Source organism: Lentzea sp. NPDC055074, assembly GCF_053608005.1.
Genome location: NZ_JBSGUQ010000021.1, coordinates 55,968 through 165,455 on the forward strand (window position 1 = coordinate 55,968; position 109,488 = coordinate 165,455).

The following is a 109,488-nucleotide window of genomic DNA, read 5'->3' on the forward strand; positions in this document are numbered from 1 at the left end:
AACGCGGTGACGTCGCGCGGGCGCGGCCAGTCACCAGCGACGGTCAAGCGGTTCAGGCCCGCGCTCACGCGCAGGTCGTAGACGTTGCCGCCGCTGGGACTGCCCGGATCCCCGACGTCAGCCGGAAGGACGAAGTGCACGTTCGTAGCCGGCCCACGCCACATGCGACTCGTGGAGTGTGACGGCGATCGCATCGATGCCGTGAGCGCCCTCACCCAGAGCACCCTCGGAGATCTTGTCCGCGAGCTGGTCCGCGATGTGCTTCGCGAGCCACTCCGTGGACGTGTTGATGCCCGCGAACTGCGGTTCTTCGTCCAGGTTGCGATAGTTGAAGGCGGCCAGGACCTTGTTCAGCTCCTGGGTCGCGAGTCCGATGTCGACGACGATGTTGTCCGAATCGAGTTCAGTGCGTTTGAACGTTGCGTCCACCAGGAACGTTGCTCCATGCAGACGTTGCGCTGGACCGAAGACCTCGCCGCGGAAACTGTGGGCGATCATCACGTGATCGCGGACGGTGATGCTGAACAGGATGACCTCCGCTGTGCGGTCGGGTTACGGTGCGACCTCCATCCGAGCGTAGCTGCACGTTCGGAAGGCGCCTGGCGACAAGGGGACCGGAGATGTTCGAACAGGCCTTCAACGAGGAAGACGTTGCAGAGTCAGACCTGGTGACACGCCGTGGCACCTTCCGCGCTGTCGCGTTCCGCGCGGACGGTCACGAGCACATGGCCCTCGTCTACGGGAAGACGAAGCTGCGCGAGAACGTTCTGGTGCGCATCCACTCCGAGTGCATGACCGGCGACATCTTCGCGGCCATGCGCTGCGAGTGCGGCGAACAGCTCGACGCCGCGTTGAACACCATCGTGCGTGAAGGCAGCGGCATCCTCGTGTACCTGCGGGGACACGAAGGCCGCGGAATCGGTCTGGTGTCGAAGATCCGCACGCACGTGCTGCAGGACGAGGGACTGGACACGTTGGACTCGGCCACGTCGCTCGGCCTGCCCGTCGACGTGCGCGACTACACCCCCGCGGCCCGCGTGCTCAAGCACCTGCGCGTGCAGTCGGTGCGGCTGATGTCCAACAACCCGGACAAGATCGCGGCGCTGGAGTCCAACGGGATCTCGGTGACGGCGCGCGTGCCGTCGCTGATGACCCCCAACGCGCACAACATCGCGTACCTGACGGCGAAGCGCGACCGGCTCGGTCACGACCTGCCCCAGGTGGAGGAGTTCACCACCCTTCCGCACGCACGCTGACCATTGCTTTCCCAGTATGTGGGGCTCACACTGTCTCGATGCTGGCGCTGCGGGCAGGGCGTGCGTTCGACGGTGAGAGGTCCATCGCGGGCCCCGTCACGGTGCTCGTCGAGCACGGGAAGATCAAGGCCGTCGAGCAGGGCAGTCCCGACGTCGCCGGTGCCGAGGTCCTCGACCTCGGCACCGCCACCGTCCTACCCGGACTGATCGACACCCACGTCCACCTGTGCGCGGACGGCGGCCCGAACGCGCTCGACCGAGTGCCGTCGTTCACCCCCGAACACCTCGACTCGGTGATCGAGGACAGCCTCGGCCTGCACCTCAGGGCAGGCGTCACCACCGTGCGCGACCTCGGTGACCACTCGTGGGCCGTGACGGACCAGCGCGACCGGCACCGGCAGCGCGTCCTCGCCTCCGGGCCGCCGATCACGAGCCCGCGCGGCCACTGCTGGTCGATGGGCGGTGAGGCGGCGGGCGACGAGGACCTGCGCCGGGCCGTGCGCGACCGGGCGGAGCGCGGCGTCGACATCGTCAAGATCATGGCCAGCGGCGGGTTCGCCACCCCCGGCACGATCGTCGACGACTGCCAGTTCACCGAGCACGAGCTGCGCGTGGTGGTCGAGGAGGCCCACTCGGCCGGCCTCCCGGTGACCGCCCACGCCCACAGCCTCAAGGCCGTCCAGCACGCGGTGGCCGCCGGTGTCGACGGCATCGAGCACTGCACGTGCCTGTCCGGCGGGTCCATGGTGCTCCCCGCCGACCTGATGGACGCCCTGGCGGAGGCCGACATCGCCGTCTGCCACACCCTCGGGTCCACGGCCGACCCGCCTCCGCACATCCAGGAGGCGTTCGACCGCATGGGGATGAGCCTCGCCGCGAAGATCAACGCGGTCGGCCGCATGTACGACCACGGCGTACGCGCCGTCTCCGGCACCGATGGCGGCATCGCCCCGGGCAAGGGGCACGGGATCACCGCCCACGCCCTCGGCGACATGGTCGAGGCCGGCCTGCCGAACGCCGTGGTGCTCGCGAGCGTCACCAGTCAGGCGGCGCGGGCGTGCGGCGTGAGCAAGGGCGTGCTGAAGCCCGGCTGGGATGCGGACATCATCGCCGTGCAAGGAGATCCCATGCGGGACATCACGGCGTTGCACCACGTGACCACGGTGGTGATCGCGGGTCAGACGGCGATGACCGTCTTGCCGACGGACCGCCGCGTGTAGACGTGGTCCACCGCGGCGAGCGCCTCCGAGAGCGGGAAGACCTCGTCCACCGGGGCCTTCACCGATCCCGACTCGACCAGCACGCGCAGCTCGTCGAAGACGTCTGCGCGTTCCGAGGACATCAGGGGAACGAACTTCTTGGAGGAGAACGGGTTCAGCAGGAACGAGCCCATCGACTTGTGGAACCCGCCCGTGATCGATCCCCCGGTCTCCGCGCCGACCAGCACGATCCTGCCGCGCTCGTTGGTCCCCCTGCGCAGCGTGGAGAACGGCCGGGCGCCACCGCAGTCCAGGATCAGGTCGTAGGTGCCGGTGAAGTCCGCGACCGTGTAGTCGAAGACCTCGTCCGCGCCCAGCGACCGCACCAGGTCGACCTTGCGGGTGCTGCACACCCCGGTCACGTACGCGCCAAGGGCTTTCGCGATCTGCACCCCGTACGAACCGACGCCACCGCCGGCCCCGAGCACGAGAACCCGTTGCCCTGGCTGGACTCCGCGCAGTCCCTGCAGCGCCGTGCCACCGGAGATCGGCACCGCGGCCGCCTCGGTGAACGACGTGTTCCCCGGCTTGCGCGCCAGCCGTGACACCGGGGCCACCGCGTACTCGGCGAACGACCCCTCGCACGTGCCGAACACCTCGTCGCCGACCGCGAACCCGGTCGCGCCGGGCCCGATCTCCCTCACCACACCGGCTACATCCCGTCCCGGCACGACCGACTTCGGTGCGCGGAACCCGAAACCGAGGACCCGCAACAGGTAGGGCTTACCGGTGAGCATGTGCCAGACGCCCATGTCGACGCCCGCCGCCCGCACCTCCAGCAGAACCTCGCCCTCCCCAGGCACAGGCACATCGAGGTCACCGAGCACCGCCGATCCGTATCTTCGTTGTACGACAGCCTTCACAGCTCTTCCTCCTCCGGGTACTGGAACACCTCTTCGAGCGACACCCCGAACGCTCGCGCGATCTTGAAGGCCACCTCCAGCGAGGGCGAGTACTTGCCCTGCTCGATGGCGATCAGGGTCTGCCGCGTCACGCCGATGGCCGTGGCGAGGTCGGCCTGCTTCATCTCGCCGTGCGCGAACCGAAGCGCACGGATGGAGTTCGTGACTTTCGTGGGCTTCACAGCATTCCTCGCCGGTAGAGCGCGATCTTCGCCAACGACCCGAGCACCGCGGACAGCACGAAGCACAGGTAGAGCACGTTGGCGATCCAGAAGTAGGGCGCCTCGAGCATCGCGAGTCCCATCGCGGAGACACCGCCGATGACGACGAACGACTGCCCGACGTGGTCACCGAGCCGGCCGATCTCGCGGTCCCGCTCGTCGGCCTGCAGCCCGTCGTTGCGCGACTGGATGCCGAACCAGATGCCGGACACGATGCCCGCGACGATCCCGAACAGGATCGTCCACAGCAACGCGCCGACATAGGGAGTCTCGACCAGCGGTCTGCCGTCCATCCCAGTCAGGACAAGCACGACATACACGGCATAGCCAGTCACGGCGATGACCGCCAACGCCCACGCCTGCTTCTCCTCGAACGCCATGGTCCCGCTCCTGATGTCAAAGAAACCTGACATCACCAAGGTAAAGCGAACCGGACACCGTGTCAAACATCTTTGACTTAACCTTTTCGTGATCAACGCGTCCGTATGGCGGTCGACTACCTCCGATCGGAGCCATTAGCGTGCGGCGCATGCTCCGTCCGATCCTTGTTGCGTGCGCGCTCGCCCTCACGGCGTGCGGCCACGCGGTGACGGCGGAACCTCCCGCCGCCGCGCACACGCAAGCCCCGTCCCACACCCCCGCGGCGGCACCTCTCGTCGCGACGCCCGAGGTCTGCCCGCTGCCCGACAGCGGGTTCGAGTGCGACTTCCAGAAGCGGATCAAGGCCGCTCAGGACTACGCCGAGACCAGGCCCGGGACCACGGGCTTCGTGCTGCGGGACCGCAAGTCCGGGGCGATCTGGCGCAACGACCACTCGGGCGACATGACGTGGACCGCGTCGACGATCAAGCTCGCGATGGTCGTGAACCTCCTCGAACGCCACCGCGCGGGCAAGATCAAGCTGAGCGCCGACGACCGCAGCCTCATGAACGCGATGCTGCACACGTCCGACGACGACGCGGCGGACTCGCTGTGGAAGAAGTACGGCGGCACGACGTTCAACGCGGCGTTCGGCAAGTACGGAATGACCGATTTGGTGCCACAAAAGGGATATACGTCGGCGTTCCCCTACTGGGGCTTCGAGAAGTGCACCGCGAACGACCTCGACCGCCTGATGAACTACGTCCTCGACTCCGTGCCCGCGGACGACCGCCAGTACATCCTCGGTCAGATGCGCCAGGTCGGGCCCGTGCAGCAGTGGGGCGTGTGGGGTCCCGACTCCGGCGCGAAGAACGGCTGGTCGGAGGAGGACGGCGGCTGGGTGATGAACTCGGTCGGGTTCGTCGGCCAGGACGAGCGGTACACGCTCGCGATCATGAACAACCTCAAGGGCGAGGGCGCGTACGACGAGGGCCGCGCCACCGACACGGAGATCACGCGCCTGCTGTTCCGCTAGCCCTGGCCGGCACGGGTTCGAAGTGGAACGAGCGGATGAAGCAGTCACGCGGCTGGTTCACGGCGAACAGCACGCAGTCGGCCACCGACTGAGCGGTGAGCATCCCGTCACGCGGCGCGTCGTCGTCGTTGTCGAAGTCCGGCGGGTACAACGAGATCATGCGGATGCCCTCGGGCCGCAGCCGTTGCGACATGATCTCCGTGTAGCGCCCCTGGCCCGCCTTGGCCGCGTGGAACGCCGCGTGCGCGATGTGCGCGGGATCGCTGCGCGACTCGGCTTCCAGCGACACGAGCGTAACGACATCCGGGCGTCCGGACCGCCGCAGCAACGGCAGGAAGCTCTCCGTCGCCAGCACCGTCCCGGCCGTGCCGGACAGGATCGTGCGCACGATCGCGGCATCGTCCACCTGGGACTCCGCGAGGAACGCCGCGCCGTTGTTGACCAGCACGTCGACGTGACCGAGCAGGGCGCCGACCTCCTCGGCACACCGCCGGACCGACGCCGGGTCCGTGAGGTCGCACCGGAACGCGTGCGCGTCGGGCAGCAGGTCGCGAGTGCGTTGGGCGGCAGCAAGATCGCGGGCGGTCACGACGACCGTCGCGCCCTGCGCGGCGAACCGCCGCGCGATCGTGCGCCCGAAGCCCCTGCCGCCACCGGTGATCACCACGTTCATGAGCGCGATGCTGCACCCTCGATCGCGGTGGAGGTCAAGCCGTCGGGATCGACTCCCACAGGCACAGCACGGTGCCCTCGCTGTCCTTGACGTACTGCGAGTACCCGAAGTCGCCCACGCGTTCCTTGGCGTTGAGCAGCACGCCCCCGGCCTCCACGACCTTGCCTGCCACGGCGTCGATCGCCGGCACCTCGATGATCAGCACGGGCCCCTGCACGAACTCGGTCCTGGGCGAGATCCCGCCGTCCGAGTCCGCGACGTCGACCGGCTCCCCGTCCGTGTCGACCAGCACGTAGTCGAACGGCAGCCGCTGCGCCGACCACCCGAAGACGTCGCGGTAGAACGCCGTCGCGCGGACGAGGTCGTCCGCCGGCAGCTCGAACTTGACCCTGGTCATCGCGCGAGGTCCGGGGCCTGGGCGACGAGCTCCTCGGGCGCCGACAACCGCCAGGCCTCGAACACGAGCTCCTTCATCTCGTCCGCCTCGACGCCCTCGAGGTACACCACGACCCAGCCGAAGCCCCCGGCCGTGAACTGCACCTCGAACACGTCTGGGCGTTCGGCCACCAGCGCCAGCTGCTCGGACAGCGTCTGCTTCAGCCCGACCGTCTGCGTGCGCGGCCAGTAGTAGCCGAACACCTTGCCGCGCACGCGGAGCGTGTCGTACTGCTGACCGGAGGACCGCTGCGCCTCGGCCAGCCCGTCCACGATCTCGAAGAGCTGCTTGTTCGTCGTCGCCACTGCCGACCCCCAAAGCCGAAGAGCGGAAAGTATAAATCCGGCTTTCAGGACGCGGGCGCGGTGAGCCTCCTCAGGTGATCGACGATGAGCGCGGCGTGGGACAGCGGCGTGCTCAGGTCCTCCACGTCACCGTTCGTCGTGTAGTCGAGCAGCACGACGTCGGCGGACTCGGCCAGCTCGTGCAGCAGTGTGACCTCGGGCCGCAGCCGGTGTTCGAGAACCCAGCGGTACGCCGGTAAGTAGATCTCCTGCCTGGCCGTGCGGTAGTCGAGCAGGTGCTCTCCGGCCAGCCCCGCGCGGTGGCCGCGCACCGGCCCGTGACGGCGGACCGTGCGCTTCAGGCCCTTCATCGACGTGACCGCGAGCTTCGACGGGTCGACGTCGGCGCTCTCGAAGACTTTGAGGGCCTGCCACAGGCCCTCGACGGACTCGCTCGTGACGCCCGGCGACAGCGGCACGGGGATCTGGCCGTGCGGGAAGAACGGGCTGAAGCGCACCCACGGGTCGGGGCCGCGGGAGGTCACGTCGATGACCACCGCGTCCGGGCGCTTCACCTTGCGACGCTTGCTCGCGACTTCGATCGGCATGGCCGGAGCATGTCAGGAGGGTCTGACAATTTTCGGCGCTCAGCGCACCGGTTGGGCCGTCGCGGTTGCCGTTGACGCGACACGGCTTCGTTGGGTCAGCACGACGCACACGAGCACGACGGCCGCGGTGGCGAGAGCCGGCCAGCCGACCGGTTCGCTCAGCACGAGCGCCGACCACATCAGCGTCAGGACCGGCTGGGCAAGCTGGATCTGGCCGATCTTGGCCACCCCGCCCGCGGCGAGGCCCGCGTACCAGGCGAAGAAGCCCAGGAACATCGAGATCAGTGCCACGTAGGCGAAACTGAGCCACACGACGCCGTCGGCGCGCGAGAAGTCGGCTGTGTACAAGGAAACCGGGATGGTCACCGGCAGCGAGACGACCAGCGCCCAGCAGACCGTCCTGGCTCCGCCCAGCTCACGGGAGAGCGCGCCACCCTCGGCGTAGCCCAGGCCGCACAGCACGACGGCGACCAGCAGGTAGCCGTCGGCCAGGCTCAGCGAGCCGGAGAAGCCTCCACCGGTCGCCACGAACGCCAGCACCGCGAGCAGGCCGGCGCCGCTGGCGAGCCAGAACTTCAGGGGCGGGCGTTCGGACGCGCGCACGACCGCCCAGATCGCCGTGGACATGGGCAGCACGGCGATCACGACGGCGCCGTGGGCCGAGGTCTGGGTCGTGAGCGCGAGCGAGGTGAAGAGCGGGAAGCCGATCACGATGCCGAGAGCGACGACGAGCAGGCGGCGGATCTGCGTTACCGTCGGGCGAGGCGCACGCGATAACGCGAGGTAGCCGATCGCCAGAGCGCCGGCGACGGCCGCGCGTCCGAACGCGACGAACCACGCGTCGAGTCCGGCCACTGCAAGCCGGGTCGCGGGCAGGGAGAAGCTGAAACCCAGCACACCGAGCGCGCCGAGTGTTACCCCCGCTGGCACGATAACGTTACTCTTGGCTCTCATGAATGAGGATAACGCAGCCGCCCGCGTTGTCGAGCACCTGAGATCGGCGGCACGGTCCGGCCGGGCCGGCGACCGCATGCCCTCGGTGCGCGACCTCATGGCGCGGCACCGGGCCTCCCCCGCGACGGTCCAGCAGGCGATCCAGCGCGTGGCCGCCGAGGGGCTCGTCGAGGTGCGGCCCGGTCGCGGCAGCTTCGTCGCCCCGCGCACGGCCGCGGCGAGCCACGACCTGTCGTGGCAGGCCGTCGCGCTCGGCGAGGGCAGGCCCGGCGAGGACCTGGTGGCGAACCTCGTCGCGGTGCCCAAACCCGAGGCGATCCCGCTGACCAGCGGGTACCTCGACCCCGAACTGCAGCCGACCGACGCGCTCGGTGCCGCGCTCAGCCGTGCCGCACGCAGGCCCTCCTCGTGGGGACGCGTCCCGGTCGAGGGCAGGGAGGAGCTCCGCGCGTGGTTCGCGAAGGAGGCCGGCGGCGAGCTCAGGGCAGGCGACATCACGGTGTGCGCGGGCGCCCAGGAAGCGCTCGCGACGGTGTTCCGCGGGCTCGGTGAGCGCGGTGACGCCGTACTGGTCGAGTCACCCACCTATCTCGGCGCGATCGCGGCGGCGCGCGACGCCGGGCTCAAGGTCGTGCCGGTGCCGGCGGACCAGGACGGCGTGCGCCCGGACCTGCTCCAGGCCGCCTTCGAACGCACCGGCGCGAAGGTCTTCTACTGCCAGCCGCTGCACGCGAACCCGCACGGCGCCGTGCTGTCCGACGAGCGGCGTACCGAGGTCATGCGGATCGTCCGGAGCGTGGGCGCGTTCCTGGTCGAGGACGACTGGGCGCGCGGCTTCACCATCGACGGCACCGCACCTCCGACACTGGTCTCGCAGGACACCGACGGCCACGTCGTCTACGTCCGCTCGCTCACCAAGGTCGCCGCCCCCGGCCTGCGCGTCGCCGCGATCGGAGCCCGCGGACCGGCGGGCACCCGGCTCAAGAACACCCGCTCCCGGCAGGACCTCTACGTCGCGGGGCCGTTGCAGGAGGCGGCGATCGACTTCGTGACGTCCCCGGTCTGGCGCCGGCACCTGCGCACCCTCCAGCAGTCCTTGAGGTCCAGGCGTGACGCTCTGACGCGCGCGCTCGGCGAGCACCTGCCCGAGTTCGAGATCGCGAGGTCGTCGGGCGGCCTGCACCTGTGGGTGACGTTGCCCGAGGGCGTGGACGACCTGGAGCTGACGACGGCCGCGGCGGCGCGTGACGTCGTGGTGTTCCCCGGCAGGCCGTGGTTCGCCGCTGAACCGCCGGGCAGTTTTCTTCGTTTGACCTACGGCGGAGCACCCGAGCACGTGCTCGCCGAGGGCGTGCGGCGACTGGCCGGCGCCGTGTTCGCCGTCCGGCGGTGACCGCTTCGGGTGAATTGCATGGTTCGTTAACTTGACTCACTCCAGAAAAGACGGCAGGGTGGCCCTCGTGCCCACGGCTTCCGACTTCGAGCGCCTGCTGCGTGGAGCGTCGCTTCGGGTGACGGCCCCGCGGATAGCAGTGCTGTCCGCAGTGCACGCCCACCCGCACGCCGACACGGACTCGATCATCGGTGTCGTGCGTCAGAACCTCGGCGCGGTCTCCCACCAGGCCGTGTACGACGTGCTCCGTGCACTGACCGGAGCCGGCCTGCTGAGGCGGATCGAGCCCCAGGGCTCGGTCGCCCGGTACGAGGCCCGCGTCGGGGACAACCACCACCACGTCGTGTGCAGGTCCTGCGGCGCCATCGCCGACGTCGACTGCGCAGTCGGCCACGCGCCATGCCTGGACGCATCCGACGACCACGGGTTCGTCATCGACGAGGCCGAGGTCATCTACTGGGGCTCCTGCCCCGAGTGCACGACCGCCGCGAAAAGTTCCTGAACACCCGGAAGGATTCCCGTGTCCGACAGCACTGACGCCAAGCTGGCCGACCTGAACGAGGAGGAGGCCGGCGGCTGCCCGGTCGCGCACGGCCGCATCAGCCACCCCAGCGAGGGCGGCAGCAACCGTGACTGGTGGCCCAACCAGCTCAACCTCCGGATCCTCCGCAAGCACCCCGTCCAGGCGGACCCGTTCGGTGGTGAGTTCGACTACGGCCAGGCGTTCCTCACCGTCGACCTCGACGAGCTGGCGCGCGACGTCGACGCCGTGCTGACCGAGTCGAAGGACTGGTGGCCGGCGGACTTCGGGCACTACGGCCCGTTCATGATCCGCATGGCGTGGCACAGCGCGGGCACCTACCGCACCCACGACGGCCGCGGTGGCGCCGGCGCGGGCATGCAGCGCTTCGCCCCGCTCAACAGCTGGCCGGACAACGGCAACCTGGACAAGGCCCGCCGTCTGCTGTGGCCGGTCAAGAAGAAGTGGGGCCGCAGGATCTCCTGGGCCGACCTCATGATCTTCACGGGCAACCGCGCGCTGGAGACCATGGGCTTCGAGACCTTCGGCTTCGCCGGTGGCCGCGCGGATGTGTGGGAGCCGGACGAGGACGTCTACTGGGGCCCGGAGACCACGTGGCTCGGCGGCGACGCCCGCTACAGCGGTGAGCGCGACCTGGAGTCGCCGCTCGCGGCCGTCCAGATGGGCCTGATCTACGTCAACCCCGAGGGCCCGAACGGCACCCCGGACCCGCTGGCCGCCGCCCGTGACATCCGCGAGACGTTCGGCCGCATGGGCATGAACGACGAGGAGACCGTCGCGCTCATCGCCGGTGGCCACACCTTCGGCAAGGCGCACGGCGCGGGTGACCCGGAGCTGGTCGGCGCGGAGCCCGAGGGCGCCAAGATCGACGCGCAGGGCTTCGGCTGGATCAGCACGCACGGCACCGGCAAGGGCCGTGACGCCATCACCTCCGGCCTGGAGGTGACCTGGACGCAGCAGCCCACCAAGTGGACGAACCTGTTCTTCAAGAACCTGTTCGAGTTCGAGTGGGAGCTCACCAAGTCCCCCGCCGGCGCGCACCAGTGGAAGCCGAAGGACGGCGCGGGCGCCAACACCGTGCCCGACCCCGAGGACGGCACGCTCAACCGCACGCCGCAGATGCTGACGACCGACCTGGCGCTGCGCATCGACCCGATCTACGAGCCCATCTCGCGCCGCTTCGCCGAGAGCCACGAGGCGTTCGCGGACGCGTTCGCCCGCGCGTGGTTCAAGCTGACCCACCGCGACATGGGCCCGATCCAGCGCTACCTCGGCCCGCAGGTGCCGCAGGAGGAGCTGATCTGGCAGGACCGCCTGCCGGCCGTCGACCACGAGGTCATCTCCGCCGACGACGCCAAGGCGCTGAAGGCGAAGATCCTCGAGACCGGTCTCTCGATCTCGCAGCTGGTCAAGACCGCGTGGGCCTCGGCCTCGTCGTTCCGCCAGAGCGACAAGCGCGGTGGCGCCAACGGTGCCCGCATCCGCCTCGAGCCGCAGCGCGGCTGGCAGGTCAACGAGCCCGACCAGCTCGCCCAGGTCCTGCGCACGCTGGAAGGCGTGCAGGAGGCGTTCAACAGCGCGGCGACCGGTGGCAAGAAGGTCTCGCTGGCCGACGTGATCGTCCTCGGCGGTGCCGCGGCGATCGAGCAGGCCGCCAAGGCCGCGGGCCACGACGTCGAGGTGCCGTTCCTCGCCGGCCGCGTGGACGCGACCCAGGAGCAGACCGACGCCGAGTCGTTCGCCGTCCTGGAGCCCACCGTCGACGGTTTCCGCAACTACACCGGCAAGGCCACCCCGCTGCCGTCGGAGTACCTCCTCGTCGACAGGGCCAACCTGCTCGGCGTCTCGGCGCCGGAGCTGACCGTGCTGGTCGGCGGCCTGCGCGTGCTGGGCGCCAACCACAACGGCTCGACGGCGGGCGTGCTCACGGCCAAGCCGGAGACGCTGACCAACGACTTCTTCGTCAACCTGCTCGACATGGAGACGGAGTGGAAGTCGGTCACCGAGGACGAGGAGAACTTCGAGGGCCGCGACCGCGCCACCGGCGCCGTCCGCTGGACCGCCACCCGCAACGACCTGGTGTTCGGCTCGAACTCCGAGCTGCGCGCCATCGCCGAGGTCTACGCGAGTGACGACGCGGCCGAGAAGTTCGTCCAGGACTTCGTCGTGGCGTGGAACAAGGTCATGAACGCGGACCGCTACGACGTCTGATCCAGCCCCACCCCGGTACCCCAGGCCACTCCCCCGGCCTGGGGTACCGGCGTTTGCGGGGACCTGCATGTGCACGCTGCGGTTTCGTTGGCCGGCAATGGCTGCGCGCTCCTTCATCGTCCACTCCGGACTCGTTGCACCTGGTACGGCAGGGGTTCTTCGAAGGCCGGACTGTCGGTGCCGGCGGATTTCAGGGACGGACCGCGTGGGGAGGTGACGGCCGAAATCTCGTCGCTGGTCGAGCCCGGAACGCCTCGAGCCGCCGCTGGAAGCCGGTTCGTGGACCGCACCGAGGCTGCCGGACTGCGGGTTCGCCGATGTCGTAGCCTGCACCGTGGGCACGTCGCGGATCTGTCGGTGGTGGTGCGATCCAGTCGGATCATGTTGCGCTGCAGGGCAATCGCCTGGGAACCGTAGCCCTCCTGTCCCGAACTGGAGCCGCGAGGACCGTCGAGGGCGGACGTGGGGCAGCACCGCCACGCCGGGCACGCCGGGCACGTCCGGCACGCCGGGCACGTCCGGCACGCCGAGCACGCCGAGCACGCCGAGCACGCCGAGCACGCCGAGCACGGATCATGTTGCGCTGCAGGGCAATCGCCTGAGAAACGTAGCCCTCCTGTCCCGAACTGGAGCCGCGAAGACCATCGAGAGCGGACGTGGGGCAGCACCGCCACGCCGGGCACGCCGGGCACGCCGGGGCGGATCGTGTTGCGCCGCAGCGTCAGCGCTTGATGCGCGGTAACACCGCCGTCGCCTCCGGGTCCCCCTTCGACCGCTGCCGCAGGCGCGTCACCACGAACAGCACCACCGCCGCGGCGACGGCGACCAGCACCAGCTTCTGGAAGACGCCCGCGTAGGACTCCACCCGGTGCCAGTTCTCGCCCAGCAGGTATCCGGCGCTCACGAACACCGTGTTCCAGACAAGGCTGCCCAAGGTGGTGAGCACGAGGAATTTCGGGAAGTTCATGCGTTCCACGCCCGCCGGCAATGAGATGAAGCTGCGGAACAACGGCACCATTCGCCCGAAGAACACCGCTTTGGTGCCGTGGCGGGTGAACCAGGCCTCGGTTTTGTCGAAGTCCGTCACGCGGACCAGCGGGATGCGGGCCACGAGGGCCCGGGTCCTTTCCCTGCCCAGCAGCATGCCCGCGAGGTAGACGACGACGGCTCCCGCCACCGAGCCCAGCGTGGTCCAGAACAGGGCCGCGGGCAGGCTGAACACGCCCTTGCTCGCGGAGAAGCCGGCCAGGGGCAGCACCAGTTCGCTCGGGATGGGCGGGAACAGGTTGTCGAGGCCCACGACCACGGCCGCGCCCACGCCTCCCAGTGACTCCATCAGCGACACGGCCCATTCAGCCAGCATTGGATTTCCCCTCGGGTGAAACGTGTGGAATCGGTCGGGGTCCACGTTAGGAATGGGGAAACGGCGGGACCATGAGGTTGTCCGTCGGGAATCGTGGGGGAAACCGCAGGGCGATACTGTGGTAAACCGCAATGCCCTGGACGAGGTGGGTCAGTACGGTGGCGAACGTGCATCAGGTGGAGCGGCTCGGCGCGGGTTCGCTGGTGCTCGGCTGGTTCCGGATGCTCGTGGGTCTCACGCTCGGGTCGGTGACGGGGCTGGCCGGGCTCGTCGCCTCGGCGGCCGACGTGTTCGTGATCGAGCTGACCGAGTACGAGCTGGGCAGGATCGAGCGGTTCGATCAGGCCGTGCACACGAACCCGCTGACGCGCAAGGGATGTCGGCGCTACCTCGCGGTGCGGTGGCTGGTCGGCGCGCTCGGCGCCGGAGTGATCTGGATGCTGGCGTTCTGGTACGTCGTCGCGCTGTCGATGGTGACGGCGTGGCTGTTCGACGGCGAGTGGGGGTTCATCGAGGAGGAAGGCGTCGTCACCCTCGGGCTGATCGGGATCGTGGCGATTCCGGGGCTGCTGGTCATCTTCGTGACGACGGCCGGTGTCGTGGGCGTGACGGTGCTCGACCGGTGGCTCGCCACCGCGATGCTCGGCACGAGCCAGCAGGCGTTGCTGCGCGAGCGGGTCGCGGAACTGACCAGCACGCGGGCCGAGGTGATCGAGGCGATCGACGACGAACGGCGGCGCATCGAGCGCGACCTGCACGACGGCGTCCAGCAACGGCTCGTGGCGCTCGGCATGTTGATCGGGCGCGCCAAGCGGGCCAGGGGCGAGGAGCAGTTGCAGGAGTTGTTGCAGCAGGCGCAGGCCACCGCGGGTGAGGCCATCGACGAGCTGCGGGAGGTCGCTACGCGCGTCTACCCGGCCGTGCTGGACGACTCGGGGCTGGACACGGCGCTCGAGGTGCTGGCGGAACGGGCGAGCGTGCGCGTCGCCATCAGCAACGGGTTGACGGAGTCGCCGGGCACCGCACTGGAGACGGTCATCTACTTCGTGACGTCCGAGGCGGTCACCAACGCCGCCAAGCACGCGGACCCGTCGATGGTCGAGATCCGCGTGGGGCCCGACGACGAGGGCGGCATCACGGTCGTGGTGCGCGACGACGGCGTCGGCGGCGCGGACCCCACCGGCACCGGCCTGTCCGGGCTGGCGAGGCGGGTCAAGGCGGTGGACGGCGAGTTCGCCGTCACCAGTCCGCCCGGCGGCCCCACGACGGTCTACGCGAGGGTGCCGTGCGCGTGATCCTCGCCGAGGACTCGACGCTGCTGCGCGAGGGCCTCATCCGGTTGCTCGCCGAGGAGGGTCACGACGTCGTGGCCGCCGTCGGCACCGCACCGGAGCTGCTGAAAGTCACCGAAGAACATCTGCCGGACATCGTGGTCACCGACGTCCGGATGCCGCCCGACCACAAGGACGACGGCATGCGCGCCGCGCTCGAGATCCGCGAGCGGTGGCCGGAGGTCGCCGTGCTCGTGCTCTCGCAGTACATCGAGAACCGCTACGCCACCGAGCTCATCACGAGCACCGGCGGCAAGGTCGGCTACCTGCTCAAGGACCGGGTGGCGCAGGTCGACGAGTTCCTGGAGGCGCTCGACAGGGTCGCGGCGGGCGGCGCGGCGTTCGACCCCGAGGTCGTGCGCAGGCTGCTGACCAGGACGACCCACGTGAACCCGATCGAGACGCTGACCGCGAGGGAGAAGGAGGTCCTCGAACTGATGGCCCAAGGCCTCACCAACGCCCGCATCTCCGCGCAGCTGCACATCTCGCAGAGCGCCGCGGAGAAGCACATCAACGCGATCTTCGACAAGCTCGGCCTCTCCGGCTCGTCCGGCCTGAGCCGCCGCGTGATGGCCGTCGTCCGCTACCTGGGCAGCTGATGGCCGTCGAGGAGCTGGCCAGGACGCCGGGCGCGAGGCTGGAGCACGGCACGTTCAACGACGCCGTCGTGCTGCCGGACCAGTGGGTGGCGCGGTTTCCCCGCCGTGACCTGGCCGAGGCCAGGCGCCGCACGAACGCGCTGAGGCTCATCTCGCGGCTGGGCCTGCCGTTCGCCGTGCCGGAGGTCCTCGAAGACCGGCTGGACCTCCCGCTCGGCCAGGCCCACGTCGTCCTCTCGTACGTACCGGGAGAGCAGGCCGACACGGCGACGGACGAGGCGGTCCGCGAGGTGCTCGACGCCCTCGCCGCGGTCGAGCCGAGCGCCGAACTCGTTGCGCTGCTGGACGAACCGCTGCACCACGCGGGCGGCAGGCACACGGTGGAGGCCATCACCGAGCTGGTGTTCCCGCTGCTCGACGCCGACGAACGCGGGCAGGCCGAGGAGGTCCTGCGCAGGTTCGCCGACCTGCCGAGCGTGACGGGCTTCGTGCACGGCGACCTGGCTCCGGTGAACCTGCGCTGGCTCAACGGGAAAGTCACCGGGATCATCGACTGGGACTTCGCCTGCGCGGGCGACCCGGCCCTCGACGCGGCCGCGTTCGCGAACTACGGCTGGCCCCTGGTCAAGCGGGTCAGGCCGCACCTCTACGACCGGGCACGCGCGCACGCCGCGATGTTCCCGCTGACCGGCGCGGTGTCCGCGATCCGCGGCCGGAGCGACCCGGCGAGGTTCCTCGCCTGGTTCCGCCGCCGCTGCGCGGTCCGCGAACACCCACCGGCCAGCTGACGGCACCCAGCCACGAAGCTGGCCGGCGTCGGGCTGGGCCTCACCGCGGCGAAGACCACCCGGGCCACCGGTGTGCTCACCGTCACAGGCATCAAGGCCACGCTCACGAACTCGGAGGCGTTCGCCGGGTCCTACGGGGCCGGGGGACGAGTTCGGCGGCCCCACGCTGACACTGATTCGCCCTGCTCAGCGCTGCCTCCTCAACCTGGTCCGGCCGGTCGTGCAGGCCCCGCAGGACCTGGTGCCGCCCCTCGCGTTCCGCCCCGGCGACCGGCCGGCACGGGTGCGTCCCCGTTGATGACTTCGACGGCGGGTTTCGTGCTCCTGGTCAGCGGTTTCGCACTGCTGCGGGCAACCAGGCTCCGGACTTCACCCGGTCGGAGGAGTTGATCACTATGATGGGTGAGTGCCCCTGAGGAGTCGACGTCTCGCGTTACTCGCTGCGCTCGCGCTGCTCAGTGCGGTCACTGCGTGCACCAACGCGGCGGTCGGCGACCCGGTCGGAGCAGAGCTCGAGCTGCAGGACCCCTCGTCGACGAAGAAGCCAGCGCAGGCGGCACCGCCCAGGAACAAGATCAGGCTCACGCTCGAGAACGGCCGCCAAAGCGGTGGCACGGTCATCGCGGGCGCCGCGGACGCGCCGTACAACTACGCGCCTGCCGTGATGCTCGACAAGGGCCGTGTGCGCGCGTGGTGGTGCAGCCAGCTCAGCGCCGCGCCGCCCGGCGGGGACGACGTCCTCTACAGCGACGGCCCGACCGTCGGCGGACCGTTCTCGACGGCGGTCCCGGTGTTCTCCGGCAGCGGCGGCAGCTTCGACGCGATGCACACGTGCGACCCGTCGCTGATCAAGATCGGCGACACCTATTACATGTATTACACGGGCGCGTCGCGGGACGACCACGCGAACGGCAGCTCGGTCGGCGTCGCGTCCAGCAAGGACGGCATCACGTGGACGCGGGAGGCCGGCGGTCAGTCGATCGTCGGCCCGGCCGGGGACAACATCCGCGAGAACATCTACGGCGCGGGCCAGCAGTCGGCGATCTACCTCGACGGCTGGGTGTACCTGATGTTCACGGACACCACCGGCCTCGCCTCGCACCAGAACGGCGCGGGCCAGTACGTGCTCCGCGCGAAGGACCCGACGTTCTCCAGGGGTGTCGAGTCGCTCGGCCCGCAGGGCTTCAAGCCGGCGACGTCGAACAACCAGCCGCGCACCCGCTCGGTCGTCGAGGCGTTCAGCGCGGACTGGATGTGGATCGAGGCGGTGTCCTCGTTCGCCATCGCCCACGAGACCGACGACGGCACCACCATCACGTTCTGGAACAAGGACTTCACCCGCCACCCGTTCGAGCCCCTGGTTATCCCCGGTCCCTGGAAGGAAGGCCCCGGCCTGCTGCGCACGCCGGAGGGCCACGCGCCGATCGACGCCAAGGACCCGTGCGGACGGGTGGCGCTCGACGTGCTGCGCGGCACCGTCGAGGGCCCGTTCGGTCCGACGAACATCTCCCACTTCGGCCTCGACGCGGTCGGCCTCAAGGGCTGCACCACCGCGAACGAGGCCAAGGCGCTCAACGGCTTCGCGGTGCCCTCCCCGGAACGCACGCTCGACGTCGTCCTGGGCGGCAACGTGATGCGCTTCGAACGCCGCTCGGTGGCGGAGCAGTTCGCCAAGGGCGTGCTCGGTGCCCGGCCGCAGGGCGTCGACGCGCTGAAGGTCGCGTTCAACGTCCCGGCCGGCGCGCCCGCCGTGGCCACCCCGTCGGGCCAGGTGGGGCTGCTGCTCGAAGGCAAGCTGTGGGTGGTCGGGTCCCCCGAGATCGCCACGCTGAACTCGTCCACCATCACCCAGGTCACCGAAGCGCAGTGGGCCAAGTACGAGCGTCTGCCGGACCTCGCCCGGCGCTGACCGGAAACGTTCTCCCCGTGGGGCCGGTCCGTCGAAACCGGTGTCCCGTTCGACGTGAGGGCATGACGAACACGACGATCGAGACCCGCGACCTCGCGGAGAACCCGGCCTGCACGGTGTCGGTGCGGCCGACCGGGATGGACCTCGTGCTGGAGGGCGACGCGCACCGGGTCACTGAAGAGTCCACTTTGGACCGGTTGGCCGCGCGGTACCGGCAGTCGGGCCGGCCCGCCGAACGCGAGGGCGCGGCGTTCACCGCGCCCTGCACCGCGCCGAGTGGAGGTCCGGCACCCTGGAACGTCTACCGGATCTCGTTGCACGCGGCCCACGCCGTGGCGATGGCGGGACCGGGCGGGGCTACGCGCTGGACGTTCGCCTGACGAAGTCCCGGAACGATCCCGCGGGCCTGCCCGTCACGTCCTGAACGGTCGTGGTGACCCGATCCTCCGCGCCACCGCGGATGTCCTCGTCGAGCCCGGCCAGGAGAGCGGCGAACTCACGGGGCATCGTGGCGGCGAAGCGTTCGGTCATCTCGGCGGTGCCGACCGAACGGTGCCGCACGGGCTTTCCGGTGACCTCGGTGATGATCGCGGCGGCATCGGCGTAGCTCAACGCCTCCGGGCCCGTGATCAGGTGATCGGTGTTGTGCGGCACCGGGTCCGTCAGGGCGCGTGCGGCCACCGCGGCGATGTCGGCGGCGTCGACGAACCCGACCCGGCCGGCGCCGGTGGCCGTCACGATCTCACCCGCGCGCACACCGGCCGCGAGCTGGTGCTCACCGGTGAAGTTCTGCATGAACCACGACGGCCGCAGCACCGCCCACTCCGGCAACGCGCGCACGAGTGCGGGGAGAGCGCCCATCCCCGTGGCGCTCTCCGGCACCGCGGACGAGCTCAGCAGTACCACTCGCCGCACGAGCCGCGCTCGAGCGAGCAGCGACTCGACCACCGGAACGGGGTCGACGACCCCGATCGGGGGGATCAGGTAGACGTTTCTTATCCCGTCCAGCGCGGTCTCAAACGTCGCGGGTACGTCCCAGTCGAACCGGACGTGGTTGTCCCGCAGAGGTTTCCTGGTGCCGACGCGGGCGTCGGGCAGCAGCGAGGCGAGGCGGCTGCCGGTCGTGCCGGTGCCGCCGATGATCAACGTGGTCACGCGATCTCCTGTGCCAGCAGCGGGTTCCAGTAGTCGCGGTAGTGCACGATCTCGCCGTCGCGGGTCGTGATCACCGCGATGTACGAGGCCCGGTACGGCTTGCCGGTCGCGACGACCACACCCTCGGCGTCGAACTCGGCGATCAGCACGTCCGGGTCTGCCGTCCGGTGCACGACCTGCTTCGGGAAGCCCTGGATGTCGAGCATCTCCGGGTAGCCGCGCAGGTAGTCCTCGATGGCGGCCCGGCCTTCCACCCTGGCGGGCCAGCCGGGAGGTGCGAACGGGAACTCCATCACGCCGTCCTCGGCCCACAGGCCCGCGAAACCGATCATGTCCTTGTCGAGCAGCAGCCGCAGCGCCTTCGGGATGAGATCCACGGAAAGCCTTCCGAAAGAAATGGACGAGACGGTCCCGTCCCGTCCACAACGTTAGGCGGGACGGGACCGTCTCGTCCAGTCCTATGATGTGCGCCATGACCAAGCGCACCCCGACCGGCGCCGCCGTCCTGCAGCCCCAGGTGACGCAGGCGATCACCGACGCCGTGTTCGACGAGCTCGCCCTGCACGGCTACGGCCGGCTGTCGATGGAGGCGGTGGCCAAGCGCGCGGAGGTCGGCAAGAGCGCCCTGTACCGGCGGTGGCCGTCCAAGCAGGACATGGTGGTCGCGGCGCTGTCGGAGTTCTCCGTGCCGCTGGCCGAGGTGCCGGACACCGGGTCGTTGCGCGGCGACCTGCTGGCCACGGTCACGGCCGTGCACGACTGGCTGACGCACCCCCGGTTCGCGACGATCCTGCCCGACCTCACCGCCGAGGCCGTGCGCAACCCGGCGCTGTCCGACGCGATCGCGGCGACGATCGGCGAACCCCGGCGCGCACTGGGCGCGGTGACGTTGCGGCGGGCCGTCGACCGGGGCGAGCTACCCGCGGACCTCGACTTCGAGATCGCGCTGGACCTGGTGGCGGCCCCGGTCTACTGGCGGTTGTCGGTGCGCCGCGCCGAGATCGGTCCCGGCTACCTCGAACGGCTCGTCGAGCACCTGCTGCGCGCGCTTCAGTGCTGATAGCTGGGGTAGTCGACGTACCCGTTCGGCGTCTGGAAGTAGGTCGCCTGGTCGGCGCTCGCGAGCGGCAGCCCGAGCCGGAAGCGTTCGACGAGGTCGGGGTTGCCGAGGTAGGCGCGGCCGTAGCTGATCAGGTCGGCGCCGTTCGCGAGCCAGCGCTCCCCCTGTTCGCGGTTGCCCTCGACCGGGCCGATCTGGCCGCCGGGGTTGAGGACGAACGCGGTCGGCCACGCCTTGCGCAGCCCCATCAGCACCTCGTCCTCCACAGTGGCCAGCACGTGGACGTAAGCGATGTCCGGCAACGCTTTGAGCAGTTCGCCGTAGAGCGCGGGCACGTTCTCCTCGACGATGCCCTGGATCTCGCCGCCGGGTGAGAGCCGGATGCCGACGCGGTCCGCGCCGATGGCGTCCGCCGCGGCCTCGACCGCCTCGACGGCGAACCGGATGCGGCCCGTGATCGAGCCGCCGTAGCCGTCGGTGCGCTCGTTCGCGCTGGACGACAGGAACTGCTGGATCAGGTACCCGTTCGCGCCGTGCAGCTCCACGCCGTCGAACCCGGCGTCGACGGCCCGTCGTGCCGCGTCGGCGAACGCCTGGACCTGCTCGGCCACCTCCGCGGTCTCCAGGGCACGCGGGACGGGGGCGGGCGCCATGCCGGACGGCGTGAAGACGTCGGTGCCGGCCGCGATCGCCGACGGACCGACGGGGTGGTGCCCCGCGACCTCGGCGTGCCCGATCCGGCCGCCGTGCATGAGCTGGGCGAAGATGCGGCCGCCGTTGGCGTGCACGGCGTCGGTGACCACGCGCCAGGCCGCGACCTGGTCGTCGGTGTGGACACCGGGCATGAACGGACCGGCCTGGCCGACAGCGTTCGGGTGCACGCCTTCGGTGACGATGAGCCCGGCGGTGGCGCGTTGGGCGTAGTAGGTGGCCGTGGCCTCGGTCGGTTTGCCGTCGACGGCCCGTGCGCGGGTCATCGGCGCCATCACGAGGCGGTTCGGCAGGGTCAGGTTTCCGAGTCGGTAGCTGCTGAGAAGCATGAGAGCTACGCTAAGAACCTGACGTTGACGTCAGAGGTAGCTTTTGTGGCGGAGGTCTCATGCGCATCGGTGAGCTGGCGGAACGCACGGGCGTGAGCGTGCGCGCGTTGCGCTACTACGAGGAGCAGCGCCTTCTCACCTCGGAACGCAGCGCGAGCGGGCAGCGGCAGTACGGCGAGAACGCCGTCGCCAGGGTGCGGCTCATTCAGCAGCTCTACGGCGCCGGGATCTCCAGCGCGTCGATTCTGGAGATGCTGCCGTGCGTCGTGACGGGTGTGGCGGCGCCGGAGGTGATGACCAAGCTGCTCGGCCACCGCTCGTCGGTGGTGAAGCAGATCGAAGAGCTGCAGGAGACGCTCCTGCAGCTCGACGAGGTGATCGCGGGTGCCACGGAGGCCTACGCGACCGGGAAACCGTGCCCGCCCCAGTGAGCGGGCACGGCGCGGCACTCAGATCGTGGCGGTGTCGATCACGAACCGGTACCGCACGTCGCTCGACTTCACGCGCTCGTACGCGGTGTTGATCTGGTCGGCGGTGATGAGCTCGATCTCCGAGCCCAGGCCGTGCTCGGCGCAGAAGTCCAGCATCTCCTGGGTCTCGGCGATGCCGCCGATCATCGAACCGGCGAGCGTCTTGCGTCCGCCGAGCAGCCCGAACAGGTTGATCGAGACCGGCTCCTCCGGCGCGCCGACGTTCACCAGGGCGCCGTCGGTCTTGAGCAGACCGAGGTAGGCGGTGAAGTCGAGCGGCGCCGACACCGTGGAGACGATGACGTCGAACTTGCCCGCCAGCTCGGTGAAGGTGGCTGGGTCGCTGGTGGCGCGGTAGTCCTGGGCGCCGAGCTTGAGCCCGTCGTCCTTCTTGCGCAGCGACTGCGACAGCACGGTGACCTCGGCGCCGAGCGCGGCCGCGATCTTGACGCCCATGTGGCCCAGGCCGCCCAGGCCGACGACGGCGACCTTCTTGCCCGGCGCGACGCCCCAGTGCTTGAGCGGCGAGTAGAGCGTGATGCCGGCGCACAGCAGCGGCGCGGCCACGTCGAGCGGCAGCGCGTCCGGGATGCGCACGACGTAGTTCTCGTCGACCACGATCTGCTGCGAGTAGCCGCCGTACGTGACATCACCGCGGCGGTCGACGCCGTTGTAGGTCATGGTGTTGCCGTTGGCGCAGTACTGCTCCAGCCCGCGCAGGCAGAACTCGCACTCGCGGCACGAGTCGACCATGCAGCCGACGCCGACGCGGTCACCAACGGCGTGGCGGGTGACCTCGGAGCCGACCTCGACGACCACACCGGCGATCTCGTGGCCGGGCACCATCGGGAAGATCCCCCGGCCCCAGCCCTCGTCGACCTGGTGGATGTCGGAGTGGCAGATGCCCGCGAACTTGATGTCGATCAGGACGTCGTGCGCGCCGACCGCGCGACGCTCGATGGTGGTGCGCTCCAGCGGTGCCTTGGGTGCGGGAGCGGCGTAGGCAGCGACGGTGCTCATCAGGGTCTCTCCTCGGTTCGTCGTGTCGATGTCGACAGTGCTCCGGTCCGCAGGGGTTACCCAGACACCTGGTTTTCGTACGCCTGCCGTGCCTACCACCAGCAGTAGCAGGCACGACGTGGACGGCGCGGGGATACTCGGGGCATGACCGTCGATCCGCGAACCGAGCTGAGCGACTTCCTGCGCAGCCGCCGCGCACGGCTGTCCCCCGACGACGTGGGTCTGCCCCAGTACGGCCGCACCCGTCGCGTCCCCGGCCTGCGCCGCGAGGAACTGGCCCAGCTCGCAGGCGTCTCCGTGGCGTACTACACGCGCCTGGAGCAGGGCAACGGCCGCAACGTCTCGACGGAGGTCCTGGACGCGATCGCCCGCGCGTTGAGGCTGACCGACGCCGAACGCGACTACCTCGGCAACCTGACCCGCAGCAAGCCGCCGAAGAAGAAGGCCGACCCGCGCGCGATGGTCCGCCCGGCGCTGCGGCACCTGCTCGAGGGCATCGCCGTGCCCGCGTACATCGGCGGCCGGCGCACCGACATCCTCGCGTGGAACCCGATGGCCGCGGCCCTGTTCGGCGACTGGAGCCAGCTGGCGCCGCGCGACCGCAACTGGGCGCGCCTCATCTTCCTGCGGCCCGAGTACCAGGGCCTGTTCGTGAACTGGCAGAACAAGGCCGCCGACATCGTCGCGTTCCTGCGCTCCGACGCCGCCTGCTGCTCGAACGACCCCGAACTGGCCGCGCTGATCGGCGAGCTCTCGCTGAAGAGCGAGCTGTTCCGGCAGCTCTGGGCCGCGCACGAGGTCAAGGAGAAGAGCTTCGGCACGAAGGTGCTCAGGCACCCGCTCGTGGGCGAGCTGACACTCTCGTACGAGACGCTGCGCATGCCGAACGAGCCGGGCATGTTCCTCAGCACCTACCACGCCGAACCGGGCACGCCGTCCGCCGAGGGCCTGCAGCTGCTGGCCAACTGGGGTGCGGACGCGACGCCGTCGGTAACTTCCCAGGCATGACAACACCGCGTCTGGAGATCGAGTACTGCACGCAGTGCCGCTGGCTGCTGCGCGCGAGCTGGACCGCGCAGGAGATGCTGACGACGTTCACCGCCGAACTGGGCGAGGTCGCGCTGATCCCCGGCACCGGAGGCGTGTTCGACGTGCGGCTCGACGGCGAGACCCTGTGGTCGCGGAAGGTTCAGGATGGCTTCCCGGACCTCGCCGTGCTCAAGCAGCTCGTGCGCGACCGGGTGGCACCGGAGCGTTCCCTGGGCCACACCGATCGCAAGAACTCAGATTCCTGACGACAACCGGGCGTTCTCGACGGCCTGCGTGACGGTGCCGCCGACACCGCTGAAGAACACGGTCGGCTTGCTGCAGCTCGCCTTCACCTCATAGCCGCCGGAGATCGCGCGCACGCGGTCGTGCGTGCAGTGCCGGTCCGGCGCCCTCTCCTCGAGCAGCCGGGCCTCGCGCGCCGCGTCCGTCAGCGTGGTGCCGTAGTCGTCGATGAACGCGTCCGGGCTGGAGCGATCTGGCCGCCCACCGTGGCGCGCGTGGTGGTGACAGAGCACGGGCCTGCGGTGCTCGCTGGTCCCACCGCGATCACCCGACACCATTGTGGACAGTGGGGAACCATTCGCCATCGAACCATCGTCTCGAACGGTGGAGTTCCGTTGGTGTTCAAGGCGGTTCTGGTAGACCTCTGCGGCTGTCCACCAGGCGCACCACTCCAGTGGGTTTCGAGCCGTCACTCATACGTTCTTCAACTAACCAAGAACGCGCTCGCACGCACTCATGCCCGCTGACCGCTTGGGGGATTTCTGAGATGTCGCACGAAGCTGAAGTGGACGGCGGCTGCCTTCCCGACCTGCTGCGCAAGCAGGTCGAGGAACACCCCGATCGCACGGCCGTCGTCTTCGGTGAAGAGAGCATCACCTACGGCGAGCTCTTCGAGCAGAGCTCCGCGCTGGCCACGCACCTGAGACGACTCGGCATCAGCGAGGACGACTGCGTCGGCATGTTCGTGGAACCGTCGCTCGACCTCGTGGTCGGGGCGTGGGGGATCCTGTGCGCCGGCGGTGCCTACCTGCCGCTGAGCCCGGAGTACCCGGAGGAGCGCCTCCGCTACATGATCGAGGACTCGCGCACGAAGGTCGTCGTGACGCAGCCCGCCCTCAAGCAGCGCCTGGCCGAGCTCGCGCCCAGCACGACGCGAATCGTCACCCTCGACGACTGCGACGAGGCGTTCGACGACGGCTTCTCCCCCTCGCACACCAGTCTCGCCTACATCATCTACACCTCGGGCAGCACCGGCCGGCCCAAGGGCGTGATGATCGAGCACCGCAGCATCGTCAACCAGATGCTGTGGCTGCACGACGCGCACGCCATCGACGGCACGAAGCGCGTGGTGCAGAAGACTCCGATGAGCTTCGACGCCGCGCAGTGGGAGATCCTCGCCCCCGCCGTCGGCAGCACCGTGGTGATGGGCCGTCCCGGCATCTACCGCGACCCGGAGATGCTGATCGAGACCATGCGCGAGCAGGGCGTCACGACGTTGCAGTGCGTGCCGACGCTGCTGCAGGCGCTGATCGACACCGAGGAGTTCCACACCGTCACGTCGCTGAAGCAGGTCTTCAGCGGTGGCGAGGCGTTGTCCCGCACGCTCGCCCAGGCGTTCGTCGCGGACATGCCGAACGTCCGGCTCATCAACCTCTACGGCCCCACCGAGACGACGATCAACTCGTCGTCGCACGTGGTCGACCCCGCGGAGCTCGCCGAGGCACCGAAGTCCATCTCGATCGGCCTGCCCGTCGCGCAGACCACGTACCTGGTGCTCGACCAGAACCGCGACATGGTCACGCCCGGCGAGATCGGCGAGCTCTACATCGGCGGCATCCAGGTCGCCCGCGGCTACCTGCACCAGCCGGAGCTGACCGCGGAACGGTTCGTGGACGGCATGTTCCGCACCGGCGACCTCGTGACGCAGAACCTCGACGGCACGGTGCAGTTCGCCGGACGCGCCGACAGCCAGGTCAAGCTGCGCGGCTACCGCGTCGAGCTGGACGAGATCCGGCTCGCGATCGAGACGCACGACTGGGTGCGCAACGCGGCCGTGATCGTCAAGGAGGACGAGCGCACCGGGTTCCAGAACCTGATCGCGTGCGTCGAGCTGAACCCCAAGGAAGCCGCCCTGATGGACCAGGGCAACTCCGGCTCGCACCACCAGTCGAAGTCGAGCCGCCTGCAGGTCCGCGCGCAGCTGTCGAACCCCGGCGTGCGCGACGACCTCGGCGGCAGGCAGAGCTTCGAGCTGCCCGGCGAGGAGGCGAGCTGCCTGCAGCGCAAGGTCGTCTTCAGCCGCAAGTCCTACCGCTTCTACGAGGGCGGCCAGGTCACCGACGCGGACCTCCGGCGGTTGCTGGAGCGCAAGCCGATCGGGGCCGGCTCCAAGGACCCGAAGACCATCCACGTCTCCGAGCTGGGCGAGATCCTGCGCTACTTCGGCGCGCACTTCAGCGACCAGCGGCTGCTGCCGAAGTACGGCTACGCGTCACCGGGTTCGCTCTACGCGACCCAGCTCCACCTGGAGCTGCACCACATCGCGGGCCTGCCGGCCGGGCTGTACTACTACCACCCGCTGCGCCACCAGCTCGTGCTGATCTCGGCGCTGCCGGAGAGCTTCGAGGCCAAGGCGAAGCTGCACTTCATCGGACGCAAGGCCGCGATCGAGTCGGTGTACCTCAACAACATCCAGGAGGTCCTGGAGATCGAGACCGGCCACATGGTCGGGCTCTTCGAGGAGGTCCTGCCGGGCTACGGCCTCGACATCACGGCCGCCGAGCACACGCCGGAGACCAAGGAGCAGCTCGACGTCGCCGACGAGGACTACTACCTCGGCACGTTCGAACTGTGCGCCTACACCGGGATCCGCGAGGACGACGTCGACGTCTACGTCCAGACGCACCCCGGCCGCGTCGCGAACCTGCCCGGCGGCCAGTACCGGTACGCGGACGGCGAGTTCGAGCGCGTGTCCGACGAACTGGTGCTGCGCAAGCACGTCATCGCCATCAACCAGGCGGTCTACGAGCGGGCGAGCTTCGGCGTCACCGCCGTCAGCCGGTCCACCGAGGACTGGCGGCGCTACGTCGACCTCGGCCGGACCATGCACCGGTTGTCCGCCAACGACGTCGACCTCGGCTTCATGTCGTCGGGCTACAGCTCGAAGTCGGACAACGACCTGCCGTCGGCCAAGCGCATCAACGGCATCCTGAACGACATCGGCGAGGACAGCGGCCCGTCGTACTTCTTCCTGGGCGGCAAGGTCTCCTACGAGCAGCGCCGCAGCCCCGGCATGAAGGAGGACGTCGTCCACATGAAGGGCCCGGCCGAGCTCATCCGGGACGACCTGGTGAACTTCCTGCCGGACTACATGATCCCCAACAAGGTCGTGGTCCTCGACAGGCTGCCGCTCTCCGCGAACGGCAAGATCGACGTCAAGGCCCTGGAGGCGTCGGACAAGACCAACGTCGACGACCAGGACCGCCCGTTCGTCGCGCCGCGCACCCTCACCGAGCGCCGCATCAGCGAGATGTGGAAGAAGCTGATGAAGCGCGAGACCGTCTCGACGCACGACGACTTCTTCGAGACCGGCGGCAACTCGCTGATCGCGGTCGGCCTGGTCAACCGGATCAACAAGGACTTCGGCACCAGCCTGCCGTTGCAGGTCCTCTTCGAGTCGCCGACCATCGAACAGCTCTCGCGGCGGGTCGACGGCCTGCACGAGGGACCGATCTCCCGGCTGGTCCCGTTGCAGCCGGGCGGGGACGCGGTGCCGGTGTTCTGCTGGCCCGGTCTCGGCGGCTACCCGATGAACCTGCGCACGCTCGCAAGCCGTTCGGAGCGCCCGTTCTACGGCGTGCAGGCGCACGGCATCAACGAGGGCGAGACGCCGTACGGCACGATCCGCGAGATGGCCGCCGCCGACATCAAGGCGATCAAGGAGGTCCAGCCGGAGGGCCCGTACACGTTGTGGGGCTACTCCTTCGGCGCGCGGGTCGCGTTCGAGACGGCCTATCAGCTGGAGCAGGCGGGCGAACAGGTCGCGAACCTCTACCTGATCGCGCCGGGATCACCGAAGGTGCGGTCGGAACGGGACAGCGACGAGGCCTCCTACTCCAACAGCGCGTTCGTCACGATCCTCTTCTCCGTGTTCGCGGGCAGCATCACCGACGCGCGGCTCGCGAAGTGCCTGGAGGTCGCGAAGGACGAGGACAGCTTCGCGGCGTTCGTCAGCGCCGAGTTCCGCGACCTCGACAGCGAGCTCGTGCGGCGGATCATCAAGATCGTCACCGAGACGTTCTCCTTCAAGTACACCTTCAGCGAACTGGCCGAGCGCACCATCACCGCGCCGCTCACGATCTTCAAGGCGCAGGGCGACGACTACTCGTTCATCGAGGGCAGCGAGGGCTTCTCGGTCACCGACCCGACCGTCATCGAGCTGCGGGCCGACCACTACAGCCTGCTGCGCGAGCCCGACATCGACGAGCTGCTGGCGTCGATGGAGCAGACCGCGGCCGTGCAGCAGGAGATCGCCCAGGTGCCGGTGCTGCTGTCCGACGCGCAGATGGCCGAGCTCATCGCGGCCGTCACCAAGGCCGTCACCCTCGCCATCGCGGGAGACCGGTCATGAGGAGGACGCGATGCCGCACGTGAACATCAAGCACTTCCCCGCACCGCTCAACGACGAGCAGACGTCCGAGCTGGTCTCGGCCATCACCGAGGCGGTGACCAAGGCGTTCGGCTGCGACGAGGGCGTCGTGTCCATCGCCCTGGAACCGGTCGGGCCGCAGGCGTGGCAGGACCAGGTCTACGCGCCGGAGATCGTGGGACGCAAGGAACTCCTGCGCAAGACCCCGAGCTACTGAGGTGCCGATGAACATTCCCCTTGTCTACAGCGAGGAAGTGGCCGAGGCGATCACGGCGGGGCAACCCGTCGTGGCGCTGGAGTCCAACGTGATCACGCACGGCCTCGACTACCCGGACAACGCCGAGACCGCCCGCCGGGTCGAGGACGCGGTCCGGGCGAGCGGCTCGGTGCCGGCCACGATCGGCATCGACAACGGCCGCATCCTCATCGGCCTCACCGAGAACGACATCGAGCGGTTCGCGTGCACCACGGGGATCCCGAAGGTCAGCAGCCGCGACCTGCCGATCGTGCTGGCCCGCGGCGGGATGGGCGCGACCACCGTCGCGTCGTCGGTGATCGCGGCGGAGCTGGCAGGGCTGAAGTTCTTCTCCTCGGCCGGGATCGGCGGTGTGCACCGGGGCGCCGAACGGACGATGGACGTCTCATCGGACCTGGTGCAGTTCACCCGCTCCAAGGTCGCGGTGGTGTGCGCGGGCGCCAAGAACATCCTCGACCTCGGGCTCACGATGGAGTTCCTGGAGACGCACTGCGTCCCTGTGGTGGCCTACCGCTCGGACGACTTCCCCGCGTTCTACTGCGTGTCCAGCGGTCTGCGCGCCCCGCACCGCGTCGACGACCCGGCGCTGCTGGCGAAGGCGATCGAGAACCACTGGGCGCTCGGCAACCCCGGCTCGTTCCTCGTCACCACACCGACGAAGCACGCGGACGCGATCGACGGCGCCGAGGTGGAAGCGGTGATCGACGAGGCCGTCGCCCGCGCCGAACGCGAGGGCGTGTCGGGGCAGGCGATCACGAAGTACCTGATGCGCGCGGTCGACCGGGCGACGGAGGGCCGTTCCGCGAAGGCCAACATGGCGGTGCTGATCAGCACCGCCGAGGTCGCCGGTGAGCTCGCCGCCGCCCACGCGAAGGAGTTCTCGTCATGAGTCGTTGCGCGATCTTCGACCTCGACGGCACGCTGGTCGACACCCCGCGCGGAATCGTCACGACGTTCGCGGCGGTGTTCACGCAGCTCGAACTGCCCACAGTGGACTCCGCGACGATCCGCGGCACGATCGGGCTGCCGCTGCCGGCCGCGTTCGCGAAGGTGCTCGGGCTCTCCGAGGACGAGCCGGTCATCGCGTCCTGCGTCGAGCTGTACCAGTCGACGTTCCGCAAGATCGTGCTGCCGATGGCGACGCAGCTGGTGTTCCCCGGCGTGTACGACGGGCTGCGGTCGTTGCGGGAGGACGGTTTCCTGCTCGCCGTCGCGACGAGCAAGTTCATCGTGAACGCCGAGGCGCTGCTCACCGCGGCGGGTCTGCGCGAGGAGTTCTCCGTCGTCGTCGGCGCGGACCAGGTCTCGAAACCCAAGCCCGATCCCGAATCCGGTTTCCTGGTGCTGCGCAGGCTCGGCGTGGCACCGGAGAACGCCGTCATGGTCGGCGACACCACGCACGACGTCCTGATGGCGCACGGCGCCGGCATGGCGTCCATCGGCGTCTCCTACGGCGTGCACAGCGTCGACCAGCTGCTCAGCGCCAACCCCACCTGGCTCGTCGACTCGTTCGCCGGCGTCGTGGCCGCCATCAAGGAGTGCTCGTGATCTCCATCGAGGCCTACCTCGAGAAGAACGTGCATCTGTTGCCTCAGACCGACCAGCTGCGCGCGTTGCACACGATCGTCCGCGACCGGGACGTGTCCCGCGAGGACTTCGTCTTCTACACCGAGCGGATCAACCGGCTGCTGATCGAGGCAGGGCTCGGCCTGCTGCCGTTCACCCCGCGCGACGTCACCACCCCGGTCGGCGCGACCTACCACGGGCTGCGGTTCGCGGAGGAGCTCGTCGGCGTCCCGATCATCCGCGCGGGCGAGAGCATGGAGGCCGGGCTGCGCGCGGTCGTCCGGGGAGCGCGGATCGGCAAGATCCTGATCCAGCGCGACAAGGAGACCAAGCTCCCGAAGCTCTACTACTCGAACCTGCCGGACGACATCGCGTCGCGGCACGTGCTGCTGCTCGACCCGATGCTCGCCACCGGCGGCACCGCCAACGCGGCGATTCAAGTGCTGCTCGACCGCGGAGTGCTAGAAGAGAACATCGTCTTCGTCACCTTCATCACGGTGCCCGAGGGCATCGAGGCGGTGTGCTCGCGGTTCCCGCGGGTGCAGATCGTGACGTCGTCGATCGAGGAACGGCTCAACGAGAACGCCTACATGTTGCCCGGCATCGGTGACTTCGGCGACCGGTTCTTCGGCACCGACAAGTGACGGGGGCGCGACCATGAAGGGCAACCGGCTGCTGGCCGACTCGGCGATCACGGCGCTGGCGCCGATGATCTGGGGCAGCACGTACATCGTCACCACCCAACTCCTGCCACCCGACCGGCCGTTGCTGGCTTCGGTGGTCCGAGCGCTGCCGGCGGGGCTGATCCTGCTGCTGATCGGCCGGGTCCTGCCGAAGGGCCTCTGGTGGTGGCGCGCGCTGGTCCTCGGCACGCTCAACATCGGCGCGTTCTTCTTCCTGCTGTTCCTCGCGGCCTACAAGCTGCCCGGCGGGGTCGCGGCGCTGGTGGGCTCGGTCCAGCCGGTGATCATGCTGGGACTGGCGGCGCTGGTGCTCGGGGACAAGATCCGGATACCGCACGTGCTGGCGTGCTTCGCCGCCACGACCGGTGTCGCGTTGCTGGTCCTGAAAGCCACGGCGGCGCTGGACGTCGTCGGCGTGGTCGCCGCGATCGGTGGCGCGGTCAGCATGGCGTCCGGTGTCGTGCTCACGAAGCGGTGGCAACGCCCGGCCGGGGTGAACGTGCTGATGTTCACCGGCTGGCAGCTCACCGCGGGCGGGCTCGTGCTGCTGCCCGCGTTGTTCCTGCTGGAAGGCCTGCCGAGCGCGATCACCGGCACCAACGCGCTGGGCTTCGGCTACCTGATCGTGTTCGGTTCGCTCGTCGGTTACTCGGTCTGGTTCCGCGGCACCGACCGCGTGCCCGCGATCGGGTTGTCGTTCCTCGGGTTCTGCAGCCCGATCATCGCCACGGTCCTCGGGTTCGTGTTCCTCGGCGAGACGCTGTCGTTCCTGCAGCTCGTGGGCGCGGCCATCCTCATCGGCGCGATCCTGCTGGTGCAGCTCACGCCGACGAGGAAGCCGGTGCTCGACGAACCGGTGCGCGAGCTTCAGCGCACGACGTCGTAGACGAGCTTCTGGATGCCGTTGCCGTAGGACTCGCTCTCCACGACCTTCAGCATCTGCTTGTCCTTGTCGGTCTCGCTGAACAGCTTCTTGCCCGCGCCGAGCAGCACCGGGAACACCAGCAGGTGGTAGCGGTCGATCAGGCCCGCGTCGGAGAGGTTCCGGTTGAGCGTCGCGCTGCCGTGCAGGGAGATCGGGCCACCCTCGGTCTCCTTCAGCGCGGCCACGTCGTCGAGGGAGCGCAGGATCGTGATGTCGCCCCAGTTGTCGACCAGCTGGTCCTCCTTCAGGGTGCTGGAGACGACGTACTTCGGCATCGCGTTGTACTGCGGGAAGTAGTCGAGCGTCGGCCACACCGGGGCGAACGCCTCGTAGCTGACCCGGCCCATCATCATCGCCGTGGCCTCTTCCTGCTCGCGGCCCTTGATCTCGTAGGCGGCCTCGTCGAACTCGATGTCCTTGAAGGTCCAGCCGGAGCTGCGGTGGCCGGGCTCGCCACCGGGCGCCTCGACGACGCCGTCGAGGGAGACGAAAGCGGTGGCGATCAGGGTGCGCATCTGGTTCTCCTCGGTGTTCGCGCTTGCTGTCATCAGTGCGTCGAACGGGAGATGGCGGCAATCGACATCTCGCGCGAAGAGATTTTCCGACACGCGTGACGGCGGCGCTGAACACCCCTCCGAGTCCAGCGCCGCCGGTCTGCTCGGTGAGTCTTCCCGCTGGTCGGGCCCCTCACATGGGGGCAGAGCCCCCAATTAGCGGACGGGCGTGGGTGATGAGGTCGGCCCGGCTCTGGCAGCCGGTGCGGGCCTTGAGGCTCCCGACGTGGCGTTCGACCGTCCGCGGGGACAGGAACAGGCGTTCGGCGATCTCGGCGTTGCCGAACCGCTCCACGACCAGCCGCAGCACCTCGAACTCGCGGACCGTGACACCGGCTTTGCGCAGCTCGGCGGGCACGGTGTCGTGGTCGCGGCGGCGGCGCTGGCGGGGTGCGCCCGCCTCGCGCAGCACGGCCCGGCAGGCGGCGGCGACAGCGGGCACACCGGTCTGGTGGAAGTGCTCCTCGGCCTCGTGCAGCCACGGCACCGGCTCACCCCAGCCGTCCGCCAGCGCTCGCGGCCCGGCGAGCCGCAGGCCGAGGTACCGGGGCAGGCCGAGACCGGTGCTCAGTTCCCACGCCTCGGCCGCCGCCGCGTCGGCCTGTTCGGTGCGGCCCTCGCGGCCCAGCAGGATCGCGTGGCTCCACGCGAAGTACGTGCGGTGCAGCCGGACCTGCGAGAGGTGCGACTCGGCGAGGCGTTCGTACTCCGGCCTGCCCGCGAGGCCGTGCGCGACCCGCACCAGCAGCCGCGGGCCCTGGTAGAAGGTGCCGCGGAGGATGCGCGGCTCCGTGACGGCCTTCTCCACCTCGTCGAACTCGGCCAGCGCCCGGTCGTACCGCTCCTCCATCAGCGCGCAGACCGCGGAGCTGTAGGACCAGATCTCCTCCGACCCGCCGTGGTCGCGCAGCCGCGCCAGCGCCCGGTCGGTCGCCTTGCGGTCGCCGTGCATGGACGCGATGCCGGCCTCGATCGCGACGGCGAGCGCTTCGAGCGCGTGCAGGCCCAGCTTCCGCGCGGCCTCCCCGGCGCTCGCCCCGTACCGCGCGGCCTCCTCGTACTCGCCGCGCACGAGGTAGGTGCCGCCCAGGTGCAGGTCGGCGGCGACGAGGATGACGATCGCACCGGTGTCGAGCGCGGCCTGGCGGGCGGCCAGCAGGGTGTCGACGCCGATCGTCAGGTACTTGTCGGTGATCCCCAGCTCCAGCAACGCCCGCAGCCGCCACGCCGCGAGGCCGTGCTGCTCGGCCGTGTGCAGCCAGCGCTGGATGTGCTGCCGCGCCTCGGCCAGGTCCTGCCCCCTCGTGCACCGGGTGAGCACCTCCAGGGCCTCGCAGACGACCTCCGGCGTGCCCGTGGCAGCGGCGCGTTCGGCCAGCGCGCGGGCCTTGGGCAGGAGGTCGAGCTGGTTGAGGCCGAGCAGGAGCGTCGCCTTGACGACGTCGACGGACGGGCAGGTCTCCTTCGTCGCCGCGAGCAGGTCGAGGCCGCGTTCCCACTGACCGGCGACGGCGGCGACCCTGGCCTGCGCGAGCCGGACGGCCTCCCGGCGTCCGGGCCGGGCGTGCGTCTCGGTCAGGGCCTGCTGCAGCCGTTCCCCGAGCGCGAAGGCCCGTGCGCCGTTGTCCGCCGGGACGACGACCGCGGCCAGCGGCAGGACGACGGCGAGCGCGTCGAGCAGGTCCGCCGTGAGATCGGGGTCGCCGGTCAGCGCCTGGCCGCGTTCGAGCAGCTCCACGGCGGTGCCGAAGCGGCCGAGCGCGGCGGCGCGACGTCCCGCCCTCGCGAGGCACCCCACGGCCTTCGCGGTCTCACCACCCGCCTCCCACAGCTCCGCGACGAGCTCCAGCTCGCCCGGCCGCAACGTCTCCGCGGCCCTCGCCGCCCGGCGGGCCAGCGCCGCCCGTGCGGCCGGCGTCATCCGGCCCGTGATCGCCTCGGCGGTGAGCGCGTGCCGGAACTGGTGACCCTCGACCAGCTGCGCGCGTTCGGCGTCCTGCCACAGCTCTTCCGTGCTGTTCGTGACGGCCGTGACGACGTCGAGGGGGAACGTCCGCCCGAAGATCGCGGCGGCTTCGAGCAACGCGACGCCGTCCGGCCCGAGCGCGTCGACCCGCTGCAGGGTGGCGGCGGCGACCGTGGGAGGAACGGCCCGCAGGTCGCCGTTGATCAGCTCCTCCACGACGAACGGCACTCCGTCGGAGACCTCGACGAGTTGGGCGAGCACGTCGTCCGGCGCGGGTTCGCCGAGGCAGTGGCGCGCCAGCTCGGCCACCTCGTCACCGGTCAGCCCGGCGAGCCGCAGCGTCCCGGCCACCCGGCGGGCGGTGGCCTCGTCCGCGAGTCGTTGCGCCCCAGCGGGATGCGGCCGCAGCGTCGCCACCATCAGCACGGGCTCGTCCGCGAGGTTGTCGAGCAGGTAGTCCACGACGGCCAGCGTCTCGCCGTCCGCCTCGTGCAGGTCCTCGAGCACCAGCAGGGTCTTCTCGGCCGTGACCAGGCGCAGGACCGCCTCGGCCCGGACCACGGCCGGGTCCGGCACACCGGCGGGCGCGTCCGGGGTCATCCGCAGCAGCACGGGCAGGTACGCGCCGAGCTGCTCCTCGTCCGGAGCCACCCCGCGGAAGGCCGACAACACGGCTTCGCACAGCGCCCGCAACGGCACCGCGCGGCTCGCTCGACCTCTGAGCACGCGGAACCCGCGTCGCGAGGCGTGCCCGGCGGTCTCGGAGGCGAGCCGCGACTTGCCGATGCCCGGCTCCCCCGCCAGGAACATCGCGCCGCCGCGACCGTGCTCGGCCCGTGTGAGGGCGGCCCGCAGTGCCGAGGTCTCCTCGCCACGACCGACCAGCACCGGGGACTGGAACCGCATGGCGCCCGAGGGTACTGGTTCCCCAGGCGGTCAGGAATCGAGAAGCGCCGCCGGGCCCGCGCTCCTACCGTTGTCGTCACCAGCAACCGGGAGGACGACGAAAATGGCCAGCAGCAAGGGAATCCGCCAATTCCACCGCGTGGTGAGCATGGTCTTCATGGCCACGGTCGTGTTCACGGCCGTGGCGCTCACCGTGAACGCCGAGGCGATCTGGGTGTCGTACGTGCCGCTGCTGCCGCTGTTCGTCCTGATGGGAACGGGCGTCTACATGTGGTTCCTGCCGCAGCTCGCCCGGCGCCGGGCGAGCAGGGCGGCCTAGCCCTGCAGGACAGGGCCTAACCCTCGAGCCGGTTCTCCAGGTGCGTGAGGGTGGCCTCCAGCGCCACCCCGTACACCGCGATCCGGCAGGCCAGCCGCCACAGCGTCGCGTCCGACGGCGCCACGGCCAGGCCGATCACCAGCTCCCGCACGAGCCGCCGGGTCTGCGCGACCAGCACGCCGACGCTCTCGGTGATCTCCCCGAACGCCGCCGACACCGAGCTCAGCCCGCGGATCGCCTCGATGTTGTGCCCCATCAGCCGCAGGTGCTCCTCGGCACCGGTCCACTCCGGGGCGTCGAGCTCCAGGAGGTCCTCGAGCTCGTCGGCCATGTCAGCCTGCTCGCCCGCGATGTTGTACCAGGTCATCGCATGCGCGGCGATGACGTCCGGCAGCCCCGTGAGGTCGTCGAGGACGTCCCGCAGCGGCCCGATCTGCTCCATCGCCGCCCGTGCCGTGTCCTCGACCGGCTCGACCAGCGACGGCACGGCGGCCTCGCGCACGAGGTCCGGCGCGGGCGCCCGCACGCCGTAGAGGTCGTACAGCCCGGCCACGATCAGGCGCAGGTTCTCCTCGACGTAGGCGACCAGCTCGTCCTGCCGCGCGTGCTTCTCCAGCACGGGGTGGATCACCCACCGGCACAGCCGCCCGTACACGGTCTCGTCGCCGACGACGACCGCGCTGGCCTTGTGCACGGCCGCGAACCGCACGCGCACGGCCTCGATCCGGCCTGCGTGGCGGACGATCTGGCCGGTCACCTGTCTCCCTCGGCTCGACGAACCCCTCGCCTGGCAACGTTAGTGGGCGCGAGCGGACTTGACTCTGCACCACGGTGCAGAGTCCATCGTGACCGGCATGACCAGAGATCACGTCGCCCGCTGGGGCAAAGCCGGTGCGCTGTACGACTTCGTGGCGAGCGTCGCGTTCGTGACGCCGTGGACCGGCGCGTTCGCGATGGACCTGCTCGGCACGCCCCACACCACGCCGACGCGGATGTTCGCCACGCTGTTCGGCACGGTCGTGGTGATGTGGTCGATCGTGCGGTGGCTCCGTCCCGAACGGTTGCTGATCACCGCGGACACCATCGGCCGCGGGCTGTTCTGCTTCTGGTTCGCGTGGGCGTTGTGGCAAGGCGAGACGCCAGCGCTGGCGGTGTTCCTGGCGCTGGAGCTGTTCTGGGGCGCGGCGCAGCTGCGCGCGCTGCTGCGGAGGTAGTTTCCGGTGGTGCGCATATCCGAACTGGCCCGCGCCGCCGGGGTGGGCATCAGCACCGTGCGGTTCTACGAGCGCCGGGGGCTGGTGGTGCCGACCGCCCGGTCCCACGGCGGCTACCGCCACTACGACCAGGAAGCGTTGAAGCGGTTGAGGTTCATCCGCCGCGCGGCCCGGCTCGGCTTCACGCTCACCGAGGTCGAGCAGCTCCTGTCCGCCTCGACGACGCCCGACATCGGGGACGTGGTCACCGGCAAGGTCGCGGAGATCGAGCAGCGGATGCACGATCTGGACCGGGTGCGGCTCGCGTTGCTGGACGTCGCCGAGAACGGCGTGCGCGACCAGTGCCCTGTGGTCGCGGCGTTGAGCGACTGAGCTCGGCGGCGTAGGCGCGCAGCAGGCCGTGCAGGAAGTAGCGCCCGGGACGCCGTTCGGCGAGCAGGTTCGCGCGGGTCAGCTCCGCGAGCAACGGCCGGACGAGCGGCGTCCCGGACAGCGCGGCGGCGTTCTCCACGGAGATGTCCGCGCCGGAGTGCAGGCCCAGCAGCCGGAACAGCCGCGCGGCACCCGGCCCCAGGGCGTCGTAGGACCAGGAGAACACCCGGCGCAGGTCTGTCGCCGGGTCACCGCCGTCGAACGGGTCGAGCCCGCCTCTCAGTTCGGTGGCGATGTCCCGCAACGGGAACCCCGTGCAGGCGGCGCGCGCGGCCACGACGGTCAGCGCCAGCGGCAGACCGGCGCAGCGCGTGACGATCTCGGCCGCCGACTCGTCGAGCACGCCGAGCCTCGCGGCGAGCAGCGCCCGCGAGTCCTCGGTGGACAGCAGGTCCACGGTGACGGGGTGCGCGCCGTCCACGGCGACCAGGCCGGTCAGCTGGTCGCGGCTGGTCACCAGCACGAGACAGCCGGGGAACCGGGCCAGCAGCGGCCGGACCTGGTCGGCGTCCCGGGCGTTGTCCAGCACGACCAGGCGCCGGCCCGGCGCGACCTCGGGCAGCGCCACCTCCCCGCCCGGCCCGAACCCGTGCAGGTTCACGTGCGACTGCCCGGCCGGGAACCGCTCGGCGACCCGATGAGCCCAGTGCAGCACCAGCGCGGTCTTCCCCACTCCGGCCGTGCCCGTCACCGTCACGAGTTGCTTGTCCGCCAACGCGTCCAGGGCGGCGAGCTCGCGCTCCCTGCCCACGAACGACCGCGGCGGCGCGGGCATCCGCCGGGGCAGCGCCAGGTCCGCCGTGAGGATCCGGCGGTGCAGCGCCCGCAGCTCCGGCCCGGGATCGGCACCGAGCTCGTCGGCCAGCCGCAGCCGGATCCGTTCATAGCGCAGCAGAGCGTCGGCCTGACGCCCGCAGCGGTACAGCGCCAGCATCACCTGCCCTGCCAGCCGTTCGTCGAGCGGGAACGCCGCCGCCGTCGTTTCGAGGCCTGGTAACAGTGCCGCGTGCCCTCCCTGGCGCAGCAGAAGATCGTTGCGATCGAGCAACGCCGCGAACCGCCGTGCCTCCAGCGCCGTCCGCACGCCTGCCAGCCACTGCGTGTCCACAGTGGAGAACGGTTCACCGCGCCACAGGCCGAGTGCTTCGTCCAGCAGCGCAACGGCATCGGGTTCCACTCGCGCACGGCGCACGAGCGACTCGAACCGGTGCAGGTCGACGGACATCGGGTCGACGGTCAGCACGTACCCGCCCTGACGGCCCACGATCCGCACGTCCGGCAACACCTGCCGCAGCCGTGACACGTACCCCGCCACGGCGTTGCGCGCCCGGTGCGGCACGTGCTCACCCCACACCCGGTCCACGAGCACGTCGACGGGTACCAGCCGGTTCGCCTCCACCAGCAGCACCGCCAGAACACATCTCTGCCGGGCGTGACCGATGTCCACGACCCGGTCCCCCACGCGGACCTCGACATCGCCGAGCAGTCCGAACTCCACTGAGCACACTCCCCCTGAGCAGCCGATCACACAGTTTCCGAATCCCTGCCGAACACCGGATGGGCAAGGTCGTCCACGACAGATCAGCCAGACCTTCGGAGGGCCACAATGTCCAGGACGCTTCTTCGCCGTACCAGTGCCGCGATCGCGCTGACGGCCGCCGCGGTGGCGTTCGCCGGCGCGAGCACCTCGTCCGCGGCCGTGAGCTACGACCTGATCCGCAACTCCAACTCCGCCAAGTGCCTCGACGTGGCCGACGGCAGCCGGTCCGACAAGGCCGCGATCCTGCAGTACACCTGCAACGCCTCGAAGTCGCACCAGCAGTGGGCGCTCGAGGAGGTCGGCGACGGCAGCGGTGCCGTGCGGATCAAGGTCGCGCACAGCGGCAAGTGCGTCGACATCTGGGACTCGAGCCAGGACCGGACCGCCGACGCCGTCCAGTACACCTGCAGCGCCACCAAGTGGAACCAGCAGTTCCTCGTCGAGACCACCGACTCCGGCGCGAAGAAGTTCCGGGCGCGTCACAGCGGCCTGTGCCTGGACATCGAGGGCCGCGACTTCGACAACAAGTCGATCCTGCACCAGGACACCTGCGTCACCCACCGCGCGCAGCTCTTCACCATCGGCTGATCGCCCCCTCACGTGGGTTGTGCCTCTTGTCTGGAGGCACGACCCGCCTTCCGGTGTTCCGGCTCGTAGGCTGTCGGGCGTCGGTGGTGAGCGGGAGGTCAATCGGTGGCAAACGACACGGTGGCGGAGCTGCGGGCCGAACTGGCCGCGCTCGAGGACCCGAAAGTCCGCGCTGTCAACGAGAAGCACGGCGACGACCACGGCGTGAACCTCGGCAAGCTCCGCGCCGTCGCGAAACGCCTGAAGACCCAGCAGGACCTGGCCGTGCAGCTGTGGGCGACGGGGGACACGGCCGCCCGGTTGCTGGCGCTGCTGATCTGCCGCCCCAAGGCGTTCGGGCGCGACGAGCTCGACGTCATGCTGCGCGAGGCCGAACGCCCCAAGGTGCACGACTGGCTCGTGAACTACGTGGTGAAGAAGAACCCGCACGCCGAGGAGCTGCGCGTGCTGTGGTTCGCCGACCCGGACCCGGCGGTCGCGAGCGCGGGCTGGGCACTCACGATCGACCGCGTCGCGAAGAAGCCCGAGGGCCTCGACCTCGACGGCCTGCTCGACCTCGTCGAGAAGGACATGAAGGACGCCCCGGAACGTCTGCAGTGGGCGATGAACCACTGCCTGGCGCAGATCGGGATCGAACACCCGTCGCTGCGGGCGCGGGCGCTCGAGATCGGCGAACGCCTGGAGGTCCTCAAGGACTACCCGACGCCGCCGAACTGCACGTCGCCGTTCGCACCGATCTGGATCACCGAGATGGTGAAGCGGAAGGGTTAGAGCCAGCCTCGTTCGCGAGCGGTGCTGGCCGCCTCGGAACGGTTGCGGGCGCCCAGTTTCGCCATCGCGGTCGACAGGTAGTTGCGGACCGTCCCCTCGGCGAGGTTGAGCCGGGCCGCGATGTCGGCGTTGCTCGCGCCCGTCGTGACCTCCTGCAGCAGCTCGCGTTCGCGCGGTGTCAGGGGGTCCGCGCTGTCCCACGCGGCCATCGCGAGCTCGGGCGCGACGACGCGTTCGCCGGCGTGGACGCGGCGCAACGCCGAGACCAGGTCCGCGATCGGCGCGTCCTTCAGCACGTACCCCGCGACCCCGGCGTCCATCGCGCGCCGCAGGTACCCGCTGCGGGCGAACGTCGTGAAGATCAGGACTCGGGTCGTGTCGCCGCGCTCGTTCAGCGCCAGGGCGACGTCCAGTCCGGTCCGTCCCGGCATCTCGATGTCGGTCAGCAGCACGTCGGGCCGGTGCTCGGCCACGGCCGCGAGGGCCTCGTCGCCGTCCCCCGCCGTCGCGACGACCGTGACGTCGGGCTGCAGGTCGAGCAGCTGGGCGAACGCGCCGCGCACCATAGCCTGGTCCTCGGCCAGCACGACCCTGATCACGTCGCCACCTTCAGCGGGACGGCGATCGTGACGGTGGTGCCCGCCGAGACCGTCCGCGCGACCAGGCCGCCCAGCGCGGCGATCCGTTCCCTCATGCCCGTCAACCCGTTGCCCTCCACCGCATGCCCACCCACGCCGTCATCGGCGATCACCAGCCGCAGCTCGCCGTCGCGCGCCTCGATGCCGATGTGGCACGTCTTCGCGCGTGCGTGCCGTGCCACGTTGGTCACGGCCTCCCGCAGCGCCAGCGCCAGTTCGTGCTCGGTCGAGCCGACGATCACCAGCTCCGGGTCGCGGCGCACGGTCACCTCGACGCCCAGGCTCGACAACGCGGCACGCGCCGCCTCCAGTTCGGTCTCGAGCGACGCGCTGCGCCACCCGGTGACGGCGTCGCGGACCTCCCCCAGCGCCGCGCGGGCCGTCCGTTCGATCTCCGCCGCCTCGTCCTGCGCCCGCGAGGGGTCCGCGCTGACCAGCTGGGCGCGCAGGATGATCGCGGTCAGCGTGTGGCCGAGCAGGTCGTGCAGGTCGCGGGCGATGCGCTCGCGTTCGGCGAGGGTGGCGAGGTGCTCGACCCGCGCGGTGCGGATGCGCAGCTCGGCCCTCTCGCGCTCCCGTTCGGCCCACTCGACCTGCACGAGACCGACGACCCACAGGAAGACCAGCGACGGCAGCAACGCCCACACGCGGTACGGCATCTCGACCACCGACACCACGCCGAACACGCAGATCAGCGCGGACAGGCCGACGAACCACCGCATCGCCACCCGCCGCGACTCCGACAGGCCCGCGAACACCGCCGCGTAGACGAAGAGCACGGCGGCACCGGCGTTGAACGGCGTCGCCAGCGCCCCGAGCACGACCGTCGGCACGAGGCACCAGTGGCGGACCAGCTCAGGCCGGCGCCACGACAGCACGTACATCGGGACGAAGGCCACGACCACGGCGGCGACGAGCGCCCAGTCCAACCAGTCCGCAGCCGGGTCGAACACCGGCGCCCACAGCAGGTTCCCCAGGTAGATCAGGTGGAACCAGCGCGAGATGCCCACTTCTCTTCTCATGACCGGGCATGACGATACGACACGGCCGCGAGCACCGCGGCCACGATCGCGAACCCCAGCAGCACGAGCACATGCGTGAGCACGGGACCGCCGGTGAGCTGCGCGCGAGCCAGCTGGGACAGGTGGTAGTTCGGCAGGAACCTCGCCACGTCGCGGAAGAACGCGGGCATGATCTCCAGCGGCATCCACAGTCCGGAGACGACGGACGTCGGGATGAGCAGCGCGTTGAGCAACGCGGCGCCCGCACCCGCACCGACCTGGAACCCGACCGCGAGGCTCAGCAACGCGAACGGCAACGCGCCGATCACCAGCACGACGAGCAGCCGCAGCAACGCAGGCAGGGGCGCGCCCAAGGAACCGGTGAGCGCCGCCGTCACCGTCATCGCGACCAGCACGCCGGCCGCGTAGGGCAGCGCTGCCACCACCTTCGCCGCGAGCGTCACGCCGATCGGCACCGCGGACACCTGTTTGGACTTGAGCCAGCCGCGTTCCCGGTCGGCCGCGACGCCGAGGCCGGGGTTCATCAGCACCACGGAGATGACGCCGAACGTGCCGAACGTGGCGAGCATCGTGGTGCCGGCGGACACCCCGCCGCTGCTGAACTTCCCGAACAGCGACACGAAGAGCGCGAAGAACGCGACCGGCATGATGATCGAGAAGAACAGCGCGGCCGGTTCGCGGACGATACCCCTCAGCTCGTCCGTGAGCTCCACGCCGAAGATCCGCCCGGAAACGTTCGTGGTCATGCCGCACCCCTCTCGATCAGACCGGCCACTGCCTCTTCCAGCCCGGCGCCCTCGACCCGCAGGTCGGTCAGGCCGGGGTCCTCCACGAGCAGCACCCGCAGCAACGCCTCGGGCGAGCGGGTACCGAGGTGGACGTGCTCGCCGTCGTCGCGCAGCGACACGACCCCCGGCAACGCTTGGAGGCGCTCCAAGCCGAGACCCGTCCGGGCGATCACCGTGCGGTCGGGCAGCTTCGCGACCAGTGCGTCCGGCGTGCCCTCGGCGAGCACCCGGCCGTGGGCGAGCACGACGACGCGGTCGGCGACGGCCGACGACTCCTCGATGATGTGCGTCGTGAGCAGCACGCCCGTCCCGCGCTCGCGTCGTTCGGCGAGGATCTGCCAGAACCGCTTGCGGGCGGGCACGTCGAGGCCCGCGGTCGGTTCGTCGAGCACCAGCAGCGCCGGGTCGCCGACCAGGGCCATCGCGAGCTGCAGCCGTTGCTTCTGACCGCCTGAAAGCTTCGACGCGCGCCGCCCGGCCAGGTCGGTCAGGTCGAGCTCCGCCATCACCGGCCCGGCCGCCGCACGAGGCTTCCCCGCACGTACTGCGGCCCCCGTGACCAGCTCGGACACCTTCAGCGTGTTCGGGAACCCGAGTGACTGCTGCACCACGCCGAGCTGCCGCCGGGTCGACGCGACACGCGGATCACCGCCGCACACGCGCACCGAGCCGGCCTTGGCGGGCAGCAGCCCGATCACCTGGTTCACGAGCGTCGTCTTGCCCGCGCCGTTGGGCCCGAGCAGGGCCACGCACTCCCCCGCGCCGACGTCGAGATCAACGCCGTCCAGCGCCTGCGTGGCACCGTAGCTGTGCCGCGCTCCCCGTACTCCGAGCACCGTTTCCATGCCGTTGAGCCTGGTCGGTGCGGCCTTCGGTCAGTAGTGAAGCGGCGTCACCACATCCGGATGACAAAAGTCATTCCGGCCGGACGGCCTGCGCCCTCGGGTACTTGCGGCCGGGCATCGGCGCGGGCGACCCGGTGAACGACACGGGCGTGCCCGCGAGCAGCAGCGTGAGCCCGGCCGGCAGCTCGTCGCGCGAGACGAACCACGACCCGCCGCGGGTGTCCGTGATGAAGCCGTGGGCCTGCCCGGACTTCCACGTCGCCACGGTGCCCCTGCGACGTCCGCGCGGCGCCCCGACCGGGGACGCCACCGCCTGCGACGACCGCACGAACGCGCGCCGCAGCGGGTAGTCGGCCTGGTCACCGGGGGCGAACAGCTCGTCGAAACCGGGGGTGAACGGTGTCGCGGCCCGCAGCGGGGCGGCCGTGCGCGGGGTCCAGGCAGGAGGAGCCTGCACCGTCTTGATGTCGACCACCGGCACGATCACGTGCACGCCCCGTGCCGTCAGCCTGGACGCCAGCGGAGCGAAGTCCGAGTCGCCGGTCAGCAGGACGACCCAGTCGAGCGGCACCGTCATCGCCCGGTCCCACGCCTCCAGCGCGAGCAGGACGTCGACGCCCTTCTCCTTGCCGTTGTGCAGCGGCAGGTCGTGCCGCGTGATGCCGGCGGCGGCCAGCGCGCGGTCGAAGGACTCAGCCGGGGTCTCGATGCGACCACGCACGTAATGCGCCTCGGCGACCACGCACTCGTCCAGCGGACGACCCGTCTCCGTGTGGACGTACCAGCGCACCGCGTCGTGCAGGCCGTCGAGAGAGACGCGCGCTCCTCTGGGGTGCGCTGTCGCGTAGAAATCGCTCAGGTAGGCGAACCACGTGCCGTCGTAGAACACTCCGATCCGGACGGTCTCACCCACCAGCCGAGATTACTACTTCCCCTCGAACGTGGAGTGACCCGGCGCCGCCGGTAACTCCAGAAGCTGCCCCGCGACGTCCAGGAACTCGCCCCCGCACTGCCACATCGTCAGGTCGGGGTCCACGACGAACGGGTCCGTGGGGTCCGCGTCGCCCTCGGCCACGCGATAGGCCAGGGCCTCCGACTCCGAGTACGCGAGCACCGTCTCGTTGGTACCTCGCCACACCCGTCTGAACATCACAGCGTTGACGCACGTGAAGCGATCACGCACCACGGATCGGCGGAACCCGCTACGCAGCAACAACTTCATGCATTCCTCGACGCTGCTCACAACGCCCGATTGTGGCTGGACGCAGAGGCCGCGCTCACCCGTCGTCACTCGATAGGGTCAAAACTTTCGGGCACGTGCACAACCCGAGCGTCCCTCTTTCGTGCACCCGTCCAGCCGAGAAGGACCGGATCGGGCTATCGCCTGCGGCCGGTGGATGCGCAAGCCTCTGGCGGTGGTCGACATCCCCGCCCCGAACCCCGCCGCACCGCTCTACGACCGTGCCGCGACGCAGATCCCGCGCATCGCCGAGAAGGTGCTGGAGGCGTTCTTCGCCAGATCCGCGACGTACCGGCAGCTGCCGCACCAGCTCGTCGACCGCGAGATCACCGAGGCGGTGACCCGTCACCTGCAGGTCTTCCTGCGCGCGCTGAGGGAACAGCGGCCGCCCGCGCCCGAGGAGATGGACATGCAGATCGCCACGGCGGTGCGGCGCGCCCAGCAGGGCGTTCCGCTCGACATCGTGCTCAGCACCTACCACGTCGCCGCGACCGTGGGCTGGGAGGCGATGGCCGCCGTCGCCGAGCCCGACGAGATCCCCGACCTGCTCGCCACGGTGCCGGCGCTGCTGCGGTACCTCAGCGTCGCGGTGCCGGCGGTGGCCGGGTCGTACCTCGCCGAGCAGCAGGCCCTGCACGCCGAACGCCGTGAAGCCGGCCGTGCGCTGGTCGCGGCCCTGCTGACGGGCAGGGAGGCCGAGCCGCTCGCCGAACGGATCGGCCTGGAGCTGTCCAACCAGCACATCGTCGTCGCCGTGCGCGTCGAGGCACCGTCGGTGGCCGACGGAGGCGACGCACGCCTAGCCGTTCATGGGCTCGTGCGCCGGCTACGGGCAGAACTGCCGAAGCACGCCCTCTCCGCGTTGGACCACGACGGCGGCACGGTGCTCCTACCGACGTCAGCGGACGAGATCGACAACGACGTGGAGGTGGCCGCGGACCTGGTCCGCACCCTCCTCACCGCCGCCGGCACGGGCCTGACCGGCGGAATCGCGGCGGCGGAGAGCCGGGAGGACATCCCCGCGGCGGCCCGGCAGGCCGCGGACATCGCCGAGCTCGCCCAGCGCCTCGGCCGCCCGCCCGGCGCGTACGTCCTCGACGACGTGCTGCTCGAGTACCAGCTCTGCCGCCCCGGCCCGGGCCGCAAGCGCTTGGCACGTGTGATGGACCGCCTGAGCGAGCACCCCGACCTGCTGCACACGCTGCGGACGTTCATCAACAGCGACCACAACCGCCACCGCACGGCCGACGAGCTGCACCTGCACCGCAACACGCTCAACTACCGGCTGCGCCGCGTCTCCGAGCTCACCGGCTACAACCCGGCCGACCCGACCGACATCCGGCTGCTCTCGGCGTCGTTGATCGTCCACGACCTGAGGTCCTGAAACGCCGAAAGGCGAGCGCACCGGGTGCGCTCGCCTTCTCCATCAGCTCGGATCAGTCGCCGTACGGGTTCTGGATCGAGACGTGGACGTGGTCGTAGTGACCACCGGTCACACCGCTGCCGGCGGTGTAGTTGCGCCAGCCCTCGGACGCACGGGCGACGCTCCAGATCTTGCCCTGCCAGATCACGTAGCGGACGTCGAGCTTCACGGCGTGCTTCTGCAGCCAGTAGGCCAGCTTCCAGCCCTGGGCCTTCTGCGCGGCGCTCGGGTACTGGCCGATCGCGTTCGAGATGGTGCAGTCGAGCGCGTTGCCGGTGTTGTGGTTGCTCGTCGAGGACTCACCCGAGCGGTAGTCGCCCACGTAGCACTGCTTCTCCCCGGTCAGCGTGGAGATCTGCGTGCGCACGAACGCGGTCCGCTTGCTGGCCTGCGGCGCGCGGACGGCCTGGGAGGGCTCGTTGTTGGTGGCCGGGGCCGGGTAGGTGCCCGGAGCCGGGTCCGGGTCGCCACCGGCGTCACCGATGCGGTGCGAGGCGTTCTCGTTCTTCAGCTCGGCCTTGAGGTTGCCCTTGGCGCCGGCCGCGAACGTCTGCTTCGCGCCACCGTAGTTGCTGTTGTAGAAGACCGTGACGGCCTTGCTTGTCTTGTTCCAAACCGAGGCGGCGTTGTTCTTGACGCACACGCCCTGCCCGTTGCCCGCGCTCTTGAAGTCGTAGCAGCTCGGCGGCGAGTCGCCGTAGTCGGCGATGGAGCCCGCGAAGTCGGACACCGACCCGGCGTTGTCGCTGTTGTAGTAGAGGCAGAACTCGCCGGTCTCGCAGGAGCCGTTGCGGTCGGTCGCCGCGTTGGCGACACCGGCGCCGAAGGACGCGCTGACAAGCGCTCCCATCAGTGCCGCAAAGGTGAACTTCTTCAGCACGATCAACTCTCCTCGCTCCACAGGCTCCCCGGCCTGGTCGGGGGAGCTTCGCCGAGCCAGAGAGTTCCGAGCCGCGCTGACATCCCACTGACACCGGCAGCCACCGATCTGTCAGGGCACACTGGAGTCATGAGCGACAGGTGGAAAGCGCTGCCCGACCGCCCGAAGCCCGAGGAGTGGGTGGCCGAGAAGGACACCAACCCGCTGCCCGGAGCCATCGAGGAGGCCGAGGCCGACCGCGAGCTCCGGGAAGCGCGTCAGGTGCTGGAACGAGGTTTCTGACTACTCGCAGGCCACGCCGTCGTTGTCGCGGTCGAGGGCCGAGCGGTAGCCGGGCTGGCCGCGGTAGAGCGGTGCCGCGCCCGCGGCCTTCGCGGCGGCGCAGTTCGCGAAGTACGCGGGCGCCGGAGCAGGGGGTGCGGGCGCCGGTTCCGGTTGCGGCACAACGGGTTGCGGCACGACAGGCTGGGGTGCCACCGGTGCGGGCGCGGGCTTCACGTCGAGCCCGCCGCACGACGGTCCCCAGAACCCCAGCGAGGCCTGCTTGGCGGCGGTCTCCGCGACCTGGATCGCCGACTCCGCCCCGGCGACCGCGCGGGCGGCCCCCTGGCTGACCGCGAGCACCGCGTAGTCCTTGCCGTCAGCCAGTTTCAGGCTCGACGCCGCGACCTGGACAGGCTTGCCCACCAGGGTCTTCGTCGCGAACTCCACAGCGGACGTGGCCCAGCACTCGCCGGGCTGCGCCAATGCGGACAGCACCACCTTGGCGCCGTTGGACAACACCACCGTGCGTCCGTCCACAACGGACTGCACTGTCACCGGCGGTGGCGTGGTCGTCGTCGTGGCACTGGTGGTCGTGGTCGTGGTCGTCGTGGAGACGTCGGCAGCGAGCTTCGTGGGCGCCTGCGTGCCACAGGCGGACACCGCCACCAGGAAACCGGCCACGATCGCGGCTTCCTTGGCCAGCTTCGGGAAAACGGTCATGGCCGCCACATCGCGACCTCCGCCGCACCTCGTTACACAAGTCCATTCGACTGCGCATAAAGCGCGGCCTGCGTGCGGTCGCGCAACCCGAGCCGGCCGAGGATGCGCGAGATGTGGTTCTTCACCGTGCCCTCGGACAGGTAGAGGCGCTCGGCGATCTCCTTGTTCGTGGCCCCGCCCGCCACCAGCCGCAGCACCTCGACCTCGCGCACGGTCAGCGGTTCACGGCGGCTGTCCGACCGGTCGAGCACCGCCGCCAGCCGGGCCGCCGCGGCCGGGTCGAACTGGGCGACGCCCGCCGCGGCGAGCCTGACCGCGGCTGCGAGATCCTGGGACGGCAGGTCCTTGAGCAGGTACCCGGTCGCGCCCGCCCGCAGCGAGCGCACCACGTAGTCCTCGTCGTCGAACGTCGTCAGCATGACGACCTTGCAGGCGGGCGCGCGTCTGCGCAGCACCGCCACCGCCTCCACGCCGTCGAGTCCCGGCATCCGCACGTCCATCAGCACCACGTCCGGCGCGAGCGTCACCGCCTGCTCCACGGCCTCGTGCCCGTCCGCGGCCGTGCCGACGACCTCGATGCCGGGTTGCAGCCCGAGCAACGACGCGATGCCCTCCCGGATCAGCCGCTGGTCGTCGACGACCAGCACGCGCGTCACTCGGCCCTCGCCACGGGGATCGTGACGGTCAGCCGCGTACCGGCCGTCGTGCTGGTGAGGTCGACCCGTCCGCCGGCCAGCGCGACCCGTTCCCTCATCCCGAGCAACCCGAACCCCTCCGCCGCCGCACCCATGCCCCGTCCATCATCGGCCACGGTCAGCCGTGCCCGCTCGGCGTCGAGTTCGACCGCGACGTCGATGCGCGTGGCGGCGGCGTGACGGCGCGAGTTCGTGATGCCCTCCTGCGCCGCCCGGTACAACGCGTGCAGCGCGCCGGTGTCGTGCGACTCGGGCGAACCGCTCACCGTCAACGTCACGTCCCCTTGTCCCGCAACGAGTTCGTCCAGTGCGGCCGGCAGCTGGAACGACCGCAGCGACCGGACCGACTCGCGCACCTCGCCCAACGCCCGCCGCGCCGACCGTTCCGCGTCCAGCACGGCGGCCTTCGCCGTGCCCGGCTCGCGCTCGTGGAACGCGGAGGCCTTCTCCAGCAACACCACGATCGCCGTCAGGTGGTGCCCGAGGTCGTCGTGCAGGTCCCTGGCGACCCGCGCCCGTTCCGCCGCCGCCGACAGCTCCGCGACCGTCCGATGCGACTCCTGCAACCGAATCCGCCCGTCACGCTCCCGCACCGCCACTGCGGCCATCGTGAGCGTGAGCACCAGTCCCACGACGAACATCACCAGGTCCGACACCTGCTCGACGTGCGCGTACCAGCCCGGCGTGCTCACCACGGCCGTTGCGAGACAGGCCGCCGCCAGCCCGATCGCCACACCCCGTCCGAACGCGAAGTAGGCCGTGAACGGCACCAGCAGCAACAACAGCCGGGCCAGCCCGGATCCGTCCACAAAGGCCAGTCCAACGTACAACGCGGCCCGCAGCACCAACAACCCGGCGGCCACACGCCGAGGCGTCCGCACCGGATACCGCCGGAACTCGGCGAGATCCAGCACCACCAGCACCGCCAGCCCGCCGACCAGCAACGGCACGGTGGTGTCGCCGAGCCCGGCCAGCGCGGCGTACGCCCCCGCGACCAGCACGGCGGCGCACATCACCGGCGAGACCCAGAACGCCGGCCGCGAGGTGTACATGCCGCTCAGGCTAGTGCCGGACGCGCCGACCACACGGTCTTGGACAACCACACCAGCACCGCGGCGCACACGACGTGGACCACCGCGGACACCGGCGTGTCCGGCAGCACCGCGAACACGGCCAGCAGCACGAAGCTGATCCCGTACCCCCAGGCCGGCACCGCAGGGAACACCCCGGCCCGCACCATCGACACCCCGAACAACACGGTGCCGGCCACGAACACGAGCGACCCGGCCTTCAGCACCACCTGCGTCAGCGGCGCGGGCGCACCGGGTTCCAGGAAGAAGATCACCAGGTTCAACGCGAACGCCACCCCGGTGAACACCCCCAGCCCCAGCAGGTTCGCACCGAACGCGAACGCCCCGAACCGTCCGGACGCGTGCGCCTGATGCCCGTGCAACGCCAGCACCGCGGGAGCCCCGAACGCCGTCCCCAGCCCGATCACCGCACTGGTGAACGCCGTCTCCCCGGTGAAGGCCTCCACGGCCCCAGGCACCCCGATCGACAACGCGAGCACGACCCCGCACGCAGCACCGAACCTCGGCAAGAAGATCTTGTTGTCCGTCACGCCACCGACGCTAGGGACGCCACACCCGTGCCCCGAAGTCCCGACCGGCCACTCCGGACGCCGAAGGTCATGCCGCACGGGGTGCCCATCGGCACGTGCCGTTCGGCGGTGGGCACCGTCGAAGGTAGCGACTGCAGCAGTTGACATTGCAGCGACTGCAAGGTCGAGGATGCAGGCATGGACGAACCGCTCACCATCGGCCGGCTGGCACGCCGCACGGGCATCTCCGCCCGCACGCTGCGCTTCTGGTCGAACGAGGGGGTCATCACCCCGACAGCCCGCTCCGCGGGCGGCTACCGCCTCTACGACGCCGCCTGCGTGGCCCGCGTAGAGCTCATCCGCACCCTGCGCGAACTGGGCCTGGGGCTGGACGACGTGCGCCGGGTGCTCGAGCGCGGCGCCTCGGTGGCCGAGATCGCGGACGCCCACGTGACCGCGATCGACGCGCAGATCCGTGCCCTGAAGGTGAGCCGGGCCGTCCTGTCCACGGTGTCGAAACGCCGTTCCACCCTCGAGGAGACAGCACTGATGAACCGCCTGGCAAGGCTCTCCGCAGCCGAACGAGCCCAGATCATCGACGACTTCAAAGCAGGCGTCTTCGACCGCCTGAACATCGACCCGGCACTACGCGAACGAGTACGAGAACTCCGCATCGACCTGCCCGACGACCCCACCCCGGACCAGGTGGACGCCTGGATCGAACTGGCGGAACTGGTGCAGGACCAGGACTTCCGCACCCGCCTCGGCACCTTCCTGGAGCTCAACACCCCGGTCCCGGGCCAGAAGGCACCACCAGGCGCGACCATCTGGTGGGCCCGCCAGGTGGTGAACACCGTCACCCAGGCCAGGGAGAAGGGCATCACCCCCGACGACCCCGCCGCGTCCGAGCTGATCGCCACCGCCTTCGGCGACACCGACCTGAGCGCCGTGCTGGCTTCGCTGGAGGCCGGAATCGACGCGAGCGCGGAACGGTATCGCCGCCTGGTCGGCCGCGTGCGGGGACAGCGCAGCGCGCCGGACGCGACCGAAGAACTGCACTGGCTGGCGACAGCGCTGCGGAATGTCACCGAAGGAGAAGCCGCACGGCATTGAGTTCTACAACGCGTCTTCAGAAAGAATGCTGCTCATTGCGGCCAGAACAGCAAGAAACCCGCCTGACCAGCGAATTCGCCAGATCAGACGGGTTCTTCTCCAAGTGGAGCTGAGGGGACTCGAACCCCTGACCCTCACACTGCCAGTGTGATGCGCTACCAGCTGCGCCACAGCCCCTTGAAGGTCCACGTTCCCGCCGGGTTTCCCCGTCGTTCTCGTGTGGCTATACCGTACAACACCCCTGCCACAAGATAAAAATCGGGCCCCCCAGAACCACATCGGCCCTGGTTAAACCGGGTTCCGGCCACACCCCGCGATCACAAATCGCCAGCTGGGACATCACCGTCCGCAAAGACGTGACGCGCGGCACACACGACCCGAAGGGCCGCGCACACCGCGCGTCGAAGTCCATTGAGGACACCGGCCTACTTGGTCAGGTCGGACAGCCAGTTCTTGTTGTCCAGGTCGACGAGCTTGCCGCCGGCGGCCACGCTCGGCGTCCCCCGGAAGCGGCCCGACTCGGGGTCGCGCAGCGCCGGGTCGTTGCTGGTCTTGGACATCAGCTCACCGAGCTGCGACTTGTAGGTCTGGTTCTGCACGCACGACTCGAAGGTCGCGGAGGTGACGCCGACCTCCTTGCCCAGCTTGATGAGCTGGTCCTTGGTGTAGCCGGCGTCGCCTTCCTCGGGCTGCTTGTTGAACAGCGCCGCGTGGAACGCGTTGAACTTGCCGTCGTCGGCCACGCACAGGGCGGCGTTGGCGGACTCGGTCGAGTAGCCCTCCGGCGAGGAGAGGCGGTCGAGCATCGGCAGGATGTTGTAGCGGATCTTGACCTTGCCGTCCTCGACGGCCTTCTTGATGTCGGTGCCGTAGGTCTTCTCGAACGTGCCGCAGATCGGGCACAGGAAGTCCTCGTACACGTCGACCGTCACGGTGGCCGTGTCCTTGCCGACCAGGACGGTGTTGCCCTCGCGGACGGCCGGCGCGGAGATCGTGTGATCGGCCGGGGCCAGCGGGATCGCGTCGGTGGCCGACGTGGAGGGCTTCATCTGCTGGAAGATCACGTAACCGATGACGGCGACGGCCAGCACCGCCACCACGGCGATGCCCGCGATCACCTTGGTGCGGTCGGAACCGCTCGACGAACGAGCCTGGACCACCGCACGCGCGGCCTGCTTCTTCTTCCGCGCACTGCGCTCTGCTCCACCCACGGCGACGAGCGTAGCGACACAAACTAAAAGAAAGCTGAGCGCGCAATCACGCTTCCGGGTGACGAGGCTTGCCACCGACGCGTTCGCCGGTCGGGACCTCGGCGCTCTCGTCGAGGGCGCCGCATTCGGGAGCGACGGCGGCGGCCGTGTGGTCGTCCTCATGTGTGGGCAGGGTCTCGGGGGCGACGAGCCAGAAACCCACCGCGAGCAGCAGCGAGGCGCCGGTGATGGCGAACGACGCGCCGAAGCCGAACGAGTCGGCCAGCACGCCCGCGGTCATCGGGCCGATGATCGCGCCCAGGTCCGACACCATCTGGAAGCCCGCGAGCACGGGTCCGCCCTTGCCGCGCGCGCCGATGACGTCGGCCACCACGGCGTTCTGCGGCGGGTTCAGGAGCCCGGCGCCCGCGCCCGCGATCAGCGAGGCCGCCATGAACGTCCACAGGTCGCCGGTGAAGCCCATCCACACCGTCGCGAGGCCGCTGACGACCAGGCCGACGATGGCGACGGGTTTGCGGCCGCGGGTGTCGGCGATCCGGCCGGACAGGAACAGCATCGCGGCGTTGCCGGCCGCGAACACCGACATCGAGATGCCCGCCACGGCCGCGCTGTGCTCCAGCGCCTCGATGACGAACACCGGCACCAGCGAGATCCGCACGCCGAACACGGCCCAGCCGTTCGCGAACCCGGACGCCAGCGCCGCCCGGTACGCGGGGTGCCGTGCGGCTTCACGCACCGTCATGGGCACTTCGGTGTTGGTCTTGTCGAGCGCCGTCAGCGTCGACCGCCTGAGGAAGAACCAGACCACGAACGCCGCGAGGCACAGCAACAGGCCGTACGACACGAACGGCACCCACAGCCCGAACGGCACGAGCCCCGCACCGATGATCGGTCCGGCGATGTTGCCGATGAGGAAGCCCGCCGCCCACATGCCCGACGCCCGCCCGCGCAACGCGGCCGGCGTGATCCGGATCAGCAGCCCGAGCGCGGCGACGGTGAACATCGTCGACCCGACACCGGCCAGCGCCCGCCACAACAGCATCTCGGTGTAGCTGGTCGAGAACCCGCACATCGCGGTGCCGACCGCCACGATCAAGATGCCCACGATGTACACGCGTGGCTCGCCGAACCGGTTGACCAGCTTGCCGCTGACCGGCGCGAACGCCAGTCGAACGAACGCGAAAGCGCTGATCAGAGCCGCGACGGCGGTGTGACCGACGCCGAACGAGGACGCGTACACCGGCAGAACGGGTGCCACGATCCCGAAACCCACGGCGATGATGAAGCTCGCCGCGACCAGAACCCACACCTCGACCGGCAACCGCTCGCGCACAAAGCCTCCCTTAGCCCTGCTAAGGATATGTCACGCGGCAACTAAGTAATTCAGTCGAGCAGCTCATCCACCCTGCGTACATAAGCAGTCACGGGATACGCCGCAACGAACCCGCACGCCTCGGCGAAACGCTCCCCCGGACCCTCGTCCACCTGCGACGCGACCAGCATCGCGCCCGAAGTGCGCAAAGCGGACACCGCTGACACCACCAGCGACCGCCCCACGCCCCGCCGACGCCGCGCCGGCCGCACCACGCACTGCTCGACCAGGCCCACACCGCGTTCGGCGAACCCCGACACGAACCCGCCGATCCGGTCGCCGTCGTCCGCCACCAGCACCAGGCACCGCGGGTCGTCCAGCCGGTGCCCGAGCCACCGGCCGAGCCGCTCCCGGTTCCCGACCAGCTCGTCCGACAGCAGCTCGACGATCCCCGGCAGGTCCGCGTCGACCGCCCGCCGGACCCCCGCGGAGGCCGACGCGGGCCCGCGGTGAACGACGGTCAGCAGCTCCTCGATCGCGTACCAGCCGGAGTCGTCGGCGATGCCCTCGATCTCGTCCACGGTGGTCGGCGACGCGTACACGACGGCCTCCGCGCGCCCCACCGCGGCGAACGTGTGCTCGAGCTGCAGCAGCGTCGACGCGACCTCGACCGACGTCCCGTCGAGCGCGCACCCGAAGTTGCCGGACGGCAGCGGGTTCTCGCGGTTGATCACCACGGCCGCGCTGCCGACCTTGCCCACCTTGCCGTACCGGACGGCACCGGACGCGAGTCGTGCTCCCTCGACCAGGATCGCGAGCGAGCGGGACTGGTAGGGATCGAGCAACTCCGGGTCGTCCGGGTCGCGCAACGGGTCAACCAACGCGGCGGTCCTTCCACTGGGCTCCCGGACGCAAGGCGCAGTCCACGAGGAACACCCCAATCGTCGCCCACGACAGGGGCGCCAGCACAGCCGAGACCTCCGGCTGCCCGACCCGCCGGACGAACTCGCGGTGCGGCACGGCCTGCGCGCACCACGCCAGCCACGACCACGGCGACCGCCACCGCAGCACCGGGACCAGCCCGTACGCGAGGTGCAGCAGCCCCACCACCAGCAGCAACGGCCGCCCCCACGGCCCGAACATCTCCCGGGACGCCGGCTGGACGCTCTTGCGCAACGACCGCCAGCAGTCCGCGAACGTGTCGATCCCCGACGTGGTCAGCAGCATCGAGGCGTCGAGGAACCGCACGACCCCGCCGGAGTCCCTGATCAACGTGCCCAGCCCCACGTCGTCCGCGTGGGTCCCGGCGAGCTCCTCCCACCCGCCGGCGGCGTCGAACGCGGCCCTGCGCACCAGCACGCAGTGGCCGACCGCGAGCGCCGTGGCCCCGCGTCCGTCCGGCGGCGAGCCCTCGAACACCAGCGTGTTGAACGCGGGCAGCAGGAACCACCAGGCGGGCCCGGTGCCGCGGCCCGACGACGACACGAGGTCCGCGCCCAGTTCCCCGGCCGACGCCACCAGCCGTCCGACGAGGTCGGGTGTGCAGGTCACGTCGGCGTCGACGAACAGCAACCACTCCTCGTCCCGAGCGGCCCGAACACCGAGGTGCATCGCGTGCGTCTTCCCGGCCCAGCCCGGCGGAGGTCCAGACGACTCGACCACCTCCGCGCCCAGGGCCCGGGCAACGGCGGCCGTCGCGTCCCCGGAAGCGTCGTCCACCACCACGACGCGCACACCCGGCTGTCCCACCAGGCCGGGCAACAACCGCGGCAACGTGGCTTCCTCGTTGCGTGCGGGCACCACGGCCAGCACGGAGGCCGTCACCGACGACGCCGACACCTCCGGCACGTGCCGCCATTGCCGGACGGTCCGCCAGGACCGCACCGAGGACAGGACCCCGGATGCCACGCCGATCATCCCCATCCACCAACCCTGACACACTCGACGTCGTGCACCTGCCTGATCTCCCGGTCAAGTCCGTCCTCCCCCAGCTCCTGGAGCAGCTCCGGGAACGCGGAGCGGCCGTGCTCGTCGCACCGCCGGGAACCGGCAAGACGACGCTGGTGCCGCTGGCCCTCGAAAGCGCCTTCGAGGGCAAGGTCGTCGTGGCCGAGCCGCGCCGGATCGCCGCGCGAGCCGCCGCCGCGCGCATGGCGAGCCTGCTGGGCGAACCGGTCGGCCAGACCGTCGGCTACTCGGTGAGGGGCGATCGCAAGGTCGGCAAGAACACCCGCATCGAGGTCGTGACCAGCGGTCTTCTCGTCCGCAGGCTCCAGCACGACCAGGAGCTCAAGGGCGTCGGCACGGTCCTGCTGGACGAGTGCCACGAACGCCACCTCGACGCCGACCTCCTGCTCGCGCTGCTCCTGGACGCCAAGGCGGGCCTGCGCCCGGACCTGAGGCTCCTCGCCACGAGCGCGACCGTTGCGGCACAACGCCTTTCGGACCTGCTCGACGCCCCGGTCCTGCACACCGAGTCCCGCATGTTCCCGACGGCGCTCACCTACGTCCCGCCCACGCGCAACGAGCACATCGAGAACACGGTCGCGAGGGCCATCAACAGAGCACTGTCCGAAGTGGACGGCGACGTGCTCGCGTTCCTGCCCGGTGTCAAGGAGATCAACCGCACCGCGCGCCTGCTCAACGCCGAGACCGTGATCCTGCACGGTCAGCTCAACTCCCAGACGCAGGACGCCGCGCTCAAACGAGGCGACCACCAACGGGTCGTGCTCGCCACGAGCATCGCCGAGTCCAGCCTCACCGTCCCCGGCGTGCGGGCGGTCGTGGACGCGGGACTCGCCAGGGTCCCGCGGGTGGACCACCGCAGGGGTCTCGCGGGCCTCACCACGATCCGGGTCTCCCAGGCGGTCGCCGACCAGCGCGCCGGACGTGCGGGCCGCGAGGCGCCGGGCCGGGTCTACCGCTGCTGGCCCGAGCACGAGCACTCGACGCTGCCCCGCTACCCGGAACCGGAGATCAAGACCGCCGACCTGACGAGGCTCGCCCTCGAGCTGGCCGTCTGGGGCACCCCGGACGGCAGCGCCCTGAACTGGTGGGACGCCCCGCCGGAGGGTGCGCTCAAGGCAGCGCAGGAGACCCTCGACGCCATCGGCGCGCTCGAACCAGGCCGCCGCGACCGCATCGCGAGCGTCGGCCTGCACCCCCGGCTCGGCCGCGCCCTCATCGACGGCAGCGCGCTCGCGGGCAACCGGACCGCCGCCGAGGTCGTGGCGTTGCTCGACGACAGCACGCACACGTCCACGAGCGACCTCGCGACGGCGCTGAAGGCCCCCGGCAAGTGGCGCCAGGAAGCCAAGAAGCTGGAGAAGCTCGGCAGCAACCCGGCGGGCAACGGCGACCCCGCGCTCGTCGTCGCCCTCGCCTACCCGGAACGGCTCGCGAAGCGCCGTTCCAAGAACAGCACCGTCTACCTGATGGCGAACGGCACCGCCGTCGAGCACACCGACTCGCACCACAAGTGGCTCGCGATCGCGATCGCCGACCGCGAACCGGGCAGCAAGCACGGCCGCGTCCGGCTCGCCGCGCCGGCCGACGAGGAGCTCGCCGTCACCGCCGCCCAGGCCCTCGTGCACACCGAGGACGACATCCGGTGGAGCGGCGACGTCGTCGCGAACGAGGTCCGCAAGCTCGGCGCGATCACCCTCGACGAACGTCCGCTGAACGACCTCGCCAAGTCGCAGCAGGCACTCCGCCTCGGCCTGGAGACCGAGGGCCTGGGCCTGCTGAAGTGGCCCGACAGCGCGCTACGGCTGCGCGAGCGGATGGCGTTCCTGCACCGCACCCGCGACTGGCCGAGCGTCGACGACGAGGCCCTGGTCCGCGCTATCGACCTCGGCAAGGCGAAGAAGCGGTCCGACCTGGCCAAGATCGACACGACGGCGCTGCTGCGGAGCCTGCTGCCGTACCCGGAGGCGGCGGAGTTCGACAAGCTCGCACCCGAGCGCATCGGCCAGGGCAAGATCGACTACACGCAGGACCAGCCCGTGCTCTCCGTGCGCATCCAGGACGCCATGAAGTGGGCCGACACGCCGCTCATCGCAGGTGTCCCGGTGGTCGTGCACCTGCTGTCGCCCGCCGGCCGCCCGACGGCCGTGACCAGCGACCTGAGGTCGTTCTGGCGCAACGGCTACCTGCGCGTCCGCAGCGAGCTCAAGGGCCGCTACCCCAAGCACCACTGGCCCGAGCGCCCGTGGGACAAGAGCAAGTGAACCATCAGGAACCGAACAACGTTTACCTCTCTTATGGCGCACATAGCGGTCTTCCTCGTGCCGGAGCGCGGGCACTTCCTGCCCTCGCTCGGGATGATCGCCGAGCTCGTGCGCCGCGGCCACCGGGTGAGCTGCCCGGCCACCGCGCCGTTCACCGCCGCCGTCACCGAGTGCGGTGCGACCGCGATCCCCTGCGGCACAACGATTCCCGACGAGCTGCCCAGCTCGCTCTACGACGCCACCCGGCTCGCGCTCACCGAGGCGGAGTCGGCGTTGCCACAGCTCGAGGGAACGTTCCGCGACGACCCGCCGGACCTCGTCGTGTGGGACCTCGCGGCCTGGTCCGGCGGTGTCATCGCGCACCGGCTGGAGGTGCCGAACGTGGTGCTGGAAGTGCTGCTGAGCAGCAACGAGCACTGGTCGATCGGCCCCGAGGTGCTGGCGCCGCGCACGTTCGGCCCCGACGCGATCGAGTTCTTCACCAGGGTGCACGGTTTCCTGGGCAGCTCGCTGCCGGAGTTCGTCTCGGGAGCGCGCCGCCGGATCGCCCTGTTCCCCCGGGAGTTCCAGCCGCAGGGCCACACGTTCGACGACGGCGTCGCGTTCACCGGCCCGTGCCTGACCAGCCGGGCGTTCCAGGGCACGTGGGCCCCTCCGCCGGACCGGCCGGTGGTGCTCGCGACGACGGGCACGCAGGTGTGCGCGGACGCGGCGCGCGGCATGCCGTGGCACCTCGTCACGAAGGGCGAGGTCCTGAGCCCCGCGATGAACGTCGAGACGCACGACGAGGTGCCGCAGCTCGCGGTGCTGGAGCACGCCAGCGTGTTCGTGACTCGCGGGGGCATGGGCGGGGTGATGGAGGCGCTGCACCACGGCGTCCCGATGATCGTCGTGCCGCACATGACCGACCAGCGGCTCAACGGCCAGCGGGTCGAGGAGCTGGGGCTCGGTGTGCTGCTCGACACGGTGACCGTGGAGGGCGTGCGCTCGTTGGTGAGTCAGCTGACGTCGGATTCCGCGATTTCCGCGCGGGTGAAGGACATGCAGCGCATGATTGCGCGGGCGGGCGGCAGCACATCCGCCGCGGACGTCGTCGAGGAGGAACTGGCGCGGTGAGACGAGTCTGGGACGACGCGGTCCGCACGCTCGGCGGTACGCCGGACGCGGGCGATCTGATGGAGCGCTACGCCGAACCGCACCGGACCTACCACAACACGTTCCACGTGGTGTCCGTCGTCCGCGACTCGTCGGCGCTGGCCGACGCGTTCGCGTTCACGGTGGAGGAACGCGCGATCCTCGCCTTGGCGGCCTGCGCGCACGACGTGATCTACGACGGCAAGCCCGGTGAGGACGAACGCGCGTCGGCCGCGTGGGCCCGCGAACGCCTGGCGGGCGTGGACGACGCGCACGTCGGCCGAGTGGAGTCGCTCGTGCTGGCCACGATCACGCACTCGTCCGACGACCCGCTGGCGCACGTGCTGCTCGACGCCGACCTGGCCATCCTCGGTTCGGAGCCGGAGCACTACGACCGCTACAGCCAGGCCGTGCGCCAGGAGTACGCGCAGTACGACGAGCCGACGTGGCGGGCGGGCCGCGCGAAGGTGCTCAGGACCCTGCTGGACCGCGAGACGCTGTACGTGAGCGAGCCCGCGCGGCAGCGCTGGGACGCCGCCGCGCGGAGCAACCTCGCCCGTGAGCTTCAGTCCCTGGCCTGAACCTCGAGGCGCGCCTTCCGCACGCTGTACCCGAAGTAGACGACGAACCCGAGGGCCATCCAGGCGAGGAACGCGATCCACGTCTCCAGCCCGAGGCTGAACATCATGTAGACGCAGAACGCCAGGCCCAGCAACGGCGTCACGGGCGAGAGCGGCACCCGGAAGCTGCGCTCGCGGTCCGGTTCGGTGCGCCGCAGGATGATCACCGCGATGTTGACCAGCCCGAACGCGAACAACGTGCCGATGCTCGTCGCGTCGGCCAGCGCCCCCAGCGGCACCAGCGCGGCCAGCACGGCGATGAACAACCCGACCACGACCGTGTTCGCGAACGGCACACCGGTGCGCGGGCTGAGCTTCGAGAAGATCGACGGCACCAGGCCGTCGCGTGACATCGCGTAGAGGATGCGCGTCTGTCCGTAGAGGACGGTCAGCACCACCGACGTGATCGCGACGACGGCACCGATCGACAGCAGGATCGGCCAGATCGTGCTCCCGGTGTTGTCCGTCAGCACCCGCGCCAGCGCCGCCTCCGTGCCCTCGAACGTCTGCCACGGCATCGCCCCGACCGCGGCCAGCGCCACCGCGCAGTACAGCGCGGTGACCACGACCAGCGAGATGATGATCGCGCGCGGCAGGTCGCGCTGCGGGTTCCTGGCCTCCTCACCGGCGGTCGACGCGGCGTCGAACCCGATGTAGGAGAAGAACAACGTGGCCGCGCCGGCACTCATCCCGGCCAGTCCCAACGGGAACAGCGGCGCGAAGTTGCCCGCCCGGAACGCGGTGAACGCGACCGCGCAGAACATCAGCAGCGCGCCGACCTTCACCCACACCAGCACGGTGTTGGTGCGAGCACTGCCCTTCGCGCCACCGAGCAGCACCAGCATCGAGATCACGACGACCAGCACGGCGGGCACGTTGACGATCCCGCCGTCACCCGGCGGCTGGCTCAGCACGTCCGGAATCCGCAGCCCCGTCACCAGGTGCAGCAACTCGTTGACGTACTGCCCCCATCCGACGGCCACCGCCGCGACCGACACCCCGTACTCCAGCACGAGACACCAGCCGCAGACCCACGCGACGATCTCGCCGAGTGTCGCGTAGGTGTAGGAGTACGAGGAACCGGACGCGGGGATCAGGCCCGCGAGCTCGGCGTACGACAGCGCGGAGAACAACGCGGTGATGCCCGCCAGCACGAACGACAGCACGATCGCGGGCCCCGCCTGCGGCACCGCCTCTCCCAGCACGACGAAGATGCCGGTGCCGAGCGTGGCACCGATGCTGATCATCGTGAGGTGGCCGACACCCATGGTGCGCTTGAGTTCGCTGCCGGGATGAGTCAGCTGGTCGATCGGCTTGCGCCGCAACACCCGCGCCCCGATGCGCTGTTGGTTGCTCATCAGGACAACCTAACGGTCACCGATGGAACTGGCGGCCACCACCAGGCCGGAACGTGCGGCGGTAGGTGTCCGGCGGCACACCGACGGTCCGGTGGAAGTGCCGCCGCAACGTCGTGGCCGTGCCCATCCCGGACGCCTCCGCGATCTGGTCGACGCTGTCGTCCGTCATCTCCAGCAATTCCTGCGCGCGCCGGATCCGCTGGACGTGCAACCACTGCAACGGCGTGGTGCCCGTCACGGTCCGGAAGAGCCGCGCGAGGTGCCGCGAGCTCATGCCGGCCTGCCGGGCCATGTCCTCGACGGTGATCATCTGGTCGAACCGCGACGAGACCCAGTCGAACAGCTCGGTGAGCGGATGCCCCTCCCCGGACGGCACCGGCGCCAGCACGAACTGCGCCTGCCCACCGTCCCGATGCGGCGGCACGACGAGCCGGCGCGCCGCCGTGTTCGCCGTAGCGGCCCCGAAGTCACTGCGGATCACGTGCAGGCTCAGGTCGATCGCCGCCGCCTTGCCCGCACTCGTCAGCACCTGCCCGTTGTCGACGTAGAGCACGTCCGGATCGACTTCAACCCGCGGATACCGCCGCGCCAACTGCTCGGTGTGCGCCCAGTGCGTAGTGGCCCGCAACCCGTCGAGCAGCCCGGCCTCGGCCAGCACGAACGCCCCGGTGCACAGCGACACGATCCGCGCTCCCTTGCCGTGCGCCGCCTTCACCGCCTCGACCAACCGCGGATCGAGCGGTTGCTCCACGTCCTCGATCGCAGGCACGACCACCGTGTCCGCCTCGACGAGCCGATCGAGCGGCAGGTCGGGTTCCAGCGTGAACCTGCCGAGACGAGCCGCCTCGTCCCCGCAGATCCGCACGTCGTAGTCGAGCTGCGGCGCGGTGAAGATCTCGTAGGTGGCGGTCAGCTCGAAGTGCAGCATCCCGCTGCCGACAGCGAACGCAAGCATGTCCGAAATTGTACGCATCAGGTCGTTCCGGACACTGTTCTCAACTCGCCCCCGCAGGTTGACTGATCACATGGGACACAAGATCGCGGTCTACGGCGCCTCCGGCCTCACAGGCAACTTCGTCGTGGCAGAACTGGAAAAACGAGGCCACACCCCACTCCCGTTCGGCCGCGCACAGGCGACCACCGACAACCCGGCAGCCCTGGACCAGGCCCTGACCGGCGCCGAAGCAGTGATCAACACAGCGGGCCCGTTCGCCATCACCGCCGCCCCGCTGCTGGCCGCGGCAGAACGAGCCGGCATCCCGTACGTGGACGTGGCAGCCGAGATCGAGGCGAACGCGGACACGTTCGCCAGAGGAGCCAAGATCCCGGCGGTACCGGCGATGGCGTTCTTCGGCGGCCTGTCCGACCTGCTGGTGACCGCGGCGATGGCCGACTGGACCACGGCTGACGAGGCCCACATCGCCTACAACCTGAGCGGCTGGCAGCCCAGCCCGGGAACCCTGGCCGCGGGCAAGGTCTCGCGAGACCGCCGCAACGGCCAACGAGTCCGCTTCCACAACGGAAGCCTGACCTACCACGACGAAACCCCGCCGACCGTGTCCTGGAGCTTCCCCAGCCAGGCCCGGCAGGTGATCGCGGAGTTCTCGATGGCCGACATCGTCACGGTGCCCAGCCACCTGCAGATCCCGTCGGTGACCAACTACATGTCAGCCGAAGCCGCCTCAGGCCTGCAAGCCGCAGCAGAACGCCGAGAACCAGAAACCTTCGAGATCGACGTCCGCGTACGCCGAGCAGGCGAAGAACGCAGAACGACCGCATCGGGCAACGACATCTACGCCACAACCGCCCCACTGGCAGTAGAGGCAGCAGAACGCCTGCTGTCAGGCCGCTACAACGTCACAGGCGTGGCATCAGCAGGCGCGATGTTCAACGCAACAGACTTCCTGACCACCCTGCACTTGGCCTGATGGGCAGCCGAGGTCGCGAAGCGACGAGGCGGCCGGGGGTCCGGGGGCGAGCCCCCGGCGTGGGGGTCTGGGGGCTCGGCCCCCAGAGGACACCCGAGAACGAGAAAGGGCGAGTGCTGCCCACGAGCAGCACTCGCCCATCGAGTGGAGGTGCCGGGAATCGAACCCGGGTCCTGTGCCGGTTCATCAGGGCTTCTCCGTGCGCAGTCCGCTGTGTCTCTGCTTGACCCCACCTGTCACGCGAACGAGCAGGTGTGACGGGCCCAGTCGCTGTGAGTTTCCCTAACAGTCTCCGCGACCGAGACTGCAGGTAAGCCCTCTAGCTGATGCCGGGAACTAGGCCGAAGGCACTCCTAGGCCGACAACCGCTAGCTCCGCTGTCAGGCAGCGAGAGCGTACGCGGTGCGCTTGTCGTTAGACGTGGCGCTTATTGGTTTGCGATGACGCTTAACGGTGGTCTCTCGCCTGCACCGGCACGCTTCCCCTGAATCAACGTTCACAGTCGAAACCGTTCACCCCCTGGTAGTGGTTGCACCTAGCATAACGACTGGGGCCAACGAGTTCTTCCCGAGGCAGGTAGGGCTGTCCCCACCTTCGACCGGATGGCTGGCCAGATGGTCTCTGACCAGCGGTAACGACACCATGGACGTCATGAGGAAACCGAACGCGCTCGCAGCCGGGTTCTACCTGCTGACCAACCTGGTGACCGGCATCTTCTGGTTCACCCTCACCGTCGTGCTGACGGTCGTCGGGTTCGCGACGTCGATCCTCTGGGTCGGTCTGCCGATCCTGTGGGCGTCCATGTACGTCGTGCGGGGTGGCGCGACGATGGAGCGGGCGTGGGTGAGGGCGGCGTTGCGCACGGACATCCCGCAGCCGTACCGCGCGACGCCGGAGGGCACCCTCTGGCAGCGCTGGAAGTCCCAGTTCACGGATCCGGCGACGTGGCGCGACTTCGGTTACCTCGTGCTGCTCCTGCCGGTAGGCGTCCTCGAGTTCGCCTCCGTGCTCGCCATGTGGTCGGTCGCGGCGGCGTTCATCGCGGTGCCGTTCTGGATCGGCGAGGCGCCGTTCGCGGTGATCGTGGGTGAGTTCTGGACGATCGACTCGTTCGTGTCGGCGCTGCCGGTGTCGCTGATCGGGCTGGCGTTGATCCCGTTCGCGGCGATCGGCACCCGGTGGCTCGGGTCGGTGCACGGCAAGTTCGCGCGCGGCATGCTCGGTCCGACGCGAGCGGACGCTCTGGCGATCGAGGCGGAACGTCTCCAGTCGAGCCGGGCGCGTGGTGTCGAGGCGGCCGAGGCGGAGCGCCGGCGCATCGAACGCGACCTGCACGACGGCGCCCAGCAGCGGCTGGTGGCGGTGGCGATGGGGCTGGGCCGGGCGAAGTCCAAGATGGACAGCGACCCGGAGGGCGCCGCCGAGCTGATCGCGGAGGCGCACGCGGACGCGAAGCTCGCCATCAAGGAACTGAGGGACCTGGCGCGGGGCATCTACCCGTCGGTCCTGGGTGACCGGGGGCTCGACGCCGCATTGTCCGCGCTCGCCGCCCGTGTGCCGATCGAGGTCGACCTGCAGGTCAACGTGGACCCGCGGCCACCGACGTCGGTGGAGAGCGCCGCGTACTTCACCGTCGGCGAGGCGCTCACGAACATCACCAAGCACTCCAACGGCACCAAGGCGACCGTGCGGGTCAACAGGGTGGACACCGGGGTGCTGGTCGAGGTCACCGACAACGGTCAGGGTGGCGCGGAGGTGAGGCCGGGCGGCGGGCTCGCCGGGCTCGCGGACCGGGCTGCCACGATCGACGGTGTGGTTGTCGTCGTCAGCCCCTCTGGTGGGCCGACCGTTATTCGAGCGGAGTTGCCGTGCGCGTGGTGATCGCCGAGGACTCGGTGCTGCTGAGGGTGGGCGTGCAGCGGTTGCTCGCCGACGAGGGCATCGAGACCGTCGCAGCGGTGGAGAACGGTGACGACCTGCTGGACGCCGTCACCGAGCACAAGCCGGACCTGTGCGTGGTGGACGTGCGGATGCCGCCGACGTTCACCGACGAGGGCCTGCGGGCCGCCATCGAGTGCCGCCGCCGCTATCCGGGGCTGCCGGTGCTGGTGCTCTCGCAGTACGTCGAGGAGCGCTACGCCGTGGAGCTCCTGGCGGGCGGTGCGAGCGGCGTCGGTTATCTGCTCAAGGAGAGGGTCGCGGACGTGAAGGAGTTCGTCGACGCGGTGCGCCGGGTCGCCGACGGTGGCACGAGCATCGACCACGAGGTGATCACGCAGCTCATGGTGCGCAGCAAGAAGAGCCCGGTCGACAAGCTGACGCCCCGCGAACGCGAGGTGCTGGGGCTGATGGCGCAGGGCCTGTCGAACACGGCCATCGCCGGCACGCTCGTGGTGTCCGACGGCGCCGTCGAGAAGCACGTCGGCAACATCTTCGCGAAGCTCGGCCTGGAGCCGTCGAACTCCGAGCACCGCCGCGTGCGCGCCGTGCTGGCCTACCTCGACAGCTGAAGCAGACGGGCGCCGTTGTCGTGCAGCACCGCCTGCTCGGCCGCGGCGTCCAGGCCCCACGAGCGGATGGCGTCGATCTGCGTCTCGTAGGGGTACGGGATGTTCGGGAAGTCGCTGCCCAGCACCACCCGGTCGACGAGCCCCGCGATCCGCGAACGCCAGTCCGGCGGCAGCGGCGTCATCTGCTCGGTGAACGGAACGCCGACCATCGTCGTGTCGACGTGCACGTTCCGATAGCGCTCCACGAGGTCCAACGCGCCTGAGTAGTCCGGCATCCCGGCGTGCGCGAGGACGGCCGTCAGCCGCGGATGCTTCTTCAGCACCTCTTCGAAGACGCCGAGCCCGGTGAACTCCCCCGGCATCGGCCCGTCACCGCAGTGCACGACCACGGGCACGCCGGCCTCCGCCAACTGGCCCCAGACGCCGTCCAGCAGCGCGTCACGCGGGTCGTAGGCACCGACCTGGACGTGCGACTTGAAGCAGCGCGCACCGGCCTCCAGGGCCTTGCGCACGTACGCCTCGGCGCCCGGTTCCGCGTAGAACGTGCCCGTCGGCACCGCCTCGGGGACCCGTGCCGCGAAGTCGGCCACCCAGTCGTTCAGCCAGTCGGCCATGCCGGGCCGGTGCGGGTAGAGCAGGGGTGCGAACGCGACGACGCCCAGCTCCCGCAGTGCGGTGAGCCGGGCGTTCTCGTCGGTGCGGTACCGGATGCTCCAGTCGACCCCGGACTCGCGCACGCGGTCGAAGAAGGCCCAGACCTTGTCCAGGACGTTCTGCGGCATGAAGTGGACGTGGACGTCCACCAGTGCCATCAGTAGCGACCCTTCAGGGCGCGGCCGTGCGCCTTCGCGATCTCGCGGTTCGCGTCGCGCTTCGCCAGGTCCTGGCGCTTGTCGTAGGACTTCTTGCCCTTCGCGAGCGCGATCTCGACCTTGACGTAGCCGTCCTTGAAGTACATCTGCAGCGGCACGAGCGACAGACCGGACTCCTTGGTCTTGCCGATCAGCCGTTCGATCTCCGCCTTGTGCAGCAGCAGCTTGCGCTTGCGCCGGACCTCGTGGTTCGTCCAGGTGCCCGCGACGTACTCCGGGATGTGCAGCGCGTGCAGCCAGATCTCGCCGTCGTCGACCTGGGCGAAGGCGTCCACGAGGGACGCCCGTCCCATGCGCAGGCTCTTCACCTCGGTGCCGACGAGCTGAATGCCCGCCTCGTAGGTGTCCAGAATGGACCAGTCGTGCCGAGCCTTGCGGTTCGACGCGATGACCTTCTGCCCGCGTTCCTTGACCATGACGACCAGTCTAAATGCTCGGCAAAATACTTAAAGGCGCACGTAGAGACGCAGTGTCACGTAGCCGGTCGTCGCCGAGATGACTATCGCGACGAGGAACAGCCAGGGCGACACGATCAGGATGTCCAGGTAGCCGATCGGCGGGATGATGCCCGACTCGGTGAGGTTCCTGGTGATCCGGTCGAGGAAGAACGCCTTGAACAGCACCAGGCCGCCGACCGCGGTGACCGAGCCGATGATGCCCGCGACGACCGCCTCGATGAGGAACGGCAGCTGCGTGTACCACCGCGTCGCGCCCACCAGTCGCATGATGCCGACCTCGACGCGGCGGGTGAACGCCGACACCTGGATGGTGTTCGAGATCAGCAGCAGCGCGGCGAACGCCTGGATGAGCGCGAGGATCAGGGCGACGTCGCGCATGCCGTTGAGGCCCTCGAAGAACCTCTCCAGGAACTTGCCCTGGTCGTCGACGCCCTTCACACCGGGCTTGCCCTCGAAGGCCTGCTTGATGACGTCGGTGCGCTCCGGGTCCTCGAGCTTCACGCGGAACGTCGCCGGGATGGCTTCGGGACGCGCGAGCTTGAGCAGTTCCGGCTGGGCCTCGAAGATGCGCTTGAAGCGCTCGAAGCCCTCGTCGCGGTTCTGGAACACCACGGTCTCGACGCCGGACGTCTGCTCCAGGGCGGAGCGCAGGCCCGCGCACGGCTGCTGTGTGCAGTCCTTGTCGTTGGCGCTGACATCGTTCGTCAGCAGCACGGAGACCTCGAGCTTGCCCGCGTAGTTGGCCTGCATCTTGTCGACCATGCGGACGACGAGCAGGCCACCGCCGAGCAGCCCGAGCGAGATGGCGGTCGTGAGGATCATCGCGATCGTCATCGTGACGTTCCGGCGAAGTCCGGTGATGACCTCGCTGAACACGAAGCTGGTACGCATCGGGGGGCGGGTTCCTTGGGGTTTCGGGGACTAGGAGCGCTTAACGGCCAACGCCGTAAACGCCGCGCGCGTCATCACGGACGACCTTGCCGTACGACAGCTCCACCACTCGGCGGCGCATCGAGTCGACGATGCCGTGGTCGTGGGTGGCCATGATGACGGTCGTGCCGGTGCGGTTGATCCGCTCCAGCAGCAACATGATGTCCTGGCTCGTGTCGGGGTCCAGGTTTCCGGTCGGCTCGTCGGCGATCAGCACCAGCGGGCGGTTCACGAACGCGCGGGCGATCGCGACGCGCTGCTGCTCACCACCGGACAGCTCGGTCGGGAACCTGTCCTCCTTGCCGTCGAGGCCCACCAGCTGCAGCACCTCCGGCACCACCTTGACGATGGTGTTGCGGGGCTTGCCGATGACCTCGAGCGCGAAGGCGACGTTCTCGGCGACCGTCTTCGTGGGCAGAAGGCGGAAGTCCTGGAACACGCAGCCGATCGACTGCCGCAGGCGGGGGACCCTGCGCCGCGACATCTTGGCGACGTCGAAGTTGGAGACGTAGACGCGTCCCCTGGTCGGCACCTCTTCGCGCAGCAGCAGGCGCAGGAACGTCGACTTGCCGGAGCCCGAGGGCCCGATCAGGAAGACGAACTCGCCCTTCTCCATCTCGACGGACACGTCGTCGAGCGCAGGACGCGTGGAGGTCTTGTAGACCTTGGAAACGTGTTCGAGACGAATCACGAGGCGCGAGTCTACTCATGGCCGGGGTAAAGCCCCCGTTCCGGTTAACTTCCAGCCCCGGAAGGGCGGCCCGAACCTCGACGCGCCGTGTCCGACCAGGCACGACCCGTTCACGAAAAGAGCACGTCCGGCCCTCGTTCGGGGCTGAACGTGCTCTTCGACTCAGATCAGCGGACTAGCCCTGCTGGGACTGCTTGCGCCACCGGATGCCGGCCTCGAGGAAGTCGTCGATCTCCCCGTCGAGCACGGCGGACGGGTTGCCGACCTCGTGGTTGTTCCGCAGGTCCTTGACCATCTGGTACGGGTGCAGCACGTAGGAGCGCATCTGGTTGCCCCAGCTGGAACCGGAGTCCTTCAGCGCGTCCATCTTCGCCTGCTCCTCCTGCCGGCGGCGCTCGAGCAGCTTCGCCTGCAGGACGTTCATGGCCGTGGCCTTGTTCTGCAACTGCGAGCGCTCGTTCTGGCAGGACACCACGATGCCGGTCGGGATGTGCGTGAGGCGCACCGCCGAGTCCGTCGTGTTGACGCCCTGGCCGCCGGGGCCGGACGAGCGGTAGACGTCGACGCGCAGGTCCTTCTCGTCGATCTCGACGTGGTCGGTCTGCTCGACGACGGGCACGACCTCGACGCCGGCGAACGACGTCTGGCGGCGGCCCTGGTTGTCGAACGGCGAAATGCGCACGAGGCGGTGCGTGCCCTGCTCGACGCTCAACGTGCCGTAGGCGTAGGGCGCGCTGACGCGGAAGGTGGCGGACTTGATGCCCGCCTCTTCGGCGTAGGACGTGTCGAAGACGTCGACGCCGTAGTTGTGGCGCTCGGCCCAGCGCGAGTACATGCGCAGCAACATCTCGGCGAAGTCCGCGGCGTCGACGCCACCGGCCTCGGCGCGGATGGTGATGAGCGCGTTGCGCTCGTCGTACTCGCCGGACAGGAGTGTGCGCACCTCGAGGCTCGCGATCTCCTCGCGCAGCTTGACGCGGTCGTTGTCCGCGTCGGCGGCCGCCTCGGCGTCCTCGGCCTCTTCCGCGAGTTCGTAGAGCAGCGGCAGGTCGTCGAGGCGCGAGCGCAGGCCGGTGACCCGACGCAGCTCACCCTGCTTGTGGGAGAGCGCGCTGGTGACCTTCTGCGCCTTCTCCTGGTCGTCCCAGAGATCGGGGCGGGTCGCCTGCGCCTCCAGGTCCGCGACAGCGGCGCGCAGCGCATCGAGGTCCAGCACCGCCTCGATGCTCGAAAGAGTGGCGGAGAGGTCCTTGATGTCTGCTTCGACGTCCGGGTTCACGCAAAAAGATTACGCCAGCACCGGTCGCGGTACGCGACCGGTGCTTCGCACACGTGGTCACGACGTCTGCAGGCACCGCCAACGAGCAGCTGGTGGCACTTGCGGACGCCCCGGCCTCGGGCTCAGGCCGTCGGAATGGCGTCGAGCAGCTTGAGAACCGCCTTCGCGTGGGCGAGACCGAACTCGGCCACCGCCTTGGCGTAGGGGTCCTCCGCCGTCTTGGCCGCGCTCTTCGCGCTCTCCTGCTCCTGACCGTACGTCGAACGCGCGGTCGTGATCAGGGACTCACGCTGCTTCGCGGTCAGCGAACCGGCGTGCACCAGGCGCAGGATGAGCGGGCTGCGCAGGTGGTCCGGGCCGGGCTCGGACAGCAGCCAGTTCTTGAAGGCCTTCTTGCCCGCGGCGGTCAGCACGTACTGCTGACTGGACCGCGGTCCCTGCTTGCCGAGGCGCAGCAGGCCCTGGTCAGCCAGCGCGGGCAGTTCGCGGTACACCTGGGAGCGGGTCACGCTGAAGAACGCGCCGAAGCGGTCTCCTGCCTCCGCCACCAACTGGCCACCGGTCTTGGGTCCGTCGTGCAGCAGCCCGAGCAGGGCGGCTGCGGTCGCATTCAGGTCTGACACACCAACAACGTTCCCACGTCCGGGGGAAGCTGTCCACAATGGTCAGCCGTTCTGTCCACAGTGGCTGATCACCGGGCTAGTCTGATGGGCCATGCGGAGCAACGAAAAGTTCCGCTGAGTAAGCGGCAGTTTTCGAGCCTCACGCGTTTGGCCTCTTGACCGTCTGTGTCCATCCCGGATGGAAAAGTCCTTTCGCAGAAACGAAAGTCCCCCGCACTCACTCGATCGGCGGTACGAGCCTCACCGGCCGAAGCCACCCGAATGGACGGTCGGGGTCCGGCGTCGCACGACCTGGTGATGTACGCGCACACCCCTTTCCCGCGCCTGATGTTCCGGGAAAATGATCAATGCCGGGAACGGCGCCCACGAGGGCGCGCAGTCGGGGCACAGCAGGACGACGGAGGTCGGGGACCGTGAAGAACCTGAACTTGAAGTGGCTGGACCACAAGAAGGTGGCGGCGCACACCAGGGCGTGGGTGACGGGAGGCATCCCGGAGCAGGCCGGCAAGGACGAGTGCATGGTCTGCGGCAAGCAGATCCGCAAGCACCGCACGGTCAGCGGCGAGGGCCGCATCTGCTCCAGCATGCTGTGCGCGCAGTACTGGGCGGAGAACATGACCTGAACGACCCGCCCGAGCACCAGCGGGATCCGGGGGTTCGCCCCCGGAACGGGCCGGCGACTCGACCCCGCAGAAAAAGCAGAAGGCCGGAACCTGATGGTTCCGGCCTTCTGACTAGTAGCGGGGACAGGATTTGAACCTGCGACCTCTGGGTTATGAGCCCAGCGAGCTACCGAGCTGCTCCACCCCGCGCCGCTTCTAGCTTTTGTTGCTGTCTTGCTGTTGTAAGGAGAACTCTACACCCTCCGAAAACCGCTTTTTCACCACCCCCCACTAACCGCATTTCCGCAGGTCATCGGCGGAAACTCTCGATCACCGTGCGAGCCGGGCAACCTACGGGGGTCTGGGGGCTCGCCCCCAGGGTGGGGTTTGGGGGCTCCGCCCCCAATGTGACACGAAAAAGCCCTGTTCGCGATTTCCGCGAACAGGGCTCTCCCGGCTTTGTAGCGGGGACAGGATTTGAACCTGCGACCTCTGGGTTATGAGCCCAGCGAGCTACCGAGCTGCTCCACCCCGCGTCGGTAATTTGAACTGTACGCGGGGTGGAGCAGCTAATGCAAATCGGTAGGTCAGCCAGACGGTGTGGGGCTCGGCACAACCGACGACTGGCCCGTGGGCGGCGGTGAGGCGGCCCCGGTGTTGTACTGCTTGAACCTCTTCGAGGCGTCGTCCAGCTTGGCGTAGGCCTGGCCGAGCTCGGTGAAGTTCCCGCTCGTCTGCGCCCTCTTGATGTCGGCCAGCGCCGCGTCGATGTCGTTGACGGCCTTCTGCAGCTCAGGGCTGAGCGCGCTGTTCGCAGGCGGCGTCGTGGACGGTGGCGTGGAGGTCTGGCCGTTGCCGTTGTTGTCGCTCGGCGGCGGCACGACCGCGCCGGCACCGCTGAGCACCTGGTCCAGCGCCTCGTTCAGCGTGGACGCGTAGCCGACCCGGTCGCCGTACCAGACGAGGACCTTCGACAGCTGCGGGTACGACGTGTTGTTCGACGCCCGTTCGATGTAGACGGGTTCGACGTAGAGCAGCGCTCCGCCGACGGGCAACGTGAGCAGGTTGCCGTAGACGACCGTCGTCTTCTGCTGGGTCAGCAGGTTGAGCTCGCGGCTGACGTTGTCCGACGTGAGGAACTGCGTCTGGATCTGCTGCGGGCCCTTCGCGTCCTGACTGAGCTGCAGGACGCTGATCTTCCCGTAGTTGTCCGGATCGGAGCCGACCGAGACGTGTGCCGCCATGAACTCCCGGTTCTCACGCACGAGCGGGCTGGTCAGCTGGAAGCGGACCTTGCTCGGGTCGCTCGGGTCACCGGCGAGGACGTAGAACGGCGGCTGGGCGTCACGGCGCTTGCTCGCCGCGTCGCGCTGGGCGTCGGCCGTGGTCACGTTGTCGATCGTCGGGTCCTGCGGCGGTGCCCAGTAGGCGACACCGGAGTAGAAGTCCGACGGCGACGAGACGTGGTACTTCGACAGGATCTGCCGCTGCACCTTGAACAGGTCCTCGGGGTAGCGGAAGTGCTGGCGCAGCTCGTTCGAGATCTCGCTGCCCGGCTTCACCGTGTTAGGGAAGACGCCCATCCACGCCTTGAGGACCGGGTCCTTGTCGTCGATCTGGTACAGGTTCACCGAGCCGTCGTACGCGTCCACAGTGGCCTTGACCGAGTTGCGGATGTAGTTGACGGGCTTGTTGACCTGCGAGATGACGACGCCGTCCGCGGTGAGCGAGTCGTTCGTCGCGTCACCGAGCTGGGTCCGCTGCGCGTACGGGTAGTTCTCGAGCGTGGTGTATCCGTCGACGATCCACGTGATGCGGCCGTTGACGACGGCCGGGTACGGGTCGCTGTCCACCGTGAGCCACGGGGCGACGGCCTGCACGCGGTCGCGCGGGGTGCGCTTGAACAGGATCTTCGAGTCGTCGGCGATCGACTGGTTGAAGAGGATGTTCCGTTCGCCGTAGTACGCCGCGAACGCGAGCTTGTTGAACAGGCTGCCGATCGGGACGCCGCCGGTGCCGGTGTAGGTGTAGGACTTGGCGTCCGTGTCGTACTCCGCCGCCGAGCCGGCCGGGCGGCCGCCGACGATCGAGTAGTCGTTCACGCCGAACAGCTCGCCGTAGTACGTGCGCGGCTGGTCGACCTTGATGCCCTTCGGGTCGTTGCCGACGTCGCCGTTCGACTTGACCTCACCGGTCTTGAAGTCCGGGTAGCCGCCGTTGGACTCGTCGGCGACCGCGTTCACCTTGTTCGCCTCGGCGTAGACGAAGCCGTTGCCGTGCGTGTAGATGAGGTGCTGGTTGATCCAGTCGCGCTGGCCCTGCGGCAGGCTGTCGAGCTTCAGCTCGCGCACCGCGACGATGTAGTCGCGCAGCTTGCCGTCCACTGTGTACCGGTCGACGTCGAGCTTGTTCGGGAAGCCGTAGAACGGCCGCAGCTGCTGGAACTGCGTGAAGGTGCGCGACAACACAGCCGGGTCGAGCAGGCGGATGTTGCCGAGCGTCCCCGCGTCGTTGGTCTTGACCTGGTCGTTGCTGACGTTCTGCTTGCCTTCGTACGGCTTTGTCTCGACCTTGTCGTCGGTCAGCCCGAAGGACTGCCGCGTCGCCGCGATGTTGCGGGTGATCGACTCGGCTTCCTTCTGGATGGCGTTCGGCTTGACCGAGAACTGCTCCAGCACCGCGGGCCACGCGGCGCCGACGAGCACGCTCGACAGCACCAGCAGCACGGTCGCGATGGCGGGCAGCTGCACGTTGCGCATGAACGCGCCCGCGAAGAACGCCACGGCGCAGAACACCGCGATGCACAGCAGGATCAGCTTGGCCGGCAGCACCGCGTTGAGGTCGGTGTAGCTCGCGCCGACGAACTTCTCGTTCTCGTGCAGCAGCAGCGTGTACCGGTCGAAGAAGTACGCGACGGCCTTCAGCAGCACGAACGTGCCGGCGACGAGCGCCAGGTGCAGCCGCGCGGGGCCGGAGAGCTGACCGCCGCGACCGGCCAGCCGGATGCCGCCGAAGAGGTAGTGCGCGATCACCGCGCCGATGAACGACACCGCGACCGTGATGAACAGCCACGACAGCAGCCACTCGTAGAACGGCAGCTGGAACGCGTAGAAGCCGATGTCGTGCCCGAACTGCGGGTCGGTCACGCCGAACGGCTGCGAGTTGAGGAACAGCTGGATCTGCTGCCAGTCGGCCTGCGCCGACGCGCCCGCGATGAGGCCCACGAAGACGGGGATGCCGATCGAGAACAACCGCATCCGCCGCATCACGACGGTGCGGTAGCGCGCCACCGGGTCGTCCGGGCCGGACACCGGCACGAACACCGGCCGCGCCCGGTAGGCGAGCAGGAGGTTCAGCCCGACGATGCCACCGACCACGGCCCCGACGGCCACGAACAGCCCCAGCCGGGTGAGCAGCACCGTGCTGTAGACGTCGCGGAATTTCACCTCGCCGAACCACAGCCAGTTCACGTAGGTGTCGAGCAGCCGCGATCCCGTGATGAGACCGAACAGGAGCACAACACCCACGATGAGCAGTATTCGGCTGCGTCGGGACAGTTTCGGCAGTCCGACCGGAGGCCGTGTGGCCACGAGGCACGCTCCTGGATCGCGGTAAATCGATACGTACGTTTAGTCCAACTCTACGGACGACGCCCTGGGTTCCCGTGAAGTCCGCAGTCTTACGATGACATGCGTGTCAGCGAGTGAAACGCCAGCGGTCATCCTCCCCACGGTCGCCCGTGAGGTAGAGCAGTTCGTAGCGTCCGGCGGCTGGGAGCAGCCGCCGCAACTGTTCGCCCTCGTGGCCACCTCAGAACTGCTCGACCAGCAACCGGAGCTGGCCGACCAGCTCGACCCGTCGGCGAGCCCGCTGACGCCGATCGCCCAGGACGCCCTGGAAGGCGATCTGGGCGACGCGCTCGCGGGCATCGAGTGGCCCCCGGCCGTGACCGGCTGCGCCCTGGCCCAGGAGATCGTCGTGCTGCCCCCGGAGGCGGAGACGGAGCTGAGCCACGGCGAGCTGGACGACGAGGCGGCGAGGAAGTTCGCCGCCGAGCACCCGTCCCGCCGCGAGGCGCGCATGGTGGCCGCGGTGCTGCGCGACGGCACGGTCTTCTGCGTGCTGCGCCTGCGCGGGACGGCCGAGGTGCCAGAGGAGGTCGTCGAGCACCCCGAGCTGGCGCCCAACCTCACCGACGCCCTGCTCGCCACGCTGCGGCCCTAGTCACGTCTCCAGGCTGGCACAACCCCGGCGCGTGAACGCGCCGGGGTTGTCATGTCGTTGTCCGGTGTTCGCGACGAGCGGACAGCGAATGTCGCTCGCGACGGCGCGCGACGGCTGCCTACCGTCCTGCCATGACCGTCGATCTCTGGGCGACCATGCGCACCCCGATCTCGCTCCACGAGCTCGTCACGGGCGCACGCGACACGATGGGGCGGCTCCTGGGCGTCGACGACCCGCCCGTCGTCCAGGTCTTCGCGGACCGTCAGCGGGGCGACACCGGCGTCACCTACGCCGGTCGCCGTCTCGGGGCGGCCGAACAGCGGGCCGTCGTGGTCGCGGAGAACCCCCGCGACGTGCCGGTAGACCCGTCGGACCGCCGCCGGCTCCACTTCGTCACCCCGACCGGCGACGGAGCCGCGGCGGTCGTGTTCGACCGGGTCGAGCCGAACTTCAGCCCGGACCGGACCTGTGTCGGCGTCGTGGTCGCGACCGCACTCGCGCTCGCCGCAGCCGAGCAGGGCGGCGGCGAGTTCGTCGACATGACCATCTTCATGCTGCGGCCGCCGGAGGACGTCCCGGAGCGGGTGGTCGAGCTGACGGCGCTGCCCGACCACGGCGACGACTTCGTCGCGCGGTGCGAGCGGTACCTGCGCCAGTTCGCCCACCTGGACGGCTGGCCCCCGGCGGTCCGGAGCTGAGCGGGGTCAGCAGCCCGGCGTGTCCTTGCCGGCGTTGAGCGCCTCGAGCGACGACACGGCGTCCGACAGGTTCTCGACCTTGATCAGCTTGAGGTCGCTCGGCGCCTGCTGCTTCGCGTCGGCGCAGTTGGCGGCGGGCACGAGGAACGCCTGCGCGCCCGCCTCCTTCGCGGCGACCATCTTGAACGCGATGCCGCCGATGGGCTTCACGGTGCCGTCGCCCGCGATCTCGCCGGTGCCCGCGATGGCCTTGCCGCCGTTGAGCTCACCCGGCGTCAGCTTGTCGACGATCGCCAGCGCGAAGATCAGGCCGGCCGACGGACCACCGACGTCGGACAGGCTGATCTTGATCTTGAACGGCACGTCGGCGCGGTCCACCGGCGAGATGCCGATGAAGCCCGCGGGGCGGCCGTCGTCGCGGGTGCCGAGGGTGAGCTGGGTCGACTGGGAGGTGCCGTCCTTCTCGAACGCCACCTCGATGCGGTCGCCCGGCTTGGTGTTCTCCAGCGCGGAGCTCACGTCGGCGGCGCTCTGCACCTGCTTGCCGTGGACGGAGATGATGCGGGCGCCGAGCGGGATGACGTTCTCCGCGGGGCTGCCCTTGGTGACCTGGTTCGCGATCACCATGCCCGGATACTTGAGGTAGTGCAGCGCGGCGACCTCGGCCGAGGTCTGGGACTCGCTGAACGCGAGCTCGTTGTTCTTCTGCACCTCCTCCTCCGACTCGCCGGGCTTGAAGAACTCCTCGCGCGGCGCCAGGGCGTAGCGGCCCGACAGCCACAGGCCCAGGGCGCCGAACAGCGAGACGTCGTCGGTGAGCGAGACCGTCGTCATGCGCAGGGCCCCCTTGGTGGGGAAGGTGTCCTGGCCGTCGACCGAGACCACGTCGGTGTCCTTGACCTGGCCGAGCACGTCGTAGGTCGGGCCGGGGCCCAGCGCGACGTACGGGACTCTGGCGAAACCGCCGAGGAGTCCGAGTGCCGCCACCACCAGGAAGCTGACGATCAGCGTCCAGGTCCGGCGCGTCAGTCCGCGTTCCCTCGGCGGGGGCGCGGGCGGGGGTGCGGTCGTGACGGTTTCACTCACGGCTGAACAGCGTACGACCATGTCGGTCCGCGTACGGTAGAGGCATGAGTGACGTGCCGTTCGGGTTCAGCCCGCACGACCCCGACGACAAGAGCGGGAAGCCGGGAGACAACCCGTTCGACTTCAGTCAGCTGGGCAACATGCTCAGCCAGCTGGGCTCCATGTTGAGCAACGCGGGGTCGTCGAGCGGGCCGGTCAACTACGACCTCGCGAAGCAGATCGCGTTCCAGCAGCTGTCCTCGACGACGACCACGATCGGGTTCGCCGGCGACCAGTCGGGCGCGGTCACCGACGCCGTGCACCTGGCCGAGATGTGGCTGGACCCGGTCACGTCGCTGCCCGCCGGCACGCGCACCACGCAGGCGTGGACGGCGCGCGACTGGATCGAGCGCACCATCCCGACCTGGCAGCGCCTGTGCGACCCGGTCGCGCAGCGCATGTCCGGCGCGTGGGTCGAGGCGATGCCCGCCGAGGCCAAGCAGGCGGCCGGCCCGTTGCTGGCGATGCTCGGCCAGATGGGCGGCATGGCGTTCGGCTCGCAGCTCGGCAACGCGCTGGCGCAGCTCGGCGCCGAGGTGCTGACCTCGACCGACGTCGGCCTGCCGCTCGGCCCCGAGGGCACCTCCGCCCTGCTGCCCGCGAACATCGAGAAGTTCACCGAGGGCCTGGAGCGCCCCGCGTCCGAGGTGATGGTGTTCCTCGCCGCGCGCGAAGCCGCCCACCAGCGCCTCTTCACGCACGTGCCGTGGCTGCGCCAGCGCCTGCTCGACACCGTCGAGGAGTTCGCCAAGGGCATCAAGGTCGACACCTCAGCCCTGGAGCAGCTCGCGGGCCAGATCGACCCGTCCAACCCGGCCTCGATCGAGGAGGCCATGGGTTCGGGCCTGCTCGAACCGCAGACCACCCCGGAGCAGAAGGCGGCCCTGGAGCGTCTGGAGACGCTCCTCGCGCTCGTCGAGGGCTGGGTCGACGTCGTGGTCGACTCCGCCGTCTCCGAACGCCTGCCGGGCGCTCCCGCCCTGCGCGAGACGCTGCGCCGCCGCCGTGCCTCCGGTGGCCCGGCCGAGCAGACGTTCGCGACGCTCGTGGGCCTGGAGCTGCGCCCGCGCAAGCTGCGGGCCGCCTCGGCGCTGTGGAAGCTGATCGGCGACCAGCACGGCGTCGAGGTGCGCGACAGCGTGTGGGAGCACGCCGAGCTCGTCCCGACCGCCGCGGACCTGGACGACCCGCTGGAGTTCGCCGAGCGCCTCACGAACACCCGCAAGGCGCTCGAGGACCCGATCGCCGAGCTGGAGCGCACCATGCGCGAGGACGGCGAGAAGGGCGACAAGCCCGAAGAGGCCTGATCGGCTCTGGAACGGACGCGCCCGGTGAGGACTCCTCGCCGGGCGCTCTGCGTTCCCGAGGCGCCTTCAGGGATCGGAGCTCGGCATGAGCGCGCCTCGCCGGCTGCCGTCCCCAGGACACGCGAGCGCCCCGGCGAACACACCATCCCCGGACACGCGAACGCCCAGCGCACACACCATCCCCGGACACGCGAGCGCCCAGCACACACCGGTCCCCGGACACCCAGCACACACACCATCCCCGGACACGCGAACACCCAGCGCACACCGGTCCCCGGACACGCGAACGCCCAGCGAACACACCGTCGCCGGGCGCGCTTCGCGTCTTCGGACCTTCAGTCCTCCGTGATCCCCCAGCCTGCGGCGGCCGAGAGACCCTCCAGATAGCCCATGGCCCGCTCGGTCTTCTGGTAGCGGTGCACCCACTCCCAGAAGTCCTTGCCGTGCCCTGGCACGAGCAGGTGCGCGAGCTCGTGCACCAGCACGTAGTCGAGCACCCACGGCGGCACGTCGCGCAGCCGTTCGGACACGCGGATCGTGCCCTCCGTCGGCGTGCAGGACGCCCAGCGCGTGCGCATGGGCGGCACCCAGCGCACGCTCACCGGCTCCGCCAGCGAGTCCAGGTAGCGCGCCGACAGCTCGGCGCACCGCGCCATCAACGCCTCGTCAGATGTGCGCGCAGGGGACTTCCTGCGCGTCTCGCTGCGCTGGAGGCGGCTCAACATCTCCGCCACCCAGTGCTTCTCTTCCCCCTTGGTCATCCGTGCCGGTAGGAGGACGACGACGGTGTCACCCTCCCGGTACGCGCTGACCATGCGGCGGCGCCGGGGGCTCCGCCGCACTTCCACCCGCGGTTCGGCCATGGATTCACCGTAAACGTCGCCACCGACAATTTTCGGCCCCCAACCGGCGGCAGGCGGGCACCCGGCGGGTGAAGTTCCACCGAACGGCGGCTGGACACGCGCGGAAACGACATGCGCGGTTTCGCGCGCTCGCGGAGGTACCGTCGCGCCAAGGTCCCCGAGTGTGTCCGCACTCACAACTGCAAGGGAGGGGCTGTGGCCGAGTCCTACAACGGCTATTGCGTCAAGTGCCGCGAGAAGCGCGACTTCGACGGCAACGTCGAGGAGACCAATGGTCGGCGCATGGCGAAGGGCACCTGCCCTGTCTGTGGCACGAAGATGACGCGGATCCTCGGCAAGGCCAAGGTCTGACGTTTGCGCTGGCAGGGGGCGCCGCCCCCTGCCAGTCTCTACCGTCGTGGAGACAAGACCTCGCGTGCGTGCCGGACTGGCCGTCGTGCGCAGAGCCCCCGGCGTCGTCCAGGTGGGCACCGACCCGAAGCACGCCGTCGTGATCGACTCGCTGCCCGAGGAGCTGGTCGACGAACTGATCACCCTCGACGGCCGGCACACTGTCGCTGAACTGGGTGAAAGGCTGAAAAGCCGAGGTGGCAACCCCACCCAGCTGGGTGAAGTTCTCTCTTCTCTCGAAGACGCCGGACTGCTCGACGACGGGCCTCCCGCGAGGGGTGGGACAGCCGCCGTCCACGGGTCCGGGCACCTTGCACTTTCCATTACTTCGCTCCTAGCGGAATCCAGCGTGCAGCTCGCGCACAACGCGGATCTGACCGTGCTGGCGGCGACTTTGGTCCCCGATCCGAACCTCGTGAGCACGCTGATGGCGTTCCGCACGCCGCATCTGGCTGTGCGCGTCCGTGAGGGCGTGGGCATCGTGGGGCCGCTCGTCCTGCCTGGTCGTTCCTCGTGCCTGAACTGCGCGGACCTGCACCGCACCGACCAGGACCCGGCGTGGCCCGTCATCGCGGCCCAGCTCGTCGGCAGGCCCGCCTCGACGGACGTGCTGTTCGCGTCGGGCACCGCGGCGCTGGCGGTGGCGCAGATCCTGGAGTCGCTGAGCTACCTCCGCGGCCGCGAGGGGTCCCCTCCGCCCGTGTTGAACGCCACTCTCGAGCTGGACCTCGCGTCCGGCGTTGCTGAGAGGCGAAGCTGGTATCCGCACCCTGACTGTCAGTGCTCCGCACATAACATGGCCGAGTGACCGAGATTCCGCGCAAGGCCGTGCAGCGCACCGCCAAGCTGGCGAGCCTCCCTCTCGGGGTGGCAGGCCGGGTTGTCGGCGGCTGGGGGAAGCGACTGACCGGACGCGCGGCCGACGAGGTCAACGCCGAGGTGACGGCCAAGACGGCGGAACAGGTCTTCGCGGTGCTCGGCCAGCTCAAGGGCGGCGCGATGAAGTTCGGCCAGGCCCTGAGCGTGTTCGAGGCGGCAGTCCCGGACGAGCTGGCGGCCCCGTACCGCGAGGCGCTGACGAAGCTGCAGACCGCGGCCCCGCCCATGCCCGCCCGCACCACGCACCGCGTGCTCGCCGAACAGCTCGGAGCGTCCTGGGCGAAGCGCTTCCAGGAGTTCGACGACGTCCCGGCCGCCTCCGCGTCGATCGGCCAGGTGCACCGCGCGGTGTGGCACGACGGCCGCGAGGTGGCGGTGAAGGTCCAGTACCCCGGCGCGGACGAGGCCCTGCGCGCCGACCTGAAGCAGCTGCTGCGGTTCTCCCGGCTGCTGCAGGCGATCATGCCCGGCACCGACGTGCGCCCGCTGCTGGAGGAGCTGCGCGACAGGTACCTGGAGGAGCTCGACTACCGCGACGAAGCCGCGAACCAGCGCACGTTCGCGAAGGCCTTCGAGAACGACCCGCACGTGCTCGTCCCCCGCGTCATCGCCTCGTCGCCCAAGGTCATGGTGACCGAGTGGACCTCGGGCGTGGGCCTGTCCTCGATCATCCGCGAGGGCTCGGCCGAGGACCGCGACCTGGCGGGCCAGCTGCTCGCCGAGTTCCACTTCTCGGCCCCGTCCCGCTCCGGCCTCCTGCACGCGGACCCGCACCCCGGCAACTTCATGCTGGGCGACGACGGCCGCCTGCGCGTGATCGACTTCGGCGCCGTGGCCCGCCTGCCCGACGGCCTGCCGAAGACGCTGGGCCTGATGACCCGCCTGGCCCTCGACGGCCGCTCCGCGGACCTGGTCGAGCTGCTGCGCACCGAGAACTTCATCCGCGAGGGCATGGAACTGCACGGCGAGGACGTGCTCGGCTACCTGGCCCCGTTCGTCGAACCGCTGCGCACCGAGTCGTTCCACTTCACCCGCCGCTGGCTGCAGTCGCAGGCGGAAAGGGTGGGCGACCTGCGCAGCCCGGACTCACAAACGGGCCGCTCCCTGAACCTGCCGCCGCAGTACCTGCTGATTCACCGCGTGACAATGGGCGCGACGGGCATTCTCTGCCAACTCGACGCCCACGTGACGGCCCACGAAATCGTCGCGCGCTGGCAGCCGGGATTCGCCGACTAACTCGTCCGAGTGAACCGCCGGCAAGTTGTCCACAGGTTGGCGACCAGCCCCCTTTGTGTGTCCTCCGATGCCCCACGATGGACACATGACACACATCGCCACCACCGCTGAACTGCGCGAATCCGGGATCTCCCCACGGGAGATCCAGCGTCACTGCACACCCGCCGGGTCGTGGCAGCGCCTGCTGCCCGGCGTGGTGCTGACCAAGCCGTCCCCGGCCACCCGGCTCGACCGACTCCGCGCGGTCCTTTCTTTCACGGAACCTTCCGCGGTGATCACAGGAGCGGACGCACTGGTCCGCCAAGGAGCGACACTTCCCCTTCTGCGGCACATTCACGTGCTCGCGGGAAGCAATGTGCGAAAAGCGAACCCGTGGATTCTTCTGGAACGCACAACCCGCCCGCCAGACGTGGTGGAACGCCACGGCCTGCGCCTGGCTCCCCCGGCCCGCGCGGCCCTGGATCTCGCGCGGCGAGAACTGAACCCGCGCGCCGTGGTGGAGATCCTCGACGCCGTGGTGGACGCCCGGTTGTGCTCGCCGCGTGAACTCCGGGAGGAGTTACGGGTGAGCAGCCGCCGGGGGACAGCGCTGGTCAGGCAGGTCCTGTCGCACCTCTACCCGACCTGATCCGCCTGGCCGGCCGCGCCCTTCGACGCCGCAGGTCGGCACGTGAGTCGAGCCCTGCCGAGCCCGGCACGCCGTCAGGTTCAGGGCCGGCGGAGGCAGTGTTTCCCCGGCGTGCGCTCAATCCGGCGCGCATCCAAGCTGGCGCACATCCAAGCTGGCGCGCATCCGAGCTGGCGTGCGCTCAGTCCGGAGCGCACCCACTCCGCCGAGATCCGTCGCGGGTGGATCGGCGGGCTTGCCACCTCACTCCACAGGCCTCGCCTACAAAGCGATGTGCCGACTCACTCCTGCGATCAGACACCCACAGGTCTCACCGCAGCAGCCTTGCTCACCAGGCAACATCCGAATGCTTCGTGCTGGGCTTCCCACGAACCAGCCCACGCAGACCCGCGGCCAGCCGCTTCAGCGCAGGCGCCGACCAGCCACCTACATCCCCACAACCCGACGCGATCTCACCCATCCGAGCGATTCGCATCCACAGGTGAGTCAGCGCCAGTACTCGTCCGGCAACTTCCCCTCGATGTCCCGCACATGGGTCTTCGAGCACACCTGACACAACCACCGGACCGTCCCGCCGGTCCGCTCCGAAGACCAGGCCAAGAACTCCAGGTCAGAAACGGAGGACCGCAGCCGCCCACATCTGTGACAAGCCGGCGCAGCGCCAGAGGTCACCGACGCCGCCCCACGTGCACCGTGTCGGTCTCCAGCAAGAACACGTCCTCGCGAGCGCCGACGTACTCCGAGTCGGACGGGTTCAGCAGCCGGCGAAGCGCATCACGGTCCGCCGGGTGCAGGTAGGCCTCGGTGATCTCGGTCAGCCAGGTCAGCCGGTCGACCGCCCAGTCGCGGACCAGCTGCTTGGCCGGCGCCGGATGGTCGACGACGAAGCTGAAGGCGCTGATCTCGCCGAGGCCGGCATCGGCCAGGGCCACGTTCCAGCCGACCGGGAGGCGGGCCGAGCCGGCCATCTTCTCGCGCATCGACACGAACCACGAGGCGCGGGCCGCGGCCAGGCGGTCCTGCAGGCCGGGTGAGCCGACACCGAGGTCCCACGGCAGGAAGCGGGTTTCGAGGCCGCCTTCCGCGAGGGCCAGCCAGCCGCCTGGGGCCAGGGCCTCCACCAGGCGTTTCATGCCGCGCAGCTGATCAGGGAGGTGGTGCACGACGCGGGAGCCCCAGATGAGTTCCACCGGGCCGGCGAACGACAGCGGGTCCTCTGAGGCCAGGTCGGCCAGGACCGGCTTCACCGAGACGGCGCCGTCGGCTTCCGCTCTGGCCGCGGCGCAGGCCGCGTCCAGGAGTTCGGGGGTGGCGTCGACCAGGACCAGGACGCCTCCGCCGTGTTCGCGCAGGGCCGAGGCGAGGGGCACGCTCATGGAGCCTGCGCCGCACCCCACGTCCATCACCACCGGCGAGTCGGGCAAGGGGGCCACCAGTCTGCGGGCCACCGAGGCCAGTGCTTCCGCCTGCAGCGAGCCGTAGCGCCTCATCGCGTGGAGGCGCGCTGACCAGTCGATTCCGTCGTGAGTGTGGTGCGGCACAAAGGGAACGGTACGGAGGAACGGCCGAGGCCGCCATCCACCTTCTCGTGGATGACGGCCTCAGCTCGAGACTGTCAGAGGTCGTGGCGAGCCGCTCTGCGTCCCGCCCATCGCGACAACCTGCGCCAACGTTGCGCTGACGCGAGGCGGTTCGCCAGGCGTTGCTCTTCCGCGAACCTCTGGGCTTCTTGTATTCGTATTCGGACGAGTTCTTCACTCAGAGACATGGGTGTCAGGCCCTCGTTCAGGTAGGCGGGGATCGTGCTGTGGTCGTTGAACTTCACGGTGTTCACGCTGCCGACTCCGTCCTGCTGGCCGGAACAACTGCCGCGTCCTTGCGCGGACGGCCACGCGGCCGCTTCCGCGCGATGACGACACCGCGCTCGAAGATCTCTCCACCCCAGACGCCCCACGGCTCGTGACGAGCGACCGCACCGGCGAGGCACTCGGCGAGGACCGGGCAGGTCCCGCAGAAGGACTTCGCCTTCTCGAGGTCAGCGGGCGCGTCGGCGAACCAGAGGTCGGGGTTGTGGGTGCGGCAGGGGATGTCGAGTCCCTCCGCCAGGTCCGGAAGTGTCTCGCCGGTGAGCGGGACAGTTGCCGTCAACATCAGGGTTTTCTCCTTGTGTGGGGTACTGCAAAAACACGAAAGCCGCGGACTCTTGGCGAGTCCGCGGCTTTCGTGAGCCTGGTGGTCCTTCGACCCCTCTATGGGGTCGGCAGGAGCCTTCTCACTTGATGCGCGGACAGCGCATTCGTGTAGTTGTGGACGCCATCGATCACCGGCAGCGCGACGATCGGCTGCTCGTTGCGCAGGTCGCTGCCGCCGAGGGCGGTGCCGCGCAGTCCGGTGGCCCGCTCACGAGTCAGCAAGGCCACTGGCTTCAGGGCAGACTGCTGCCACGAGGCCTGGGCGGTTGCGGACGTGCAGAGACCCTCGGACATGGGGAGGCCGAGCGCGCGCGAAGTCATGAAGAGCTTCACAACGGCCACCTCCTCCATAGAGAGCTCTGCTTCAGAGAGCTAGAGCATGTACTAGTAGTTCTTCTTCCCCAGACGGGTCCTCCGGACCCGGCATGAGCAGGTTATGACCCCGTACCTGGGGCTCGCAACCTATTTAACGAAACTTGTCCCGATCAGGTGGCGGAGTACCCGACACCGGCTCGGACCAGGCCCAACACGTCGTCGCCGAACTTATCAAGCTTCGAGGCGCCGATGCCCGAGATCGCGACGAGCCCGGCCGAATCCGTGGGTCGCTGCTCCGCGATCGCCATCAGGGTCGCGTCGGTGAAGACGACGTACGCGGGCACCTTCAGCTCCCGCGCCCGTCCCGCACGCCATCGGCGCAGCGACTCGAGCAGCTCTTCGTCCACATCGGACGGGCAGGACCTGCATCGGCCGAGCTTGACGGCCTGCGCGTCGACCAGCGTCGACGCGCACACCCGGCAGGTCGGCTTCTCCTTCTTCATGAGAGGAGGGCGCTGCGCGCCGCCTGATACCCGCGCGGCCGGGTGGTTCTCGGGAACGAGGTTGTAGAGGAACCGGGAGCGGCGGCGGTACTTGCGTCCACCGGCGGCGCGCGCCAGGGCCCACGACAGCCAGATGTGCTCACGCGCGCGCGTGACACCTACGTAGAGAAGGCGGCGTTCTTCTTCGACCTTCGCCTCGTCGCCGTCGGCGTACTGGATCGGCATCGTGCCCTCGACCAGTCCGACGAGGAACACGGCGTCCCATTCGAGGCCCTTCGACGCGTGCAGCGAAGCCAGCGTCACGCCCTCGACCGTCGGCGGGTGCTGGGCCTCGGCGCGCATGTCCAGCTCGACGCAGAACCGCGGCAGGTCGGCGTCGGGCGTGGCGGCGGCGAACTCCTCGGCGAGCTCGACCAGTGCGAGCAACGACTCCCAGCGTTCCCGTGCGCTGCCACCGGTCGGCGGCTCGTCGGTCAGGCCCACGCGGCCCAGCGCCGAGCGGACGACCTCGGGCAGGCTGCCGGCCACGTCCCCCGACGAGCGCAGCGTGATCATCGCCTGGCGCACCTCGGCGCGCTCGAAGAAGCGCTCGCCGCCGCGCACCAGGTACGGGATGCCGAGCGAGGCGAGCGCCTGCTCGTACACCTCGGACTGCGCGTTGACGCGGTAGAGGATCGCGATCTCGGACGCCGCGACGCCCTCGTCGAGCAGCGTCTTGACGCGGCCCGCGACGGCGTCCGCCTCGCTCGGCTCGTCGTCGAACTCGTGGAACCGCGGCTTCGGCCCGTCCGCCCGCTGCCCGATCAGCTGCAGCCGCGAGCCGGCGGGACGGCCGCGCGCCCACTTGATCACGTCGTTGGCGAGCTCCACGACCTGCGGGGTCGAGCGGTAGTCGCGCTCCAGCCGCACCACGACCGCTTCCGGGAACCGGCGTCCGAAGTTGAGCAACGGCTGCGGCGAGGCGCCGGCGAAGGAGTAGATGGTCTGGTTCGCGTCGCCGACCACGGTCAGGTCGTCGCGCGCGCCCAGCCACGAGTCGAGCACGCGCTGCTGCAGCGGCGTCACGTCCTGGTACTCGTCGACGACGAAGCAGCGGTAGCGGTCGCGGAACTCCTGCGCGACCTCGGCGTTGTCCTCCAGCGCGCCCGCCGTGTAGAGCAGCAGGTCGTCGAAGTCGAGCAGCTGCGCCTCGGTCTTGAGCTGCTCGTAGGTCGTGTAGAGCTTCAGGATCTGCTCGGCGGGCGCCGGGATGTCCCGCGCGGCACGAGCGGCGGCGGCCGGGTAGTCCTCCGGCGTCAGCAGCGACGCCTTCGCCCACTCGATCTCGCTGGTCAGGTCGCGCAGCGCGTCCGGCTCGGTCGGCATCCCCAGCCGGGACGCGGCACGGGCGACCACGCGGATCTTCTGGTCGACGAGCTCCCAGCGCGGACCGCCGATGACGCGCGGCCAGAAGTAACGCAGCTGGCGCGAGGCGGCGGCGTGGAACGTCACGGCCTGTGCGCCGTGCACGTCCAGAGAACGCAAACGCGTGCGCATCTCCCCCGCGGCGCGCTTGGTGAACGTGACGGCGAGGACCTGCGACGGAGCGACGTGACCGCGTTGGCACAGATACGCGATGCGGTGCGTGATGGTGCGCGTTTTGCCGGTACCGGCACCCGCGAGCACGCACACGGGGCCGCGCGGGGCCTCGACCGCGGCGCGCTGTTCCGGATCAAGACCCTCCAGCAACGCGTCCATGCCCGGCAGTCTCGCAGATGGCCGATGCAACACCGAGACCAGCGCGCCGTATCCTGGGCACATGGCAGGTAAGCAGGACAAGGCGGCGGCGAAGGAAGCGGCGAAGGTTCGCCGCGCGGCTTCACGTGAGCGGCGCAAGCAGATCTTCGAGGCGTTCAAGATGCAGCGCCGCGAGGACAAGGCGCTCATCCCGCTGATGCTGGGAGCGATCCTCGGCGTCACCGCGATCGCCGTGGTCCTGGGCATCGTCTTCGACGCGGTCTGGATGTTCGTGCCGCTGGGCGTCGCGATCGGCGCGCTGCTGGCCGTGATCATCTTCGGCCGCCGCGTGCAGAGCAACGTCTTCCGCAAGGCGGACGGCCAGCCGGGTGCGGGCGCCTGGGCGCTCGAGAACCTGCGCGGCCGCTGGCGCGTCACCCCCGCCGTCGCGGGCACCACGCAGCTCGACGCCGTGCACCGCGTGCTGGGCCGGCCGGGCGTCGTTCTGGTCGCCGAGGGCGCGCCGCAGCGGGTCAAGCCGCTCCTCGCGCAGGAGAAGAAGCGCATCGCCCGCGTCGTCGGCGAGACCCCGATCTACGACTTCATCATCGGCAGCGAAGAGGGCCAGGTCCCGCTGAAGAAGCTCCAGTCGAAGCTGATGAAGCTGCCGCGCAACATCACGGCCGCCCAGGTCGACACGCTGGAGACCCGCCTCGCCGCACTCGCCAGCCGCGGTGCCGCGCTGCCCAAGGGCCCCATGCCCGCGGGCGCGAAGATGCGCAACGTCCAGCGCGCCATGCGCCGCCGGGGCTGACACCTCGAGTCCGACGAACGCCGCCTGTCCTTCGCCAATGGGACAGGCGGCGTTTTCGCGTTCAGGCCCCGCCGACGACGACCCGCACCGTCGAGTACCGCCTGCGGAGCTCCTTGAGCGGCTGGTAGTCCGGCGAGTTCCAGAAGTCCTCCACGGCCTGCCTGCTCTCGAACTCGTGGATCACGAGCCTGCGCCACGACCAGTCGCCCTCGAGCACGAGCGGCGTGGCCTCGTCGAGGACGTTGCGGGCCCCGGCCTTCTCCAGGAGCGGGAAGACCTGGTCCACGTACTGCTGGAAGCCTTCCTCGTCGTCGATGTCCGAGTCGATCACTACGTAAGCGGTCATGTGATCCACCGTAGGAACCGGCACGCGGTCGTTCCCATGCCTGAAACGGCCTGGGAAATACGCGAAAGGACCGCAGCTAGGGTGACGCTGTGGACGTCTTCACCGATGTCATCGCGACCATGCGCGTCGGCCGCGCCAAGTTCACGCGCACCCGCTTCGCCGGGCCGTGGGGTCACCGCTTCGGCCCGTACCCCGGCGCCGGCTTCCACGTCGTGGTGCGCGGCTCGTGCTGGCTGATCCCGCCGTCCGGAGAACCGGTGCGCCTCGACGCCGGTGACGTGGTCTTCCTCCCGCACGGCGCACTGCACGGCCTGAGCGACCGCCCGGACCGCACCACGGCCGACCTGCCGCCGGCCCGCGACTCCGACGACGCTCCGAACGACCCCGCCGCGACCACCCATCTGGTGTGCGGCGCCTACCGGCTCGACCGCGGCCAGGCGCACCCGTTCCTGCGCACCCTGCCGGACGTGCTGCACCTGCGCGCCCGGCCCGGCCGGCACCCCGCGCTGCGCGCCGCCGTGGACCTGCTCGGCGCGGACGTCACGGAGTCGAAGCCCGGCGCGGGGGCCGCGTTGCCGGCGCTGCTCGACCTCTTGTTCGTGTACCTGCTGCGCGCGTGGCTGGAGGAGGAGTCCGAACGCACGTCCGGCACGGGCTGGTGCGCGGCGTTCACCGACCCGGTCATCGCCGCGACCCTGCGCCACATGCACCGCGAACCGGCGCACCCGTGGAGCGTCGCCGGGCTCGCCGGCCGGGCGGGGATGTCGAGGACCGCGTTCGCCCGCCGGTTCACCGCGCTGGTGGGGCAGTCGCCGATGGCCTACCTGACCTGGTGGCGGCTGAGCACCGGCGCGCGGATGCTGCGCGACGGCGACGAGACCCTGGCGGCGGTGGCGCGCCAGGTCGGCTACACGTCCGAGTTCGCCTTCGCGACGGCGTTCAAGCGCGAGTTCGGCGTGGCTCCCGGCAGGTTCCGGCGGGGCGCTACCGGACCTTGATGACCACGGTGCCGGCCGCCTTGTCGTGCAGGCAGCGGCCGTCCGCGTCCCAGACCAGCGCCGGGATCAGCGGGAAGATGAGGACGGTGCGCAGCAGGGCCCGCGGCAGGTGCACGAACGTCTTGCCGTCGATCCGCGCCACCCGCAGCCCGAGCAGCGCGTGGCCCGGGGTGAACCCGAAGAACGCGACGGCGACCGTGGTGATCACGAACCAGGCCAGCAGGCTCCAGTTCTTGGGCAGGTCGGGCTGGGTGAACACCGCCGCCACGCCCGCCGCGAGGAGGAAGTCGACGAGGATGGCGAACGTGCGCCGCCCGATCGAGGCGATGGAGCCCGGCCCGTCCTTGGGGAAGCCGTGCCGCTCACCGCGCCACCGCTGTTGCGTGCCGTCGTTCGAGTCGTCACCCGGCGACAGCACCGAATTAGGTCCAGACAGCCACGAACCGGTCCACCTGCTCACCCCACCAGAGTAAAGGCGTGCTCAACGGGTGAGCACGGGGTGGTCGTCTTGCCCCTTCGACCGTCCCCGTTAACACTGGCGAAACATCAGAGTGACGGACGGGCAACACCGCCGACATACGGTCGCTCGCGATGGCCAGCCGTATTCCATAGTCAAGGAGTCGACGAGGGTGTTCAAGAATTCCGACGAGGTGCTGAAGTTCATCACCGACGAGGGCGTCAAGTTCGTCGACGTGCGGTTCAGCGACCTGCCGGGCGTGATGCAGCACTTCACGCTGCCCGCCAAGGCGTTCGACGCCGACGCGATCGAAGAGGGACTCGCCTTCGACGGCTCCTCCGTGCGCGGCTTCCAGTCCATCCACGAGTCGGACATGCTGCTGCTGCCCGACCTGTACACCGCGCGTCTCGACCCGTTCCGCATCGAGAAGACGCTGATCGTCAACTTCTTCGTGCACGACCCGTTCACGCGTGAGGCGTACAGCCGCGACCCGCGCAACATCGCGCGCAAGGCCGAGCAGTACATCACCGACTCGGGCATCGCCGACACCGCGTACTTCGGTGCCGAGGCGGAGTTCTACATCTTCGACTCGGTCCAGTTCGACACGACCGCCAACTCCGCGTTCCACAAGATCGACGCGGTCTCCGGCTGGTGGAACACCGGCCGTGAGGAAGAGGGCGGCAACCTCGGCTACAAGGTCAAGTACAAGGGTGGCTACTTCCCCGTCACCCCGAACGACCACTACGCCGACCTGCGCGACCAGATGGTCCTCAACATGGAGGCCCAGGGCTTCACCGTCGAGCGCGCGCACCACGAGGTGGGCACCGGCGGCCAGGCCGAGATCAACTACAAGTTCAACACGCTGCTGCACGCCGCGGACGACCTGATGCTGTTCAAGTACATCATCAAGAACACCGCCTGGCAGGCCGGCAAGTCCGTCACCTTCATGCCGAAGCCGCTGTTCGGCGACAACGGCTCGGGCATGCACACGCACCAGTCGCTGTGGAAGGACGGCTCGCCGCTGTTCCACGACGAGAGCGGCTACGCGGGTCTCTCCGACACCGCCCGCCACTACATCGGCGGCATCCTGCACCACGCCCCGTCGCTGCTGGCCTTCACCAACCCGACGGTGAACTCCTACCACCGCCTGGTCCCGGGCTACGAGGCCCCGGTCTCGCTCGTGTACTCGCAGCGCAACCGCTCGGCGTGCGTCCGCATCCCGATCACGGGCAACAACCCGAAGGCCAAGCGCATCGAGTTCCGCTGCCCCGACTCCTCGGGCAACCCGTACCTCGCCTTCTCGGCGATGGTCATGGCGGGCCTCGACGGCGTGAAGAACAAGATCGAGCCGCCGGCCCCGATCGACAAGGACCTCTACGAGCTCCCGCCCGAGGAGGCCCGCGACGTCAAGCAGGTCCCGGCCACCCTCGACGCGGTGCTGGACAACCTGGAGGCCGACCACGAGTTCCTGCTCGAGGGCGGCGTGTTCACGCCGGACGTGATCGACACCTGGATCTCGTACAAGCGCTCCGAGGAGATCGACCCGCTGCGTCTGCGCCCGAACCCCTACGAGTTCGCGCTGTACTACGACGTGTGATCGGCGCGGGGCTTTGACCAGCCGTTTCACCGGTTTAAGCCCCAGCCAGGCCGTCTCCAGGCCGTCCAGCGTGGAGACGGCCGCCTGATCGTTCATATGCCGAGGGCCGGGTGACAACTTGTCGCCCGGCCCTCGGCATATGAACGACGATCAGCAATTACAGCTTGCTCATACCCATGGAACGGGGAACACGGTCCCGAGCCACGTGCCGGGCTGCATGACCGATCGGGTCCTTCCTCTGTAGCCGATAAGGTTCAGCATAGCCAGCTCCAGAAGATGGACCGCTATCATCGATGCCTCCACCCATTGCTCATGGTTCCAGATAACCGGCTTTCTGCGAGTTGGATGAATCACAACGTTTCGCATATCCACGATGCATCGCAGCGCATCACGATGACGACCATCTGGCATGGGACCCAGAGCCGCCGAAACAGACTTCAGATACTCCATGTGATCCGGAATTTCCAGATCAATTCCACAATCGTCCAGGAGGAGCCTGATCTCCTCTTCCGTATGCAGACCATCTTTCCACTGCCGAGGCGTATACAAGCGGCGTTGTTCGACAAACCGGTCATACGCGAGCATCTGAAGGGCGGAGAGAGGCAAAGCGACGCCCAACTCAGCACTCGAACCGAAACTGGCGGCCGCATAGTAAGAAACAGAGTATTGCAGCAGTTCCGCATTGCCAGGATCTCGACACCACGAGATTACTCTTTCGATAACCTCGGATAGTTGTTCCGCAAAGATTGATTGATCACTCCAAGAACGAACCCCCAGCATCCTATCTATAGGACCCGTCCGCCATGATGACCAGCGAGGGGCGCCATCTAGCCAACCCACCGGCAGCAGAGGCCGGACCTGGCGACCCAGCGTAAGCGTGATGGCCAGTCCTATTTGATGAAGAATGGCCTCCACATCCTCAAATTTGAACTTCTCTCCGTCACTTCGGCGCAGCTCACCGACATGAGTGAAGCGCCACCCACCACTGCCCCGCAATTCTTCCCAAAACTCACGTTTACCAGCCTCACGCAAAGAATCGATCTTTATTGACCACTCCTCAACATCAACCTCAATCCTTCCTTGCCACCACACCCAAGGCTGATCGGACGCTCGAATGCGAGAGGCATCGAACGGACCTTTCCAGCCATTAGGGATCCAGAAAGTCAGCCTATCGACCTCAATACTGAGATCGCCGACAATCTGATCACCCAAGCGATCGGATCTATAGACCCGCCGATCACTATCCCAAGTGTACGAACGCTCCCGAGGCGCCTCAGGAACGCCGACAGCCTCAGGCAGCGTAACGGTAGGCATACTCGACCAATGAGAGCCTTGCGAGTCATCACCCAGAAGATCATGGATGCGCAACCCATCGGCGTCACCCTCAAAAAAAGTACGCGGAGTAGGGAGCCAACTAAAATAGACCTCCCCCGTAAAATCTCCTGAAGCATCACCATCGTTCAACCTGAAGTCGCCTGCATATAGCGGAATTTCCTCGTTCACCCCCCTGGGGTGATAGAGATGAGAAAGCGCGTCAGGAAACCGCTCCTCGATTACGACTTTTTGGCCGCCCTCCACAGTGTGCCTAACCCTGACAACCCTCTCACCGTCCTCGTCATCGATAGAAACGTTACGAGGAACTTCCCGCTCCGACGTCTTTTCACCAGTCAAGTCAGACTCCCAAGCTTGTGATTTGCACTCGACTTAACCTGCTCTATCGCCCACTGAAGCAGATCTGATACTTGCCAGCGTCAACACAGCATCGGAAGCACAGGACCTGTCAGCTCTCGGCACCAAACGCTCGATCGATCGCAAGCCGGGCTCGCAAGTGACTTGCCTGCATCAGATGGGTATAGACACGTAGCGTGAAAGCTGGATCGGCGTGCCCGAGGTACTCAGCGAGCGCCCGAATGCTCACGCCCTCATCCAGCAACATCGATGCGAAGAAGTGCCGCAAGGCATGGAACCCTTCTGCACGTCCAGGACTCAGCACGCCAGCTGCGACAAGCGCTGGCTTCCACACGTGGTGGTTGAACGAGTGTCGGTAGATCTGCTTCGACTCTCGGGTATAGATCAACAGCGGCACCGTCACGAGCTTGCCGTCAGGAGTCCCCCACGGGAGCGTGATCGGAAGCGACTCGAACTTCTGAACGTGCGCGTCGATCGACTCCGCGAGGCTGCTGGCCAGAGGTACGTCCCGAGTCCTCCCGTGCTTCGGTGGAGCAAAGATCATCTTGCCGCGCACGATCTTGATCTGACGCATGACGTGGATGACACCCTCCGACTCATCCACGTCGTCCGGCGAGAACCCGAAGACCTCTCCCTGCCGCAAGCCGGCACCTGCGCCGAGGTCTACGCCAACGCGGTACCGCTCCCCGATCGAAGCCCGAACCGCCTGCACCCGCTCAGGCGTCCAGGGCACGATCTTCGGATACTCGCCGCGCGGCTTCTTGACCGACTTGGCGTTGCAGGGGTTCTTGCGGATGCGCTCGTCGTCCACCGCAGCCGTCAGGATTGCTGAAACGTTGGCGAAGATCGTCCGACGGTAGGTCTCGGCGAGCCCTTTCTTCTGAAGCTTCCGGTCCCACGCTTGGATCGTGGACGGCAGGATCACCCGCAGCTCGTCGTCCCCGAAGTACGGAAAGACGTGGAGCTTGAGCCGAAACTCAACTGTGCGGGATCTCCCTTGCCCTGATGCACGGTGAGCACGCTGTCGTCGCTGCGGTCTCGCTGCCGTACATGGATCTTCACTACTCAGCCGTGACGAGCAAGGGCGCGTTTGTCAACGGTACGAAGCTCGCCGCAAGCAGGACCAAGGAGTTGCACAAGTCAGTGGTGGCGATCGGCGACTTTGCCTTCGGCGAAGGAGCCGCAGAGAAGAACCTCAAACGGGTCGCTCTCACAGCCGCGCTGGCCGCTCAGGTCGAGCGTGTTCGCATGTTCGGGTCGGCAGCCCACGATCTCGTCTGGCTGGCAGAAGGCCGCATCGACGGCGCCGTGATCTTGTCAAACCAGACCTTGGACATCGCTGCGGGCGTACTTATCGCACGCGAGGCAGGAGTGATCGTCACAGATAGCTCTGGCACCCCACATTCAGCCACGTCAGCCCACACTGTTGCTGCTGCACCTGGCCTCGCCGACAAGCTGCTTGCCCTTGTCCAGTCCTCGCTTTGACCTGCCCTACGAGGATCAGACCGCGAGCTAGGCAACGCGCCAATGTAGGTTGAAGACCTAGGGGGAGACAACTTTCGCCGGACTGGACACCTACTGCATATCCGCAGGTCAGCGCCCGTCTTGCGTTCAAAATTGGTCGACGAAACCCCCACGTAGTCACTCCGCACCGACCTGCCCGGAGCTAGCACCACGCCTCGCAGCGATTCACCAAAGTCATGATCTCCACGAACCAACTCCAGCTCGAACCGCCAAGTAATAAGAAATTCAAATAGCAGCACAGCGCATGTTCACTCGAAAGTGGCAATGCTATTGCGTAGAATGGCGGGGTGATGGCGCAAAAGAAGCGTGGAGCTAACGACAAGAGTGTCGAGCTGCGCACCCAGCCGTCCAGCGACGACGCCCATGACATCGTCTACTTCAAACGCCACAAAGAGGACGATCCCAACGAAGCGTGCCCAGGTCGTGACTTCCTCAACGACGTCTGCCCTGCCAACGTGCGTGCGGCCATGAAGTCAGCACTTGCCGCAGTCGCTGCCGCGCCGCCCAAGAGGTTCTCGGGCGGCGGCTACTGGGAGGCGATGAAGGGAGACATGGCGGGCTGGTTTGAGGTCCGCAAGGATGGCCCGCGTCGTCACCACTACCGGCTCTACTGCCTGCTTGACTACTCGGCAGAGGGTCCAGAAAAGCCACTTCTAGTAGTAATCGACGGCCGAGACAAGCCGTTCAAAACGGAGATCGATCCTGCCGAGTACGCCAAAATTAGAGCTCTCGGCGACGAGTACAAGCGTCGAAACCCTCGCTCTCTTGGCTAACATGAGCCAGCGACCATCGACTTCTCGCCATTCCGCTTGATCCCCAGAAAGCGAGCAAGCTTCGATCCGTTCTTCGCTCGTCCCGTTCTCAAAGGCTCGATGACCTCGGTCTTTTCAGCTTCGGGAAGCGGCTCAAGCGTCAGGCGGAAACCTAGCGCCGTTGCCACTTCCGCCAGTGTTCCGATAGTCGGATTTCGGTGACCAGCAGACAGCAGACGCCGGACCACAGCTGGATCAAGGTTGATAGCACGCGCCAGATCAGCCTTCGTCAGGCCACTGGCGGCTCTTGCCTCGTCCAGCGTGTTGACCAAGCGGTCGATGGTCTCGATCCTGTAGGACTCCGCGATGTACGCACGAAGGAACACGGGGTCCTTCAAGTCTTCAGCGAGGTCGTCCCAAAACGTGGTTGGCACAGCCGACATAAGCTCACCTCCAGTGTGGGCGGCGGTACAGGAGATGACGACAAGCCCTCCGGTGCGGGCGTAACACATATGCTACGTCAGGCCCGTCCCCTGTCAACCGAGAGCCACGGTTAGGCCACGATCAGACTAGCCCTGATCAGCGCAGATAGCGCCAGAAATTGATCAAGGAGACTGGTCACACCAGTTGACTTGCTCGGTTCAACGATGACCGGCCTGACTAGGCGTTAGTGCGTCTGAGCCTAGTCAGGCCGGTCATCAAATCCAGCAAGGACGCGCGGCGCAACGCAAGATCTTCTTATCCCGAGAGCATCTGACAGGGACGTACGTGGGTCGAGATTGTCACCTGTGCATGACCGCCAACCAATGCGGTTGTCGGGCTTCAGGTGATGGTTGACGATTCGGCTTCACCTGATGCTTGATGCCAGACCTAGTCAGTCCGGTACAGCGACAGCCCGTCGTAGCGCGCCGATGGTGGCTACGGTGGTGCCGCGTGCGGCAATGACGACGTTGTGGGAGCGAGCCATGGAGATCCAGGCGCGGAGCAGGTACGACATCGTGCACTGCTTGGTCACTGGCCGTGTTCGGTACGGGCTCCTGATCGAATCCGAGGACGGCGAACGCGGATTCGTGGACAGCTCGTACATCACAGACCAGCCGGGTGAGCCGTGGCCTGAGTTGGGACAGCGGTTGCGCTGCATCGTTTTGGGCTACGCGAAGGACGGCAGACTCCGGGCAGCGGCAACACCGCTATGCGTCGAGATGGTGGCCTCAGCAGACGATCCTGTCGCGGCGGTGGAGCGATGGAGCGTGCTGGCCGGCTGGAGACGACAACCCGAGTGATGTGTAGGCCTGACTGCCCGCCGTTGTGTTGGCGCGCCCCCTGAAAGTCGAGCCATCAGAGCAGCGATGTTCAGGTGATCGAACCTGTGACCAGCGGTGTCAAGCATCAGGTGGAGCCAACGTATCAAGCATCAGCCGAAACACGACAACCAACCAATGCGGTGTACTGCTGAATTCAGCTATATGGGATCAAGGCGCCGCCGCCGTCGGCGCGCGGCGGGCCGGTCACCTACCAGCGTGGCCCGCATCCATCCGGGCACGTCGGGCTCCCGCTTCGCTCCGCCCGCCGGCCTCGGCGGCGCGGTCCCCGTGGTGGCGTGGCAGCGCGCCGCCGTCGGCGGAACCGACACCACGAGCTGTCAGCGAACTCCGTCCGGGATGATCGCGCCGTGGTTGAGTTGACCGAGCTGGGCACGGCGATCGACGCCCGTCAACGCTCCGCGTCAACGGCCACCGTTGGATGCTCATCGTGGCCAGTCGCTTGATGGCCAACTTCGGCTAGCGCGGAGAGACACAGAAGACCGAAGGCTGTGATCTCGAATCGACTAGAGGAAAGCATGCCTGGGACATCACTGATGATCAGGCCCTCAGTCGACAGCCTGGCCACAACCGCATCAACGACCGTCGCAACCCTTGGATCCACATCGACAATCGCAGGAATCTTGCGCCCATCGACAGGATGTTTGATCCACTGTCCTTGCCGCATCAGATGCAAGACTCGCACGTCGACGGGTTCAAGCGCAGCAAGAGCCGATACGACCCGCCGCTGCTCGTCAACCTTTGCGTCGTCCCTGGTCAGAACGCCCCTGGCGTACGCGCGGCCAAGAGCTCTCACAGTTGCTTCGTCATGGGCAACGGCCGCAGCTTGCAAAGCAGCGGTCATCACAGCTGCCCTGCGATCATCCGCCAACGACTGCTGTAACAGCTCTTCAACGGTGCAGTTCCCCTCAACAACTGCCTCCTCGGTGGCTGTCTGCACTCTGCCGATCTGACGCCTCAGCAGCTGCTCCACGGCATAGGACAGTTCCTCTAAGAGCGGCCCTGACGCATTGCCCAGGATGCCCGCTGCCTCAGGACCCAAGGCCAGCGCGGCGAGCACTCCAAATGTCGCGCCGCCAGCAGCCCCTACCACTCGATGAAAGGCCGGCCACGCACGCTTGTCGACTTCGCCCATGCCGTTCTCATCGAACGTCAGATCACCGACGTAACAGTTCGAGGTGCCAGCTTGGAACCAAGATCAGGCCGTCTCCAGGCCGTCAGACGTGGATCAGCGTCGATCAACGACGGCAAACGTCGAGAACAAACCAGCAGGTCAACCTAGGTGCGCAGCGCGAACCGCAGCTAGCTGGCCACCGGCGACAAACCTACGACGTGTGATCGGCGGCCTCACCGCTTGATCTGACCAAGGCCGAGGGCCGGGTGACTGTCTCAGTCGCCCGGCCCTTCGTCTTGTCCGCGTTCCTCAGTCCCAGTAGTTGAAAAGCGCTTCGCCCAGGGTGCCCGGACGCCAGTAGGTGGCGTCGTTCGGTGAGAGGTGCGGCCAGGCCGCAGCGTCGAACGGACCGTCCAACTCGAACCGGGTGAGCACCCGAACCCCGGGCAGCAGCTCCGACAGCACGGCCACCAGTTCCGGAGCGTCAACGAACGTGAGCGGACCCGACTCCCCGACGGCGTGAGGTTCCGCGCCTGCCAGCACCTTGGAGTCACGCGTGCACACCACGGCGACGATGCGGCCGCCGCAGTCGACGAGTCCCTGGTGGAAGTTGGGCGTCACGCCGTCGGCCAGGCGGAACTCGACCACCTTGCCGCCCGTGCGACGCGCGGCCTCGTGGCAGGCACCGCGGAAATCGCGGACATCCGTCATCCGGTGAAGGTATCCGGACCGGTGGCCGGGCTAGGTGGCGAGCAGGGTCACCGTGGACGACGACTCGCTCACCCGGACGTTCGACACGAGCACATCTGCCTCACCGCCGGTCGGCAGCTTGATGCGGGCCTCACCACCGACGAGTTCCTCGGTGGCCGTGCCCGCGCCGGACAGCTGCCACTCGCCGCCGTCGTTCACGGTCTCGATCAGATCGACCCGCTCCATCTCGAACGCGTTGCCGTCCGCGTAGATGAGCCGTGCCGGTCCGGAATAGCTGAACATCAGTGCTCCCCTGCCGGATGTCCCTGACGTAAGAACACACGTACGGGACGGCCGCGGGGTTCACGAAGATCTACAGAGGACTCAGGCGGACAGCCGGGTACGCACTTCCATCAGCGCCTCGCCGAGCAGGTTGAGTCCCAGCCACTGGGCGGGGTCCGCGGCACGCGGGTCGGACGCGACGAGCCCGATGCCCCACACGCGGTCCTGCGGACTGGCCTCGACCAGCACACGGGAACCCGTGCCTAGCAAGTAAGAACGCAGCGCCGGGTCCTGGCCGAACTTCGCCAGGTTGCCCTCGACGACGATCTGCAGGCGCTCGGAAACCCATTCAGGGTCGGAGAAGCCGGACACCTCGCGGCCCAGTGCCTTGGCCTCGCCCGGTGTGCGGGCTGCCAGCACGCGGGCGGCCACGGCGGTGTCGCCGAAGAGCAAAGCCTTGCGCCACATCATGTAGTGCTCGGCGGACGCGAAGGACTGGCCGTCGACGTCGAAGGTGCACGGCCACCACTGCGACAGGCAGCCCTTGCCGATGCGGCCGTCGCGTTCGGGCTGATGGCCCCAGAAGAACAGGTACTTCACAGGCGAGAGGGTAAGCGACGCCCAGCGCGATTCCTCGCGGTTTTCTTCCGGCTCCGGCATTTTCCGGCTCGCGCCACGCTTCGGAGCGGGTGGGACCGTTGGCGCACAGCCGAGTCGTGCACCAGGTGGACCCGGTCTTGTCAGAAAATCACTTGGGCAGCGGGATTCCGGTGACCGTGATCGCGGCGCCGGTCGGCGCGAACTGGCCGGAGATCGAGCCGAACGTCAGCGTGAGCGAGTTCACACCCGTGCCGAGCTTCTCGTCGAGGACGACGGTGCCCGAGGTCGTGGTGCCCTGCGAGACGAGGCCGTCCCACTTGCTGCTCGACGCCGCGTAGGTGCGGTTCAGATCGTCCACAACGGCGATGCCGACGACGGGGAGGGTCATCCTGGCCTGGGAGGCGTTCGTGGCCGTCACGAAGAGCTTCACGCGGCTGTTCGCGGCTTCTACGCGGGTGACCTCTATGGTCAGCATGCCGCGCTGCTGCTTGAACGAGCCCGTCGTGACCTTCGTTTCCGCCGACGGCTCCGTGGTTTCCAGTGCGCCATCAGGGGTTTCGACGCCGTTCGACGTAGTCGTCGTGGCGGTGACGTTGGGCTGGGCGGCGGAGTTGTTGCCACTCAGTGCATATTCGATCACACCGAGTAGTGCGAGCACCCCGGCAGCCACGCCCGCGATGGCGATCACGGTCTTTCCTCGGCGCGCGACCCTGCGATGCTGCATGACTTCCTCTGCTAGACCCCCGACGACTACAGCTCCCCCACTGAGCGCGCCCCAGTCTCATCTCGATTGGGTGAAACGTCAATGCGCTAGGGTCCGCGCGTGTCTCAAGATGTCGCCGAATTCACGGCTCCGCAGCTGCTCACCACCCACATTTTCGACTCCGCACCGGATGCGCTCGAAGCGGTTCAGGCCGCTGACGTGCTCGACCTCGGTGTCCGCGTCTACAACCGGCTCGTGCCCGACACCGACGACGCGGAAGCGTTGGAGGAGGAGTGGGTGGTCGAGGTCTACACCAGCGCTCCGGCGGTGGACCCCGATTCCGACGAGGACTGAGCGGTTCGGGTTCGGGGGCGCCCTGTGAGGAGCGCCCCCGAACCCGAAGAAATACCTGAAGATTTCAGACCGTCAGTACGACTTTTCCTCGCACGTGGCCACCTTCGAGCAGCTTGTGCGCCTTCACGGCCTCTGCCAACGGAAAAGTCTGCTGCACCTCGACGCGGAGCCGATCGGCCGCGACCAGGTCCACCAGCCACTGCGTCTGCGCGGCGTCGGGCCGCGCCCAGGTGTTGACCACGCCGTTCTCCAGCGCCCTCGCCCCGTCCACAATGGACGTCATCCGCGCCCGGTCGCGCACCAGCAGCAACGACTGGTCGAACGCGAGCCCGCCCGCGTTGTCGATCACCACGTCGACCCGGCCGTCCCCGCCGACGAGCTCCGCGACCGCGTCGACCAGCGCATCACCGTAGGCGACGGGGTCGGCCCCGAGCGAGCGCACGAACTCGTGGTTGCGCGGCGACGCGGTGCCGATGACCCGCGAAGCACCCAGCTCACGCGCGATCTGCACCTGGAGGTGCCCGACACCGCCGGCGGCCGCGTGCACCAGCACGACGTCCCCGGAACCGGTACCGACGACCTTCAACGCCTGCAGCGCCGTCAGCCCTGCCAGCGGCAACGCGGCCGCCGTCACGAAGTCCACGGTGGACGGTTTGCGCGCGAGCATCCGGACCGGCACGGAGATCAGCTCGGCGCAGGAACCGAACTGGACGTGGTCCTTGCGCGCGTACGCGAGCACCTCGTCGCCCGGCTTCCACTCGTGCACGCCGATGCCGACCTCCCGCACGACCCCGGACACGTCCCAGCCGGGGATCAACGGCAGGTGGTGCGGGATCAGCCCCTGCAGGTACCCCGCTCTGACCTTGAAGTCCACCGGGTTCACCCCGGCCGCGCGCACCTCCACCAGGACCTGGTCAGGCCCGATCAGCGGGTCGGGCAGCTCCTGCAACGACATGACCTCGGCGTCGCCGAACCGGTCGTACGCGATGGCTTTCACGGTTTCTCACCGTAGAAGACACGCTCCGCCACCGCACGTGCACGACGAGTGGTCCTGCGGTACTCCTCCAGGAACTCGCCCGGATCGCCGCCGGGCTCGTGCCCCATCACCGACGCCACGGCGACGAGATCGCGCCCGGACGTCGGAAGTTGATCAGAAGCCTTGCCCCGCACCAGCATCACGGCGTTGCGCGCCTGCGTCGCGAGGTTCCACGCGGCCGTCAGCGAGGCCGCGTCCTCCGCGGCGAGCAGACCGGCGGAGACGGCGGCCTCCATCGCGGCCATTGTGGACGGTGTGCGCAGCCCGGGCACGGCGCCGGAGTGCTGCAGCTGCAACAACTGCACGGTCCACTCGACGTCCGCGAGCCCGCCGCGGCCGAGCTTGGTGTGCGTGCTCGGATCGGCGCCGCGAGGCAGCCGTTCCGCGTCGACCCGCGCCTTGATCCGCCTGATCTCCCGCACGGACGCCGCGTCCAGCCCGTCGGCCGGGTAGCGCAACGGCTCGATCAACGCCTCGAACTCGGCGCCCAGCTCGGCGTCACCCGCGATGAACCGGGCCCGCAGCAGCGCCTGCTTCTCCCAGAGCTCGGCCCACTGCCGGTAGTACGCGCGGTACGACTCCAGCGTCCGCACCAGCGGCCCCTGCCGGCCTTCCGGCCGCAGGTCGGCGTCGACCTGCAACGGCGGGTCCTGCGACGGCGCACCGAGCAGCCGCCGTATCTTCTCGACGACGCCGCTCGCCCACTTCGCCGCCTCGGAGTCGGAGACGCCCTCGATCGGCCTGCACACGAACAGCACGTCGGCGTCCGAGCCGTACCCGAGCTCGTGTCCGCCGAGTCGGCCCATGCCGATCACGGACAACGCGGCCACGGGTTCACCGGATGCGCGCACCGCCGCGTCCAGGGCGCTCTGCAGCACCGAACCCCACACCTCGGACAGCGAGACGCAGACGGTCCGCAGGGGCATGAACCCCAGCAGGTCCGCGGCGGCGATCCGCAGCATCTCGTGACGCCGCAACGATCGTGCGGCCGCAATCGCCCGCGCCGGGTCGTCGTACCGGGAAACAGCGCTGCGCAAGGGTTTCCCGATGGTGTGCGGGTCGCCGCCGACAAGCGCGTCCGTATCCGCCAGCAGCCGCATCACCTCCGGCGCGCGCACCAGCAGGTCCGGCACGAAGCGGGAGGTGCCGAGCAGCGCCGCGAGCCGTTCGACGACCGCGCCCTCGTCCCGCAGGAGCCTCAGGTACCAGGGGGTTTCCGCGAGCGCCTCGGACACCTTCCGGTACGCCAGCAGCCCGCCGTCCGCATCGGGTGTGCCGGCGAAGAGGTCGAGCAGCACGGGCAGCAGCGCGCCCTGGATGCGAGCACGCCGCGACATCCCGTGCGTCAACGCCTGGATGTGCCGCAACGCGCCGTCCGGCGACGTGTAGCCCAACGCGGCCAGCCGGGCCACGGCCTCCTTGGTGGTGAGCCGCAACGCCTCGGTCGGCACGCCCGCCACGGACTGCAGCAGCGGCCGGTAGAACAGCTTCTCGTGCAGCCGCCGGACCTGGTTGGCGTGCCTGCGGAACTCCGCGAGCAGCACCTGCCCCTCGGACTTCCGCCCGTCCGCCGCCAGCCCCACCGACCGCGCCAGCCACCGCAGCGCCGTCACGTCGTCGTCGGCCGGGAAGAGGTGCGTGCGCAGTAAACGCTGCAGCTGCAGCCGGTGCTCCAGCGTGCGCAGGAACCGGTACGAGCGCCCGAAGTCCGCCGCGTCGTCACGCCCGACGTACCCGCCCTGCCCCAACGCGGCCAGCGCCGCCGTCGTGGCCTGGATGCGCAGGTCCTCGTCGGAACGCCCGTGCACGAGCTGCAACAGCTGCACCGCGAACTCGACGTCCCGCAGTCCACCGCGGCCGAGCTTCAGCTCACGGTCCGCGAGCGGCGTCGGCACGTGGTCCTCGACCCGGCGCCGCATCGCCTGCACGTCCTCGACGAAGTTCTCGCGCTCGGCCGCCGTCCACACGTACGGCCGCACGACGTCGAGGTACGCCTGCCCCAGCTCGGCGTCCCCGGCGACCGGCCGTGCCTTCAGCAGCGCCTGGAACTCCCAGGTCCGCGCCCACTTCTTGTAGTACGAAGCGTGCCCGTCCAGCGTCCGGACCAGCGCGCCGGCCTTGCCCTCCGGCCGCAGCGCCGCGTCGACCTCGAAGCACGACTGGCCGGCGATCTGCATCATCGTGCTGGCGAGGCGGGTCGCCACGCCCAGATCGCCCTCGGCGACGAACACGACGTCGACGTCGCTCACGTAGTTCAGCTCGTTCGCGCCGCACTTGCCCATCGCGATCACCGCGAGCTGGCAGCGGTCCGCGCCGTTCACCTTCTCGGCGGCGAGCTTCAGCGACGCCCGTAGGGCCGACACGGCCAAATCGGACAGCTGTGCCGCCACCGTGTCGTACGGGACGTACGGCAGCTCGGCGTCGACGACGTGCGCGAGGTCGTTCGCGGCGACGAGCAGCAGCTTCGCCCGGTACTCCGTGCGCAGCACATCGCCGTCCTCGAGCTCCAACGACACGTCGACGTCGTCGGTCAGCGAACGCCACCGGTCGGGGTTCACGACGAGGAAGTCCGACAGCGCGGTGGACGAGCCCAGCACCGCGAGCAGACGCCCGCGGACCACGACGTCCTCGTGCAGCGCGGCCGACAGGGCGTCCCAGTCGGCGACGGCTTGGAGGCGCTCCAAGCCGCGCAACGCGAGGTCGGGGTCGGGGCAGCGGGACAGCGCGTGCAGCACCGGCTCGGCGCCGTCGGAGGGCCTGCGGTCAGCCCACAGGCCGAGCGCGCGCAGCACTTCCTCGCTGCGCGGCTCGGTGAGACCGAATCTTGCTGGTGACGCGTGGCGGACTGGTTCGCTCATCAGACGCCAACCCTAATGCCCTCACACGTCTAGAAGACGATCAGTGAGAGTCCGTAGAGCACCACGGCGACGCACCCGGCGAAGCTCGCGTACGCGGGCACCTTCTTGTCACCCGACAGCGCACGGATGCCGACGACGAACAGCGTCACGACCAGAACCGTGACCAGCAGCGTGGCGCCGAAGACCTGGAGCAGCGCCTCCCAGTCCACCTTCATGCCGCCACCTTGTGCAGCTCGGCCTGGGCCGCGACCTCGTCGACGATGTGCTCCGGCTTGACGGGCTCGCGCCGCGCCAGGATCCAGATGCCGAGCGACACCGCGATTCCGATGGTGGCGACGCCGATGATGCCGACGGTGCCGGTCGACGCCCACTTGCCCGCGAGGGCTCCGACGATACCGGCGGCGGGCAGCGTGAACAGCCAGCCGGCGGCCATCTTGCCCATGGTCCCCCAGTTGACGCCGCGGCGGTCACGGCCGAGGCCGGAACCCATGATGCCGCCGGACGCGACGTGCGTGGTGGACAGTGCGAAGCCGAGGTGCGACGACGCGAGGATCGCCGTGGCCGTCGAGGTCTGCGCCGCGAAGCCCTGGGCGGGCTCGATGGTCGTCAGGCCCCGGCCCAGCGTGTGCGTGATGCGCCAGCCGCCGAGGTACGTGCCCGCCGCGATCGCGAGACCGGCGCTGACGATCACCCAGGTGGGCGGGCCGGAGCCGGGGGCGAGCGAGCCGGACGTGATCAGCGCGAGCGTGATGATGCCCATGGTCTTCTGCGCGTCGTTCGTGCCGTGCGCGAGGGAGACCAGCGAGGCGGACGCGACCTGGCCGACCTTGAAGCCGGTGTGCGCCACGCGCGGGTCCGCCGCCTTCTTGAGGCGGTAGACGACGATCGTGGCGATGGCCGCGACCAGGCCTGCGACCAGCGGCGCGACGATCGCGGGCACGAGGACCTTGTCGACGACCTTGGCGAAGTGGATGGCGTCCACACCGGACGCGACCCACGCGGCACCGATCAGGCCGCCGAACAGGGCGTGCGACGAGCTCGACGGCAGGCCGACGTACCAGGTGACGAGGTTCCACATGATCGCGCCGACCAGCCCGCCGAAGATGACCGCGGGCGTGATCTGGGCGTCGTCGACGATGCCGCCGGAGATGGTCTTGGCGACCTCGACGGAGAGGAACGCTCCCACGAGGTTGAGCACCGCCGACAACGCGACCGCCGTGCGGGGCTTCAAGGCTCCCGTGGCGATGGAGGTGGCCATGGCGTTGGCCGTGTCGTGGAACCCGTTGGTGAAGTCGAAGATGAGAGCAGTGATGACGACGATGATCACTACAAGAGCGGGATCCACAGTGATCCTCCGGCTGGATCGAACAAGCTGTCCAGGAGATTACGGTACCGCCAACGGAGGATGTCTTAAAACCTACGAAAGTAACGTCACACCAACGGAAGTTGTGTGCCCGAACCGAGTGCGGGCAACAGTTCTCCCCGAACGAGTTTCGCGAATCGGCCCACGAACGGCTGCCACACCTCCTCGAAGTCGCGGTGTGCCTCTTCGAGGAACTCCTGGTCGAAGTGGTGAGCCCGCGCACAGGACGCCGAATCGGGATCCTTGGCCGCCCAGTTCAAGACGATTTCCGGGGTCGTCTCAATGTGGAACTGCAGGCCGTAAGCGCTCTCTCCCACCCGAAACGCCTGATTCGGATATTTCGGGGACGCTGCGAGGTGCTCGGCGCCGGGCGGCAGCAGGTGCACCTCGTCGTTGTGGAACTGCAGCACGTCGGGCGTGAACGGCAGGTCGGCGAACAGGGGGTCGTGCGCGGCGGCGTCGCGCTTCGCGACCAGCAGCACGCCGACCTCCGGCCCCTGCGGACCCTTGCGGACCTGCCCACCGGTGGCGGCCGCGAGCAGCTGCGCGCCGAGGCAGATCGCCAGGGTGGGCAGCCGCTTCGACACCGCGCTCGACAGCAACCGGCGGGCGTCCGCGAGCCACGGGTGGTCGAGGTCGTCGAGCGCGCCCATCTCCCCACCGAGGCAGATGACGCCCTGGTAGCCGTCGAGGTTCGCCGGCGCGGGCTCGGTCTTCAACTGCACGAGGTCGAGCTCGACGCCCTCTGCTTCGAGCCATCCGCCGAGCTTGGCCAGCGGGTCCGACTGTGAGGGCTGCAGAACGAGCAGGCGTGGTGCGTTCACGCACTTGAGCCTAGGTGGGGTTCGGTCAGCAGTGACACGCGACCTTCGATACGCCCGCCCCGATCAGCTGATCCGTCTCGACCGGATACCCCGCGTCCCGCCAGGCCGTGATGCCGCCGGAGAGCCGCTTCACGCGGTAGCCGCGTTCGGCGAGCGCGAGTGCCCCTTTGGTCGCCGCGTTGCACTGGAAGCTCTCGCAGTAGCAGATGTAGACCAGGTCCGGGTCGAGGTCGAGGCTGGCCGGCAGGTCCCGGTAGGGCAGGTTGATCGCACCGGGGATGCGAGCCTGCGCAAACGCTTTCGGAGCCCGCGTCTCCACGAGGACGTAGCCGCGGGTGTCGCCGTCGAGCAGGTCGCGGTGCACGTCGTCGGGGTCGGCCTCGAACGCGAGCTCGGCGGCGAAGTGGGCGGCCGCGGCGGACGGGTCGGCGGCGGGGAAGCGCAGTGCGTTCGTCATGCCTTCGATCCTGCTGGGACGGTGCCGGTTCGGACATGCGGAAGTCCAGGCGTTCGGAGCGTTCTCCTTATGATTTCCAGGTGGAGCTCGATGCCGTGGACTGGAAGATCCTGTCTCTGCTGCAGCAGGACGGGCGGATGTCGTTCACCTCGCTCGGCCGTGAGGTGTCGCTGTCCGCGCCGGCCGTGACCGAACGGGTGCGGCGCCTCGAGTCGCTGGGCGTGATCACCGGCTTCACCGCGGTGGTGTCGCCGGCGCGGCTCGGGCTGCCGATCGAGTCGATCGTGCGCGTGCGGGTGCGGTCGCTCGACACTCCCCGGTTCCGGACGCAGGTGCTGGTGCTGCCGCAGGTCCTCGACGCCGACCACGTGACCGGCGACGACTGCTGGCTGCTGCGGGTGGTGTGCCGGTCGATGGTGGAGCTCGAGGAGCTCGTCGAGGTGATGCAGCGGTACGGCGACACGACGACGTCGCTCGTCTTCTCCTCCCACGTCCGCAACCGGCCGCTCGCGCCCGAGCTGTTCGGTCAGTCCCAGCGGTACTCGGACCAGTCGGAGACCGCGCGGAAGCCGATGCCCCGGTAGACGGAGTTCGCCGTGGGGTTGGCCGCGTCCGCTGTGAGGACGACGTGGTCGGCACCGTCTCCGTACGCCCATTGGCTGACCGCCGCGGTGACGGCCGCCGCGTAGCCGTGCCGGCGGTGTTCGGGCGGGGTGTAGACCGGGCCGACCCGGGACACGCCGCAGAGGGGCGTGGTGCTCGCCGCCCAGGACACCGGGACACCATTGACGAGCCACAGGACGTGACCCGCGGACATCCACCGGCTGTCCCGCGTGCGCTGCTCGGCCTCCTCGCGCGTGACCCCGTCGAGCTCCGCCACGAACTGGACCCACCACTCCGTGACCAGCTCGTCGTCGGCGGGGGTGGCGGGCCTCGACTCGCCGGGGACGTCCGGCACCACCAGGTCCTCCAGCCGGTACAGGCGCAGGGAGAAGGTCTCCCGCCCGCCCGCGCGCCAGGCCGCGCGGAAGGCATCGACCCGGTCGCGAGTCCCGGTCACCTCACCGATCTCCTCACCGCGCAGCAGTTCGGCCACCACCGGGCCCGCGACGGGCGGCATCGCCGCGACGTGCAGCGGACGACCCGCCATCCTCGTCACTGCACCGACAACGGTTCCGTTGTCGTGCAACGAGATCAGCGTGACCGGTGACCTCGTGCCCGCCATCGCGGCGTCGAGACCGGTGAGGTGCACGCTGTGGTTCACCGGGTCTGCGTTGAGGAAATCCCCTGCCACCGCGAGGAAGTCCCTGATGTCGTTGTGGCTCAGTGCTTCCACCAGAACTCCGCCCAGTCGTCGAGTGGTTCGTAGCCGATGCGTTGGTAGATCGAGTTCGAGGTCGGGTTGGTCAGGTCCGCGAACAGCAGGACGTCGGTGGCGCCCTGGTCCAGTGCCCACCGGGTGGCGACCGCACTGACCGCGGCGCCGTAGCCGTGTCTGCGGTGCTCGGGTGGGGTGTAGACCGGGCCGATCCTCGACATGCCGGCCTGCGGGAGGCTCGCGACCGCCCAGGCGACCGGTGTGCCGTCGATCTCCCAGAGGGCGTGGCCCTGGCCGAGGCGAAGTGAGGTGCGCATCGCCTCGGCGACAGGGGCGGCGGGTGCTTCGGGCACGGCCTCGTGGAGAAAGGCCTCGCGCCAGGCGCCGAGGAGCTCGACGTCGTCCTCGGTGGCCAGGCGACTGGTGCCGGCGATCGACGGCGGGGTGAGCGTGCCGAGCCGGTACTGCCTGGTGGACAAGGTTTCCGCGTAGTCCTTGCCGGTCGCTGTGGCGAAGGCCTCAGACCTCTCCCGCGGGCCCGTTGCTCCTGGAGCGTCCGGATCGACCTTGGCGGCGACCGAGACCGCGAGCTCTACCGCGGAAAGAGGAAGATCCGCTGTCTGGAACGGCCAGGGCGGGGTGCGCACCAGGGAGCCGATCACGCCGCCGTCGTCGTGGAACGTGATCAGGATCGGCGGTTCCTCGGTGGCCGGCGACCGGCGGATGCGGTCGAGCGAGGTGAGAGCGACCGTGTTCCGCACCGGATCGGCTGCCAGCCGATCGTGGGTGGCGGCGTCGAACGATTCCAGTGTGACGTGCACGACCGCGTCCATGGGTCCATCAGACCAGAGCAGGCAACCGGGAATCCAGACACGCAAAAAACCCCTGAGGGGAGCACCGAAGTGCTCGACCCTCAGGGGTCTTCTGGAAAGAATGTTCGGCGACGACCTACTCTCCCACACCGTAACCAGTGCAGTACCATCGGCGCAGAAGGGCTTAACTACCGGGTTCGGAATGGGACCGGGTGTTTCCCCAACGC

At 69.0% G+C, this 109,488-nt stretch carries 118 protein-coding genes, 3 tRNA genes, 1 rRNA gene, 1 other RNA gene and 1 pseudogene (1 of these 124 cut by a window edge); 51 read left to right on the top strand and 73 right to left on the bottom strand.

All coding sequences use genetic code 11. From position 1 onward, the window contains the following. On the bottom strand, positions 1 to 140 hold the beginning of the coding sequence (locus tag ACWF7A_RS35795) for a glycosyltransferase family 4 protein (protein ID WP_452254934.1). Its footprint begins 832 nt before the window's first position; 140 of the gene's 972 nt are visible here — the first part of the coding sequence; the start codon lies at positions 138 to 140; its stop codon lies beyond the left edge, outside the window. Continuing rightward, entirely contained in the window at positions 118 to 528 is a 411-nt protein-coding gene (locus ACWF7A_RS35800) for a 6-pyruvoyl trahydropterin synthase family protein (protein ID WP_452255043.1), read from the bottom strand. The genes ACWF7A_RS35795 and ACWF7A_RS35800 overlap by 23 nt, the downstream gene beginning before the upstream one ends. A 92-nt stretch (positions 529 to 620) precedes the next feature. Between ACWF7A_RS35800 and ribA the strand changes: the two genes are divergently transcribed. Together ribA and ACWF7A_RS35810 are read left to right on the top strand one after the other, a co-directional pair. Further along, positions 621 to 1,256, top strand: a complete 636-nt coding sequence (gene ribA / locus ACWF7A_RS35805) for a GTP cyclohydrolase II (protein ID WP_452254935.1) — start codon at positions 621 to 623, stop codon at positions 1,254 to 1,256. 38 nt (positions 1,257 to 1,294) lie between these two features. Continuing rightward, positions 1,295 to 2,476: an amidohydrolase family protein gene (locus tag ACWF7A_RS35810; protein WP_452254936.1), complete on the top strand. Its 1,182-nt coding sequence runs from the start codon at positions 1,295 to 1,297 to the stop codon at positions 2,474 to 2,476. On the opposite strand, the gene ACWF7A_RS35815 is transcribed toward ACWF7A_RS35810, so the two are convergent. From ACWF7A_RS35815 to ACWF7A_RS35825, 3 genes are read right to left on the bottom strand one after another with little or no spacing between them, the layout of a single operon-like run. Next, positions 2,434 to 3,378 carry an NAD(P)-dependent alcohol dehydrogenase gene (locus ACWF7A_RS35815; RefSeq protein ID WP_452254937.1) on the bottom strand — a complete coding sequence of 315 codons (945 nt, stop codon included), beginning with the start codon at positions 3,376 to 3,378 and terminating at the stop codon, positions 2,434 to 2,436. The two genes, ACWF7A_RS35810 and ACWF7A_RS35815, sit on opposite strands and share 43 nt — an antisense overlap. Beyond that, the gene (locus tag ACWF7A_RS35820) at positions 3,375 to 3,542 is read right to left on the bottom strand and encodes a helix-turn-helix transcriptional regulator (protein ID WP_452255044.1); all 168 of its coding nucleotides are present in this window, start codon (positions 3,540 to 3,542) and stop codon (positions 3,375 to 3,377) included. Before ACWF7A_RS35820 ends, ACWF7A_RS35815 begins: the two co-directional genes overlap by 4 nt. 53 nt (positions 3,543 to 3,595) lie before the next feature. Further along, the gene (locus ACWF7A_RS35825) at positions 3,596 to 4,018 is read right to left on the bottom strand and encodes a hypothetical protein (protein WP_452254938.1); all 423 of its coding nucleotides are present in this window, start codon (positions 4,016 to 4,018) and stop codon (positions 3,596 to 3,598) included. Positions 4,019 to 4,167: 149 nt separating this feature from the next. Between ACWF7A_RS35825 and ACWF7A_RS35830 the strand changes: the two genes are divergently transcribed. Next, the gene (locus ACWF7A_RS35830) at positions 4,168 to 5,034 is read left to right on the top strand and encodes a tat pathway signal sequence (protein WP_452254939.1); all 867 of its coding nucleotides are present in this window, start codon (positions 4,168 to 4,170) and stop codon (positions 5,032 to 5,034) included. Here ACWF7A_RS35830 and ACWF7A_RS35835 read toward each other — a convergent pair. From ACWF7A_RS35835 to ACWF7A_RS35855, 5 genes are read right to left on the bottom strand one after another with little or no spacing between them, the layout of a single operon-like run. Further along, a complete protein-coding gene (locus ACWF7A_RS35835) occupies positions 5,012 to 5,707 on the bottom strand; it encodes an SDR family oxidoreductase (protein WP_452254940.1) in 696 nt (231 codons plus the stop codon). The genes ACWF7A_RS35830 and ACWF7A_RS35835 overlap by 23 nt on opposite strands. Positions 5,708 to 5,741: 34 nt before the next feature. Then, the gene (locus ACWF7A_RS35840; RefSeq protein ID WP_452254941.1) at positions 5,742 to 6,104 is read right to left on the bottom strand and encodes a VOC family protein; all 363 of its coding nucleotides are present in this window, start codon (positions 6,102 to 6,104) and stop codon (positions 5,742 to 5,744) included. After that, complete coding sequence (locus ACWF7A_RS35845) at positions 6,101 to 6,448, bottom strand: MmcQ/YjbR family DNA-binding protein (protein WP_452254942.1); 348 nt, start codon at positions 6,446 to 6,448, stop codon at positions 6,101 to 6,103. Before ACWF7A_RS35845 ends, ACWF7A_RS35840 begins: the two co-directional genes overlap by 4 nt. Before the next feature lie 44 nt (positions 6,449 to 6,492). Then, complete coding sequence (locus ACWF7A_RS35850; RefSeq protein ID WP_452254943.1) at positions 6,493 to 7,035, bottom strand: DUF6939 family protein; 543 nt, start codon at positions 7,033 to 7,035, stop codon at positions 6,493 to 6,495. Positions 7,036 to 7,074: 39 nt separating this feature from the next. Continuing rightward, positions 7,075 to 7,965: a DMT family transporter gene (locus ACWF7A_RS35855; protein ID WP_452254944.1), complete on the bottom strand. Its 891-nt coding sequence runs from the start codon at positions 7,963 to 7,965 to the stop codon at positions 7,075 to 7,077. Between the two features lie 22 nt (positions 7,966 to 7,987). Between ACWF7A_RS35855 and ACWF7A_RS35860 the strand changes: the two genes are divergently transcribed. The 3 genes from ACWF7A_RS35860 (at position 7,988) to katG (ending at position 12,134) form a co-directional block, all read left to right on the top strand. After that, the gene (locus ACWF7A_RS35860; protein ID WP_452254945.1) at positions 7,988 to 9,382 is read left to right on the top strand and encodes an aminotransferase-like domain-containing protein; all 1,395 of its coding nucleotides are present in this window, start codon (positions 7,988 to 7,990) and stop codon (positions 9,380 to 9,382) included. 67 nt (positions 9,383 to 9,449) lie between these two features. Continuing rightward, positions 9,450 to 9,884, top strand: coding sequence for a Fur family transcriptional regulator (locus ACWF7A_RS35865; protein ID WP_452254946.1), 435 nt, complete (start codon positions 9,450 to 9,452; stop codon positions 9,882 to 9,884). A gap of 18 nt (positions 9,885 to 9,902) precedes the next feature. After that, positions 9,903 to 12,134, top strand: a complete 2,232-nt coding sequence (katG, locus tag ACWF7A_RS35870) for a catalase/peroxidase HPI (RefSeq protein ID WP_452254947.1) — start codon at positions 9,903 to 9,905, stop codon at positions 12,132 to 12,134. A 721-nt stretch (positions 12,135 to 12,855) separates the two neighbouring features. Here katG and ACWF7A_RS35875 read toward each other — a convergent pair. Then, positions 12,856 to 13,497 carry a DedA family protein gene (locus ACWF7A_RS35875; protein WP_452254948.1) on the bottom strand — a complete coding sequence of 214 codons (642 nt, stop codon included), beginning with the start codon at positions 13,495 to 13,497 and terminating at the stop codon, positions 12,856 to 12,858. Between the two features lie 167 nt (positions 13,498 to 13,664). Between ACWF7A_RS35875 and ACWF7A_RS35880 the strand changes: the two genes are divergently transcribed. The 5 genes from ACWF7A_RS35880 (at position 13,665) to ACWF7A_RS35900 (ending at position 18,504) form a co-directional block, all read left to right on the top strand. Continuing rightward, complete coding sequence (locus ACWF7A_RS35880) at positions 13,665 to 14,792, top strand: sensor histidine kinase (protein ID WP_452254949.1); 1,128 nt, start codon at positions 13,665 to 13,667, stop codon at positions 14,790 to 14,792. Further along, a complete protein-coding gene (locus tag ACWF7A_RS35885; RefSeq protein WP_452254950.1) occupies positions 14,783 to 15,427 on the top strand; it encodes a response regulator transcription factor in 645 nt (214 codons plus the stop codon). Before ACWF7A_RS35880 ends, ACWF7A_RS35885 begins: the two co-directional genes overlap by 10 nt. Further along, a complete protein-coding gene (locus ACWF7A_RS35890) occupies positions 15,427 to 16,215 on the top strand; it encodes a phosphotransferase (protein WP_452254951.1) in 789 nt (262 codons plus the stop codon). The genes ACWF7A_RS35885 and ACWF7A_RS35890 overlap by 1 nt, the downstream gene beginning before the upstream one ends. A gap of 406 nt (positions 16,216 to 16,621) precedes the next feature. Next, on the top strand, positions 16,622 to 18,124 hold the full coding sequence (locus tag ACWF7A_RS35895; protein ID WP_452254952.1) for a beta-xylosidase: 1,503 nt from the start codon (positions 16,622 to 16,624) through the stop codon (positions 18,122 to 18,124). 62 nt (positions 18,125 to 18,186) lie between these two features. After that, complete coding sequence (locus ACWF7A_RS35900) at positions 18,187 to 18,504, top strand: pyridoxamine 5'-phosphate oxidase family protein (protein ID WP_452254953.1); 318 nt, start codon at positions 18,187 to 18,189, stop codon at positions 18,502 to 18,504. On the opposite strand, the gene ACWF7A_RS35905 is transcribed toward ACWF7A_RS35900, so the two are convergent. Next, positions 18,482 to 19,279, bottom strand: coding sequence for an ergot alkaloid biosynthesis protein (locus tag ACWF7A_RS35905; protein ID WP_452254954.1), 798 nt, complete (start codon positions 19,277 to 19,279; stop codon positions 18,482 to 18,484). The genes ACWF7A_RS35900 and ACWF7A_RS35905 overlap by 23 nt on opposite strands. After that, positions 19,276 to 19,656 (bottom strand): nuclear transport factor 2 family protein, encoded by a 381-nt coding sequence (locus ACWF7A_RS35910; RefSeq protein WP_452254955.1) that lies wholly within the window; start codon positions 19,654 to 19,656, stop codon positions 19,276 to 19,278. Before ACWF7A_RS35910 ends, ACWF7A_RS35905 begins: the two co-directional genes overlap by 4 nt. Before the next feature lie 95 nt (positions 19,657 to 19,751). Here ACWF7A_RS35910 and ACWF7A_RS35915 point away from each other — a divergent pair, with 95 nt between their 5' ends. After that, positions 19,752 to 20,339, top strand: coding sequence for a TetR/AcrR family transcriptional regulator (locus ACWF7A_RS35915; protein ID WP_452254956.1), 588 nt, complete (start codon positions 19,752 to 19,754; stop codon positions 20,337 to 20,339). Here ACWF7A_RS35915 and ACWF7A_RS35920 read toward each other — a convergent pair. Then, the gene (locus ACWF7A_RS35920; RefSeq protein ID WP_452254957.1) at positions 20,330 to 21,379 is read right to left on the bottom strand and encodes an alkene reductase; all 1,050 of its coding nucleotides are present in this window, start codon (positions 21,377 to 21,379) and stop codon (positions 20,330 to 20,332) included. The genes ACWF7A_RS35915 and ACWF7A_RS35920 overlap by 10 nt on opposite strands. Positions 21,380 to 21,438: 59 nt before the next feature. Between ACWF7A_RS35920 and ACWF7A_RS35925 the strand changes: the two genes are divergently transcribed. Further along, the gene (locus ACWF7A_RS35925) at positions 21,439 to 21,810 is read left to right on the top strand and encodes a MerR family transcriptional regulator (RefSeq protein WP_452254958.1); all 372 of its coding nucleotides are present in this window, start codon (positions 21,439 to 21,441) and stop codon (positions 21,808 to 21,810) included. A gap of 18 nt (positions 21,811 to 21,828) precedes the next feature. Here the strand turns inward: ACWF7A_RS35925 and ACWF7A_RS35930 are convergent, their stop codons facing one another. Beyond that, entirely contained in the window at positions 21,829 to 22,869 is a 1,041-nt protein-coding gene (locus ACWF7A_RS35930; protein ID WP_452254959.1) for an NAD(P)-dependent alcohol dehydrogenase, read from the bottom strand. A gap of 144 nt (positions 22,870 to 23,013) precedes the next feature. On the opposite strand from ACWF7A_RS35930, the gene ACWF7A_RS35935 reads away from it, so the two are divergent. Both ACWF7A_RS35935 and ACWF7A_RS35940 read left to right on the top strand, forming a co-directional pair. Further along, positions 23,014 to 23,877 (top strand): helix-turn-helix transcriptional regulator, encoded by an 864-nt coding sequence (locus ACWF7A_RS35935; protein ID WP_452254960.1) that lies wholly within the window; start codon positions 23,014 to 23,016, stop codon positions 23,875 to 23,877. After that, positions 23,874 to 24,164 carry a SelT/SelW/SelH family protein gene (locus ACWF7A_RS35940; protein WP_452254961.1) on the top strand — a complete coding sequence of 97 codons (291 nt, stop codon included), beginning with the start codon at positions 23,874 to 23,876 and terminating at the stop codon, positions 24,162 to 24,164. The genes ACWF7A_RS35935 and ACWF7A_RS35940 overlap by 4 nt, the downstream gene beginning before the upstream one ends. Here the strand turns inward: ACWF7A_RS35940 and ACWF7A_RS35945 are convergent. After that, complete coding sequence (locus ACWF7A_RS35945) at positions 24,153 to 24,506, bottom strand: hypothetical protein (RefSeq protein WP_452254962.1); 354 nt, start codon at positions 24,504 to 24,506, stop codon at positions 24,153 to 24,155. The two genes, ACWF7A_RS35940 and ACWF7A_RS35945, sit on opposite strands and share 12 nt — an antisense overlap. 182 nt (positions 24,507 to 24,688) lie before the next feature. Between ACWF7A_RS35945 and ACWF7A_RS35950 the strand changes: the two genes are divergently transcribed. From ACWF7A_RS35950 to ACWF7A_RS35975, 6 genes are read left to right on the top strand one after another with little or no spacing between them, the layout of a single operon-like run. After that, positions 24,689 to 28,552, top strand: a complete 3,864-nt coding sequence (locus ACWF7A_RS35950; RefSeq protein ID WP_452254963.1) for an amino acid adenylation domain-containing protein — start codon at positions 24,689 to 24,691, stop codon at positions 28,550 to 28,552. A 10-nt stretch (positions 28,553 to 28,562) separates the two neighbouring features. Next, a complete protein-coding gene (locus ACWF7A_RS35955) occupies positions 28,563 to 28,787 on the top strand; it encodes a tautomerase family protein (RefSeq protein ID WP_452254964.1) in 225 nt (74 codons plus the stop codon). A 7-nt stretch (positions 28,788 to 28,794) separates the two neighbouring features. Then, positions 28,795 to 29,715: a pseudouridine-5'-phosphate glycosidase gene (locus ACWF7A_RS35960; protein ID WP_452254965.1), complete on the top strand. Its 921-nt coding sequence runs from the start codon at positions 28,795 to 28,797 to the stop codon at positions 29,713 to 29,715. Further along, entirely contained in the window at positions 29,712 to 30,374 is a 663-nt protein-coding gene (locus ACWF7A_RS35965; protein ID WP_452254966.1) for an HAD family hydrolase, read from the top strand. Before ACWF7A_RS35960 ends, ACWF7A_RS35965 begins: the two co-directional genes overlap by 4 nt. Continuing rightward, on the top strand, positions 30,371 to 31,036 hold the full coding sequence (upp, locus tag ACWF7A_RS35970; RefSeq protein WP_452254967.1) for a uracil phosphoribosyltransferase: 666 nt from the start codon (positions 30,371 to 30,373) through the stop codon (positions 31,034 to 31,036). Before ACWF7A_RS35965 ends, upp begins: the two co-directional genes overlap by 4 nt. 13 nt (positions 31,037 to 31,049) lie before the next feature. Further along, the gene (locus tag ACWF7A_RS35975) at positions 31,050 to 31,961 is read left to right on the top strand and encodes an EamA family transporter (RefSeq protein ID WP_452254968.1); all 912 of its coding nucleotides are present in this window, start codon (positions 31,050 to 31,052) and stop codon (positions 31,959 to 31,961) included. On the opposite strand, the gene ACWF7A_RS35980 is transcribed toward ACWF7A_RS35975, so the two are convergent. Both ACWF7A_RS35980 and ACWF7A_RS35985 read right to left on the bottom strand, forming a co-directional pair. Then, positions 31,943 to 32,515, bottom strand: a complete 573-nt coding sequence (locus tag ACWF7A_RS35980) for a dihydrofolate reductase family protein (protein ID WP_452254969.1) — start codon at positions 32,513 to 32,515, stop codon at positions 31,943 to 31,945. The two genes, ACWF7A_RS35975 and ACWF7A_RS35980, sit on opposite strands and share 19 nt — an antisense overlap. A 172-nt stretch (positions 32,516 to 32,687) precedes the next feature. After that, positions 32,688 to 35,426, bottom strand: a complete 2,739-nt coding sequence (locus ACWF7A_RS35985) for an ATP-binding protein (protein WP_452254970.1) — start codon at positions 35,424 to 35,426, stop codon at positions 32,688 to 32,690. 103 nt (positions 35,427 to 35,529) lie between these two features. On the opposite strand from ACWF7A_RS35985, the gene ACWF7A_RS35990 reads away from it, so the two are divergent. Further along, positions 35,530 to 35,745, top strand: a complete 216-nt coding sequence (locus ACWF7A_RS35990; protein WP_452254971.1) for a hypothetical protein — start codon at positions 35,530 to 35,532, stop codon at positions 35,743 to 35,745. A gap of 16 nt (positions 35,746 to 35,761) precedes the next feature. On the opposite strand, the gene ACWF7A_RS35995 is transcribed toward ACWF7A_RS35990, so the two are convergent. Beyond that, the gene (locus tag ACWF7A_RS35995) at positions 35,762 to 36,502 is read right to left on the bottom strand and encodes a hypothetical protein (RefSeq protein ID WP_452254972.1); all 741 of its coding nucleotides are present in this window, start codon (positions 36,500 to 36,502) and stop codon (positions 35,762 to 35,764) included. A gap of 97 nt (positions 36,503 to 36,599) precedes the next feature. Between ACWF7A_RS35995 and ACWF7A_RS36000 the strand changes: the two genes are divergently transcribed. Both ACWF7A_RS36000 and ACWF7A_RS36005 read left to right on the top strand, forming a co-directional pair. Then, positions 36,600 to 36,959, top strand: coding sequence for a hypothetical protein (locus tag ACWF7A_RS36000; RefSeq protein ID WP_452254973.1), 360 nt, complete (start codon positions 36,600 to 36,602; stop codon positions 36,957 to 36,959). Positions 36,960 to 36,968: 9 nt separating this feature from the next. Further along, positions 36,969 to 37,331: a MerR family transcriptional regulator gene (locus tag ACWF7A_RS36005; RefSeq protein WP_452254974.1), complete on the top strand. Its 363-nt coding sequence runs from the start codon at positions 36,969 to 36,971 to the stop codon at positions 37,329 to 37,331. Between the two features lie 328 nt (positions 37,332 to 37,659). On the opposite strand, the pseudogene ACWF7A_RS36010 reads toward ACWF7A_RS36005, so the two are convergent. Then, positions 37,660 to 38,919 (bottom strand): annotated as a pseudogene (locus ACWF7A_RS36010) (BTAD domain-containing putative transcriptional regulator); the annotation flags it as partial. A 78-nt stretch (positions 38,920 to 38,997) separates the two neighbouring features. On the opposite strand from ACWF7A_RS36010, the gene ACWF7A_RS36015 reads away from it, so the two are divergent. Further along, positions 38,998 to 39,519 (top strand): RICIN domain-containing protein, encoded by a 522-nt coding sequence (locus ACWF7A_RS36015; RefSeq protein WP_452254975.1) that lies wholly within the window; start codon positions 38,998 to 39,000, stop codon positions 39,517 to 39,519. Between the two features lie 105 nt (positions 39,520 to 39,624). After that, positions 39,625 to 40,290 (top strand): DNA alkylation repair protein, encoded by a 666-nt coding sequence (locus tag ACWF7A_RS36020; protein WP_452254976.1) that lies wholly within the window; start codon positions 39,625 to 39,627, stop codon positions 40,288 to 40,290. On the opposite strand, the gene ACWF7A_RS36025 is transcribed toward ACWF7A_RS36020, so the two are convergent. The 6 genes from ACWF7A_RS36025 to ACWF7A_RS36050 all read right to left on the bottom strand — a co-directional run bounded on the left by ACWF7A_RS36025 (position 40,287) and on the right by ACWF7A_RS36050 (position 44,721). Further along, positions 40,287 to 40,889: a response regulator gene (locus tag ACWF7A_RS36025; RefSeq protein WP_452254977.1), complete on the bottom strand. Its 603-nt coding sequence runs from the start codon at positions 40,887 to 40,889 to the stop codon at positions 40,287 to 40,289. The two genes, ACWF7A_RS36020 and ACWF7A_RS36025, sit on opposite strands and share 4 nt — an antisense overlap. Then, complete coding sequence (locus ACWF7A_RS36030; protein WP_452254978.1) at positions 40,886 to 41,950, bottom strand: sensor histidine kinase; 1,065 nt, start codon at positions 41,948 to 41,950, stop codon at positions 40,886 to 40,888. The genes ACWF7A_RS36025 and ACWF7A_RS36030 overlap by 4 nt, the downstream gene beginning before the upstream one ends. Further along, positions 41,947 to 42,696 carry an ABC transporter permease gene (locus ACWF7A_RS36035; protein WP_452254979.1) on the bottom strand — a complete coding sequence of 250 codons (750 nt, stop codon included), beginning with the start codon at positions 42,694 to 42,696 and terminating at the stop codon, positions 41,947 to 41,949. Before ACWF7A_RS36035 ends, ACWF7A_RS36030 begins: the two co-directional genes overlap by 4 nt. Next, entirely contained in the window at positions 42,693 to 43,583 is an 891-nt protein-coding gene (locus ACWF7A_RS36040) for an ABC transporter ATP-binding protein (protein WP_452254980.1), read from the bottom strand. The genes ACWF7A_RS36035 and ACWF7A_RS36040 overlap by 4 nt, the downstream gene beginning before the upstream one ends. A 70-nt stretch (positions 43,584 to 43,653) precedes the next feature. Next, positions 43,654 to 44,496: an NYN domain-containing protein gene (locus ACWF7A_RS36045; protein ID WP_452254981.1), complete on the bottom strand. Its 843-nt coding sequence runs from the start codon at positions 44,494 to 44,496 to the stop codon at positions 43,654 to 43,656. A gap of 12 nt (positions 44,497 to 44,508) precedes the next feature. Then, positions 44,509 to 44,721, bottom strand: a complete 213-nt coding sequence (locus ACWF7A_RS36050) for a hypothetical protein (protein WP_452254982.1) — start codon at positions 44,719 to 44,721, stop codon at positions 44,509 to 44,511. Positions 44,722 to 44,980: 259 nt separating this feature from the next. Between ACWF7A_RS36050 and ACWF7A_RS36055 the strand changes: the two genes are divergently transcribed. Beyond that, positions 44,981 to 46,207, top strand: coding sequence for a PucR family transcriptional regulator (locus tag ACWF7A_RS36055; protein WP_452254983.1), 1,227 nt, complete (start codon positions 44,981 to 44,983; stop codon positions 46,205 to 46,207). Between the two features lie 52 nt (positions 46,208 to 46,259). On the opposite strand, the gene ACWF7A_RS36060 is transcribed toward ACWF7A_RS36055, so the two are convergent. Beyond that, the gene (locus tag ACWF7A_RS36060; protein WP_452254984.1) at positions 46,260 to 47,126 is read right to left on the bottom strand and encodes a peptidase inhibitor family I36 protein; all 867 of its coding nucleotides are present in this window, start codon (positions 47,124 to 47,126) and stop codon (positions 46,260 to 46,262) included. A 129-nt stretch (positions 47,127 to 47,255) separates the two neighbouring features. Between ACWF7A_RS36060 and ACWF7A_RS36065 the strand changes: the two genes are divergently transcribed. Beyond that, positions 47,256 to 47,408, top strand: coding sequence for a hypothetical protein (locus ACWF7A_RS36065; RefSeq protein ID WP_452254985.1), 153 nt, complete (start codon positions 47,256 to 47,258; stop codon positions 47,406 to 47,408). Here ACWF7A_RS36065 and ACWF7A_RS36070 read toward each other — a convergent pair whose 3' ends face one another. From ACWF7A_RS36070 to ACWF7A_RS36085, 4 genes are read right to left on the bottom strand one after another with little or no spacing between them, the layout of a single operon-like run. After that, a complete protein-coding gene (locus ACWF7A_RS36070; RefSeq protein ID WP_452254986.1) occupies positions 47,409 to 48,110 on the bottom strand; it encodes an excalibur calcium-binding domain-containing protein in 702 nt (233 codons plus the stop codon). Between the two features lie 32 nt (positions 48,111 to 48,142). Beyond that, entirely contained in the window at positions 48,143 to 48,766 is a 624-nt protein-coding gene (locus ACWF7A_RS36075) for a response regulator transcription factor (RefSeq protein ID WP_452254987.1), read from the bottom strand. Beyond that, on the bottom strand, positions 48,763 to 49,857 hold the full coding sequence (locus tag ACWF7A_RS36080; protein ID WP_452254988.1) for a sensor histidine kinase: 1,095 nt from the start codon (positions 49,855 to 49,857) through the stop codon (positions 48,763 to 48,765). The genes ACWF7A_RS36075 and ACWF7A_RS36080 overlap by 4 nt, the downstream gene beginning before the upstream one ends. 5 nt (positions 49,858 to 49,862) lie before the next feature. Next, entirely contained in the window at positions 49,863 to 50,426 is a 564-nt protein-coding gene (locus tag ACWF7A_RS36085) for a hypothetical protein (protein ID WP_452254989.1), read from the bottom strand. A gap of 177 nt (positions 50,427 to 50,603) precedes the next feature. On the opposite strand from ACWF7A_RS36085, the gene ACWF7A_RS36090 reads away from it, so the two are divergent. Continuing rightward, positions 50,604 to 51,518, top strand: a complete 915-nt coding sequence (locus ACWF7A_RS36090; protein ID WP_452254990.1) for a helix-turn-helix domain-containing protein — start codon at positions 50,604 to 50,606, stop codon at positions 51,516 to 51,518. Positions 51,519 to 51,622: 104 nt separating this feature from the next. Here the strand turns inward: ACWF7A_RS36090 and ACWF7A_RS36095 are convergent. The 5 genes from ACWF7A_RS36095 to ACWF7A_RS36115 all read right to left on the bottom strand — a co-directional run bounded on the left by ACWF7A_RS36095 (position 51,623) and on the right by ACWF7A_RS36115 (position 55,949). Next, positions 51,623 to 51,695: transfer RNA gene (locus tag ACWF7A_RS36095), tRNA-Ala, on the bottom strand. Positions 51,696 to 51,943: 248 nt separating this feature from the next. After that, a complete protein-coding gene (locus tag ACWF7A_RS36100; protein ID WP_452254991.1) occupies positions 51,944 to 52,729 on the bottom strand; it encodes a DsbA family protein in 786 nt (261 codons plus the stop codon). Positions 52,730 to 52,775: 46 nt separating this feature from the next. Then, the gene (locus ACWF7A_RS36105) at positions 52,776 to 54,062 is read right to left on the bottom strand and encodes an MFS transporter (RefSeq protein ID WP_452254992.1); all 1,287 of its coding nucleotides are present in this window, start codon (positions 54,060 to 54,062) and stop codon (positions 52,776 to 52,778) included. Between the two features lie 50 nt (positions 54,063 to 54,112). Further along, positions 54,113 to 54,922: an N-acetyltransferase family protein gene (locus ACWF7A_RS36110; RefSeq protein WP_452254993.1), complete on the bottom strand. Its 810-nt coding sequence runs from the start codon at positions 54,920 to 54,922 to the stop codon at positions 54,113 to 54,115. Continuing rightward, positions 54,915 to 55,949 (bottom strand): glycosyltransferase, encoded by a 1,035-nt coding sequence (locus ACWF7A_RS36115; protein WP_452254994.1) that lies wholly within the window; start codon positions 55,947 to 55,949, stop codon positions 54,915 to 54,917. The genes ACWF7A_RS36110 and ACWF7A_RS36115 overlap by 8 nt, the downstream gene beginning before the upstream one ends. Between ACWF7A_RS36115 and hrpB the strand changes: the two genes are divergently transcribed. Genes hrpB through ACWF7A_RS36130 form a run of 3 tightly spaced genes read left to right on the top strand, consistent with a single transcriptional unit; the run spans position 55,943 to position 59,985 of the window. Next, positions 55,943 to 58,270 carry an ATP-dependent helicase HrpB gene (gene hrpB / locus ACWF7A_RS36120; protein ID WP_452254995.1) on the top strand — a complete coding sequence of 776 codons (2,328 nt, stop codon included), beginning with the start codon at positions 55,943 to 55,945 and terminating at the stop codon, positions 58,268 to 58,270. The genes ACWF7A_RS36115 and hrpB overlap by 7 nt on opposite strands. Before the next feature lie 33 nt (positions 58,271 to 58,303). Further along, positions 58,304 to 59,386: a nucleotide disphospho-sugar-binding domain-containing protein gene (locus tag ACWF7A_RS36125; protein ID WP_452254996.1), complete on the top strand. Its 1,083-nt coding sequence runs from the start codon at positions 58,304 to 58,306 to the stop codon at positions 59,384 to 59,386. After that, positions 59,383 to 59,985 carry an HD domain-containing protein gene (locus tag ACWF7A_RS36130; protein ID WP_452254997.1) on the top strand — a complete coding sequence of 201 codons (603 nt, stop codon included), beginning with the start codon at positions 59,383 to 59,385 and terminating at the stop codon, positions 59,983 to 59,985. Before ACWF7A_RS36125 ends, ACWF7A_RS36130 begins: the two co-directional genes overlap by 4 nt. Here ACWF7A_RS36130 and ACWF7A_RS36135 read toward each other — a convergent pair. Next, positions 59,970 to 61,382 (bottom strand): amino acid permease, encoded by a 1,413-nt coding sequence (locus ACWF7A_RS36135; protein WP_452254998.1) that lies wholly within the window; start codon positions 61,380 to 61,382, stop codon positions 59,970 to 59,972. The two genes, ACWF7A_RS36130 and ACWF7A_RS36135, sit on opposite strands and share 16 nt — an antisense overlap. 16 nt (positions 61,383 to 61,398) lie before the next feature. Further along, complete coding sequence (locus ACWF7A_RS36140) at positions 61,399 to 62,355, bottom strand: GlxA family transcriptional regulator (RefSeq protein ID WP_452254999.1); 957 nt, start codon at positions 62,353 to 62,355, stop codon at positions 61,399 to 61,401. Between the two features lie 52 nt (positions 62,356 to 62,407). On the opposite strand from ACWF7A_RS36140, the gene ACWF7A_RS36145 reads away from it, so the two are divergent. Further along, a complete protein-coding gene (locus ACWF7A_RS36145) occupies positions 62,408 to 63,310 on the top strand; it encodes a saccharopine dehydrogenase (protein ID WP_452255045.1) in 903 nt (300 codons plus the stop codon). Between the two features lie 142 nt (positions 63,311 to 63,452). Here the strand turns inward: ACWF7A_RS36145 and ssrA are convergent. Next, positions 63,453 to 63,830: a transfer-messenger RNA gene (ssrA, locus tag ACWF7A_RS36150) on the bottom strand. Between the two features lie 122 nt (positions 63,831 to 63,952). Between ssrA and ACWF7A_RS36155 the strand changes: the two genes are divergently transcribed. Continuing rightward, positions 63,953 to 65,191 (top strand): sensor histidine kinase, encoded by a 1,239-nt coding sequence (locus ACWF7A_RS36155; protein WP_452255000.1) that lies wholly within the window; start codon positions 63,953 to 63,955, stop codon positions 65,189 to 65,191. Beyond that, entirely contained in the window at positions 65,179 to 65,820 is a 642-nt protein-coding gene (locus ACWF7A_RS36160) for a response regulator transcription factor (protein ID WP_452255001.1), read from the top strand. Before ACWF7A_RS36155 ends, ACWF7A_RS36160 begins: the two co-directional genes overlap by 13 nt. On the opposite strand, the gene ACWF7A_RS36165 is transcribed toward ACWF7A_RS36160, so the two are convergent. From ACWF7A_RS36165 to ACWF7A_RS36190, 6 genes are all read right to left on the bottom strand, one after another. After that, entirely contained in the window at positions 65,805 to 66,632 is an 828-nt protein-coding gene (locus ACWF7A_RS36165; protein ID WP_452255002.1) for an amidohydrolase family protein, read from the bottom strand. The two genes, ACWF7A_RS36160 and ACWF7A_RS36165, sit on opposite strands and share 16 nt — an antisense overlap. Further along, entirely contained in the window at positions 66,632 to 67,108 is a 477-nt protein-coding gene (gene smpB / locus ACWF7A_RS36170; protein ID WP_189160483.1) for an SsrA-binding protein SmpB, read from the bottom strand. The genes ACWF7A_RS36165 and smpB overlap by 1 nt, the downstream gene beginning before the upstream one ends. A gap of 30 nt (positions 67,109 to 67,138) precedes the next feature. Beyond that, positions 67,139 to 68,041, bottom strand: coding sequence for a permease-like cell division protein FtsX (gene ftsX / locus ACWF7A_RS36175; protein WP_439663516.1), 903 nt, complete (start codon positions 68,039 to 68,041; stop codon positions 67,139 to 67,141). Between the two features lie 40 nt (positions 68,042 to 68,081). After that, entirely contained in the window at positions 68,082 to 68,771 is a 690-nt protein-coding gene (gene ftsE, locus ACWF7A_RS36180) for a cell division ATP-binding protein FtsE (protein WP_030470385.1), read from the bottom strand. 175 nt (positions 68,772 to 68,946) lie between these two features. Next, positions 68,947 to 70,050, bottom strand: a complete 1,104-nt coding sequence (gene prfB, locus ACWF7A_RS36185) for a peptide chain release factor 2 (protein WP_452255003.1) — start codon at positions 70,048 to 70,050, stop codon at positions 68,947 to 68,949. A gap of 122 nt (positions 70,051 to 70,172) precedes the next feature. After that, positions 70,173 to 70,673, bottom strand: a complete 501-nt coding sequence (locus ACWF7A_RS36190; RefSeq protein ID WP_030470382.1) for a PadR family transcriptional regulator — start codon at positions 70,671 to 70,673, stop codon at positions 70,173 to 70,175. 413 nt (positions 70,674 to 71,086) lie between these two features. Between ACWF7A_RS36190 and ACWF7A_RS36195 the strand changes: the two genes are divergently transcribed. Beyond that, a complete protein-coding gene (locus tag ACWF7A_RS36195; protein ID WP_452255004.1) occupies positions 71,087 to 71,296 on the top strand; it encodes a hypothetical protein in 210 nt (69 codons plus the stop codon). Positions 71,297 to 71,411: 115 nt separating this feature from the next. On the opposite strand, the gene ACWF7A_RS36200 is transcribed toward ACWF7A_RS36195, so the two are convergent. The 3 genes from ACWF7A_RS36200 to ACWF7A_RS36210 form a co-directional block, all read right to left on the bottom strand. Further along, positions 71,412 to 71,485 (bottom strand) — tRNA-Met (locus ACWF7A_RS36200). Between the two features lie 252 nt (positions 71,486 to 71,737). Beyond that, positions 71,738 to 71,811 (bottom strand) — tRNA-Met (locus ACWF7A_RS36205). Between the two features lie 51 nt (positions 71,812 to 71,862). Then, complete coding sequence (locus tag ACWF7A_RS36210; RefSeq protein WP_452255005.1) at positions 71,863 to 74,865, bottom strand: UPF0182 family protein; 3,003 nt, start codon at positions 74,863 to 74,865, stop codon at positions 71,863 to 71,865. Positions 74,866 to 74,959: 94 nt separating this feature from the next. Here ACWF7A_RS36210 and ACWF7A_RS36215 point away from each other — a divergent pair, with 94 nt between their 5' ends. Together ACWF7A_RS36215 and ACWF7A_RS36220 are read left to right on the top strand one after the other, a co-directional pair. Further along, on the top strand, positions 74,960 to 75,499 hold the full coding sequence (locus ACWF7A_RS36215) for a PPA1309 family protein (RefSeq protein ID WP_452255006.1): 540 nt from the start codon (positions 74,960 to 74,962) through the stop codon (positions 75,497 to 75,499). Positions 75,500 to 75,630: 131 nt separating this feature from the next. Further along, complete coding sequence (locus tag ACWF7A_RS36220) at positions 75,631 to 76,197, top strand: hypothetical protein (RefSeq protein ID WP_452255007.1); 567 nt, start codon at positions 75,631 to 75,633, stop codon at positions 76,195 to 76,197. A 6-nt stretch (positions 76,198 to 76,203) separates the two neighbouring features. On the opposite strand, the gene ACWF7A_RS36225 is transcribed toward ACWF7A_RS36220, so the two are convergent. Further along, positions 76,204 to 77,283: a YlbL family protein gene (locus ACWF7A_RS36225; protein WP_452255008.1), complete on the bottom strand. Its 1,080-nt coding sequence runs from the start codon at positions 77,281 to 77,283 to the stop codon at positions 76,204 to 76,206. A gap of 44 nt (positions 77,284 to 77,327) precedes the next feature. Between ACWF7A_RS36225 and ACWF7A_RS36230 the strand changes: the two genes are divergently transcribed. Beyond that, a complete protein-coding gene (locus tag ACWF7A_RS36230) occupies positions 77,328 to 78,629 on the top strand; it encodes a zinc-dependent metalloprotease (protein WP_452255009.1) in 1,302 nt (433 codons plus the stop codon). 335 nt (positions 78,630 to 78,964) lie between these two features. Here ACWF7A_RS36230 and ACWF7A_RS36235 read toward each other — a convergent pair whose 3' ends face one another. Then, positions 78,965 to 79,492: a M48 metallopeptidase family protein gene (locus tag ACWF7A_RS36235; RefSeq protein ID WP_189160477.1), complete on the bottom strand. Its 528-nt coding sequence runs from the start codon at positions 79,490 to 79,492 to the stop codon at positions 78,965 to 78,967. Between the two features lie 195 nt (positions 79,493 to 79,687). Between ACWF7A_RS36235 and ACWF7A_RS36240 the strand changes: the two genes are divergently transcribed. The 4 genes from ACWF7A_RS36240 to ACWF7A_RS36255 all read left to right on the top strand — a co-directional run bounded on the left by ACWF7A_RS36240 (position 79,688) and on the right by ACWF7A_RS36255 (position 82,625). Next, on the top strand, positions 79,688 to 79,843 hold the full coding sequence (locus ACWF7A_RS36240; protein WP_189160476.1) for a DUF5679 domain-containing protein: 156 nt from the start codon (positions 79,688 to 79,690) through the stop codon (positions 79,841 to 79,843). A gap of 46 nt (positions 79,844 to 79,889) precedes the next feature. Further along, on the top strand, positions 79,890 to 80,690 hold the full coding sequence (locus ACWF7A_RS36245) for a TOMM precursor leader peptide-binding protein (protein WP_452255010.1): 801 nt from the start codon (positions 79,890 to 79,892) through the stop codon (positions 80,688 to 80,690). Beyond that, positions 80,687 to 81,997: an ABC1 kinase family protein gene (locus ACWF7A_RS36250; protein ID WP_452255011.1), complete on the top strand. Its 1,311-nt coding sequence runs from the start codon at positions 80,687 to 80,689 to the stop codon at positions 81,995 to 81,997. The genes ACWF7A_RS36245 and ACWF7A_RS36250 overlap by 4 nt, the downstream gene beginning before the upstream one ends. Positions 81,998 to 82,082: 85 nt before the next feature. Next, positions 82,083 to 82,625, top strand: a complete 543-nt coding sequence (locus ACWF7A_RS36255) for a hypothetical protein (protein ID WP_452255012.1) — start codon at positions 82,083 to 82,085, stop codon at positions 82,623 to 82,625. 668 nt (positions 82,626 to 83,293) lie between these two features. Here ACWF7A_RS36255 and ACWF7A_RS36260 read toward each other — a convergent pair. The 4 genes from ACWF7A_RS36260 to ACWF7A_RS36275 form a co-directional block, all read right to left on the bottom strand. After that, positions 83,294 to 84,166: a methyltransferase gene (locus tag ACWF7A_RS36260; RefSeq protein ID WP_452255013.1), complete on the bottom strand. Its 873-nt coding sequence runs from the start codon at positions 84,164 to 84,166 to the stop codon at positions 83,294 to 83,296. Positions 84,167 to 84,455: 289 nt separating this feature from the next. Next, positions 84,456 to 84,776 carry a WhiB family transcriptional regulator gene (locus tag ACWF7A_RS36265; RefSeq protein WP_189160471.1) on the bottom strand — a complete coding sequence of 107 codons (321 nt, stop codon included), beginning with the start codon at positions 84,774 to 84,776 and terminating at the stop codon, positions 84,456 to 84,458. 98 nt (positions 84,777 to 84,874) lie between these two features. Further along, a complete protein-coding gene (locus ACWF7A_RS36270; protein ID WP_452255014.1) occupies positions 84,875 to 85,150 on the bottom strand; it encodes a hypothetical protein in 276 nt (91 codons plus the stop codon). A 152-nt stretch (positions 85,151 to 85,302) separates the two neighbouring features. Next, a complete protein-coding gene (locus ACWF7A_RS36275) occupies positions 85,303 to 87,372 on the bottom strand; it encodes an ATP-dependent DNA helicase UvrD2 (RefSeq protein WP_452255015.1) in 2,070 nt (689 codons plus the stop codon). 61 nt (positions 87,373 to 87,433) lie between these two features. Here ACWF7A_RS36275 and ACWF7A_RS36280 point away from each other — a divergent pair, with 61 nt between their 5' ends. Further along, the gene (locus ACWF7A_RS36280; RefSeq protein WP_452255016.1) at positions 87,434 to 88,165 is read left to right on the top strand and encodes a DUF4191 domain-containing protein; all 732 of its coding nucleotides are present in this window, start codon (positions 87,434 to 87,436) and stop codon (positions 88,163 to 88,165) included. Positions 88,166 to 88,226: 61 nt separating this feature from the next. On the opposite strand, the gene ACWF7A_RS36285 is transcribed toward ACWF7A_RS36280, so the two are convergent. Further along, entirely contained in the window at positions 88,227 to 88,511 is a 285-nt protein-coding gene (locus ACWF7A_RS36285) for a DUF1330 domain-containing protein (protein WP_452255017.1), read from the bottom strand. A gap of 89 nt (positions 88,512 to 88,600) precedes the next feature. Here ACWF7A_RS36285 and ACWF7A_RS36290 point away from each other — a divergent pair, with 89 nt between their 5' ends. After that, positions 88,601 to 89,509, top strand: coding sequence for an AraC family transcriptional regulator (locus tag ACWF7A_RS36290; protein WP_452255018.1), 909 nt, complete (start codon positions 88,601 to 88,603; stop codon positions 89,507 to 89,509). Here ACWF7A_RS36290 and ACWF7A_RS36295 read toward each other — a convergent pair. Further along, positions 89,496 to 89,927: an RDD family protein gene (locus tag ACWF7A_RS36295; protein WP_452255019.1), complete on the bottom strand. Its 432-nt coding sequence runs from the start codon at positions 89,925 to 89,927 to the stop codon at positions 89,496 to 89,498. The two genes, ACWF7A_RS36290 and ACWF7A_RS36295, sit on opposite strands and share 14 nt — an antisense overlap. Positions 89,928 to 90,138: 211 nt before the next feature. Here ACWF7A_RS36295 and glnA point away from each other — a divergent pair, with 211 nt between their 5' ends. Then, positions 90,139 to 91,563 carry a type I glutamate--ammonia ligase gene (glnA, locus tag ACWF7A_RS36300; protein ID WP_189160466.1) on the top strand — a complete coding sequence of 475 codons (1,425 nt, stop codon included), beginning with the start codon at positions 90,139 to 90,141 and terminating at the stop codon, positions 91,561 to 91,563. Positions 91,564 to 91,731: 168 nt separating this feature from the next. Here glnA and ACWF7A_RS36305 read toward each other — a convergent pair whose 3' ends face one another. Beyond that, positions 91,732 to 93,234 carry a hypothetical protein gene (locus tag ACWF7A_RS36305; RefSeq protein WP_452255020.1) on the bottom strand — a complete coding sequence of 501 codons (1,503 nt, stop codon included), beginning with the start codon at positions 93,232 to 93,234 and terminating at the stop codon, positions 91,732 to 91,734. Between the two features lie 109 nt (positions 93,235 to 93,343). After that, positions 93,344 to 94,177: a tyrosine-type recombinase/integrase gene (locus ACWF7A_RS36310; protein WP_452255021.1), complete on the bottom strand. Its 834-nt coding sequence runs from the start codon at positions 94,175 to 94,177 to the stop codon at positions 93,344 to 93,346. An 80-nt stretch (positions 94,178 to 94,257) separates the two neighbouring features. Here ACWF7A_RS36310 and ACWF7A_RS36315 point away from each other — a divergent pair, with 80 nt between their 5' ends. Continuing rightward, a complete protein-coding gene (locus ACWF7A_RS36315; RefSeq protein ID WP_452255022.1) occupies positions 94,258 to 94,737 on the top strand; it encodes an inositol monophosphatase family protein in 480 nt (159 codons plus the stop codon). Positions 94,738 to 95,066: 329 nt separating this feature from the next. Continuing rightward, positions 95,067 to 95,549, top strand: coding sequence for a hypothetical protein (locus ACWF7A_RS36320; RefSeq protein ID WP_452255023.1), 483 nt, complete (start codon positions 95,067 to 95,069; stop codon positions 95,547 to 95,549). Here ACWF7A_RS36320 and ACWF7A_RS36325 read toward each other — a convergent pair. After that, the gene (locus ACWF7A_RS36325) at positions 95,546 to 95,971 is read right to left on the bottom strand and encodes a helix-turn-helix domain-containing transcriptional regulator (RefSeq protein WP_452255024.1); all 426 of its coding nucleotides are present in this window, start codon (positions 95,969 to 95,971) and stop codon (positions 95,546 to 95,548) included. The two genes, ACWF7A_RS36320 and ACWF7A_RS36325, sit on opposite strands and share 4 nt — an antisense overlap. Positions 95,972 to 96,493: 522 nt before the next feature. On the opposite strand from ACWF7A_RS36325, the gene ACWF7A_RS36330 reads away from it, so the two are divergent. Then, a complete protein-coding gene (locus ACWF7A_RS36330; protein ID WP_452255025.1) occupies positions 96,494 to 96,811 on the top strand; it encodes a hypothetical protein in 318 nt (105 codons plus the stop codon). 430 nt (positions 96,812 to 97,241) lie between these two features. Here ACWF7A_RS36330 and ACWF7A_RS36335 read toward each other — a convergent pair whose 3' ends face one another. The 5 genes from ACWF7A_RS36335 to ACWF7A_RS36355 all read right to left on the bottom strand — a co-directional run bounded on the left by ACWF7A_RS36335 (position 97,242) and on the right by ACWF7A_RS36355 (position 100,224). Further along, entirely contained in the window at positions 97,242 to 97,985 is a 744-nt protein-coding gene (locus ACWF7A_RS36335; protein ID WP_452255026.1) for a hypothetical protein, read from the bottom strand. A 288-nt stretch (positions 97,986 to 98,273) separates the two neighbouring features. After that, a complete protein-coding gene (locus tag ACWF7A_RS36340; protein ID WP_452255027.1) occupies positions 98,274 to 98,675 on the bottom strand; it encodes a hypothetical protein in 402 nt (133 codons plus the stop codon). A 30-nt stretch (positions 98,676 to 98,705) separates the two neighbouring features. Then, positions 98,706 to 98,957, bottom strand: coding sequence for a hypothetical protein (locus ACWF7A_RS36345; protein WP_452255028.1), 252 nt, complete (start codon positions 98,955 to 98,957; stop codon positions 98,706 to 98,708). Positions 98,958 to 99,038: 81 nt separating this feature from the next. Further along, positions 99,039 to 99,536 carry an NADAR family protein gene (locus ACWF7A_RS36350; RefSeq protein ID WP_452255029.1) on the bottom strand — a complete coding sequence of 166 codons (498 nt, stop codon included), beginning with the start codon at positions 99,534 to 99,536 and terminating at the stop codon, positions 99,039 to 99,041. Between the two features lie 148 nt (positions 99,537 to 99,684). Then, complete coding sequence (locus tag ACWF7A_RS36355) at positions 99,685 to 100,224, bottom strand: hypothetical protein (protein WP_452255030.1); 540 nt, start codon at positions 100,222 to 100,224, stop codon at positions 99,685 to 99,687. 135 nt (positions 100,225 to 100,359) lie between these two features. Here ACWF7A_RS36355 and ACWF7A_RS36360 point away from each other — a divergent pair, with 135 nt between their 5' ends. Then, positions 100,360 to 100,593, top strand: a complete 234-nt coding sequence (locus ACWF7A_RS36360; protein WP_319986600.1) for a hypothetical protein — start codon at positions 100,360 to 100,362, stop codon at positions 100,591 to 100,593. Positions 100,594 to 100,657: 64 nt separating this feature from the next. On the opposite strand, the gene ACWF7A_RS36365 is transcribed toward ACWF7A_RS36360, so the two are convergent. From ACWF7A_RS36365 to ACWF7A_RS36390, 6 genes are all read right to left on the bottom strand, one after another. Continuing rightward, on the bottom strand, positions 100,658 to 101,590 hold the full coding sequence (locus ACWF7A_RS36365; protein ID WP_452255031.1) for an NADP-dependent oxidoreductase: 933 nt from the start codon (positions 101,588 to 101,590) through the stop codon (positions 100,658 to 100,660). After that, positions 101,587 to 104,487 carry a bifunctional [glutamine synthetase] adenylyltransferase/[glutamine synthetase]-adenylyl-L-tyrosine phosphorylase gene (locus tag ACWF7A_RS36370; protein ID WP_452255032.1) on the bottom strand — a complete coding sequence of 967 codons (2,901 nt, stop codon included), beginning with the start codon at positions 104,485 to 104,487 and terminating at the stop codon, positions 101,587 to 101,589. The genes ACWF7A_RS36365 and ACWF7A_RS36370 overlap by 4 nt, the downstream gene beginning before the upstream one ends. A 29-nt stretch (positions 104,488 to 104,516) precedes the next feature. After that, a complete protein-coding gene (locus ACWF7A_RS36375; protein WP_189160458.1) occupies positions 104,517 to 104,702 on the bottom strand; it encodes a hypothetical protein in 186 nt (61 codons plus the stop codon). Continuing rightward, entirely contained in the window at positions 104,699 to 105,832 is a 1,134-nt protein-coding gene (locus ACWF7A_RS36380; protein WP_452255033.1) for an anion permease, read from the bottom strand. Before ACWF7A_RS36380 ends, ACWF7A_RS36375 begins: the two co-directional genes overlap by 4 nt. 86 nt (positions 105,833 to 105,918) lie before the next feature. Beyond that, entirely contained in the window at positions 105,919 to 106,674 is a 756-nt protein-coding gene (locus ACWF7A_RS36385; protein ID WP_452255034.1) for a type 1 glutamine amidotransferase, read from the bottom strand. A 25-nt stretch (positions 106,675 to 106,699) separates the two neighbouring features. Further along, a complete protein-coding gene (locus tag ACWF7A_RS36390; protein ID WP_452255035.1) occupies positions 106,700 to 107,131 on the bottom strand; it encodes a rhodanese-like domain-containing protein in 432 nt (143 codons plus the stop codon). 80 nt (positions 107,132 to 107,211) lie between these two features. Here ACWF7A_RS36390 and ACWF7A_RS36395 point away from each other — a divergent pair, with 80 nt between their 5' ends. Then, positions 107,212 to 107,715: an Lrp/AsnC family transcriptional regulator gene (locus tag ACWF7A_RS36395; RefSeq protein ID WP_452255036.1), complete on the top strand. Its 504-nt coding sequence runs from the start codon at positions 107,212 to 107,214 to the stop codon at positions 107,713 to 107,715. Here the strand turns inward: ACWF7A_RS36395 and ACWF7A_RS36400 are convergent. The 3 genes from ACWF7A_RS36400 to rrf form a co-directional block, all read right to left on the bottom strand. Next, positions 107,658 to 108,467, bottom strand: a complete 810-nt coding sequence (locus ACWF7A_RS36400) for a GNAT family N-acetyltransferase (protein WP_452255037.1) — start codon at positions 108,465 to 108,467, stop codon at positions 107,658 to 107,660. The genes ACWF7A_RS36395 and ACWF7A_RS36400 overlap by 58 nt on opposite strands. Beyond that, positions 108,455 to 109,282, bottom strand: a complete 828-nt coding sequence (locus tag ACWF7A_RS36405) for a GNAT family N-acetyltransferase (protein ID WP_452255038.1) — start codon at positions 109,280 to 109,282, stop codon at positions 108,455 to 108,457. The genes ACWF7A_RS36400 and ACWF7A_RS36405 overlap by 13 nt, the downstream gene beginning before the upstream one ends. A gap of 102 nt (positions 109,283 to 109,384) precedes the next feature. Beyond that, positions 109,385 to 109,488: ribosomal RNA gene (rrf, locus tag ACWF7A_RS36410) — 5S ribosomal RNA — on the bottom strand; the annotation flags it as partial.

Coding starts and splice junctions, on each gene's coding strand:
- ribA (WP_452254935.1), top strand. CDS start 621: ATGTTCGAACAGGCCTTCAACGAGGAAGACGTTGCAGAGTCAGACCTG.
- ACWF7A_RS35875 (WP_452254948.1), bottom strand. CDS start 13,497: ATGCTGGCTGAATGGGCCGTGTCGCTGATGGAGTCACTGGGAGGCGTG.
- ACWF7A_RS35980 (WP_452254969.1), bottom strand. CDS start 32,515: ATGCGCACCCTGATCGCCACCGCTTTCGTCTCCCTCGACGGCGTCGTC.
- ACWF7A_RS35945 (WP_452254962.1), bottom strand. CDS start 24,506: ATGGCGAATGGTTCCCCACTGTCCACAATGGTGTCGGGTGATCGCGGT.
- ACWF7A_RS36275 (WP_452255015.1), bottom strand. CDS start 87,372: ATGGACGCGTTGCTGGAGGGTCTTGATCCGGAACAGCGCGCCGCGGTC.
- ACWF7A_RS35920 (WP_452254957.1), bottom strand. CDS start 21,379: ATGCTTCTCAGCAGCTACCGACTCGGAAACCTGACCCTGCCGAACCGC.
- ACWF7A_RS35930 (WP_452254959.1), bottom strand. CDS start 22,869: ATGAGCACCGTCGCTGCCTACGCCGCTCCCGCACCCAAGGCACCGCTG.
- ACWF7A_RS36015 (WP_452254975.1), top strand. CDS start 38,998: ATGTCCAGGACGCTTCTTCGCCGTACCAGTGCCGCGATCGCGCTGACG.
- ACWF7A_RS35925 (WP_452254958.1), top strand. CDS start 21,439: ATGCGCATCGGTGAGCTGGCGGAACGCACGGGCGTGAGCGTGCGCGCG.
- ACWF7A_RS35900 (WP_452254953.1), top strand. CDS start 18,187: ATGACGAACACGACGATCGAGACCCGCGACCTCGCGGAGAACCCGGCC.
- ACWF7A_RS36255 (WP_452255012.1), top strand. CDS start 82,083: ATGACACACATCGCCACCACCGCTGAACTGCGCGAATCCGGGATCTCC.
- ACWF7A_RS35965 (WP_452254966.1), top strand. CDS start 29,712: ATGAGTCGTTGCGCGATCTTCGACCTCGACGGCACGCTGGTCGACACC.
- ACWF7A_RS36315 (WP_452255022.1), top strand. CDS start 94,258: ATGCACGGTGAGCACGCTGTCGTCGCTGCGGTCTCGCTGCCGTACATG.
- ACWF7A_RS36145 (WP_452255045.1), top strand. CDS start 62,408: ATGGGACACAAGATCGCGGTCTACGGCGCCTCCGGCCTCACAGGCAAC.
- ACWF7A_RS35825 (WP_452254938.1), bottom strand. CDS start 4,018: ATGGCGTTCGAGGAGAAGCAGGCGTGGGCGTTGGCGGTCATCGCCGTG.
- ACWF7A_RS35810 (WP_452254936.1), top strand. CDS start 1,295: ATGCTGGCGCTGCGGGCAGGGCGTGCGTTCGACGGTGAGAGGTCCATC.
- ACWF7A_RS36220 (WP_452255007.1), top strand. CDS start 75,631: ATGACCGTCGATCTCTGGGCGACCATGCGCACCCCGATCTCGCTCCAC.
- ACWF7A_RS36140 (WP_452254999.1), bottom strand. CDS start 62,355: ATGCGTACAATTTCGGACATGCTTGCGTTCGCTGTCGGCAGCGGGATG.
- ACWF7A_RS36325 (WP_452255024.1), bottom strand. CDS start 95,971: ATGTCGGCTGTGCCAACCACGTTTTGGGACGACCTCGCTGAAGACTTG.
- hrpB (WP_452254995.1), top strand. CDS start 55,943: ATGCCACGCCGATCATCCCCATCCACCAACCCTGACACACTCGACGTC.
- ACWF7A_RS36165 (WP_452255002.1), bottom strand. CDS start 66,632: ATGGCACTGGTGGACGTCCACGTCCACTTCATGCCGCAGAACGTCCTG.
- ACWF7A_RS36265 (WP_189160471.1), bottom strand. CDS start 84,776: ATGTTGACGGCAACTGTCCCGCTCACCGGCGAGACACTTCCGGACCTG.
- ACWF7A_RS35985 (WP_452254970.1), bottom strand. CDS start 35,426: ATGCGGTTCCAGTCCCCGGTGCTGGTCGGTCGTGGCGAGGAGACCTCG.
- ACWF7A_RS36030 (WP_452254978.1), bottom strand. CDS start 41,950: ATGAGAAGAGAAGTGGGCATCTCGCGCTGGTTCCACCTGATCTACCTG.
- ACWF7A_RS36155 (WP_452255000.1), top strand. CDS start 63,953: ATGGACGTCATGAGGAAACCGAACGCGCTCGCAGCCGGGTTCTACCTG.
- ACWF7A_RS35835 (WP_452254940.1), bottom strand. CDS start 5,707: ATGAACGTGGTGATCACCGGTGGCGGCAGGGGCTTCGGGCGCACGATC.
- ACWF7A_RS36375 (WP_189160458.1), bottom strand. CDS start 104,702: ATGAAGGTGGACTGGGAGGCGCTGCTCCAGGTCTTCGGCGCCACGCTG.
- ACWF7A_RS36345 (WP_452255028.1), bottom strand. CDS start 98,957: ATGTTCAGCTATTCCGGACCGGCACGGCTCATCTACGCGGACGGCAAC.
- ACWF7A_RS35960 (WP_452254965.1), top strand. CDS start 28,795: ATGAACATTCCCCTTGTCTACAGCGAGGAAGTGGCCGAGGCGATCACG.
- ACWF7A_RS36035 (WP_452254979.1), bottom strand. CDS start 42,696: ATGACCACGAACGTTTCCGGGCGGATCTTCGGCGTGGAGCTCACGGAC.
- ACWF7A_RS35830 (WP_452254939.1), top strand. CDS start 4,168: ATGCTCCGTCCGATCCTTGTTGCGTGCGCGCTCGCCCTCACGGCGTGC.
- ACWF7A_RS36055 (WP_452254983.1), top strand. CDS start 44,981: ATGCGCAAGCCTCTGGCGGTGGTCGACATCCCCGCCCCGAACCCCGCC.
- ACWF7A_RS35890 (WP_452254951.1), top strand. CDS start 15,427: ATGGCCGTCGAGGAGCTGGCCAGGACGCCGGGCGCGAGGCTGGAGCAC.
- ACWF7A_RS36070 (WP_452254986.1), bottom strand. CDS start 48,110: ATGACCGTTTTCCCGAAGCTGGCCAAGGAAGCCGCGATCGTGGCCGGT.
- ACWF7A_RS36405 (WP_452255038.1), bottom strand. CDS start 109,282: ATGGACGCGGTCGTGCACGTCACACTGGAATCGTTCGACGCCGCCACC.
- ACWF7A_RS36000 (WP_452254973.1), top strand. CDS start 36,600: ATGACCAGAGATCACGTCGCCCGCTGGGGCAAAGCCGGTGCGCTGTAC.
- ACWF7A_RS36340 (WP_452255027.1), bottom strand. CDS start 98,675: ATGACGGATGTCCGCGATTTCCGCGGTGCCTGCCACGAGGCCGCGCGT.
- ACWF7A_RS36080 (WP_452254988.1), bottom strand. CDS start 49,857: ATGTACACCTCGCGGCCGGCGTTCTGGGTCTCGCCGGTGATGTGCGCC.
- ACWF7A_RS35990 (WP_452254971.1), top strand. CDS start 35,530: ATGGCCAGCAGCAAGGGAATCCGCCAATTCCACCGCGTGGTGAGCATG.
- smpB (WP_189160483.1), bottom strand. CDS start 67,108: ATGGTCAAGGAACGCGGGCAGAAGGTCATCGCGTCGAACCGCAAGGCT.
- ACWF7A_RS35975 (WP_452254968.1), top strand. CDS start 31,050: ATGAAGGGCAACCGGCTGCTGGCCGACTCGGCGATCACGGCGCTGGCG.
- ACWF7A_RS35860 (WP_452254945.1), top strand. CDS start 7,988: ATGAATGAGGATAACGCAGCCGCCCGCGTTGTCGAGCACCTGAGATCG.
- ACWF7A_RS36215 (WP_452255006.1), top strand. CDS start 74,960: ATGACATGCGTGTCAGCGAGTGAAACGCCAGCGGTCATCCTCCCCACG.
- ACWF7A_RS36230 (WP_452255009.1), top strand. CDS start 77,328: ATGAGTGACGTGCCGTTCGGGTTCAGCCCGCACGACCCCGACGACAAG.
- ACWF7A_RS36040 (WP_452254980.1), bottom strand. CDS start 43,583: ATGGAAACGGTGCTCGGAGTACGGGGAGCGCGGCACAGCTACGGTGCC.
- ACWF7A_RS36285 (WP_452255017.1), bottom strand. CDS start 88,511: ATGACCGCTTACGTAGTGATCGACTCGGACATCGACGACGAGGAAGGC.
- ACWF7A_RS36065 (WP_452254985.1), top strand. CDS start 47,256: ATGAGCGACAGGTGGAAAGCGCTGCCCGACCGCCCGAAGCCCGAGGAG.
- ACWF7A_RS36320 (WP_452255023.1), top strand. CDS start 95,067: ATGGCGCAAAAGAAGCGTGGAGCTAACGACAAGAGTGTCGAGCTGCGC.
- ACWF7A_RS36390 (WP_452255035.1), bottom strand. CDS start 107,131: ATGACGAACGCACTGCGCTTCCCCGCCGCCGACCCGTCCGCCGCGGCC.
- ACWF7A_RS35915 (WP_452254956.1), top strand. CDS start 19,752: ATGACCAAGCGCACCCCGACCGGCGCCGCCGTCCTGCAGCCCCAGGTG.
- ACWF7A_RS35820 (WP_452255044.1), bottom strand. CDS start 3,542: ATGAAGCAGGCCGACCTCGCCACGGCCATCGGCGTGACGCGGCAGACC.
- ACWF7A_RS35955 (WP_452254964.1), top strand. CDS start 28,563: ATGCCGCACGTGAACATCAAGCACTTCCCCGCACCGCTCAACGACGAG.
- ACWF7A_RS35935 (WP_452254960.1), top strand. CDS start 23,014: ATGACCGTCGATCCGCGAACCGAGCTGAGCGACTTCCTGCGCAGCCGC.
- ACWF7A_RS36235 (WP_189160477.1), bottom strand. CDS start 79,492: ATGGCCGAACCGCGGGTGGAAGTGCGGCGGAGCCCCCGGCGCCGCCGC.
- ACWF7A_RS36135 (WP_452254998.1), bottom strand. CDS start 61,382: ATGAGCAACCAACAGCGCATCGGGGCGCGGGTGTTGCGGCGCAAGCCG.
- ACWF7A_RS36370 (WP_452255032.1), bottom strand. CDS start 104,487: ATGAGCGAACCAGTCCGCCACGCGTCACCAGCAAGATTCGGTCTCACC.
- ACWF7A_RS35940 (WP_452254961.1), top strand. CDS start 23,874: ATGACAACACCGCGTCTGGAGATCGAGTACTGCACGCAGTGCCGCTGG.
- ACWF7A_RS35950 (WP_452254963.1), top strand. CDS start 24,689: ATGTCGCACGAAGCTGAAGTGGACGGCGGCTGCCTTCCCGACCTGCTG.
- ACWF7A_RS36330 (WP_452255025.1), top strand. CDS start 96,494: ATGGAGATCCAGGCGCGGAGCAGGTACGACATCGTGCACTGCTTGGTC.
- ACWF7A_RS35850 (WP_452254943.1), bottom strand. CDS start 7,035: ATGCCGATCGAAGTCGCGAGCAAGCGTCGCAAGGTGAAGCGCCCGGAC.
- ACWF7A_RS36280 (WP_452255016.1), top strand. CDS start 87,434: ATGGCAGGTAAGCAGGACAAGGCGGCGGCGAAGGAAGCGGCGAAGGTT.
- ftsX (WP_439663516.1), bottom strand. CDS start 68,041: ATGCGTACCAGCTTCGTGTTCAGCGAGGTCATCACCGGACTTCGCCGG.
- ACWF7A_RS36090 (WP_452254990.1), top strand. CDS start 50,604: ATGGACGAACCGCTCACCATCGGCCGGCTGGCACGCCGCACGGGCATC.
- ACWF7A_RS36125 (WP_452254996.1), top strand. CDS start 58,304: ATGGCGCACATAGCGGTCTTCCTCGTGCCGGAGCGCGGGCACTTCCTG.
- ACWF7A_RS35840 (WP_452254941.1), bottom strand. CDS start 6,104: ATGACCAGGGTCAAGTTCGAGCTGCCGGCGGACGACCTCGTCCGCGCG.
- ACWF7A_RS36335 (WP_452255026.1), bottom strand. CDS start 97,985: ATGGGCGAAGTCGACAAGCGTGCGTGGCCGGCCTTTCATCGAGTGGTA.